This window comes from Sagittula sp. P11 (assembly GCF_002814095.1).
In the GTDB taxonomy this organism is placed as follows: domain Bacteria; phylum Pseudomonadota; class Alphaproteobacteria; order Rhodobacterales; family Rhodobacteraceae; genus Sagittula.
Window position 1 is genome coordinate 1,402,299 of the sequence record NZ_CP021913.1, and the last position, 112,078, is coordinate 1,514,376.

Consider the following 112,078-nt stretch of genomic DNA (forward strand, 5'->3'; position numbering starts at 1 on the left):
CCGTCGGTGCCTTCCTCTTCCTGCGCCAGCGGGCGCTGGTCTCGGATGCGATCAGCCACGCAACCCTGCCCGGCCTCGCCTGCGCCTTCCTTCTGATGGTCGCCTTCGGCGGCGAGGGCCGCAACCTCGCCGGGCTGATGGCAGGCAGCGCCGTGTCCGCCTGGATCGGCCTTTGGCTCACGGCCTGGCTGACCCGCCGCACCCGCCTCTCCGAGGACGCGGCCATCGGCGCCGTGCTCTCGGTCTTCTTCGGGCTGGGGGTGGTGCTGCTGACGGTGATCCAGACCATGTCCGCCGGACGGCAGGCCGGGCTCGAAAGCTTCCTGCTCGGCTCGACCGCGGGGATGCTGCAAAGCGACGCGCTGCTGATCGCCGCCGGGGGCGCGCTGACGCTGGCCGCCACGCTGCTCCTGCGCCGCCCGCTCCTGATGATCGCCTTTGACGAAGGCTATGCCGCGCAGCGGGGCCTGAACGTGCCGGCCTTCGACATGGCGCTGATGACGCTGGTGATGGCGGTGACCGTGACCGGGCTGAAGATCGTCGGGCTGATCCTGATCGTCGCCCTGCTCATCATCCCGCCCGTCGCCGCCCGCTTCTGGACCGACCGCGCGCCGCATGTGGCGATGCTGTCCGGGCTGATCGGCGGCGCGTCGGGCTATGCCGGGGCGGCGCTGTCGGCCACCGCACCGCAACTGCCCACCGGGCCGATCATCGTGCTGACCTCCTTCGCCCTCTTCACCCTGTCGCTGATCGCCGCACCGGGGCGCGGGGTGCTGGCCACCGTGGTGCGTCACCGCCGCCTGCAACGCCGGGTGCACCTGCGGCAGGGGCTTCTGGCGCTCGCCCACGGCCAGCCGGTCTACGAAGACCTCACCCGCCGCATGCTCCGCGCCAACGGCCTGCTGCGCGCCGACGGCGTCCCCACCGAGAGGGGCCGCGCCCGCGCCGCGCAGGAGGCCCTGGACGAGGCCCGCTGGCAGGCGCTGCGCCGCGCACCCCACCTGTCCGAACTCGCCGCACGCGACGACGGCCTGACCCGGATCGAGGACATCCTGACCCGCGACCAGATCGCCACGCTGGACACCCGCCTTGGCCCGAAGGGAACAGTGGCATGACCGCCCTGCCCGATCCGATCCGAATCGCGAAGCCCGCACACGCCCCACAACCGGCGCAGCACACCCGCGTATCCCGCCGGGCGCCGCCCGCCCCTATCCCGGGGGGTGCGTCATGAACCCCGAGTTCCTCGCCCTCTCCCTGCCGCCGATGCTGATCGGCACGCTGGCCGCGATGGCCTGCGCCCTGCCCGGCAACTTCCTGCTGCTGCGGCGGCAGGCGCTGATCGGCGACGCGATCTCGCACACCGTGCTGCCGGGAATCGTGGTCGCCTTCCTCGTGACCGGCACGATCGCCGCCGTGCCGATGATGCTGGGTGCCGCCGGGGCAGCACTTGTCGCCGTGGTCCTGATCGAGGCCGTCCGGCGGCTTGGCCGGGTGGAACCCGGCGCGGCCATGGGTGTCGTCTTCACCGCGATGTTCGCCGGCGGCGTGCTGCTGCTGGAACAGACCGACACCGCGTCGGTGCACCTCGACGTGGAGCACGCGCTCTACGGCAACCTCGAAAGCCTGATCTGGCTCGACGGCTTTTCATGGAGCGCACTGACGGATCCCGCCGCGCTCGCCACGCTGCCGCCGGAACTGGGCCGCATGGCCGCGGCGCTCGCCGTGGTCTCGGTCGCGACATGGCTGTTCTGGCGGCCGCTGAAGCTCGCCACCTTCGACGAAGCCTTCGCCCGCACCCTCGGCCTGCCGGTGACGCTGATCTCGCTGGGCATCGTGACGATGGCGGCACTCGCGGCCGTGGCGGCCTTCGACGCCGTAGGCTCGATCATCGTGATCGCGATGTTCATCTGCCCCCCCGCCTGCGCCCGCCTGATGACCAACCGGCTGGAACGCCAGGTGGCCTGGTCCCTGGGTTTTGCCACACTCTCCGCCGTCCTGGGGTATGTCCTGGCCGGGTACGGCCCCCTCTGGCTGGGCAGCTCTGCGTCGGTCTCTGCCGCCGGGATGATTGCCACGGTGTCAGGCGTACTGCTGGGGCTGACCGCGCTCTTCGGCCCCCACCGCACGAACTGAGCGGTTTCGGATCGGCTGACGCCAATCCGACCGGCGGGGGGCTTTGCCCCCCGCACCCCCCAAGGTATTTGCACCAAGATGAAGGGGAAAGCGCGCCATGTCCTTCATCTTGGTCCAACTACCTGCTTTCCGGCCCCGGGCCTGGTCCGGCAGGCTGAATGACAAGGCAGCGGGTATCGACTCCAAAAGGAACAAAACATGAACTAATCTGGCCGGCATGTTCGCCGAGCTCTGCATCACGTCCAACTTCAGCTTCCTCACCGGTGCCTCGCATCCGGAGGAGTACGTGGAACGTGCCGCCTTTCTCGGCATCGAGGCGATTGCCATATGCGACGAGAACTCCGTCGCGGGGATCGTGCGGGCCCACAGCCAGGCGAAGGAGATCGCCTACCAGATCCGCGAGCGGGAGGAGATCGTCGCCCGCGACGGGCTGATCGGTCCGCCCGCGCCGCCGGGGGCCCCAGCGCCGCCCCGGGCGCCGGTCGACACGGTGCCGCGGGTGATTCCCGGCGCGCGGCTGGTGTTCCGCGAGGGCATCGAGATGACGGTGCTGGTCACTTCCCGGCAGGGCTGGGCGGATCTCTGCCGGGTGATCTCCGTCGGGCGGCAGCGGGCCGAAAAGGGCCGTTGCGACCTTTCCCTGGCCGACCTGCCCGAGGACATGGGCGGGTGGGAGGCCATTCTCCATCCGCCACGCGTCCCCGCGGTGACGGGCGGCGCGGGCGGGTGGCTGTCACAAGCGGAACAGCTGTCGCGCCGCCTTGCCCGGGCCTCCTCCGCCCCCTCCGACGGTATGGACGTGGGCGCCGCGCCGCATGACCCGGTCTCCCCGCCGGACGGCGCAGCCCTGTCCCCCGGGCGCCTGCACCTCGCGCTGGCGCCCCGCTACGACGGGCAGGATGCCCGCCGGTTCGATGCGCTGGCCCGGCTGGCGGCGCGGCTGGGCATCGACACCGTCGCCACCGCCCAGCCGATGATGCACCATGGCCGCCGCCGCCGTCTGGCCGACGTGCTGACCGCCATCCGCACCCGCCAGCGGGTCGACCGGCTGGGCCGTCACGCCCTGGCCAACGCGGAGCAGCGCCTGCGCTCCGGCGACGAGATGCGCCGCCTGCTCGGCCCCCACGCCGATGCCGTCACCCGCGCGGCCGAGCTGGCGCGGCGCTGCACCTTCGACATCGCCTCCCTGCGCTACGAATACCCCTCCGAGATCACCGGGAGCGAGACCGCCAGCCAGCGGCTCTCCCGCCTCGCGCACGAGGGGCTGGCCTGGCGTTACCCGCAGGGCGCCCCCGACAAGGCCCGTGCCCAGCTCGACCATGAACTCGCCCTCATCGCGAAGCTGAAGTACGAGCCCTATTTCCTCACCGTCCGCGACATCGTGGCCTTCGCCCGCGAGCGCGGCATCCTCTGCCAGGGGCGCGGCTCGGCGGCCAATTCGATCACCTGCTACTGCCTCGGCGTGACCTCCGTCAGCCCCGAGATCGGCACCATGGTCTTCGAGCGATTCGTGTCGGAGGCCCGGGACGAGCCGCCCGACATCGATGTCGACTTCGAGCACGAGCGCCGCGAGGAGGTGATCCAGCACATCTACGAACGCTACGGCCGCCACCGCGCGGGTCTCTGCGCCACGGTCATCCATTACCGCGGCAAGCGCGCCATCCGCGAGGTCGGGCGCGCCATGGGCCTCAGCGAGGACACGCTGGGCGCGCTCTCCTCCCAGCTCTGGGGGTTCTTCTCCACCTCCGGGATGGAGGAGAAGCGGATGCGCGAGATCGGCCTCGACCCGACCGACCGCCGCCTGCAGCTGACGATGGAGCTGATCCACGAGATCATCGGCTTCCCCCGGCACCTCTCGCAGCACGTCGGCGGCTTCATCGTGACGGAGGGGCGGCTGGACGAACTGGTGCCGATCGAGAACGCCACGATGGAGGGGCGCACGGTGATCTGCTGGGACAAGGACGACATCGACGCGCTCGGCATCCTGAAGATCGACGTGCTGAGCCTCGGGATGCTGACCTGCATCCGCAAGGCCTTCGACCTGCTCAAGGCGCACCACGGCACCACGCACACGCTGGCCACCCTGCCGCCCGAGGACCCGGAGGTCTACGACATGCTCTGCAAGGCCGACAGCCTCGGCGTCTTCCAGGTGGAAAGCCGGGCGCAGATGAACTTCCTGCCCCGGATGCGGCCGCGCAACTTCTACGACCTCGTGATCGAGGTGGCGATCATCCGGCCCGGCCCGATCCAGGGCGACATGGTCCATCCCTACATCCGCCGCCGCAACGGCGAGGAGCGGGTGAGCTTCCCCTCCGACGCGCTGGGGGAGGTGCTGGGCAAGACGCTGGGGGTGCCGCTGTTCCAGGAACAGGCGATGCAGATCGCGATCACCGGCGCGAACTTCACCCCGACGGAGGCCGACCGCCTGCGCCGGTCCCTCGCCACCTTCAAGAAGCACGGCTCGGTCAGCGAATTCCGCACGCGGTTCCTGAAGGGGATGCGCGACAACGGCTACGACGAGGAATTCGCCGAGCGCTGCTTCTCGCAGATCGAGGGGTTCGGGTCGTACGGCTTCCCCGAAAGCCACGCCGCCAGCTTCGCGCTGCTGGTCTATGCCTCCGCCTGGCTGAAGTGCCACCACCCCGCGGTCTTCGCCTGCGCGCTGCTGAACTCCCAGCCGATGGGGTTCTACGCCCCCGCGCAGATCGTGCGCGACGCCCGCGAACACGGCGTCACCGTGCGGCCCATCGACATCAATGCCAGCTACTGGGACAACGCGCTGGAACCCGACGGGCGGGGCGGGCTGGCGCTGCGGCTGGGCTTCCGCCAGATCAAGGGGCTGGGCGATGACGACGCCCAGTGGATCGCCCGCGCCCGCGGCAACGGCTACCGCACCGTGCGCGACGTCTGGCGGCGGGCGGGGCTGTCGCCCAAGGTGCTGGGCCGCCTCGCGGAGGCCGACGCCTTTGCCAGCATCGGGCTCAACCGCCGCGAGGCGCTGTGGGAGGCCCAGGCGCTGCACCGCGGCCCCGACCTGCCGCTCTTCGCCCGCGACATGGAGGGCGAGGCGATCCGCGAGGTCATGGCCGACCTGCCCCGCATGACCGAGGGCGAGGAGGTGGTGGAGGATTACGTCGCCATGCGCCTGTCGCTGCGCGCACATCCCGTGGCGCTGCTCAGGCACATCCTGACGCCGCCCGACGGGCGCGCCCCCGGCCCGATCTCCGGCCCCCTTTCCGGCCCCATCACCGGCTCGGCCAAACCCGCTCCCGAACACTCCCGCGACGCGCGGGAACAACTGGCGGCGGCGCGCGGACGGCACCCGCGGGACCTGCCCTCTCCGGTCACCCGCACCTGGGAAAGCCGCAAGGGCCGCACCGAGGACCGCTAGCCCCGTTGACGCCACGGCCCCGGCGCGCTTGGCTGGGCAGGCCCCCGGCAAAGGACGGACCCACGTGACAGATGCCCTGAAGACATTCCTGACCGACCTCGACCTCGACATCCGCGCGCAGGGCGACTGGGGGCAGGTGGCCGACTACATCCCGGAGCTCGGGCGCATCGACCCCGCGCAGTTCGGCATCGCCGTGGCGCTCCCGGGGGGCGGGATGGTCTCTGCCGGGCAGGCGCGCCAGCGGTTCTCCATCCAGTCGGTGTCGAAGGTCTTCTCGCTCGCCTGCGTGCTCGGGCGGATCGGCGAACAGATCTGGACGCGGGTCGGGCGCGAACCCTCCGGCCAGCGCTTCGACTCGATCCTCGCGCTCGAGCACGAGAACGGCCGCCCGCGCAATCCCTTCATCAACGCCGGCGCGCTGGTCACCACCGACGAGCTGCTGACCGGCCGCGCGCCGAAGGACACCCTGGCCGAGATCCTGGGCTTCCTGCGCGCCGCCGCCGAGGACGACGACATCCACATCGACAAGGCCGTCGCCCGGTCCGAGGCCGCCACCGGCCACCGCAACGCCGCCCTCGCGCACTACCTGAAATCCTGCGACAACCTGCGCAACCCGCCCGAGATCACGCTGGGCACCTACGTCCACCAGTGCGCGATCGAGATGACCTGCGAACAGCTCGCCCGCGCGGGCCGCGTCATCGCGCAACTGCCCGGCGCGCCGCGGATGCTGACCCCGCTCAAGGCGCGGCGGATCAGCGCCCTGATGATGATGTGCGGCCACTACGACGGATCGGGCGACTTCGCCTTCCGCGTGGGCCTGCCCGCCAAGTCCGGCGTCGGCGGGGGCATCCTGCTGATCGCACCGGGCCAGGCCTCCATCGCGATCTGGTCGCCCGGCCTCGACGGCTACGGCAATTCGAGGATGGGCAGCCACGCCGCCGAACGGCTGGCGCACCACATGGGCTGGTCGGTCTTCGGCTAGGCCTCGAACCTCCGGGCCGCTGGCCGGTCCACGCCTGACCCTCGGCCCTCCGGAGGGCTGGCCGCGCCGCACGCCGGTGCGGCAGTCCGCCCGGCCGCCGGGCCCTCCACCGCAAGGACGCCGAACCGCCGCCCCCCGCCGTTTCCACACAGCCCCGCAAGTTCACCTTGCGCGCAGAGCGAACCTTCCTGACACTGGGCGCGACATCGCACGGGACAGACCAATGATCGCCATCATCTTCGAAGTGACCCCCGCCGAGGGCAAGAAGGACGCCTACCTCGACATCGCCGCCTCCATGCGGCCGCTCGTCGAACAGGTCGAAGGCTTCATCTCGGTCGAACGCTTCCAGTCGCTGACCAACCCGGAAAAGCTCCTGTCGATCAGCTTCTTCGAGGACGAGGCCGCGGTCGAACGCTGGCGCCAGCTGGAAAAGCACCGCGCCGCGCAATCCGCCGGGCGGAAGGGCATCTTTGCCGACTACCGCCTGCGCGTGGCGCATGTGCTGCGCGACTACGGCATGACCGAACGCGCCGAGGCGCCCGTGGACAGCAAGGCCGCGCACGACCACACGGCTGCGTGATCGCGTATGAAATGTGTGGCGGGCGGCAGGGAGCCGTGTGAACTGGAGATGCATTTTCGCATTTCAAAGGACTTTTCACATGACCACGTTTGACCGCCGTGCCGTGCTCCGCATCGGGGCCGGCCTCACCCTTCTGCCCGTCTCCGCGCTGACCGCCCGCGCCGCCAGCCACGCCGGCGCCGCCGTCACCATGTCGGGCATGGCCTTCGCGCCCGCCGCCCTGACGGTCAAGGCCGGGACCACCGTCACCTTCATGAACGAGGACGGCGCCCCGCACACCGCCACCGGCGACGGCTGGGACACCGGCCGCCTGAACCGGGGCGACAGCAAGGACGTCACCTTCGACACCGCCGGCACCTTCGCCTACGTCTGCGCGATCCATCCCTCGATGAAGGGCACGATCACCGTCGAATGACGGGCCGGGCCCTGCGCCGAAAACGACACGGGGGGCGCGGCATATGCCGGCCCCCCGCTTTCGTTCGCCAATGAAGGCCCGTCAGACCCCGGCAGCCACCATCGCCTCCGCGAGGACCGGCACGGTCTTTGCGTTCAGGCCCGCCACGTTGATCCGCGAATCGCCGACCATGTAGACGCCGTGCGACTGGCGCATCGCTTCCACCTGCTCCGGCGTGGCGCCGAGGCGCGAGAACATGCCGCGGTGCTGCGCGATGAAGCCGAAGCGGTCCGACCCGGTCAGCCGCTGCAGTTCGACGGCCAGCTGTTCGCGCAGACCCAGGACGCCCTCGCGGATCTCGCGCACTTCCTCTTCCCAGTCGGCCCGCAGCGCCGGATCGTCCAGCACCATCGTCACCAGCCGCGCCCCGTGGTCCGGCGGGAACGAGAAGTTCTGCCGGTTGAGGTGGTTCAGCATCCCCTGGTTGGCCTTCTGCCGCACCGGGTCCTGCGCCACGGCCATCAACAGGCCGGTGCGTTCGCGGTAGACCCCGAAGTTCTTGGAGCACGAGGCCGCCACCAGCACCTCGGGCATCTGCGACACGACCATGCGCAGGCCGGCCGCGTCCTCGTCCAGACCGTCACCGAAGCCCTGGTAAGCGATGTCGATCATCGGGGTCGCGCCGTTCTTCAGCAGCAGGTCGATGACCTCCTGCCACTGGGTCGCGTTCAGGTTCGCGCCGGTCGGGTTGTGGCAGCAGCCGTGCAGCAGCACCACGTCGCCCACCCGCGCATCGGCGAGGTCTTCCATCATGCCGGCGAAATCCACCGCCCGGGTCTCGGAATCGAAGTAGCGGTAGGGCTGCATGTGCATCTCGAGATGCTTCAGCATGGTGATGTGGTTCGGCCAGGACGGATCGCTGACGAAGACCCGCGCCTCGCGGTCCGCCATGCGGATCATGTCGAAGCCCTGACGCACCGCACCCGTGCCGCCCGGCGTCGCCGCCGCCGCCACGCAGTTGCGCGGCACCGCATCGCCCATCAGCAGGCCGAACATCGCGTCGGCAAAGCCCACGTCACCGGCCAGCCCGGTGTAGGACTTCGTGGTCTCGGTCTCCCAAAGCTGCTTCTCGGCGGTCTTGATCGCGCGCATGATCGGCGTGCGGCCCTCGGCGTCCTTGTAGACGCCGACGCCCAGGTCGATCTTCTGCTCGCGCGGGTCCTCGCGGAACGCCTGCATCAGCATCAGGATCTTGTCTGCGGGTTGCTCTTTCAGCAGTTCGAACATCACTTCTCTCCGGTCGCGACGGGCAGCGTCGGAAAGGCACCCCATTCCGCCCACGACCCGTCATAAAGCGCATGGTCGCTCTTCCCGAGCACCTCCAGCGCAAGGTTCACAATCGCCGCCGTCACGCCCGATCCGCAGGAGGTGATGACCGGCTTCGACAGGTCGACGCCTGCCGCCTCGAACACCGCGCGCAGCGCGTCGGGGTCCTTCATCGTGCCGTCGGACGTCAGCAGGGTGGCATAATGCACGTTCTTCGAGCCCGGAATATGGCCGGACCGCAGACCGGCGCGCGGCTCTGCCGCCTCGCCGCGGAAACGGGCCGGGCCGCGGGCATCGACGATCTCGTGGTCCTTCAGCTTTGCCGCCGCGCTGACCTGCGTCACGTCGCGAACCAGATGGGCCTGGCGGCGCACCGTCATATGGCGGTCGCGGATCACCGGCGGCAGGTCCTCGACCTCGCGGCCCTCGGCCTGCCATTTCGGGAAACCGCCGTCCAGCACCGCGATGTCGTCCTTGCCCATCAGCTTGAACAGCCACCACACCCGCGCCGCGGAAAACAGCCCGGCGCCGTCGTAGACCACCACCTGGTGCCCGTCGCCCACGCCCATGGCCCGCATCCGCGACATGAACTTCTCCGGCTCCGGCGCCATGTGCGGCAGCTCCGAACGCGCATCCGAAACCTCGTCGATGTCGAAGTAGCGCGCGCCGGGGATATGCGCGGCGGCGTATTCGGCTTTACCGTCGCGCCCCATGTCCGGCAGATACCAGCTGGCGTCGAGGACCCTCAGGTCGGGATCGTTCAGATGCCGGGCCAGCCATTCCGTCGACACCAGCACTTTCGGATCGTCCATGGCTTGCGCGCCTCCTCGCCCCGCCGTTTTCGTCCACACGTGCTTAGGCAAGCCCGCGACGTCATGCAAGCGGCTGGGCGCCGCGGCGCGCATTACTTCTGGTTTTCCTTCTTCGCGGCATTGCGCACCGCCCCCGCAACGGCCACCAGCACCGCGCCCCCGGCCAGTCCGCCGGAACTCTGGCCCAGCACCATCGCAAGATCCACACCGCCGCTGTCCTCCGGCGCGCCGATGCGGTTCAGGACAGAGCTGCCCAGCGCACCGCCGAGCAACCCGAACCATCCGTCCGGCCATCGCCCGAAACTGAGATGCCCGGCCCTGAGGCCAAGCAGAATCCCACCCAGAACCCCCGCAAACAAACCGATCAAGAGCGCCATACGATCCATCCTGACACGTTATGTTCAGGTTTACGTAAAGCGATCCAATGTCAGTTTAAGGAAAAAGCACAAAAGTTGACGTTTGGTCATCCGGCGTCAGGTCAGCCCTGCTTCAGCAGCCGCTGCTTCTGGCGGTTCCAGTCGCGTTTCGCCTCGGTCTCGCGCTTGTCGACGGTCTTCTTGCCCTTGGCGATGCCGATCTTGATCTTCGCGATACCCTTGTGGTTGAAGTACAGGACCAGCGGCACAAGCGTCATGCCCTTGCGCTGGGTCTCGTTCCACAGGCGCGCCAGTTCCCGCTTCGACGCCAGGAGCTTGCGCCGCCGCCGCTCCTCGTGCCCGAACATCGCGCGTTCGTAGGGCGCGATGTAGGAGTTCACCAGCCACAGTTCGCCCTCCTCCACCGCGGCATAGCTCTCCGCGATGTTGGAGGTGTTCTCGCGCAGCGACTTCACTTCCGAGCCGGTCAGCATGATGCCGCACTCGAGGTCGTCCTCGATGGCATAATCGTACCGCGCCCGCCGGTTTTCGGCGATCACCTTGTAGTTCGGACTCTGGTCGGGTTTCTTGGCCATGGGCGTTGTAGATAGGCGTCCGAGCGGCCGCTGTCCAGTTGCGTGATGCGCGCCTCCCCACAGCCTCTCTGCCCCGGGCTGGCCGGTGCGCCCATGCGCCGTGGTACGGTCCCTGTCACGGCGTCCCGCGCCAGACCATCGGGCAGGAAAATCCGCGTCGTTAACCACACATCGCCGTGATCCGGGGCAAAAGGTTACCAACCGGCCGGTTCGGCACCCCGGAACGGCCGGTTCGTCGGTAACGGAACTTCATCTTGGTGAAGATCGGGTGCCATCCTTGCGGAACGCCCGCGCCGGGGCCCCAGATGTGGGGAGCGCGCGCTCCGTCAACCCGGGCGCGCGCTGCATGAACCTTAACGGATCTTCACACCCGACTCAGGGCCCTCAGCTGCCCCGGTAGGTCGAGAAGGCGAAGGGCGAGATCAGCAGCGGGACGTGGTAATGCGTGTCCTCCGACATGCCGAAACGGATCGGCACCTCGTCCAGAAACAGCGGTTCCGCCCCTGCCTGCCCGGTGGCGCGCAGATAGGCACCGGCTTCGAAAACCAGTTCGTAAGTGCCGGTGCGGAAATCCTCCTTGGGCAGGATGTGACTGTCGGTGCGCCCGTCGTCATTGGTCACGACACGGCAGATCTCGTGGCGCTCCTTGCCCTCGATACGATATAGGGTGATCGCGACGCCCTTGGCGGGCAGCCCGCGCGCCGTGTCCAGAACGTGGGTTGTCAGGAACCCTTCGGCCATATCTCGGGCCCTCCTCTTGCAAATCCCGCCGGTTTGGCGCTTCTGAGGGGGACTGCAAGACATTCCGAAGGTCCCGTCAAGATGACCCGCTACACCCGAGACATGATCGGTTACGGCCCCGACCGCCCCGACGCCCGCTGGCCGGGCGGTGCGAAGATCGCCGTGCAATTCGTCCTGAACTACGAAGAAGGCGGCGAAAACAACGTCTTGCATGGCGACGGAGGGTCCGAAGGCTTCCTCTCCGACATCCCCGGCGCACAGCCCTGGCCGGGCATGCGGCACTGGAACATGGAGTCGATCTACGAATACGGATCGCGCGCCGGCTTCTGGCGGCTGCACAGGCTTTTTACCCAGCGAAATCTGCCGCTTACCATCTACGGCGTGGCCTCTGCCCTCGCCCGCTCGCCCGAGCAGGTGGAAGCGATGAAGGACGCCGGATGGGAGATCGCCTCGCACGGGATGAAGTGGATCGAACACCGCGACATGCCCGCGGAGGAAGAGCGCGCCCAGATCGCCGAGGCCATCCGCCTGCACACCGAAGTCACCGGCGAGGCGCCGCAGGGCTGGTACACCGGGCGCTGCTCCATGAACACCGTCGAGCTTGTCGCGGAGACCGGGCAATTCGCCTATATTTCAGACACCTACGATGACGATCTGCCCTACTGGAAACAGGTCCACGGGCGCGATCAGCTGATCATTCCCTACACGCTCGAAGCCAATGACATGCGGTTCGCGGGCGCGCCGGGCTGGGTCACCGGCCACGATTTCGAGGAATACCTGACCGACGCCTTCAACGTGCTGCGCGCCGAGGGCCACGCCGGCAAGCCCGCGATGATGAGCATCGGCCTGCACTGCCGCCTGATCGGGCGCCCGGGCAAGATCGCCGGTCTGATGCGCTTCCTCGACCACATCCAGCAGTTCGACGACGTCTGGGTCGCCCGCCGCATCGACATCGCGCGCCACTGGGCCGAGACCCATCCGCCGGTCCACCGTCCTCGCCCGTCGCAGATGGACCGAGAGACCTTCGTCGGCACCTTCGGCGGAATTTACGAGCATTCCCCGTGGGTTGCCGAACGCGCCTTCGACATGGAGCTGGGGGCCGCCCACGACCGTCCGGCAGGTCTGGCCAACGCGTTGGCCCGGGCCTTCCGCCGCGCCACGCCCGAGGAACGCCTGCAGGTGCTGCGCGCCCACCCCGACCTCGCCGGCAAACTGGCACAGGCCCGCCGCCTGACCGCCGAAAGCTCGGAAGAGCAGGCCTCGGCCGGGCTCGACGCGCTTACCGACGAAGAGCGCAGCACCTTCGAGGCGCTGAACACCGCGTATACGGAAAAACAAGGGTTTCCGTTCATCATCGCGGTCAAGGACAACAGCAAGCAAAGCATTCTCGCCGCCTTCCAGCGCCGCATCGACAACTCTCATGAACAGGAGTTTGACGAAGCGTGCCGCCAGGTCGAACGCATTGCCCGCCTCCGGCTGGAGAGCCTGATTTGACCACCTACGCCTTCCCTCCCGGCGGGTTGCCGGGGCAGAACATCAACCCGCAGGGCACCGCCGTCTTCACCGAAGCCTACGCGGTGATCCCCGCCGTCACGCAACGCGACATCACCACCAGCTTCCTGCCGGACTGGCTTCTGGCGAAGGTCTGGATCCTTGCCCGTCCGCTGACGGGCTTCGCAGAGACCTTCGCGCAATATGCCGTGGAACTCGCGCCCGGCGGCGGCTCTGCCGATCCCGAACCCGACAGGGAGGCGCAGGCCGCGATCTTCGTCGCCTTCGGGACGCTGCGCATCTCCATCGGCGGCGCGCGGGAGGACCTGCAACCGGGTCACTTCGCCTACATTCCCGCAGGCGCGCATTGGGAGATTTGGAACACCTCGGACGCACCGGCGGGGTTCCACTGGATCCGCAAACGCCACCAGAACGTGCCGAGCCTCAACCCGCTGACCCCCTTCGTCGTCCACGAGACGGAGATCAGCAAGGCGGCGATGCCCGATGCCGTGGGCGTGTGGGAAACGCAGCGCTTCTTCGATCCTTTCGACCTGCGCTACGACTTCCACGTCAACATCGTGAACTTCCGTCCCGGCGGGCGCATTCCCTTTGCCGAGACCCACGTGATGGAACACGGGCTTTACGTCCTTCAGGGCACCGCCCGCTACCTCCTGAACCGCGACTGGGTGGAGGTCGGGCCGGGCGATTTCATGTGGCTGCGCGCCTTCTGCCCGCAGGCCTGTGTCGCCACCGGCAAGGAACCGTTCCGCTACCTGCTTTACAAGGACGTGAACCGCCACGTCAGCCTCACCCTGCCCGGAGCACGGCCATGACCCTGCCGACCATCCAAGCCCACCCGCTGACCTCCCAGGCCTTCGCCCCTTTCGGCGACGTGCTCGAGGCGCAGGGCGCGCCGGACAAGGTCATAAACCAGGGCAAATGCGGCCGCTTCCACGACCGCGCCGCGCTGGACTTCGGCCCCGGGGGACGGGCGGGCGTCTCGGTCTTCGACGCCGAACCGCGCACCCTGCCCTACAAGCTGGAGATGGTGGAATGTCACCCGGAAGGCTCGCAGGCCTTCCTGCCGATGCACAGCCATCCCTGGCTGGTGATCGTGGCAGAGGCCGGGGATGTGCCGGGACCGATCCACGCCTTCCTCGCCTCTGCCGGGCAGGGCGTGAACTTTCACCGCGGCACGTGGCATGGCGTCCTGACGCCGCTGTACGCGCCCGGCCTCTTCGCTGTGGTGGACCGCATTGGCGAGACGCCGAACCTTCAGGAACACTGGCTGGACCAGCCCGTCCTGATTGCCCCCGCCTCCATGTGACACCACGCGAAAAAGGGCCCCGCGAAGGGCCCTTTTCCAGGGGGTGCGACCTGCGCACCCCATGCCCCCCGGGACAGGATGGGGGGACTGCCCGACAACGGAGCCTTGCGATCGAGAGGGGATCACCCCGCGCGAAGCTCCGGCCATTCAGGATCAGTGACGGTGGTGGCGGCGGTCCCAGTACTGGCGACCTCCCTTGCGTTGCTGGTAATAGCGGTGATGGCGGCTCGGCCCGCGGTCGTAGCGGCCATCGCGATGACCGCGATCGTAGCGCGGCGAGCGGTCGGTCTGGATGTAGGCGCGCGGCTTGTGGCCCTTGTTGTTCTGCTTGGCCAACTCGTTGAGGAGGAGCAGCGTCGCCGCCGTTCCGAACAGCAATTTGGCGCCGTCATTGTTGCGCGCGGCAGCGGGGGTGGCGGTGGAGAGGGCGGCGATCAGCGCACCGACGGCGACGATGGAGGTCACGAATTTCAGACGCATTGGAAAATTCCTTTCTTCGCATGGCAAGGTGGGTGTGGCGCCCCCGGGGCGGGGAAACCTCGTACAGCCACGCTGCCCGCCCCCTGCCGGGCCGCGCAATAACGCCGCGCCGCTATCGGATAACCGCCCGCCCAGACCCTTGTGGTTATTGAATTTCCCCGGGACCGGGCGCAGGGTGACAGGCATGAAACGCATCCTCGCCCCGGCCCTTGCGGCCATCGCCCTCCTCACGCCCGCTCTGGCCTCTGCCGCCTGTTCGGTGGAATACAAGGCAAAGCAGGACGACCCCCTGCGGCTTGACCATGGTACGATCGTCATTGACGCCTGCGAGTCTGACGCGCAGGTCGAACGCGAGGTCCGCACCCGGCTTGCCGCACAGGGGTGGATCCTGCTCAAGATCCTTGGAACCACCTCCGGATAAAGCCACGATGCCGCCTCTTGCCGTCTCCGTTTTCGAAAGCCTGCGTTCCGGCAGCCGCCTCGTCTCTCTGGGCATCGCGGCCATCGTCGCGATCCTGGCCGTGACGGGGGCGCTGCTGATCCTCACCCTGCCCGACGCCAACGCCTTCAACGCGCGGGTGGAGCGGATCTTCGTCGAGAACGACGCACTGACCGGCGAGGGCGAGATCAAGCTGCTGGAGATCCTGGCACAGTCGGGCACGGCCTTCTCGGACGTGCTGGCCAGCTACCGCACGATCATCTTCGTCCTCTTGATCTTCGCCACGGCGCTCCTGGTGGCGGCGCTCGTGTTCCTCGTGATGCTGGTCACGCTCAACCGCCGCATGGCCCAGATCGAACGGTCGGGGATCGAGGTCTCGTCGCTCATCATCTCGCGCGAGGAGCGGACGGTCTACCTCAACACCATGGGCTTCAAGCTGACCGACGCGATGATGGAGACGCTCTCCGTCCTTGCGGAGGCGCGGCTCGACGACGAGATGCTGACCGGCGCACAGATCGAGGCGATGATCTCCGGCAAGTCGGAGGCCGACTGCGAGGAAGCCGCCGGCGCCACCCGCATCAAGCGGCTGCGCGACGGGCTGGGCAACCAGATCGTGTCGGAACTGCTGGTCAAGAACATCGCCCGCCGCGGTTACGTCCTCGCCATCGACAAGGGCGTGATCGAGATGGTCTGACCGGGCGCAGGCACGCTGTCAGCCGTGCCGCCCTCGACCGACGATCCCCACATGCCGCGCGGGACCGGGCGCAACCCGATGTAGGGCGGGGCTTTGCGCCGCCACCCTCAGGACAGTCAGAACAGCACAGCCTCGTCGGCCACCACCCCCAGCGTCTGCCGCGTCACCGCGCCATCCTTCGCCTCTCCGCGCAGCACCCGCAGCGCGCGGCGGTGATCGGCCTTCACCTTCACGACCGCCATGTTCCGAGCCGCACTGTCGCGCAGGAACCCTTTCCAGCGTTTCTCGGACAGGGCGAAAGAGCGGTTCAGGCGCGCCGCGCCCCAGCCGTTCTCGTAGACCCGCTTGCCCAGAAGCACCGCCTGGAAGGTGTTGTGATCGAAGAGGTTCGCCCGACCGATGTCCATCTCCACCGGCAGTTGCCGCTGCCAGAGGTCCAGCCAGCCCTCCAGCCGGTCCGAGATCTTCAGCCCGCGCGCATCGCGCCAGTAGTCCGTGTCCGTCCGGTTGCCGAGCCGGTAGTGCAGGCAGATGAAATCGCGCACCTCGTTGTACATCTCGTCGGCGCAGCGGTTGTAGGCGGCGCGCGTCGATTCCTCGTAATCCTGGCTGGGGAAGTACTGCAGCAGCCAGCGGATCCCCATGTCGATCATGTGGATCGCGGTCGATTCCAGCGGCTCGATAAAGCCGCCGGACAGCCCCAGCGCGATGCAGTTCTTCACCCACGCACGCCGCATCCGCCCGATGCGCATCGGGATCACCCGCGGCTCTGCCCCCTTCGGCGCGCGGTCGCCCAGGTGCGCCAGGAACTCATCCCGTGCGGCGTCATCCGTCCGGTGCGCACTGGAATAGACATAGCCCGTCCCGATCCGGTGGTAGAGCGGCACGGCCCAGCTCCACCCGGCGCCAAGCGCGGTGGAGGACGTGGCCGCCGGCAGCCTTTCCGGATCCGGATGCGGGATCGGCAGCGCCATGGCCCGGTCGTTGGCGAGGTAATCGGAGTAGTTCTCGAACGGCTCGCCCAGCGCCTCGCGGATCACCAGCCCCTTGAAGCCGGTGCAGTCGATGACAAGCTGCACGGGCCGCCGCCCCGTCTGCCGCAGCTTCAGCGCCGCGACATGGCCCGTGTCATCCAGTTCGACCCCGTCCACATCGTCCAGCACATGCTCCACCCCGCGTGCCACGCCGACCTCCGCCAGCATCTTCGCAAAGGCGCCCGCGTCGAGGTGATAGGCGTAGCCCGCGCGCGGCATCGGGTCGTTCGCCGCGTTGAAGGACAGCGGGCCCTTGCCCGCGTCGAGCAGGTCCATCAGCGGCGAAAACGACTGGATGTAATCCCGCCGGCCCGCGCCGAACGCCTGGAAGTAATGCCCGACCTCGACCCCGTCGATCTTTGGCGGCGGCGCAAAGGGGTTCATGTAGTCGAAGGGCCGCCCCTTGTGATCGACGTTCCAGCCGCGGAACATCACGCCCATCTTGAAGGACGTGTTGCAGCGCCGGAAGAACTCCTTGTCGTCGATGCCCATCTCGCGCAGCGTCACCGGCATGTGCGGGACAGTCGCCTCGCCCACGCCGACGGTCGGCACGTTGGGCGATTCGATCAGCGTGATCGCGATCTTCGGCGCGCACTTGCTGCGCAGATAGGTTGCTGCCAGCCAACCGGCCGTGCCGCCCCCGACAACAGTGATCGATGTGACCGGCTCCGCCATGCTGTGCATCCCGCAGATGTTATGTGGAGCGACAGAATACAGCCGCCGGGGCCCCGCGCCAGCACGAGGGGGCACATCTGCAGTGCGCGTATCCCAAAGGCCACAAGAGCTGACGCCGGGACCGGCGCCGCCCCCGTTGCCAATCACCCCTGCCGAAGGCCGTCCGGCAGCGGCAGCGTATCGGGTGCGGGGAGGCCGGCCAGTTTCAGCATGTGCCACGCCAGCACCTGGTTCGAGGCGAGCACCGGCAGACCCAGTTCCGCCGTCAGCGGTCCCAGCAGGTCCGCCGTACGCAGGTTCGTGCAGGACAGGAACAGCCCGTCGATGCCGCCGCCCCGCGCCACCTCGCGCGCCGCCGCCGCGATCGAGGCAGGCGCAATCCGCGCCACCCGCGCCTCCTCCTCTTCGCCGAAGGACAAGGTCCGCGTCACCGCCACGCCGCCTGCATCGAAGGCGGCGCAGAGTGGCTCCGACACGTCCGCCACGTAGGGTGAGACCACGCCGATCCGCTGCAGCCCCAGCGCATGCAAGGCCGCCAGCCCCGCCGTCAGCGGGTCGGTCACCGCGGCGGTCGTGGCGCCCGCCGCGACCTGTCCGTGCACCTCCTCCGCCCCCAGCAGCGCCGTGCCGGAGGTGCAGGCATAGGCGATCACGTCGAAGTGCGCCGCGGGGGGCAGAAGCTGCGCCGCGGCGGTCAGCCCCACCTTCATGCCCGCGATGCTGCCCGGTGTCAGCGTGTCGCCGGACCGCAGCCGCGTGACGTGCAGCCTGGCCCCCGTCGCGGGCAGGTAGCGGCGCAGATCGGCCTCCACCGTCTCATCCACGTGCAGCGAGATCAGGCCCAGCACACCGCGCGGCGGCTCATCCAGATCGTAGGGAAAGCCCCTCATGTCAGCACCGGCAGCTCTTCGGGCGCGCGCGGCGACAGCAGCTCCGGCCCGTCCGCGCGCAGCACGATGTTCTCCTCGTGCACCAGCATCCGGCCCGGCACGACCCATGCGCCCGGTTCCAGCGTCAGGACCATGCCTTCGCGCAATGCGGTGTCGTCCAGCGGCGTGAACGAAGGCCACTCCGTCAGCGTCACGCCCAGCCCATGCCCCAGCCGCCCGCCGCCTGGCGCCACCCCGCGCGCCGTCAGCCCGTCCGACAGGATCCGGTGCGCGTCGCTTGCCAGCATCCCGGGCCGCAGCCGGTCCAGCGCATCCTCCGTCGCCTGCCACAACGCCTCATGCACCCGCCGCACTGCATCGGAGGGCGCGCCCACCGCATAATTCCTGTCGAAATCGCAGAAGTAGCCGTCCCGCACAGCGCCCGTGTCCAGCATCAGCACGTCGCCCGGCACCATCGGCTCGGGCCCTGCAGGCGAGATCACGTCGGCATACCCGTCCGGACCCGCCGCGCCCGCGACATAGCTCACCCAGTCGGCGCCCTCCTCCAGCAGCAGCCGCTGGAAGTCGCGGAACACCGCGTCGAGCGGCCGACCCTGTCCGGCAATCTCCGACACCCGGTCGAAGGCACGCCCGGCAATGGCACAACTTGCCCGGATCTTCTCGACCTCCGCCGCGCTCTTGACCTCCCGCACCCGCTGCACGACCTCCGTCCCGTCGACGAAGCGGCGCGGTGCGATGGCCGCCGACACCCGCGCGTAATCCGTGAGCGGCATCCGCAGGTGCGTTTCCAGCCCCATGGGCACGCCGATCCGTCCGGTCCCCGGCACGAGGTCACACAGGGTCGCCGCCAACAGCGAAACCCCGTCGTCTCCGGGACAGGGCGCATCCCACGTCCGGATGTCCTCCATCCACGTGCGCGCCATCAGGTCCGCCCCGATGGAGGGGATCACCGCCACCGGATCGCCATCAACGGGCACCACGACGAACCATGGCCGCGCCGGGCTCTCCCAGAAGCGGGTCAGGAAACCGGTGACATAGAACACGTCCGCCGCAGCGGTCAGCAGCAGCGCGTCGATCCCCTGTGCGGCCATCGCCGACTGCAAACGCGCAACGCGGCCCCGGTACTCCGCAGCGTCGAAGACCAGCGACCGGTCAGCCATCCTCCGGCCCTTCGCTGAGGATGGTCAGCACGCGCGCATCTGGCCCAAGGCCCAGCCCCGCGATCAGCGCCGCCAGCCCCGCACCGCCCGACGGCGTCGTCGCCAGGCCGAGGTCCGCCAGCACCGCGACACCGGCATCCGCCTCCTCCTCGGTGATCGTCACGAAAGCGTCCGCATCGCGCGACAGCCCGGCCAGCGCAATCATCGACGGCGTCTTGCAGTCGAGCCGCCCCATGGCGGAGACAGGCCCGTTCGCCGTGACCAATTTACCCGCCCGGATGCTTTCCGTCAGTGCCGGGGCATAGGCCGGCTCCACGACGATGATCTGCGGTGCGTCGCCCCAGATTTTGCGCGCATGGACCGCCACGGCCGCCGCCAGCCCGCCCACACCGGCCTGCAAGAGGATATGGGTCGGCGGCTCCGGCATCTGCGCCACGGCCTCCGCCGCAAGCTGCAGGTAGCCTTCCATGACCCGCAGCGGCAGCCCGGTGTAGCCTTCCCACGAACTGTCCGACAGCAGTGTCCAGCCCTTTTCCGCCGCGCTCTGCTCTGCTGCCATCATGCTGGCCTCGTAATCGATCCCGGCGCGCAGGACCTCTGCGCCACGGTCACGCAGCCGTTCGGCAAAGGCCTCCGGCACGGTCTCGGCCAGAACGATCACCGCCCGCGCGCCGAACACCCTTGCACCGGCGGCGACGGAGAGACCGTGGTTCCCCGCGCTCGCCGCCACGTAGGTCCGGCCCATCAGCGCCTTCTGCAGATCCTCGGAGCCCGCGGTCACCGCCTCCCGCGCGATGGCATGGGCTGCCCCCAGCGCCTTGAAGCTGCCCAGCCCCATGCGCCCCCGCTCATCCTTGACCCAGACCCGCGCCACTCCGACACGGACGGCCAAGTCCGTCACGTCATGCAAGGGCGTCTCCGCATGCCGGGGACAGGAGGTCAGAAGCTGCGCAACACCGGCAGCCTCGGCCAGCGGCAGGACATCCGCCGGGCCGAGCCCCCTGCCACGCCACGGGTTTGTCAGAACTTCAGGCAAAGGCAGGTCCCTTCCACGGTGACTTGCCCCCGATCATGGGCACCCCGCGCCAAGAGCGCAACCGCAGCGATGTAGAATGGCGATCCCGGCAGGACTTGGTTGCGATTACTGCTCTCACCACACCCAATAAAATCAGATAGTTAAATACCTGACATCCCGGGGCTTGCAACTGCGTGTGTCATCTGCCCACCAGAAGGGCATACTGTACCAAGCATGCCCCCCCAGTGGACAGGCAGAACAAAAGGCAAGTTCCTGACTTCTGCAAATCCGGCATACGGACCTATCGGAGATACCGGGTTCCGCTGCGATCTTCCGCTTGTTCAGGCCTTCCTTCAGGAGCTCCTGTGCGCGCCCTGAGAGGCGCCGGGCGTTAGGCTGACGACCCTTGTATCGTCCGGCAGACCTGACCTTCCGAATGCCCTCACGCTGCCTCTCAAGCATCATTTTCCGTTCGAACTGGGCCACTACCCAAGGACATTCAGCATGAGCTTCCCGGTGGCTGTGGTGGTGTCCAGTCCAAGGCTCAGTATCCGGACCCCATCGCGCCTTACCCGAAGCCCAACAGCCCAAGCCTACCGCATCGCCGCTCAGAAGATCCGCATTTGACGTGACAATCGCTTCCAGTCGCCCATGCGGCGGGCCAGATCGGCGCCCGACCCGCTGGCGGTGGCGTGGATCAGAAGGCTTGTCGCTGCGGTTATGCCAAGGGTCGATTCAAGAAACAGCCCGGTCTTCGACGGCGTGTTGATCACCGCGTCAGTCACATCATGCGCCCAGTGGCAATACTCGTCCGTCACCACCACCACGTCGCGGCCCTGATCGCGGGCAATGCGTGCCAGCGTCTCGCATTCGGAAGCATAGGGAATCACATCGATGATCAACAAACAGCTTCCCCCCTCAGGCAGCGGATCGAGCCATTCCGAAAGCATGCTGTCATGCCCCGACAGGAATCGCACGCGCGGCCGCGCCAGCGCCAAGCGGCGGGCAACGTCCTCGGCCAGCCCACGCACGGTCTGAAAGCCCGTCACGTGCACCTCGGCAGACTGGCGCAGGTACCGCTCGGCCGCCGCGAAACCGGGACTGTCGATCTTTCCGTAAACCGTGCTGACGGCCAGCAGTTCGGCATCCCTCTGGGCCTGCCAGTCGCTTGACAGTTCTGTGTCCCGAGGCAGGCTCTCGCCAATGATAGAGTAGCGGTGCCGCAGCATCGCCTTGAACTCCTTGAGCCCCGCGCAGCCGAAGCGGCGCAGCATCCGGCCCACGGTGATCTCGGCCACTCCGGCCTTCTGCGCGATGCCCTTGCCCGACTCGAAAGAGATGGACGCACGGTTAAGCAGAAAATACTGCGCCACCTTCGCCTCTTGCTTGGGCAGATCAGACAGGCCCGCCTCCATCTTGCTCATTAGTTCATCAATTGAGGCCTCGGCATACGAGGAAAAGCCGTTGGGCATGAGCATTCTCCACATGACAGAAAAATAACATTTGACGGAAATGACAGTAACCAACCATTTTTCGACTGCAACAAGAATACTGCGAAAACTGCACAGGGAGCCTGAACATGAAACCGATCCACCTTGCCACGACTGCGCTGATACTGTCCCCGATGGCGGCGATGGCACAGGAGACTCTGTCGCTTTACAATTGGGGCGACTACATCAATCCAGCCGTGCTCGAAGCGTTTACCGAGGAGACCGGCATCGAGGTGACGCTCGACACCTACGGCTCCAACGAGGAGATGCTGGCCAAGATCCAGGCCGGTGCAACGGGCTACGACATCGTCTTTCCGTCGGTGCATATGCACGACATCATGTTCCAGCTCGGCCTTTTGGCGAAGACCGACATCGGCGACGCCCACGGTTTCGAGAACATCGACCCGCAGTTTGTCCGCGCCGAAACCGATCCCGACGCGGAATACTGCCTGCCCTACGCCTGGGGCAACGTCGGCATCGTCTACAACAAGGAATTGGCCGGCGACATCAACGGCTGGGAAGACTTCTTCGCCCTCGGTGCCGAAGGCAAGAAAATCACCCTGCTTGACGATCTGCGCGAAACCATCGGCATCGGCCTCATCATGACAGGCAATTCGGTCAACGCGACCGAACCGGAAAAGATTGCCGGCGCCGCTGACTACATCATCGACAACATCGAGGGCGTTACCGCGTTCACTTATGACAGCGTGCCGCAGGTCATCTCCGGCGATGTAGCGGCGGCGCATTGGTATGTCGGCGCCAACATCTTCGTCGCCGAGAACCCCGATACCATCGACTACATCATCCCCGAGGAAGGCGCGACGCTCTATCAGGAAGACATGTGCATGCTCGCCTCGGCACCGAACCCCGAGAACGCGAAAAAATTCATGGAGTTTTACCTGCGTCCGGAGATCGCCGCAATGAACGTGGAGCAGCAGATGAACGGCACGCCGAACATGCCCGCGCAAGAGCTCATCCCCGCCGAGATCGGTGCGAACGAGACGATCTATCCTCCGCAGGACGTGTTGGAAAAGCTGGAAATCTTCAAGGATCTCGGTCGCGACCTACAACTCTACAATGCCGATTGGACGCGGATCAAAACCTCCCAGTGACCCCTTGTCCGGCGGGCAACGCCCGCCGGCGAACCTGATTGGACGACCATGCCCTCTGCCCTAGACATCATCGACGCCCGCAAGGTGTTCCGTACTCCGGAAGGCAGCACGCTGACCGCTCTCGACGGAATTTCACTGCGGCTCGCAAGCTCCGAATTCGTCACGCTGCTCGGCCCCTCGGGCTGCGGCAAGACCACGCTGCTGCGCACCATCAATGGCTTCGAGAGCCTCGACTCCGGCGATGTCGTGATCGACGGACAGGCGGTCACGCAGAAACCTGCGCACCGCCGACCCGTGAACACCGTGTTTCAGCGCTATGCGCTCTTCGGCCACATGAGCGTTGGACGCAACGTCGGCTACGCGCTCGAGATCGCCGGGAAGGACAAGCGCGAGATCCGGACCCGCGTTGGCGAGATGCTCGACCTCGTGGGTCTGTCGGGACTGGACAAGCGGAGCATCTCGCAGCTGTCCGGCGGCCAGCAACAACGCGTCGCGCTGGCTCAGGCGTTGGCGGCAAAGCCGAAGCTGCTGCTGCTCGACGAGCCGCTTTCGGCGCTCGACAAGAACCTGCGCCAGAAGATGCAGCAGGAGCTGAAGGCGCTGCAGCGTGAACTGGGCATCGGCTTCATCTTCGTGACCCATGATCAGGAGGAAGCGCTGACCATGTCCGACCGCATTGCGGTTCTGGCGCATGGCCGCATTCAGCAGATCGGCGCACCGACCGAGCTTTACCAGCGCCCGGCGAACCTTTTCACCGCCGATTTCGTCGGCGAAAGCAATCTTTTGCCTGTACGATGCGACGGGCGGACCGCGCAACTTGTCGACGGCCAGACCTTCGCCGCGCCCCGCGCCCCCGGTTCGGCCACATTGCTGCTGCGCCCGGAGGCGCTGTCGCTGACCGCCCCCGCCGGGCCATCGCTTAGCCTGACCGGCACCCTGCGCGAGACCTTCTACACCGGCACCGACCATCAGGTAGTGCTGCACGCCCCCGCCTTCGGCGAGATCCGCGCCCTGCTGCGTACCGGCCAGAGCCTGCCCGCACCTGGCGCGCAGATGACGCTTTACGCCGCCGCCGAGGGTCTGCACATCATCGACGAGGTCGCACCATGACCCTCGCGCGCCGCAAGTTGATGCAGCTCATTGGCCTGCTGGGTCTGCCGACGCTGTTCCTGCTCGTCTTCTTCATGTGTCCGCTGCTGATCATGCTGATTTACAGTTTCCTGACCCCCGGTCTTTACGGTGGGGTCGACTGGACCTTCAGCCATCTCAATTTCGGGCGCATTCTGGGCTGGGCCGACACGCGCTACGACCGCTTCGACCCGGTGTACATCGCGATCTTCCTGCGCTCGCTGAAACTCGCGGCGCTGACCGTGCTGGCGAGCCTCGTCATCAGTTATCCCGCCGCGTTCTGGATCAGCCGGATGCGCCCGGGGCTGCGCGATTTCGCGATCTTCCTCGTCACCCTGCCCTTCTTCGTCAGCCTCATCGTGCGCCTCTTTGCATGGGTGCTGATCCTGAGACCGACCGGCTTCCTGAACCAGGGGTTGATGGGTGCAGGACTGACGTCCGAGCCGATCGAGTTTCTCTACACGGATTTCGCGGTGATCCTCGGCATGACCTACGTCTTTATCCCCTTCATGTTCCTGCCGCTCTACGGCTCCATCGAAAAGCTCGACATGGCGCAGATCGAGGCGTCGGCGGATCTTGGGGCGACGCGGTTGCAAACCTTCTTCAAGGTGGTCTTGCCCGCGACCCTGCCCGGCATCGTGGGCGGGTCGATCATCACCTTCATCCCGGCGCTCGGCAATTTCATCGTGCCCTCCGTGCTGGGCGGAGCCAAGGTGCTGATGATCGGCAACCTGATCGAGCAACAGTTTCTTTCGGCCCGCAACTGGCCCTTCGGCTCGGCACTGGCGATGATGGTGATGGCGGCGGTGCTGTGCCTGCTGGTCGCCCAGCTGCGCCTGGCCCGCAAGGGGGAGGCCGCACAATGACCCTGCGCGGACTGCTCTCCCTCTACGGAATGTTGTTCTTTGCCTTCGTCTACGCGCCGATCCTGCTGGTGGTGATCTACTCGTTCAATGCCAACACCGTGAACATGCTGATCTGGGACGGCTTCACCCTCGACTGGTATCGCCAGATCTTCGGGATGGAGACCACTGTCACCGATAGCGCCAGCTACGTCGACAGCACCGCACAGCTCTACGCCTCGGTGAAGACCAGCCTCATCGTCGCGCTCTCGACCTCGGCGCTTTCGACGGTGTTTGGCACGGCGCTTGCCCTCGGCGTGGCGCGCTATCGCTTTCGGCTGGCGCGGTTCTACCGCACGCTGATGATGGTGCCGATGATCATGCCGGACATCGTGCTGGGCATTGCGCTGCTGATCTTCTTCATCACCATCGGCATGAACCTGTCGATGATGACGATCATCATCGGGCAGTCGACCTTCCTCATCTCCTATGTCTTCGTCACCGTCTCGGCCCGGCTCGCGGCATTCGACACCTCGGTCGAGGAAGCCTCGGCGGACCTCGGCGCCACCCCGGCGCAGACCTTTCGCAAGGTGACACTGCCGGGCATCGCTCCCGGCATCCTCGGGGGGTGGCTGCTGGCCTTCATCATCTCGATGGATGATCTGGTGATCACCTATTTCATCGCCGGCACCGGCAACACCACGCTGCCGATCCACATCTGGGGGATGCTCCGCCGCGGCATCAAACCAGAGATCAACGCCATTGCCACGCTGATGCTGCTGTTCACGCTCGTGATCGCGGCGGCGGGCCTCTACTTCCGATCGAGACGCCAGAAATGACCTGCAGGACCAAACCCCGCGCCCGCGCGCTGGGAGTGCCGCTGCCCGGAGCGCCCGGGCCGCTCAACGCCATCACCGACGTGCCGGGGATCGAAGTCGGCGCGGCAGAGCTGCTCTCGTCGCGCGATCCAAGCTTGGCGACCCGCGGCATCCAGGTGCAGACCGGGGTCACCGCGATCCTGCCGCGCGGGCGCGATGCCGAGCCCAAACCCGTCTGGGCCGGGCAGTTCAGCCTCAACGGCAACGGCGAGATGACCGGGGCGCACTGGGTGCGTGACGGCGGCTGGCTGGCCGGGCCGATCTTGATCTCGAATTCCCATGCCATCGGGCCATGCCACACGGCGGCAGTCCGCTGGATGATCGAGACTTACGGCGCAACCTGGGAAGCGAACCACCTCTGGGCAATGCCCGTCGTGGCCGAGACCTACGACGGCGTGCTGAACGACATCAACGGGCTGCACGTCACCGAAGCTCTGGCGCGGCAGGCCATAGACGCCGCCGCCACCGGCCCCGTGCGCGAGGGCAACTCGGGCGGGGGCGCGGGCATGATCTGCTACGAGTTCAAGGGCGGCACCGGCACGTCCTCACGTCGGCTCGACATCGACGGCGCGGGCTTCACCGTCGGGGCGCTGGTCCAGGCAAACCACGGGATGCGCCCGTGGCTGACCGTTGCCGGCCATCGGATCGGCCCCGAGATGCCCGAAGACCGCATTCCCGACATGATCACCGAACGCGGGTCGATCATCGTGGTGCTGGCGACCGACCTGCCGCTGTCTCCAGGGCAGCTGGAACGGCTGTCGCGCCGGGCCGCCATCGGGATCGGGCGCGGTGGCACACCTGGGGGCAACAACTCGGGCGATATATTTCTCGCCTTCTCGACGGCCAACGAGATGCCCTTGCCTCAGCTTTCCGGCGCCTGGCGGCAGATGACCACGCTCAACGACGAGCGGCTGGACCCGGTCTACATGGCAGCGGTCGAGGCAGTGGACGAAGCCGTGCTCAATGCGCTCTGCGCCGCCGAAGACGTTCCCCTTGCCCGGCCTGCGAAGGGCATTTGCCGCGCCATCGATACCGCGCGGATGATGAAACTGATGCGCGAGCCCGCCTGACCCCGGGCCCGGCGCACCGGTGGGTCTGATCATCTCTATCCCAACGGGAGAGGCGCCCCTGTGCCGCGGGGGACCCTAAGGAATGAACTCGGAACATTTACGGCGAGGGTCGCCGCGATACCCGATGCGCTTTTCTCAGGGGCTTCCCGGCGTGCAGCTCTGTCGCGGAAATCGAGGCGAGGAGTCATGTCGTAAAACCAGCATGGTAGCCGGGACTGCATGAGCGGACCTAGACCACCGAGCCACAAGACCAGGAACTGGCCGGCCTGCAACGATGCGCCGAAGCAGCGTGGCTCCCTGACGATCTGGTTCGGCCCGGGCATGATCTGGAAACCGCCGCCGACCGGCAAGCGGGGTCGGCAATCGTGCTACAGCGACGCTGCGATCCAGACCTGCCTGACGGTGACCTTCCCTGCGAACCGCAGGCTGCGCGGACACTCAGCGCAGGCCGACAAGGATCAGGGCCCCTCCGCCGCAGATCATCACGCACGCGATCAGACGATCAAGGGCGGGTCGGGGCGAGACCAGCTTTTCAAAGAGGACAAATCCCGCCAGTGCGGCGATCCAGGCGATGTTCATGACGCCACCCCAGAACAGCAAGAGCATGATCGCCCAGCAACAGCCCACGCAGTAGAGACCGTGGCGAAGTCCCATTTGCCATGCGCCGCCGGGGCCGTGGCGCCAGCCTAGGGTCAGGACCTGCGCAGGGGACCGGCATTTTTTCAAACAGACCGACTTGGCGGGCGTCAGTTGATACACTCCGGCCATCAAAAGAAGCCCGCCGGAGAGCGATACCGCGGTGCTGCGCATCCCTTCAACCAGACCCTGCCGGACGAGGATCCACTGGGCCAGGACCGCGAGCAGACTGAATCCGCACCAGACAAGCACATAGCCCGACGCCAGCAAGAGCGTCGACCCGTGTCTGCCGGACCGACGGGCGAGGGCGGCATAAAGCAGGATCATCGGAGCGGCACTGGGGAGCATCATGGCGGCCATCATGACGCACCACATCAGGAACATGGTCGCCGCGAGGCCCGGCGTCCATGTCGCGGGTGTCACCGGCATGGCCATGTCGGACATCGACGCCGGCATCTCCATGCCGGCGCCGATCCAAAGGTAGCCCCAGCTCGCAAGGATGACGGCAGTCAGTGCGGCGCTCGCGACCAGCTTGTCGCGCGCAACCAGCCGCTCCACCGGCGTCAGGGCCTCGGTCATGTCAGGCCGCCGCCCTGATGTACCCGTGGTTGTTGAAGTGCAACTCGTTGAACTGCGCGTAGCTGTCGGTGTTGTTGGGCAGGTCGATCAGCCCGTGAGTCCGCGTCGTGGCACTGCCCATCTCGGCGATCTCATATCCGAACCCTCCGACCATATCGATGCGGACCCTGTGCGGCTGACCCGTGACGGGATTGATGATCGGGCCGGCGTCCAGATCGAGGACCCCGTCGATCTGCACTGCGCCGGTCCGGGCCTCGACATCGCAGGAATAGTCGAACTTCTTGAAAATGGTCTCTTCCTTGTGGGGCGACATCATCGAGTAGACCCACCACATCGTTGCCATCTCATCGGTGTCCTCGCCCCGCATGATCCGTTCCAGAGCCTTGCGCTGGTCCGGGGATGCCGCTTCGTCGATGACGATCTGCATGCGGCCCTCGCCGAGGTGGATCGCCCCGGGCCATTTGACGACGGCCGCGAAGTTCAGCCCGTCCAGCGACGTCTCTCCGTGGTGGCCCTTGTCGACATGGAAGCAGATCGCCGCCTCGCATGTGCCGTGGGTGGGCAGCGCGTTGAACTGGCAGGGGCAGCCGTAGGCGCAGTTGCAGTTGGTGAGTTCGGTTCCGTGGATTTCCCAGGGGGTCATCGGTTTTCTCCGGTCAGGGGTGAGAGGCGTGCAGCAGGATCCTTCGCTTGTGAAATTCCGGGGTCTAAAGAAGGTCGGACAGCATGTGTGCGGCGCGGCGGGCACCGTCGGCTTCGACCGGGCGCATGGCCCGCGGAGCGGCCAGTTCCTCGACCATCGCCTGCGCGATCCGCTCCGGGTCGCTCTGGTCGTAGATCATCCGCCGACCGGCGTTGTAGCGGTCAAGCCTTTGGGCGACATGGAAGTTCTGTTCGAAATGGTTCTTCAGCGGAAAGTAGAGGAAGGGCGTACCCGCCGCTGTCAGCTCCATCGTGGTGGTCAGCCCGCCCTGCACCAGCGCCAGATCGCATGCGGCCAGATGCCGGTCGAGGTCGGGGACGAAGGCGCGCGCCTCGACCCCTTTCGGAAGCGCGAAGGCCGCGGGGTTCAGGCGCGGTCCGGTGACCAAGATCATCCGAAGCTCGGGAATGCGCGACCGGGCGATCGGATAGGCGTTCAGGATCCGGCGGATCAGGCTGGCCCCGACACCCGAGCCGCCAACGGTCACGATGCAGACCTTCTCACCCTCGCGATACCCGAACCTCTCGCGCAGCTCTGCGCGGCTGCCGAAGGACGTGGGATGCTGGCCGATGATGTACCCGGAGAAGTCGTAATGCGCGGGCACCCAGTCGCGCATCTGCGGCAGGCCCGGGCCGAAACTCATCGGAATGACATCCTCGGGTCCTCCGACGAAAATGGCGCGGTCGCGGATACCGGGGTTGGCTTCGACATGGCCGATCATCTCGGCATTGTAGTCGGCGGTCAGGAAGGCCTCGCGCGCGCCATTCTCCGGGATGGGCACCCAGCCGACGAAGTCGGTGAACCATGCGACCGGGGCGCGCTTCAGATCGGGATGTTCGTGCCAGTAGTGATCGACGTCCCAGGCCTCGTCCGCGATGACAAGATCATAGTCGCCGTCCTCGACCACCTCCTGAAAGACCATGAAGTTCTTGATCAGGATCTCGTCCATGTTGCGGATCGCCTGAAAGGCGTTCAGGTCGTGTTCGCCGGATTCCGCCTCGATATGTGCGGATTCGTTGGCCAGTCGCGCGCTGGCCGGATGCAGGACCTCGTCATGGGCGGACAGGAAGCGGGTCACCGGATCCTGTGCCAGCCAATGCACCTCGAGATCGGGATGCAGGATGCGCAGTTCTCGGGTGACGGCAAGGTCGCGGCGGGCGTGGCCCAGTCCGATCGGCGACGACAGGTAGAGCGCGCGCTTGGGGCGCTGGCTGCGCGTCCGTTTCACCGGCGGCGGCGTGCCCGTATGGCGGTCGAGGAAGGCGCGCACCAGCGTGTTGAACCGCGCCGGATACCGCGCGTTGGCGCCATGCCCGACACCGGCCCAGAGCTGGAATTCACCCCCCGTGGCGCGCGCGGCGGCCTCGGACATCTGCCACGGGGTCACCTCATCCCGCTCGCCATGTACCCAGAGCGAGGGGCAGCGGATCCTGCCATAGGCCTCTTCGGTCGCGGGATAAGGGCCCCGGTCTTCGGCCAGCGACATGCGGGCCAGAACCTCGCCGCTGCCGTCGGCCGCCCAGCTCAGCGCGTCCTCGATCTGCTTGGTGGAATGCGGCTCGCAGAACATCCGGCTGAAGAAGAACGCGCAGAAGTCGGCGTAGTCGGTCTGCCAGTAGCGGGCATTGAACTTGTCCCAACCCTCCGGGGCCTCAGGCGTCGCGCGAACGACGTCGACGCTCTTGTGGGGGTGCGGGGGCACGAAGGGCACGACAGCCCCGCAGCCGACCAGCGCCGTGACCCGTTCGGGTGCATGGGCCGCGATCAGCGCCGCGTAGAGACCGCCAAGTGACAGCCCGATCAGGCTCGCTTTCGCGGTGTCGGTCGCATCGAGGATCGCCAAGGCATCGGCCACGTTCTGCGAGGGCGCATAGGCGTCGGGATCCTCGGGCCGGTCCGACAGGCCGTTGCCGCGCGGATCGAACGAGATCACCCGGAAGTGGTCGGCGAAGTAGGGGATCTGCGCCTTGTAGACGCGCGAATGGACAATCGGCCACGCGGGCAGGAACATCAGCGTGCGCGGACCGTTGCCGTGGATGGCATAGTGCACCGTCACCCCGTCCCGAACGATCGTGCCTTCGCTGGTCGGGGTGGCGGCGCGCATGACCTATTCCTTCGCTGTATCTGGGGGTTCGTGCTGCGCGATCAGGTCACCGACCCGCCGCAAGGCCCGGCGCATGGGAAGGGCGTCGCTTTCCAGCCCCAGCAAGAGGTACGCCTCGGCGCCGATGAACGCGCTGCCCACGAGAGCCGCGACATCCTCGGGGTCAAAGGGGCCAAGCCCGCCGATCCGGTCGGCAAGGTCCTTCGCAAGGGCGACATGCATATCCCGCAACTGGCCGAACGAGGCGCGCACCGCGTCACCGACCATCGGATTGGACCATCCGACCGCGATCAGCTCCTGCAGCACCCTGACGTAGCCGCTGTCGAGATCCTGGTCGAGGAAGTCGCAGGAGAGGGCCCATTTGCGTGACAGCGGGATCTCCGGATCATTGAAGACCGTGCTTTGCCGGGAGATCAGGCGTTCCGTCATGTCGTCGAAAAGAGCGAGGATCAGTCCGTCCTTCGACCCGAAGTGATAGCGGATCTGGCTCATCTGCGTGTTTGCGGCCACTGCGACCGCCCGCGTCGAAAGGCCGGAATAGCCGTCGCTCATCAACACATTGCGTGCCGCGTCGATGATCGATTGTCGTGTGCTTGAGGTTTCGCGTGCTGAGAGGGTCATTCAACATCATTAGTTCGTTCGAACGAATTAGTCAATGGTTGGCTGGTGCGGACAGGGCCGGCATGACCGTGGTGCGATAACCGGCCGAGTCCCAGCGCGCGAACGGGGGCGACCTAAAATAGACGGTCGGGAGCGGCAGATTGAGATACAGGGCTATTCTGCCGCAAGACCATCGTTCAGCGCCCGATGGCTCAACGGAAACCAGCGCTTGAACGCGCGAACATGCTCCTGCTCGTCGCCAATCGGGATCTGGCTGAGCAGACCGGGCAAGACCGGTGCATCACCAATGTGGCCCCCGGTGATCTCCCCTCTCGGCAGATTTGCTACCTAAGGCCGGAATTGCGTATCTCGTGCGTGCAGCAGTTTCATGCGGACTTGCCAAAGGTTTTTCCAATCCTCATACAGCCCAGATCCTTGTCGAAGCGAGCTGTGAACAGAAAACCAACCGACGCCATGCAGCCGCGAGTCAGTCTCCGATCTTACGTGCCCAACGAGCCGGACCACAGGCACGAGTTTCATCAGATTGTCCTGCCGTTCAGCGGCAAGATGGAGTTGCGCGCCTCCCGAAGGGGGCATGTTCACGACTCGTCGGCCGCCTTCGTGCGGGCGGGCGAGGTCCATTCCTTCTCTGCTGCGACGAAAAGCAGGTTCATTGTTCTGGACCTTCCACCCGATGAGCAAAGGCTCCATCCGGACAACATCCCGCCGTTTTTCCACATCGACCCGGTTCTGCGCAGCCTGCTGGACTATCTTCGCGCCATCGGTGACTACGGCGCAGACCGAGCATCCGCGTGGATGACGCTTCTGCTCGATCAGATGACCCGCGTGACTGCCCCGATGGATATGCGGGACATGATCCTCGATAGGGCCTGCAGCTACATGCGTCAGCGCCTTGCGGACCCGATCACCGTCGCAGACGTCGCTCGGGAGGCAGGGACCAGTGTCAGCGGTCTCAAGCGGCTTCTGCGCGCAAAGCTGGACACGACTCCGGCAGCGTATCTCTCGACGCTGAGGATCAATGAAGCAGAACGTTTGCTGGAGGAAGGAAGACTGCCGATTGCCGAAATCGCGATGGTCACCGGCTACTCCGACCAGAGCGCGCTCAACCGTGCGGTTCGGCGCGAACGTGGCACGACGCCGGCCAGAATCCGCAAGACGCCGATCGCCAAAGACTGACCGCTTCGGTCAATTCGCTGACCGCCTTGGCCAAGAATATCCCCCTGAAACCATGTCTCTGAGGGCAAAAGCCCCGGAGGTCCCATGGCGCACCATTCTCAAACAGCGGCGACACTTGTCGGCCTTGTCGCCATAGGGTTTTCTGCGTCGCTGGCCTTGCTCTCGACACGGGGCGACGGCATTCCGCCGTTCCAGTTGCTTGCGATGAACGCAGCCATAGCCTTTGTTGCCGGTCTCCTTTTCCTGGGAGCGCGGGGAAAAGGCGCGTGGCGCGTCCTGAAACAACCGTTGCGCCCCTGGATCATGGCTGTGCTGGCGATCTTCACCTATCATGCCGCCTATTTCTACGCCGTGTCGAGCATACCACCCGCGCGCGCCAGCCTGATCGCCTACCTCTGGCCGCTGCTGATCGTGGTTTTTGCCTCTCTTGCCTCGGGCGGCGGCGGGGTGCGGTGGGGCCACGGTCTCGGTGCGCTGCTGGGCCTTGCGGGTGTCTTCGTCATGTTCGCAGATAAATCCGCGACGGTGGAGGCCGTCGGCCCAGCCTCTGGATACGTGGCGGCGTTCGCCTGCGCCCTGATCTGGTCCGGCTACTCGGTGCTCAATCGCAGATATTCGGGGGTGCCCAGCGAGATGCTGATCGGCGTTTGCGGGGCCGTTGCGGTACTGTCCGCCCTGTCTCACCTGGTTTTCGAAACCAGCGTCAGCCCAACTCCCGGGCAATGGTGGGCAATTGTTCTCCTCGGTATTGGCCCCATCGGCTTGACCTTCCTGTCGTGGGACCACGCGACCAAACATGGAAACATCGCCCTGCTCGGCGTGATTTCCTTCTCGACCCCAATTCTTTCGACCGGCCTTCTGGTCCTGGCGGGAGAAGCATCTGCCTCCATTTACCTGGGTCTTGCCGCCGCGCTTGTCGTCACCGGTGCGATGGCCGCGAGCCGAGCCGGAAAAGACCTGCGTTCACAAAGAAGGGCCAATTCTCGATATTCTTGATAAGTGAGATCTCGGTCGCTCCTAAACCTCGCTTTTGCACTGTGAAGTTCGGAAAGCTACGGGTCTCAGCTGCTGGCCTGCAACATGATCATCTCAATTTCGCTGATGGAAAGTTCGGCCGCGCACTCCGCTTCGCCACCGAAGGACGGCAAGCGGCGGCATAAGGGTATGTCTTTCCAGCCCCTCATGTCTTCGCACGCAAATGCGAGGGCTGCAACGTTCGGCACGAAAGGGCTGGAAGGCGCGGAGCGCTGCTATCAATCCAAACGGCAGCTTTCGGCTGGATGAGCCGAGTGGAGATAGGTTCGGTCACTGCGTCTAACCTATGTGAAAACCGCCCAGCGCAAGAAGCTGTCGGCGGCTGGCATGGCAAATATCCGTGCTGCGAAAGTGTCCAACCTTTCCGACTCGCTGGATGAAACCCCTACGCAATCGGTTGAAAATAAAAGGAATTAATGGAGTTTTGGCGATCCCGGCAGGATTCGAACCTGCAACCTGCCCCTTAGGAGGGGGCTGCTCTATCCAGTTGAGCCACGGGACCGCACGCCCCGCCTCTTAGCCTGTCCGGTACGCCTTGTCATGACCCTTTCCGCCCTCGAAAGGACAGGTTCCGCGCGCGACTGCGCGGCACCGCAGCCCTCTCTTGCGCATGGCGGCGGGCGCGGCGTATCGTGAAGCAACTCGAAGAAAAGGAATTTCCCAAGTGCCAGCAGACGATCACCGCCCGCTTACCCTGCGCGACGTTTCCGAAGCCTCCGGCGTCTCCGAGATGACGGTCAGCCGCGTGCTCAGGAACCGGGGCGATGTCAGCCAGGCCACGCGGGAAAAGGTGCTCGAAGCGGCCAAGGCGCTGGGGTACGTGCCCAACAAGATCGCCGGGGCGCTGGCCTCCCAGCGGGTGAACCTGGTCGCGGTCATCATCCCCTCGTTGCGCAACATGGTCTTCCCCGAGGTGATGTCCGGCATCTCCCGCGTGCTGGAGAACACCGAGCTGCAACCGGTGGTCGGCGTGACCGACTACCTGCCGGAAAAGGAAGAGCGCGTCCTCTACGAGATGCTTTCCTGGCGGCCCTCCGGCGTCATCATCGCGGGCCTCGAACATTCCGAGGCCTCCGAGGCCATGCTCAAGGCCTCCGGCATCCCGGTGGTCGAGATCATGGACACCGACGGCGACCCGATCGACTGCGCCGTGGGCATCAGCCACCGCCGCGCCGGTCGCGAGATGGCCCGCGCCATCCTCAAGCAAGGCTACCAGAAGATCGGGTTCATGGGCACGAAGATGCCGCTCGACCACCGCGCCCGGAAACGGTTCGAGGGCTTCACCACCGCGCTCGCCAAGGAAGGCGTGGAAATCGCGGAACACGAATTCTACTCGGGCGGTTCCGCACTGAAGAAGGGCCGCGAAATGACCAAGGCCATGCTTGAGCGTGAGCCCGAACTCGATTTCCTCTACTACTCCAACGACATGATCGCGGCCGGCGGGCTGATGCACCTGCTCGACGCCGGGATCGACATTCCCGGCCGCGTGGGCCTTGCCGGCTTCAACGGGGTGGAACTGCTCGACGGGCTGCCGCGCCAGCTTGCCACGATGGACGCCTGCCGGACGGAAATCGGCACCCGCGCCGCCGAGATCATCGCCGAACGCGTTTCCAACCCGGCGGCCGAGGTGGAGCGCCTGATCGAACTGACGCCCACGATCAACTACGGCGACACGCTCAAACGGCGCTGACCGGCAGGGGCCCGAAACGGCCTCCTTCCTTCATCTTGGAAAAAATACCTGGAAAAACCCGATCCGCGCCGACGCGCGGTCGGGCAAGGGCTCAGCGGCGGGCCTCGACCGCCGCGATGGCCGCCGCAACCGCATCCGCGATCGCCATCTCCGAGGTGTCGACCACCGTCGCATCCCCCGCCGCCACAAGCGGCGCCTCGGCGCGGCTCATGTCACGCGCATCGCGCGCACGCACGTCCGCCAGCACCGTGTCGTAGTCCACATCCAGCCCCTTCTCCACCAGCTCGCGGAAGCGGCGCTGCGCCCGGACCTCGGCGCTGGCGGTAACGAACAGCTTGGCCTCCGCCGTCGGGCAGATCACCGTACCGATGTCGCGCCCGTCGAGGACCGCGCCGCCCTCGCGCCGGGCAAAGCCGCGCTGGAAGTCGACCAGCGCGGCGCGCACCTCCGGCAGCACCGCCACCTGGGAGGCCGCCTGCGCCACCTCCGGCGTGCGCAACGCGCCCTCGTCCAGCTCGGCAGGGTCCAGTGCCCGGGCCGCGGCAACCGGGTCCTCGCCGTTCAGCAGGTGCCGTCCGACCGCGCGATACAGCAGCCCGGTGTCGAGATGCGCAAAGCCGAAGTGCGCCGCCACCGCCCGCGCGATGGTGCCCTTGCCCGCCGCAGCAGGCCCGTCGATGGCGATGGTAAAGATCATGGCAGCCTCCGTGTCGCGCCCGGCGCATACCAACGTGCAACCAGAAAGGAAAGGCTTAGCGCCAGAGATCGCGCAGCAGCAGACCACCGGTCACCAGCGGGTAGAGCACCAGCTTGGCCCGGGTGAAGGGCACGGCCTGCGCATCTTCGATCAGCGGCGGATAGAGCACCCAGCCAGTCGGCAGGCTCCGCCCCATGGCCCAGTCGAGCGCCTGTTGCAGCAGGACGTTCTCCGCAAGATCGCAGGCCAGCACCACCCCCGCCAGCGCCATGCCCACCGCGCGCCGGTCGGGAAAGGCCAGGACCACCCAAAGGCCCCAGAGCCCCATGAACAGGAGGTCGAGCCGCAGGATGTTCCGGTAAAGCCCGCCTTCGCCGGAGCGCAGCAGTTCGGTTCCGAACGCCTGCAGGTCCAGGGACGAGTAGCCGCGGAAGGCCAGTTGCGGAAGGAAGCCGCTGTCGGTAAGCGGCGCGATCTTCCAGTGCAGCAGCGCCGCCATCAGCGTCAGAACCGCCAGCGCGCCCAGTCCGGCGGCCGGACGCGGGTGGCGGCGCAGGATCATGTGCGCTCGATCCGCGCGCCGAGCCCGGCCATCAGCCCTTCGAAAATCGGGAAGGAGGTGGCGATCGGCTGGCCGTCGTCGACCGACATCGGCGCGTTGGTCGCCAGACCCATCACCAGGAAGGACATGGCGATGCGGTGGTCGAGGAAGGTCTCTGCCGTCACGCCGCCCGCGACATCGCCGAAGCCGCGCCCGTGCACCGTCCACCAGTCGTCGCCCTCGTCAACCTGCACACCCGCGGCGCGCAGCCCGCGTGCCATGGCGTCGATCCGGTCGCTTTCCTTGACCCGCAGTTCCTTCACCCCCGGCATGTGGGTCCTGCCCTGCGCAAAGGCCGCCACGACCGACAGCACAGGGTATTCGTCGATCATCGAGGCCGCGCGCTCGGCCGGGACCTCGATCCCCTTCATGTCCGGAGAGAACTTCGCGCGCAGGTCCGCAACGGGTTCGCCGCCTTCCTCGCGCATGTTTTCGAAGGTCAGGTCCGCGCCCATCTCCTGCAGGGTGAAGAACAGCCCGGCGCGCGTCGGGTTCAGGCCGATGTTGGGCACCAGCACGTCCGACCCTTCGGCGATCAGCGCCGCGCAGACCGGGAAGGCGGCCGAGGACGGATCGCGCGGCACGACGATGTCCTGCGGCACGAATTCCGGACGGCCCTGCAGCGTGATGACCCGGCCCTCGCCGGTGTCCTCGGTCGAGATCGTGGCGCCGAAACCTGCAAGCATCCGCTCCGAATGGTCTCGGGTGGCTTCGCGCTCGATCACCACCGTCTCGCCCGGGGCATTCAGCCCGGCCAGCAGCACCGCCGACTTCACCTGCGCCGAGGGCACGGGCGTGGCATAGCGCACCGGCATGGGTTCCTTTGCGCCGACGATGGTCATCGGCAGCCGCCCGCCGGACCGTCCGTAGGACCGCGCCCCGAACAGCGCCAGCGGATCGGTCACCCGCGCCATCGGCCTCTTGTTCAGCGAGGCGTCGCCGGTGAAGGTCGCAACGATGGGCGAGGTCGCCATCGCCCCCATGATCAGCCGCACGCCGGTGCCGGAGTTGCCGCAGTCGATCACGTTCTCCGGCTCGAGAAAGCCGCCCACGCCGACGCCATGCACATGCCAGGTCTCGCCGATCTTCTCGATCTGCGCGCCGAAGGCCTGCATCGCCTTGGCCGTGTCCAGCACGTCCTGCCCTTCCAGGAGCCCCGTGACCTTCGTCTCGCCCACCGTCATCGCGCCCAGGATCAGCGAGCGGTGAGAGATCGACTTGTCCCCCGGCACATGCGCCTCTCCGGTCAGCGGACCGGCGCGGCGGGAAGTCATCGGAATGGGCTCACCATGGGCGGACATGCAGCGTCTCCTGTCAAGATCGCGGCACTGTTAGCGCGGCACAGGTACGGGCGCAACGGCCCGTAGGGCGGGGCTGTGCGCCGCCTCCCCCCTTACAGCTTGCGGAACGTCAGGTAGTGCGGCACCCGGCCCTCGCGCAGGGCCTTCTGCTCGTACCGGGTGGAATGCCAGTCGGACCACGGACGGCGCCAGTCCTCCGGCGCCTCGGCCTCCCACGCGAACCCGGCCTTCGGGACCTCGACCAGCGCCTGCCGGACGTAATCGGGGATGTCGGTCGCCACGCGGAACTCCGCGCCCGGCTTCAGGGCGCGGTGCAGGGGCGCCAGATGCTCTTGCGTCACGAACCGCCGGCGGTGGTGCTTCTTCTTCGGCCAGGGATCGGGGTACAGCAGGAACGCCTTGTCCAGCGAGGCCGCCGGCAGCACGTCGAAAAGGTTGCGCACGTCGCCCGGGTGGACCGAAACGTTCTCGCAACCCGCCTCCCGCAGCTTGCCCAGCAGCATCGCGACGGCGTTCATGAACGGCTCGCAGCCGATGATCGCCACGTCCGGGTAGGTCACCGCCTGATGGACGAGGTGCTCGCCGCCGCCAAAGCCGATCTCCAGCCAGACGGGCCGGTCGCCAAACCGCGCCTTCAGATCCAGTGGGGTGCGCTCAGGGTTCACGTCCCAGTCGACCGGTCCCGGCGACAGGGCGCCCAGGTCTTCCTCGATGTATTCCACCTGGCTCGGGCGCAGGGTCTTGCCCCGCACACGGCCATAGAAGTTGCGCCAGGGCGCATCGGGATGTTTGTTCGACGTGGTCATGGCCGGGGCGTGTAGCCCCGCCCCGCGCAAAAGAAAAGGGGCGCCCCGCCGGGAACGCCCCCTGTTTGCTGTCCGTCGCGCGGAGGTGGCCGGGTCACACGGCCTTTGCCAGCGCCTCCGCCAGGTCGGTCCGCTCCCACGAGAAGCCGCCGTCCGGTTCCGGTGCGCGGCCGAAGTGGCCGTAGGCCGCGGTGCGCGCGTAGATCGGCTTGTTCAGGTCCAGATGCGTGCGGATGCCGCGCGGGGTCAGGTCCATCACCTTGGGGATCGCCCGCTCGATCGCGGCGGCGTCGATTTCGCCGGTGCCATGGGCGTCCACGTAGATCGACAGCGGCCGGGCCACGCCGATGGCATAGGACAACTGCACGGTGCAGCGTTCCGCCATGCCCGCAGCCACCACGTTCTTGGCAAGGTAGCGCGCGGCATAGGCCGCCGAGCGGTCCACCTTAGTCGGGTCCTTGCCGGAGAACGCGCCGCCGCCGTGCGGGGCCGCCCCGCCGTAGGTGTCGACGATGATCTTGCGGCCGGTCAGGCCCGCATCGCCGTCCGGCCCGCCGATCACGAAGGTGCCGGTCGGGTTCACCCACCATTCGGTGTCTTCCGAAATCCAGCCGTCGGGCAGGATCTCGCGGATGTAGGGCTCCACGATGGCACGGATGTCGTCGGAGGTCTGGCTCTCGCTCTCGTGCTGGGTCGACAGCACGATGGAGCTCACGCCCACCGGCTTGCCGCCCTCGTAGCGGACCGTAAGCTGGGACTTCGCGTCGGGGCGCAGGGTCGGTTCCGTGCCGTCCTTGCGCACCTCGGCCAGCCGCTTGAGGATCGCATGGCTGTAGAGGATCGGCGCCGGCATCAGCGCATCGGTCTCGTTGGTGGCGTAGCCGAACATGATGCCCTGGTCGCCGGCCCCCTCGTCGCGGTTGCCGCCACCGGTCACACCCTGCGCGATATGCGCGGACTGTTCATGCAGGACGTTGGTGATCTCCACCGTCTCGTGGTGGAACTTCTCCTGCTCGTAGCCGATGTCCTTGATGCAGGCGCGGGCGATCTCGTCGATGCGGCCCATGTACTCCGCCAGCTTGGCCTGATCGGTCAGGCCGACCTCTCCGCCGATGACGACACGGTTTGTGGTGGCGAAGGTCTCGCAGGCGACACGCGCCAGCGGATCCTCGGCGATGAAGGCGTCGAGGACGGCGTCCGAGATCCGGTCGCAGACCTTGTCGGGATGCCCTTCCGAGACGGACTCGGAGGTGAAAACGTAACTCTGTCGGGACATGGGGGGTGCTCCATTCGGGTTTCTCCGTCACGCCAGGAAGCCGTTGTGACGGGATTTGTTGGGCCATTTCTCAGGCCTTCGTTCGGGGTACGCCCGCCGGGGGAACGGGTCAATCGTTTTCTCTGCGCAATGCGATGCGATGGTGTCGCAGCAGGAGGCCCGCGAAGAGGAACAGCATGATCAGTACCGGCAGGTCCCCCGTCCGGCTGTAAAGCGTGACGCGCAGCGGCGGCGGCAGCGGCGCGTCGATGTAGCCCGCCTCGTTCAGCGGCAGCGCAGCCAGCACGCGGCCTGCACCGTCGATCACCGCCGAGACGCCGGTGTTCGCCGCCCGAAGCATCGGCAGCCCCTGTTCGATCGCACGGATGCGCGCCTGTTCGAGATGCTGGTAAGGACCGGAGAAGGCGCCGAACCACGCGTCGTTGGTGATCTGCATCAGCATGTCGGGCCGCGCCGGCGCGCGGTGCACGTCCTGCGGAAAGACCGCCTCGTAGCAGATCAGCGGCAGCGCGACCCCAAGCGGCCCGAGGTTCAGAAGCTCCGGCCCCGGTCCAGCGCTGTAGCCGCCCTCTGCCCGCGCCGCCAGCCCGGCGATGTTCCAGCGGGCAAAGACCGCCTTGGCGGGCATGTACTCTCCGAACGGCACGAGGTGATACTTGTCGTAGACCTGCCGCACGTCGCCCTCCGGCCCCATCAGGACAAGCGAGTTGTACCAGTTGCCGAGGTTCTCGCGCTGCAGCCCCACGACCACCTGCGCCGCACCCGCCGCATGGCTGATCTCGCCCAGTTCGTTGGCGGAGCGGTGCAGCAGCGTGGGCAGCGCCGTCTCCGGCCAGATCACAAGGTCGGGCCTGCTGTCGCCGTCCTTCATCGGGGCGGCGGTAAAGTCGACCTGGCGGCGATAATAGACCGGCACCATGTCGCGCTGCCACTTCAGGTGCTGCGGCGCGTTTGGCTGGACAAGGCGCACGATGGGACGGCCGTCGAGGTCCTGCAGCGGCGGGATCAGCGCCTGCCCCCCGCCGAAGAGCGCCAGAAGCGCCGTCACCCCGAGTACGGGCGGCAACAGCCGCATGTCGCGCCGAGGCGCCTCTGCCGCGAAAAGGGCTGCAGTGGCAAAGGTCAGGAAGGTGAGCCCGTGCGGCCCGACCAGCGACACCCACTGCACCGGCGGTACCGGCAGCCAGAGATAGCCCACCAGCCCCCAGGGAAAGCCGGTCAGGACGTAGGCCCGCGCCAGCTCCGCCGCTGTCCATGTGACCACCAGTGCCGGCAGGGCGCGGTGTTTCGCATGTCCCGCGCCCCAGAATGCAAGCGCCCAGAACAGGGCCAGCCCGCCCGCAAGGCCCAGCAGCCCGAAGGGGGCCATCCAGCCGGTCGTGGCGGCATCGACCATGAAGGGCTCGACGATCCAGCTCATCGAGAGGCCGAAGTAGCCCAGTCCGACCATCCAGCCGGTGCCCACCGCCCGCAGGCCACGCGGCGCCACGCGGAACAGCGCAAAGGCCCCCACGAGCCCGAGGAAACCCACGTACCAGAGATCGTAGGGTGCAGCCGACAGGCCCATGAGCGCGCCGCAGGCCAGGGCCAGCGGCAGACGCGCCCACCCGCGCAGCACAAATGCCCGCGCGGGCGCCGTCAGTTCAGGCATGGCCCGCCTTCGATGTACCCGCCGGGGTGGCGGGGACCTGTGTCTGGCTGGCGGCGCGCTGCGCGCCGGGCAGACGCACCCGTAGCCGCTTGATGCGGCGCGGATCGGCATCCACCACCTCGAGGTCGAGACCGGCGGGATGGCGCACCACCTCACCGCGGGCCGGCACGCGGCCAGCCAGCATGAACACGAGGCCACCCAGCGTATCGATTTCTTCCTCGTCGATGTCTTCGTGTTCGGTCAGGTCGAAGCCCAGTTCCGCCTCGAATTCCTCCAGCGGGGTCTTGGCCAACGCAAGGTAGCAGCCCGGACGCTCCTTCACCCACGACTGGTCGTCGTCGGTGTCGTGCTCGTCCTCGATCTCGCCGATGACCTGTTCGATCAGGTCCTCGATCGTCACCAGCCCGTCGACGCCGCCGTATTCGTCGATCACCAGCGCCATGTGCCGCCGTTCCGTCTGCATCTTCGTCAGAAGCACGCCGATCGGCATCGACGGCGGCACGAAGAGCAGCGGTCGCAACATGCGTTTCAGGTTGAAGCGGGCGCCCGCGCCGTTGAACCCGTAGGCCAGCGCAAAGTCCTTCAGGTGCGCCATGCCCACCGGGGTGTCGAGCGTGCCCTCGTAGACCGGCACCCGGGTCATCCCGCTTTCGCGGAAGACCTTCACCAGGTCGTCCCGGGTGATGGTGTTCGGCACCGCCACGATGTCGGCCTTGGGAATGGCCACATCCTCGACCCGCATGCGCCGCAGGTTGATCATGCCGTGCACGGGTGCTTCGCGCGGGCCGACGGTGTCGTCGCCCTTGAAGTCGTCTTCCATGTCGGTTTCCGTGGTCCGACCGAAGAGGCGTCTCAGGAATCCCGGCCTCGCCGCATCCTGTCCCTCTTCATCCTCAAATTGTCTCAGCGCGCCATGCGCCGCCTTAGACGAGTCGTCGTTGTCGCCCATTTCTCCGGTCCAGTCACGAGCCATTGGGCCCATTAATCTCCCTATATGGGTCAGCGATACCGAGATTGCCAAGTATCTCGCGCTCCAACCCTTCCATCAACGTGGCATCCGCATCACGGATATGGTCGTAGCCCACAAGATGTAACACCCCGTGAACAAGCAAATGCGTCACGTGGTCCGCCATGGACTTGCCCTGTTCGGCAGCTTCCCGCTCACAGGTCTCCCATGCGAGCGCCAGATCGCCCAGATGATGCGGTTCGCCCATCTCCTCGAAGTCGTCGTCGAGGTGCGGCAGGAAAGGCTCACCGCCCACTTCGGGCGAGCCGAGTTCCTGCGTCGGCCAGCTCAGCACGTTGGTGGGCGCCGGGCGGCCGCGGAAATCGGCGTTGAGGATGGCGATGCGGCCGTCGCTGCAGCCCATCACCGCGATCTCGTAGTCGTCGGCCACGAGGCCGAGCAGTGCGAGGGTCGCCTGCGCGGCCTCCTCTGCCAGCGCCCCGAGCCCCGCCGCTTCCCAGCGGTCGTCCTCGATGATCGTATCGGTCAGCATATGGCCGACCGGCCGGGGGCCAGCCCCCGGACCCCCGAGGTATTTCTGCCAAGATGAAGGTGAGGCGAAGGGCGGAGGCGGCAGGGGGATCTCACCCCTCCGCGTCCTTCTCGTAGGCCTCGATGATGGCGGCGACAAGCGGGTGGCGCACCACGTCCTTGCCGGTGAAGTAATTGAAGGAGATGCCCTTCACGTCCTTCAGCAGGCGCTCCGCGTCCTGCAGGCCCGAGGGCACGCCGCGCGGCAGGTCGATCTGGGTGCGGTCGCCGGTGATCACCATGCGCGACCCCTCGCCCAGTCGGGTGAGGAACATCTTCATCTGCATGGTCGTGGCGTTCTGCGCCTCGTCCAGCACCACGAAGGCATTGGACAGCGTGCGCCCGCGCATGAAGGCCAGCGGCGCGATCTCGACCGTCTTTTCCTCGCGCATCTTGGCAAGCTGCTTGCCCGGCAGGAAGTCGTTCAGCGCGTCGTAGAGCGGCTGCATGTAGGGATCGACCTTCTCCTCCTGCGTGCCGGGGAGGAAGCCGAGCCGTTCGCCCGCCTCGACCGCGGGACGGCAGAGGATGATCTTGTCGACGGCGCCGGTGATCAGCATGTTCACCCCCACCGCCACGGCGATGTAGGTCTTGCCGGTGCCCGCGGGGCCGATGCCGAAGGCCAGCTCGTTCTCGAACAGCGACCGGACGTAGGCCTTCTGCGCATCGGTGCGCGGTTCCACCAGCTTCTTTCGGGTCTTGATCTCGACCTTGCCGCCGCCGAACATCTCGAGCTGCTGGTCGGGCTCCGGTTCGTGTTCCATGCGGAACTCCCGGTCGATGTCGCCCTTGCCGACCTCGCGCCCGGCCTCCAGCCGCTGGTAGAGCGCCTGCAGCACCTCCGTGGCGCCCTTGATAGCGTCCTCCGGCCCGTGCACGGCAAGCTGGTTGCCGCGTCTGAGGATCTGCACGCCCGTGCGCGCCTCTATGTCTGTGAGGTTGCGGTCGAACTCTCCGCAGAGGTCGATCAGCAGCCGGTTGTCTGGAAACTCGAGGATGGCTTCGTTCAGTACGCCAGTGTTCAAGCCTCTCTCCTGCTCCGTGTTCGGCCCGGGCTGTGGATTCGGCGGGGGCCCTTGTCTAGATATGGTGCCAAGCCACACCCGCCTGCGCAAGTCTCGCGGGACGAATGTCACGCAAATGAAACACTGCCGCCCGCGTGTGCCTGCGTCCGAGGCGCCGGAACGCACGGCGCGGGACCAGACGGGAAAAGGGCCGCCCCCGGTGGGAGACGGCCCTTTTCCAATGGCTGAGGTGACGGTGGCGTCAGAGCGGGTCGCCGATGATGCTGGTCGAGCCGCCCTTGAACTGGCCGGTGACGACGGTCGGCGGGGCGACGCCCGAGCAGACCGGCTTGCCGTACTTGTCGAGACGCAGCGAGAGGTAGCCCTCGACGCCGTCGTCGATGATCCAGTGGTCGCACCCGTTGGGATCGACCCAGATGCCCGCCTGCATGGAGGACAGGTCATCCCGGTCGAAGAAGTTGCGGTCCTGGCTCTTGTCCGGGCCGATCGGAACGTCGACGCCACAGGCCGAGACGAGTCCCGCCACGGTCAGGGCAAGGAGCGGTTTTGCGAAGTTCATGTCCAAGGTCCCCCGGGCTTTACTGGAAGCAGAGAATTTCGACGCGGCGGTTCTTGGCCATGCCTGCAGCGGTGGCGTTGGACGCCACGGGCATGCGTTCGCCATATCCGCGCACGTCGGTGATGTTCGCTCCCACGGCCCGTGCAATGCGGGCCACGGCCAGCGCACGGTTGTACGACAGCTTCATGTTGTAGGAGTCCGAGGCCCGGCTGTCGGTATGCCCGGCGATCACGTAACCCACCGCGGTCGAGGACCGGAAGAAGTTGGCGATCTGCGCCTGGCCGTGCTTCGAGATCTTGTAGCTGTCGGTGGCAAAGAACTGGTCGGTGTTCATCACGCCGCAGGTGTTGGACCGGCGGCAGACCGGGATCCCCTTGCGGTCGAGGTGGGGGTCCATGTAGCCCTCCACGCCGTCGTCCATGACCCAGTGCTCGCAGCCATCGGGGTCGACCCAGATGCCCGGAATGTATTGCTCGCCCACAATGGTGCGCGTGGTTTGCGTAGAAATGATAGGTGTTTGCCCAGCATCTTCCGCGACCGCCGGTGCAGCAACCGACAGGCACAGGGATGCAGTCAGCGCAAGCGCGCTGAGGGCCTTGGAGATGCGTGTCACCACAGCCTCTGTCCCTTAACTGATGTTTCCCCCATGCGCGGCTGTCCGATGGCAGCGGGCCGCGCAAATTAACTGTAAAGTCAGTGTAAGGATTCCATTAGGTAAGGGAAGAAGAAATCCACAAGGACTGTACCGCTTTCGGAAACAGTTCCCACTATATCTTGTGTTTTGTGTGGATAATTCGGTGTTGTTTTTTGATTCAATAGGTTCTGTGGCGACATTACATCGCCATCATGGCGCCTTTAAGGCTGTTTGGACCGCTGGATTCGATTCGGACAGGGGCAATATCGCCCACGTCGATTCCCTTTGCCTCCACATGCACGGCATGCAGGTATTCCGATTTTCCGACCATTTGCCCCGGCAGGCGGCCCGGCTTTTCGAAAAGCACCCGGACCTCGCGCCCGACCATCGCGTCCTGCAACGCGCGCTGCTGTTTCGTCAGCAGGGCCTGCAGGCGCTGAAGGCGGTCGTCCTTCTCGTCCTCGGGCACCTGCGCGCGCTCGGCGGCGGGTGTGCCCGGACGCTCCGAATACTTGAAGGAAAAGGCCGATCCGTATTCCACCGCCTCGATCAACGCGAGCGTGTCGCGGAAATCCTGCTCCGTTTCTTCGGGGAAGCCGACAATGAAATCGCCCGACAGGTGCAGGTCGGGCCGTGCGGCGCGCAGCCGCTCGATCAGGCGCAGGTACTGCTCGGCCGTGTGCTGGCGGTTCATCCGCTTGAGGATCCTGTCCGACCCCGCCTGCACGGGCAGGTGAAGGTACGGCATCAACTTCTCGCATTCGCCGTGCGCCGCGATCAGCGCGTCGTCCATGTCGTTGGGATGCGAGGTGGTGAAACGGATACGCGCCAGACCGTCGATTGTTTCCAGTTCCCGGATCAAACCGGCCAGCCCGCCGTCGTGCCCGTGATAGGCGTTCACATTCTGGCCCAGCAGGGTGATCTCCCGCACGCCGCGCTCCACGAGGTCGCGCGCCTCGCGCATCACCCGCTCCGCCGGGCGGCTCACTTCGGCGCCGCGTGTGTAGGGCACCACGCAGAAGGCACAGAACTTGTCGCAACCCTCCTGCACCGTCAGGAAGGCCGTCGGGCCGCGCTTCGCCTTCGGGCGCTGCGCCAGCCGCTCGAACTTGTCTTCCTCCGGGAAATCGGTGTCGAGCGCCTTCGCCCCGGTGCGCGTCTTCGCCTCCAGCTCCGGCAGGCGGTGATAGCTCTGCGGGCCGACAACAAGGTCCACCATCGGCTGACGGCGCATGATCTCCTCGCCCTCCGCCTGCGCGACACAGCCCGCCACGCCGATCTTCAGGTCGGGCTTCGCCGCCTTCAGACCCTTGTACCGGCCCAGCTCGGAATAGACCTTCTCGGCGGCCTTCTCCCGGATGTGGCAGGTGTTCAGCAGGATCATGTCGGCGTCGTCGGGCGTGTCGGTCACGACATAGCCCTGCCCGCCCATGGCCTCCGCCATGCGCTCGCTGTCGTAGACGTTCATCTGGCAACCGTAGGTCTTGATGAAGAGCTTCCGGGTCATGCTGCACCATTGCGTAGGGGATCAGGGGCGGGGGATACCCCGAAACCGCCCCGTCTTGCAATGGGGCCGAAATTCACCGATTCTCGATGCAAAGCGCTTGAGGGCAGGCCGATGCAGTACGACTCCCTACAGGATTTCCTCAACCGGGGCCGCGACGCGCTGGCCAGCGGGCCGGTTGCGATGATCTTTGCCGAGGACGAGACGGAGCTCGCGACCACGCTGCGCCACCACCGCCACTGCGGCTTCCGCATCGTCCTGTGCTTCGTCTCGCCGCTGTGGGAGACGCCGCCAGACCTCGTGGGCAAGATACGCCGCATCGACTACGATCCGATGGCCGACGGCGCGGTCCAGGCCGCGGTGGACCAGGTCAACGCCGCCGCCGGGGGCACCTGGCTCTACTACTGCTACAACGCGGAATACCTGTTCTACCCGTTCTGCGAGACTCGCACCATCGGCGAGATGCTGGCCTACCACACCGAAGAGCGGCGCGATGCCATGCTGACCTACGTGGTGGACCTCTACGCCAGCGATCTCCGCCGCCACCCGAACGCGGTCTCGCTCGACGAGGCCTGCCTCGACCGCTCCGGCTACTACGCGCTCGCCCGGCTCGACCCGGACAACAAGAACTACCCGAAGGAACGGCAGCTCGACTTCTTCGGCGGCCTGCGCTGGCGGTACGAGGAACACATCCCCCCCGAACGCCGCAAGATCGACCGCATCGCCATCTTCCGCGCAAAGCCGGGCCTGCACCTGCGCGAGGATCACACCTTCGACGACGAGGAATACAACACCTACGCCTGCCCGTGGCACAACAACCTGACGGCCGCCATCGCGTCCTTCCGCACCGCCAAGGCGCTGAAGCGCAACCCCGGCTCGACCTTCGACATCCAGAACTTCCACTGGCACAACTCCGTGCCCTTCGAATGGCACTCGCGCCAGCTCCTCGACCTCGGCCTGATGGAGCCGGGCCAGTGGTTCTGACCGCCTCCTGACAACAGCCATACCAAACGGAAGGACAGGGAACTGCCCCTGCCCTTCATCTTGGTCCAAGTACCTTGGGGGGTCCGGGGGGCCAGCCCCCCGGCCTTCGCGGGCAACGCCCGCGCGGGTCGGTCCGCGCCAGCGGACCGAAACCCGTCAGTCGAACTCTTCCGTCACCACGTGGTCCTTCGGCACGCCCAGCTCGGCGACCTCGCGCGGCAGCGCCTCGACCATGCCGTCCGGGCCGCAGACGTAGACCACGTCGCCCTTCACATCGACCATGTCCTTCAGGAAGGACGCGTCGACCTGGCCCCGCGCGTAGCCGCTGTCGGGCTCGTCGGTCACCGTATAGACCACGGCCAGCCCCGGCATCGCGTCGAATTCGTCCTTCAGGATGATGTCGGCCTCTGTCTGGTTCGAGAACACCAGCGTGTTGCCCTCCAGCGTGCCCTTGTCCTGCAGCTTCTTGCGCAGGATGGAGATGAACGGCGTCACGCCCGCGCCCCCGGCGATGAAGATGCCGTCGCCCTTGTCCTCGATCGCGCCCCAGGGGTCCTCGATCAGCACCTTGTCGCCGGCCTGCAACTTGCCGATCTGCTCGGTCACGCCGTCATGCTCCGGGTAGGACTTGATGACGAACTGCAGCGTGTCCTCGTCCGGCAGGCTGGTGAAGGTGAAGGGCCGCTTCTCCTCGCGCCAGCCGTCCTTGTCCAGCGACAGGTCGACCGCCTGCCCCGGCGTGAACGAGAATCCCTCGGGCTTGTCGAACACCAGGTGGTGCGTGTCATGCGTCACGGGCGAAATGGATTGCAGTGTCAGCGTGTGAGTCATGTGAACCTCCGTTTGCCGTCAAAACGCGGCGGCAGGGACAGGGGTTCCGGGACGCGCCCTCAGGCAGAGGCCAGCGTCCCGTAGGTGCAGAGCTGCCGGTGCCCGTCCGTGCGGCTCACCAGCGTGCCGCCGCGATAGACCGCATGCACGTATTTCGGCCCGTCGCCGTAGGCGTAGCTCACGCAAGACTCGTCGAAGTTCTTCGGGTTGCGCTCGAACCCGGCCTCGGTGCCAAGCGCCACCTCCGCCTCGGCCCGGGTCACACCCAGCGTCAGCTTCTGCGCCACGCCGTCGTTGCCGGGCTTGTCGGCCTGCGGCGCGCCCACGGTGCAGGCGGACAGCATCAGGGCGATCAGGGCAAGGACAAGGCGCGGCATCTGGGCTCTCCGGTCAGGGGATTCGTTTCCCTTGGGTAGCACGCGCCGCCCGCGCCCGGAACCGGGCCGGAGGCTCAGTCGGACGAGAGCTGCCCCATGCGCCGCACCGCGACGCGGCTTTCGGGCATGGCGTTGACCGGAGGGCGCTCCGCCGAACGCTCCTCGTTTCCGGCCGAAAGCCATCCGCTCCCCGGCAGCAGCGCGGCCTCCTCCACCGTGTCGACGGGCGCGAAGGCTTGCGCCGGCACCGCGGCGGCCGCGGTCATCGCCGCCTCGCGGCGCGCAGCCATCTCCGTCTCGATGACCTCCAGCAGCCCGGCCTGGAACCGGGCCATCGTGGCCTGGCCGTCCTCGGTCGCGATGAGATAGCGGGACGCCCCGAGGCTCAGCCCCAGGAACAGCAGCTTGAGGGCGATCTTCCGGGCGAAACCGCCGCGCCGCCTGCCGCGACGCCGCTTCTCCGCACGCTTGCGCACTTCCGCGCCCGCATCCCCGAGGATGGCCTGTCTGAGATCCTGATCCGTCGTCATGCCACGATCCCAGCACATGACCCTGCCGGAAGCACGGCAAAGTCACGGCGGAATTTCGGCACTTTTTACGAAAATGGAAACTTACAGGTTCTCGTACTGCGGCATTCCGAGCACGTGGTAGCCGCCGTCGACGAGGATGATCTCGCCCGTCGTGCAGGCCCCCGCGTCCGAGCACAGCCAGACCGCCGTGCCGCCCACCGCCTCCAGCGTCGCGTTGGACCGCAGGGGGGCGTTCTGGTCGGTGTGCTTGTAGGTCTTGCGCGCACCGCCGATGGCCGCACCGGCCAGCGTCTTCATCGGTCCCGGCGAAATGGCGTTCACGCGGATGCCGTCCGGCCCGAGGTCATTGGCAAGGTAGCGGGTCGCCGATTCCAGCGCCGCCTTGGCGACGCCCATGATGTTGTAGTTCGGCACGACGCGCTGCGACCCCTGGTAGGTCAGCGTCAGCATGGTGCCGCCCTCGGTCATCAGCGGATAGGCGCGGCGCGCCACCTCGATGAAGGAATAGACCGAGATGTCCATGGAGTTCTTGAAGTTCGCCCGCGAGGTGTTCAGGAACCGGCCCTGCAGCTCCGACTTGTCGGAAAAGGCGATGGCATGGACGAGAAAGTCCAGCCGGTCCCAGCGCTTGCCGAGGGACTCGAACGCCGCATCCAGAGAGGCATCGTCCGTCACGTCCACGTCGACCATGAAATCGGAGCCCACGCTTTCGGCCAGTGGTGCCAGCCGCTTGCCGAAGGCTTCGCCCTGGTGGGTGAAGGCCAGCTCCGCCCCTGCCTCGTGACACGCCTTCGCGATCCCCCAGGCAATCGACCGTTCGTTCGCCACACCCATGACAAGCCCGCGCTTGCCTTCCAGAGTTATCGTCATCCCAGTCTTTCCGTATCAGTCGTTGAACCGCGAGAGCACCATCGAGCCGTTGGTGCCGCCGAAGCCGAAGGAGTTGGTCATCACCGAATCCAGCCCAGCGTTCTCCACCAGAGACGTGGCGATTTCCTCGGGCTTGAGCGCCGGATCCAGCGTTTCCACGTTGATCGACGGGATGATGAAGTCGTCCCGGAGCGCGAGAAGGCAGTAGATCGCCTCCTGCGCGCCGGTCGCGCCCTGGCTGTGGCCGGTCATCGACTTGGTCGAGCTGACCGGCGGGGTCGAACCGTCGCCGAACACGCGGCGCACCGCCTCGATCTCGCCGACGTCGCCCACCGGGGTCGAGGTGCCGTGCGCGTTGATGTAGCTGACCTTGCGGCCTTCGGGCAGCGTCGACAGCGCGACGCGCATCGCGCGCTCGCCGCCCTCGCCCGAGGGGGCCACCATGTCCGCGCCGTCCGACGTGGCGCCGTAGCCCGTCACCTCGGCGTAGATCTTCGCGCCGCGCGCCTTGGCGTGTTCCAGGTCTTCCAGCACCACGATGCCGCCGCCGCCAGAGATGACGAAACCGTCGCGATCCTTGTCGAAGGCGCGGCTCGCGCGCTCCGGCGTGTCGTTGTACTTCGAGGACATCGCGCCCATGGCGTCGAACAGGCAGCTGAGCGTCCAGTCCAGCTCTTCGCCGCCGCCGGCGAACATCACGTCCTGCTTGCCCATCATGATCTGTTCCGCCGCGTTGCCGATGCAGTGCAGCGAGGTCGAGCAGGCCGAGGTGATCGAGTAGTTGATACCCTTGATCTTGAACGCGGTCGAGAGGTTGGCGCTGATCGTCGAACACATCGCCTTCGGCACCGCGAACGGCCCGACGCGCTTCGTCCCGCCGGACTTCAGAACGGTCTGGTGCGCGGTCAGCAGGGCGGAGGTCGACGGCCCGCCGGACCCGGCCACAAGCCCGGTGCGCGGGTTCACGATGTCGGACTCTTCCAGCCCGGAATCGGCAATCGCCTGCTGCATCGCGATATGCGCATAGGCCGCACCCGGCCCCATGAAGCGCAGCGTGCGCTTGTCGACGTGTTCGGACACGTCGATCTTGAGCTGGCCCGAGATCTGCGAGCGGAACCCGTGTTCCTTCATCTCCTCAGAGGCGGAAATCCCCGACCGCCCCGCCTTCAGCGAGGCGGTGACCTCTTCGGCGTTGTTTCCGATGCTGGAGACGACCCCCAACCCTGTAACGACGACGCGGCGCATGCGGCCTCCCTTGATTTGTTGGGTCTTACTAAGGCAGTCCTGCGGTCAGGCGCAAGGTGCGCAGCGCGCTTCCATCCACGGCAAGGCCGGCAATCGCCGCTGCGGATGGCCGGAACCGATCCCGCGGTTGAGCAAATGTGCGCCCCGTGGCAGCCTCTGCGTCACACGCAAGAGGACAGCGCGGATGCCCAGACACCTGCCGGAACTCGACGGCAAGACCTTCCTCGTCTGCATCGGCGCGGCGAAATGCGGGACGAGCTGGCTGCACCGCTACCTGTCGGGCCTGCCAGAGGTCGAACCTTCCCCCTTGAAGGAACTGCATTTCTTCAATTCCCGCACACCCGTTCCCGCCTTCGGCGATCCGGATGCCGTGGCCCTTGCCCGCCTGCGCGCCTTCATGGGCCAGCCGGGCGACACGCTCGCCAACCTGCGCGAACAGCCCGCCTTCGCCGCCAGCCTCGACCGGGCCCGGATGATCTATGACGAGGACGCCTATTTCGGCCATTTCGCGCGCCTCCTCTCTCCGCAGACCCGCGTCCTCGCGGACATCACGCCCGCCTATGCCACGCTCGGCCCTGCGGGTTTCGCGGACATGCGCGCCTTCTTTGCCAGCCAGCAGGTGACGCTGAAGGTACTGTTCATCATGCGCGATCCCGTGGACCGGCTGTGGTCGCAGTTGCGCCACGTCGAACAGATGACCCCGGACAAGCCCGCCGCCACCCATTGGCACCTGGCCCCGGACGCGCCCGCAATCTGGTCGCGCACGGACTATCGCGCCACCATCGCCGCCCTGGACGCCTGCTTTGCCCCCGAGGACCGGCTCTGCCTCTTCTACGAAACCCTCTTCGCCCCCGAGACGCTCGGCCGCCTCTGCGACTTTCTGGGCGTCGAGGCCGCCGCAGACATGCCCGCCGGACGCCAGAACGAAACACGGGTTCAGGTCGCCCTGCCCGATGACGCCCGCAGGACCTTCGCCGTCCTGCTCGCCCCGCAGTACGCCTTTTGCCGCGAACGCTTCGGCACGGAAGTGCCCGAGGCATGGGGCAGGTATTCCTGACTCGCAGGCGCGCCCCTTTCCCCCCATCTAAGCCGTGTTCAACACAACCCGCCCGCAGATTTCAGGGGCGGTTCTCAACACAAGGACTTTTGCAATGCCCGAAGATTTAGGCAGCGGTTTCGCCTCGTTCAAATTCCGCTCTTCCGACCGGAACACCAGCTCCGACGACAGCGCGGGCGACGACTTCGACCTGATGCTCCAAACCGCCTTTGGCGACGCCTACGGTTCCTTCGACCAGAGCGTCGAGAGATCCGGCGACACCACCCCCACCACCTGGGAGGGAGACGTGCCGCCCGACCTGTCGGACGATTTCGACTTCCTGCTGTAGGCGCAGCGGCGCAAGGCCAATGCCCCGAAACGCAAAAGGGTGCGCCATGGCGCACCCTTCTTCATGTCCGGCAAATGAAACTCCGGCAAATGAAACGCCGTGCCTTCAGCTCTCGCTGAGCGCCACCTTCATGTCCTTGACCTCGTAGATGATCTCGCCGTCGGCCTCGACGATGCCGTCGGCCACGCCCATCGTCAGGCGGCGGGTCTGCACGGCCTTGGTGAAATCCACCTTGTAGGTCAGCATCTTGCGGTCCGGACGGACCATGCCCTTCAGCTTGACCTCGCCCACACCCAGCGCATAGCCGCGCCCGGTCCAGCCGCGCCAGCCGAGGTTGAAGCCGGTCAGCTGCCACAGGCCGTCAAGGCCGAGGCAGCCCGGCATGATCGGGTTGCCGGGGAAGTGGCACTCAAAGAACCACAGGTCCGGGGTGATGTCGAATTCCGCCACGACGTGCCCCTTGCCGTGCAGGCCGCCGTCGCCGGAGATGTCGGTGATCCGGTCCATCATCAGCATCGGCGGCTCGGGCAGCTGGGCGTTGCCCACGCCGAACAGCTCGCCGCGGGCGCATTTCAACAGGTCTTCCTTGCCGAAGCTGGTGGGGTAATCGGCCATGCGGGGAGGGCTCCCTATCCATCATGAAGTGATCGTGTCGCGAAGTCCGGCCCCCTCTACCACCCGGAAAGCGCGCCATGCAAGCGGAACACGGTGCCGCAGCCCGCAAGCCGCTGGCACGAAAAGGTTTGAAATCGGGTGCGCCGACACATTATATAACAATGCAATGACCCAGACGGATATAACCTCCTCCATGTCCACGGAACTCGACCGCGGAAAATCCTGGCTGGCGCGCAGCGATCTGCGCCCGACCCGGCAGCGCGTGGCGTTGGCGGCCCTTCTGGTGGGCGACGGACGCAACCGGCACGTCACCGCCGAAAGCCTCTTTGCCGCCGCCAAGGACCAGGGGGAGCGGGTCAGCCTCGCCACCGTCTACAACACGCTCAAGGCGTTCTGCGACGCGGGCCTGATGCAGGAAGTGACGGTCGACGGCTCGCGCAGCTATTTCGACACCAACACCCACGACCACCCGCATTTCTTCTGGGAAGACGACGGCCACCTGACCGACGCCCCGGCGGACCAGCTGGTGATCACGCAGCTGCCGAACGCGCCGGACGGGGCAGAGATCGCCTCCGTCGACGTGGTCATCCGCCTGCGCCGGAAATAACCCCTGAACCGACGGGCCGACCACGGGCAGAGATAACCTCCGTCCGTCTGCCCTTGGCTTCCCCCGGGCAGCTTTCGGCCATGCACGCCCTCTTCGGCCATCGTTTTCCGAAAACTGACGGACTGCCTGCCTTTCTGCTGCGCCTCCAGAGCGATCTTGTCGCAGGCGACTTGGCCCCGGCTGCTCAGCGCTGCCCTTCGCGGGTTGTGTTGTCGAGTTGCCCGAGAGACTGGGTGTTTTTTCAATGTCCCTATCCTGCGCCTTTTTCTCGCGCAGCAGAATCGCCCTTATTCGCACCCTGAGTGGTGGGATTTAGGGGACCTCCCGAAACTCCCCCTGAGATCATTTCACCGCATTCAGAATACGACGATTGTCGCGGCGCCCATAAAACAGGCGTCTGGCGCGTAATAAATAATTCCAATACGGCGCCGGAATTGAAGGGAGAGGGTGGTACCCGCGGCCGGACTCGAACCGGCACGGCACAAGGCCTGGAGATTTTAAGTCTCCTGTGTCTACCATTCCACCACGCGGGCACACGCGCGCGACAATAGCGGCGGCGCGCACCGTGTAAACCGGTCGCGTCGGCCCGTCAAAGCAGGAAATCGTCTGCCGTCACGCCGCCCGGCACGTTCAGCAGGATCAGCTCGCCGTCCGACACGCCGTCGCCGGTCTCGTCGAGATAGAGGATCGCGGCACCGAAGGCGTTCATGAAATAACGCACCTCCATCGCGCCGGAGCCGGTGAACCCCGCCGTGCCGCGAAAGACGAAGCTGCCCTCCTCGTTGATGCCGGACAGGTCGACCATGTCGATGCCGCGCTCGAAATCCTTGATCCGATCAGAGACGCCGTCGTCCGCCTCCAGCACGCTGTCGAAGACGAAGATGTCGGCGCCGGACTTGCCGATCAGGATGTCGTAGCCCAGCCCGCCCTGGATCACGTCGTTGCCGCCGTCGCCCGCGATGGTGTCGTTGCCCGCACCGCCCAGCAGCGTGTCGTTGCCGTCGCCGCCCAGCACGCGGTCCGCGCCGTCTCCTCCATCGAGGAAATCGTCGTCCTGCCGCCCGACCATGTAGTCGTTGCCCGCCCCGCCGGACAGCGCGTCGCGGCCATAGCCGCCGTTCATCGTGTCGTTGCCGTCGCCGCCGTCCAGCACGTCGTCGCCGTCCTCGCCCGAAAGTTCGTCGTTGCCCGCGCCGCCGATCAGCGTGTCCGATCCGGACCAGCCCGACATCGTGTCCGCGCCAAAGCCGCCGTCCAGTTCGTCGTCGCCGGAGTTGCCGCTCAGCAGGTCGTTGCCGTCGTCGCCGTAGAGGATGTCGTTGCCCGCGCCGCCCGCGATGGTGTCGTCGCCCCCCAGCCCCGCCAGCATGTTGTGGCCGGAGTTGCCGACGATCTGCTCTGCCTCGACAGAGCCGCGGACCTCATGGTTGCCGGCGCCCAGCAGCAGGATCGCCTCCACCCCGCTCACGTTCAGCACGTCGGAGCGGGCAATCACCGTGTCCTGCCCAGTGCCGCCGATCACCGCGACGCTGCCGTCCTCGATCACGATCAGGTCGTTGTCCGGGCCGCCGTCGATCCAGCCCTCGAAACTGCCGCCGGTGCCGTAGATCGTGTCGTCGCCATAGCCGAGGTCGAGGTTCCCGAGCCACTGACCCGCGTTGTAGACCACATCCGCGCCGGAGCCCGCGTCGAAGTCCCCCCGCACCGTGCCGTCGTTGCGCAGGATGTCGGCGGTCTCGCTGCCCTGGATCCACGCCTCGCCCGCATCTGCAAGGCCCGCCACCGACGTCTCCCACCCTTCGATCACGCCGGTGTTGAACAGGGTCAGCCCCAGCACGGCGGCGCCGTCGATCTGCGTCACCTCCATCCGGCCCGCGTTGTCGAGGTAGGCCCGCCCGGTGCCCGACATGCCCAGTTCGCCGCCGCGCATGGTGCCGGTGTTCTCCACCGTGACGTGCTGGGCGTAGTTGCCGTCGCGCAGCACGTCATGCCCGTAAAGCGCCTGCATCAGCCCGTGGTTCACCACCGTGTAGGACAGCGCCGCCGCCGCGCCGATCACGTCGATGACGCGCCCCGCGCTCGTGATCTCGCCGTTGTTGACGATCCGGTGCGTGCCCGCCGTGGCCAGCAGCAGCGCGCTGCGCATGTTCAGGGAATCGTCGTTGTTGCGGATCAGGCCGTGGTTCTCCACCACGGCCGAGGCCGCGCCCATGTAGATCACCGAATTGGCGTGGCCGATGATGTCGCCGTAGTTCACCAGCAGGCTGCGCTGCGACCCGCCGCTCATCTGCACGGTATAGGTTTCGTCGTTGGCGATGATCGTGCCGTCGGTCACATAGACGGTGTCGCCATTGGCCACGGTGTAATGCGAGCCGGTGTAGATCTGGTCCGCGTTCTGGAATACGAAGGCCATTCTCGCCCTTTTCAGGCGGCCCGTTCTGACCGCTCATGACTGTCCGCGCCCTCTTCGACGCGAACCCACCATGGCGCGGCAGGGTAAAGATGGGGTTAGCCGTATCCGGGTCGCGCGGGCGTCAAAGCTCCTCGCCCGGCTCTTCCTTCAGCAGGCGGCGTTCCACCAGCCACGGGTTGATCTCCAGCGCGGCGCGCAGGGCGGCCTGCCCCTCGTCGTCGCGGCCAAGGGCGATCAGTGTCAGCGCCCGCCCCGACAGCGCCCCGACGTGGCGCGGGTTCAGCTCCAGCGCCCGGTCCAGATCGGGCAGCGCGGCGGCATAATCCTGACGGATGAAGTTGACGAAGGCCCGCTGGTTGTAGCCCTCCGCGTAGAACGGGCAGTAGCTCACCAGCGCATCGAACCGCTTCAGCGCGCGCACCATGTCGAAACTGGCCCGCGCGCGCATCCCCTCGTCCAGCATCTCCTGGCTCGGCTCGTCGGGCGCGTTGTCCCACAGCAGCCACATCCGGTTGGTGATCCCGCGCGCCGTCATCTCGTCGGGCGCCTGCAGCAGTTCCTCGTAAAGGGGGTCGATCTCTGCCGAGATGTCCGGCGCCTCAGGACAGCCGTCGGCCAGCACGGGCGCGGCGGCGAGGCTCATGACAAGTGCAAGTCTCATGACGAAAGAGTGCCAGATCGACACCCTTAATCAAGTCACATCCGTGACAGCCTCGTCCTTGATCGCCTCCATCGCCACGAAGGTGGAGGTCGAGGCAACCCCCGGCAGGACCGAGACCTTCTCGGCCAGCACCTGCCGGTAACTGGGCATGTCGGCGGTGCGCACCTTCAGCAGGTAGTCGAAATTCCCGGCGATCAGGTGCGCCTGCTCGATCTCGGGAATGCGGGCGATCTCCGCGTTGAACTTCGCCAGCGTCGCCTCGCGCGTGTCGATCATCCGCACCTCGACAAAGGCCACATGCGCCAGTCCCAGCCGGATCGGGTCCAGAAGCGCGCGGTAGCCCTGTATGACGCCCGTCTCCTCCAGCTTCTTCAGGCGCGCCTGCACCGGGCTTTTCGACAGGCCGACCCGGCGGGCCAGCTCGGTCACGGAAATCCGCGCTTCGGCCGCGAGTTCCCGTAGGATCGCCCGGTCGAAACGATCCATTTCCCCAAATTCCTTCTGCACTTCATTCTGCACTGGATGTGCCCCTTTTTTCAGTCCGAACGGTGTGCGCTCGCGCCTTCAACAGTCGGATCACCTGCAATCCCACCCGTATACTATCCCCAACTTTGCTTTGAGGCATGACATGAATCACCCTGACCTGCGCACCCGCATCGATACGCTCACCTACGCATCGGAACAGACCGCGCTGGAGGCGCTGCGCGAGCGCGCCGAACTTTCCGCAGCCGACCGCACCGCCATCTCGCGCGATGCGGCGAAACTGGTGCGCGACATCCGGTCCAGCACCCGTCCCGGCCTGATGGAGGTCTTCCTCGCTGAATACGGCCTGTCGACCGAAGAGGGTGTCGCGCTGATGTGCCTCGCCGAGGCGCTGCTGCGCGTGCCCGACGCCGAAACCGTCGACGCGCTGATCGAGGACAAGATCGCGCCTTCCGACTGGTCCAAGCACATGGGCCATTCGACCTCGCCGCTGGTCAACGCCTCCACATGGGCGCTGGCGCTGACCGGCCGGGTGCTCGACGACGAGGTCCATCCCGGCCCCGTCGGCCACCTGCGCAACGCCATCCGCCGCCTGGGCGAGCCGGTGATCCGCACCGCCGTCGGCCGCGCCATGAAGGAGATGGGCAGCCAGTTCGTGCTGGGCGAAACCATCGAGGCGGCGATGAAGCGCGGCTCGAAGATGGAGGCCAAGGGCTACACCTATTCCTACGACATGCTGGGCGAGGCCGCCCGGACGGAGAAGGACGCCTCCCGCTATCACCTCGCCTATTCGAAGGCGATTTCCGCCATCTCCAACGCCGCCACCCACGGGGACATCCGCAAGAACCCCGGCATCTCGGTCAAGCTTTCGGCGCTGCACCCGCGCTACGACGAGCTTCAGGCCGACACCGCGCTGAACACGCTGGTGCCCCGGCTGACGGCGCTCTGCGGTCTGGCGAAAAGCGCGGGCATCGGCCTGAACATCGACGCGGAAGAGGCCGACCGCCTGTCGCTCTCGCTCGACGTCATCGAACAGACCCTCAGCCAGCCCGCGCTGAAGGGCTGGGACGGCTTCGGCGTCGTGGTGCAGGCCTACGGCCAGCGCGCGGGCGCGGTGATCGACTGGCTGCACGGGCTGGCCGAGCGGCTGAACCGCAAGATCATGGTTCGCCTCGTGAAGGGCGCCTACTGGGATTCGGAGATCAAGAAGGCGCAGGTCATGGGCCTCGACGCCTTTCCGGTCTTCACCTCGAAGGCCGCGACCGATGTCTCCTACATCGCCAACGCCCGCCGCCTTCTGGGCTACACCGACCGCATCTACCCGCAATTCGCCACCCACAACGCCCACACCGCCGCCGCCATCCTGCACATGGCCGGTGACATGAAGGTGTCGAAGGAGGCCTTCGAATTCCAGCGCCTGCACGGTATGGGCGAGACGCTGCACGCTCTCGTCAAGGAACAGAACGGCACCGGCTGCCGGATCTACGCCCCCGTGGGCGCGCACCGCGACCTCTTGGCCTACCTCGTCCGCCGCCTGCTGGAGAACGGCGCGAACTCCTCCTTCGTGAACCAGATCGTCGACGAGGACGTGCCGCCAGAAACCGTCGCCGCCGACCCGTTCGAGGCGGTGCAGACCAACACCCTGCCGACCGGGCGCGACCTCTTCCCCGGGCGCGAGAACTCCAGGGGGTTCGATCTCCGGCACCGCCCGACCATGGCGCGCATCGACGCCGCCCGCGACGCCTTTGCCACCCACCGCTGGAAGGGCGCGCCGCTTGTCGCCTGCGACGCCGCCGCCGGTCCGCGTGAAGAACGGACGAACCCCGCGATCCCCTCCGACATCGTGGGCTCCGTCACCTGGGCCACCGCCGAACAGGCCACCGCCGCCGCCGCTGCCGCGCAGCCCTGGGACGCCCCCGCGGCAGAGCGCGCGCGCATCCTGAACGCCGCCGCCGACCTCTACGAAGCGCACTTCGGCGAACTCTTCGCCCTGCTGCACCGCGAGGCCGGCAAGACGCTGCTGGACGCCGTGGCCGAACTGCGCGAGGCGGTCGACTTCCTGCGCTACTACGCCACCCAGGCCGAGGGCGGCGCACCGCGCGGCACCTTCGCCTGCATCTCGCCGTGGAACTTCCCGCTGGCGATCTTCACCGGGCAGCTCTCTGCCGCGCTGGCCGCCGGGAACGCCGTTCTGGCCAAACCGGCCGAACAGACGCCGCTGGTCGCATGGCGCGCCACCCAGCTCCTGCACGAGGCCGGCGTGCCCGCGACCGCCCTGCAACTCCTGCCCGGCGCGGGTGACGTGGGCGCCGCGCTCACCTCCTGCCCGGACGTGGACGGCGTGGCCTTCACCGGCTCGACCGAGACCGCGCAGGCCATTCACCGCGCCATGGCCGAGAACCTCACCCCCGGCGCGCCGCTGATCGCCGAGACCGGCGGCCTGAACGCGATGATCGTCGACTCCACCGCGCTGCCGGAACAGGCCGTCGCCGCCATCGTCGAATCCGCCTTCCAGTCCGCCGGTCAGCGCTGCTCTGCCCTGCGCTGCCTCTACGTGCAGGAGGACATCGCCGAGGACTTCCTCAGGATGCTCACCGGCGCGATGGACGTGCTGGTGATGGGCAACCCGTGGGACCCGGCCACCGACGCGGGCCCGGTCATCGACGAGGAGGCCGCCGAGGGCATCCGCAGCTACGTCGCAAAGGCCCGCAGGGAAGGCCGCGTGCTGAAGGAGCTCGACGCGCCCGCGCCCGGCCACTTCGTCGCCCCCGCCCTGCTGCGCGTGCCCGGCATCAAGGCGATGGAGCGCGAGATCTTCGGCCCGGTCCTGCACGTCGCCACCTTCGGCTCCGAGGAGCTGGACCGCGTGATCGCCGACATCAACGCCACCGGCTACGGGCTGACCTTCGGCCTGATGACCCGGATCGACGACCGCGTGCAGCACGTGACCGAGGCGGTCCACGCCGGCAACATCTACGTCAACCGCAACCAGATCGGCGCCATCGTGGGCAGCCAGCCCTTCGGCGGCGAAGGCCTCTCCGGCACCGGCCCAAAGGCGGGCGGCCCGCACTACCTCGCCCGCTTCCGCGCCCATCCCGCCGAGGCACCCGCCGAGACGCAGGAGGCGAAGGCCCCCGGCAGCGCGCTCCCCGCGACGGAGGCCGGCCTCGCCCAGAGCCTGACCCGCGCCACGGTCGAGGCAACGCCGGTGCCGCACCGCACCGTCCTGCCCGGCCCCACAGGCGAGGCCAACCAGCTCACCTGCCTGCCGCGTCCCCCGGTCCTCTGCCTCGGTCCCGGCCACAAGGCGGCAGAGGCGCAGGCCCAGGCGATCCGCGCCCTGGGCGGCATCGCCCACCCGGTGACGGGCAAGGTGGCGCCGGACCTGCTGGCCACGCTCGACGGCTTCTCCGGCGCGCTGTGGTGGGGCGACGAGAGCACCGCCCGCGCCTTCCGCAAGGCGCTGGCCGCGCGCAAGGGCCCGATCCTGCCGCTGATCACCGGCATGCCCGACGCCGCCCACGCGCTGACGGAGCGCCACGTCTGCGTCGACACCACGGCGGCAGGCGGCAACACGGCCCTGCTGGCCGGCCACGCCTGATCCGAAGACACCGCCCCGCCCTGCGCAGCATGCCGTAGGGCGGGGCTCCGCGCCGCCTGACCGTAACTATGGGGCGCAAGGGCGGCGCACAGCCCCGCCCTACAAAAGCGCGCAAGTCCGCTGAACACAACGCGATGACCAAAGGACGGCGCGGCCTCCGCACAGGCCAGAGCGGAACGTCCCGTAGGGCGGGGCTCTGCGCCGCCCTCCCGCGCGCACCAGGCCGCATCGGTGACGCCCTCCCCGACCGCCTCCTCTGGACGCCGCCCTGCGGCGGGCATACGGTCCGGGCATGTTCCCGATCCGCGATCACAACCCTTCGGGCCGGACGCCCTTCGTCACCTACACGCTGATCGCGATCAACTCGGTCGTGTTCCTGATGACGCTCGACGCGATCAACGACCTGAACTTCCTCGCCACCTACTCGCTGGTCCCGCGCTTCCTGTCCGAAGGCTTCGGCTATCAGGGGCTCGTCACCTCGATGTTCCTGCACGGCGGCTGGATGCACATCATCGGCAACATGCTCTACCTCTACATCTTCGGCGACAACCTCGAGGACCGCATGGGCCATGTGGCCTTCCTGCTGTTCTACCTTGCCGCGGGGCTGGGCGCCGGGCTGATCCACTACGCCTCCGCCCCCTATTCCAACGTGCCGACCGTGGGCGCGTCGGGCGCCATCGCGGGCGTCATGGGCGGCTACCTGCTGCTCTTCCCGCGCGCCCGGGTCGACATCCTGATCTTCATCGTCATCATCATCAAGGTGATCCCGATCCCGGCCTGGGTCGCGCTCTGCCTGTGGTTCGTCATGCAGCTGTTCGGCGGCGTGGGCACCAGCGCCGACGAGGGTGGTGTCGCCTACTGGGCGCACATCGGCGGCTTTGTCATCGGCCTCGTGCTGACCCTGCCCGTCTTCCTGAAACTGGGCGGCCCGCGCTTCTGGCGCCTGCACCACGGCCACCCGCCCCACCCGGAGGCCCGCACCCGCTGGAAGCCGGGTTCTTCCGTCACCCGAGTCCCGAGGATCCGACGCAAATGACCGACCCCGTGAAAGCCACATGCCACTGCGGCGCCGTGGAACTCTCCGTGACCCTGACAGACGGGTTCGAGACCCGCCGCCGCTGCGACTGCTCCTTCTGCCGCCGCCGCCAGTGCGCCGCCGTCTCTGCCCCCCTGGGCGGAGTCGAGGTGGTGAAAGGCGCCGACAACCTGACGGAATACAGCTTCAACACCCACACGGCGCGGCACTACTTCTGCAAGACCTGCGGCATCTACATGTACCACCGGCGCCGGTCGAACCCGAACGAGTACGGCGTGAACCTCTACTGCATCGAAGGGACGGAGCCGAAGGACTTCGAGCCGGTCCACTGGAACGACGGCGTCAACCACCCCTCCGACCGCGCCACGTAGGCGGCAGACCGCGACGCGCCACGGCAGGCCGGGTCACATGTCCCGGCCGTCCTCCGCGGGCGCCTCTTCCTCCACCGGGCCGGGCGGCTCGGGCTCTTCCGTCACCACGTCGGCCGTGAACGGCGGGTCATTGTCCTCGTTGTCCCGTGGCGGAGGCGGCAGCGGCGGTCCCTCGGGATAGTCGAGATAGTCGCGGATGACCTGTTCGCAGTCGCTGGGCTTCTCGCCGCAGCTCACCTTGGGCCGCCCCGGCAGATCGACGTAGTACCACGTCTTGTGCTTGTACAACTTGCTGAAGGTTACGGTGTAGCGCACACCGTCGATCTCGATCTCGCCGGCCGTGCCCACCTCCGGCTCGCAGCCTGCAGCCAGCAGGCAGGCCAGCATTCCGGCCATGAAAAAACTGAAACCGCGCAACGTCATGACAGGTCAATCTCCTATGCGCACAGGAATTGAAGGAGCGTATGGCCGCCCTGAAACTGCGGCAAGCGATTCTGTTAACCTAACGTAATGCGGATTGGTGCCAAGGGGGGGCGACTTCGCGAAAGGCCTTGGCAGCCGCGCGACCGCCAGACCTGTTCTCCCCTGCGCTGCCCTGTCTGCGGTATCCGCCGTTCCGCGCACCAACCTGCCCAATGTGAGTGGGGCAGACCGCACAGGTCCAGCCTCAGCCGCCCCTCAGGCAGCCGACTGGCCGACCACCCGCCCCGGAAACTTCTTGCCGCAAGGGAAAGTTGCGGCAACACTGGGCCATCTGGCGTGGGTTGTCGTGGCTGACACACGCGCCGGCCCCCGCGGCGCGACGCCGCGAACCGGACACGACCCTTGCCACGCACGGAGAAGACACATGCCCCTGATGCCCTTTGCCCAAGCGCGCGAAACCCTGCTGTCCACCAACTGGGAAATGAAAACGGGCGGAGGTTACACCAACCTGTACTCGAGCACGCGGGCTTCGGCCGATTCACCGGACGGCTATCCGCACATCCACATCAAGTACGATGCCACGCAATTCAAGTATATCGGCGTAACCTACGGAGCGATCGCCAGCATCTTCAACGTCGATCTGGTTGTCGACGGGGTGCTGAAAAACGTCAATCTCTCGATGGTCGAGCTCGAACTGAGCCACGTCAAATCCGCCACGCAGCAACAGCGCGACATGCTCAAGCACGTGCTGTTCTACATCCCGGCGAAAAAGGCACCGACAAAGAACCTCTCCGTCAATGCCAGCCCCGGAGACTGGCCGACCCTCGGGTGACCGCCGCGACCGGGCGGGTCAATCCGCCCGCAGGATCTTTGCGAAGGTGGTGAAGATCTCGTTGTTGGCGCAGAGGATCGCGCCCGACTCCAGCGGCTCCTGGTCCGCGCGCACGCCCTCGACAAGCGCGCCCGCCTCCTTGGCCAGCAGGTAACCCGCGGCGATGTCCCAAATCTGCACCTCGCGCTCCCAGTAGCCGTCGTAGCGGCCCGCCGCCACGTAGGCGAGGTCGAGCGACGCGGCACCGAAGCGGCGCACACCCGCGCATTCCGGCATCAGCCGCGCGAGGTCCTTCATCGTGGCAGGCAGGGTCCGCTTGGTGCCGAAGGGCACACCCGTGGCGAACAGCGCCTCCACCATGCGGCGGCGGCCCGAGACGCGCAGCCGCTTGCTGTCGTTCAGCCAGGCGCCCGCGCCGCGCTCCGCATAGAACATCTCGTCCTTGGCGGCGTCGAAGACCACGGCGGACACGATCTGGCCCTTGTGCTCCAGCGCGATGGAGATCGCCCAGTGCGGCAGGCCGTGCAGGAAGTTCGTGGTGCCGTCCAGCGGGTCGACGATCCAGCGGCGCGTCGGGTCCTGCCCCGGCTCCTCGCCACCCTCCTCGGCCAGCCAGCCGTAGGTCGGGCGCGCGCCCATCAGCTCTTCCTTGAGGATGCGCTCCGCCTCGATGTCGGCCTTCGAGACGAAGTCCCCGGCGCCCTTCATCGACACCTGCAGGTTCTCCACCTCGCGGAAGTCCTTCACGAGCGACCGTCCCGCCTTGCGCGCGGCCTTCATCATGATGTTGAGATTCGCGCTGCCCTGCATGGGTCGGCCTCCGGCGTTCGCACAAAAGAAATCAGGCCGCGGCTATACGCGGCCTGACACGCAATGCCAAGGGTCCTTGCGGATCAGCGGTAAACCACACCCTTGTCGCCCGGCACGGCGACGCCCTTCACGCCCACCGGCGCATAGGTGCGCGGCGACGGCTTGCGGTAGACCTTGCCCGGACGGTCGACGTAGGGACCGGCGTTCGGGGTGCCGCAGCAGATCACGCCACCGACCGACACCGGCTGAAGACCGGCGGGGCAGTAGTTCGGTGCGTTGTAGGTGTGGACCAGCATGTTGGAATTGGGGTTGTTGGTCGGATCCCCCATATACATGTCGCCCCAGGCAAAGGCAGCGGTGCCCGAAAGCGCAAATGCGGCAGCCGCCGCGAGAATGAGTTTCATAATGTCCCCCTTGGTGACGTCGGAATGGTGACTCGCAGAATTCCCCAGAGAAGGCTAGCAATCCCTGTGGGCAAGTCAATTTTTTACTGTCTTGTCGGTGGAAACGCCGGGAATTGTTTCCTGTATCGAACCAGTTCGATTGCAACCGCATCCGGGCCGCAAGTCGCCTCCGAAACCGAATGACGACCAAAGGCCCCGGCCCCGACTTTCAGGCCAGCCGAAAGCGGTCCCGTGCGGGCGGGCAATAATAAGCGGGCAGATCGTTTCCGAACCGGCATCACCTGGCGGGCATCGCATGCCCCCGGGACGCCCCCGTCAGTCCTCGCTCAGCAGCAGCGCGCGCACCGCTTCGGGTGCCAGCGGGAACAAGGGTCGCTGAAGGGTGGGAAGACCCGGTGCCAGTGTTTCGGCACGTTTTGAAAGGTCGATTGGCATGGCTGCCACTTAGAGCATGAATTGTGGCAGGAAAAGGGCACCCGCCGTCCGGCGCACCGCCATTCCGGCGAAAGACCGCCGAAATGAACGCGATACGGGCGGATTGATCAGGTTTTCATCACCCGGTCCGCCTTCTTTCGGACAAGAACGCTGCGCAGATCGTGCATCGCCAGCAACAGCGCATCCGTCACTTCTTCGAGCTGGTCGTCGCTGGCCTTCGACTGCACCCATTGCGTCGTGGTGTTCAGGTAGTCGACGCAGCGGTGGATGTCGTCGATGTCGCGCATGGCCAGCAGCGCCTTGCGCGACGCCATCCAGCGGCGCATCTCGGCCAGGTCGTCCTCCGACAGGGTGGCGTCGCCGTGCGGCTTGATCTCGTTGCGGTTCAGGTTCAGCACCGCGATCTGGTCCATCTCGATCCGGCGCTGGCGGTTCTCGGTATCGACGCGGAACACGGCGGCGCCGTTGTCGCGCACCCGGTAGTAGAAGGCGGGAAGATCGGCCATCAGTTGCCCTCCCCGTCTTTCAACCCCTCGCAGAACCGGCGAATTCGCACGCAAGCCTCTGTCAGCATCTCGTCCGAAGCGGCATAGCTGACGCGGAAATAGGGGCTGAGACCGAAGGCCGACCCGAAGACGACGGCCACGCCCTCCTCTTCAAGGAGCGCGGTGCAGAACGCCTCGTCGTCGGCGATCGGCGTCCCGGCCTTCGACACCTTGCCGATGCAGTCCGCGACCGAAGGGTAGACGTAGAACGCCCCTTCAGGCACCGCGCAGGTGATCCCCGGACAGGCGTTCAGCCCCTCGACCACAAGATCGCGCCGCCGCTTGAACGCCGCCGACCGCTCCGCCAGGAAGTCCTGCGGGCCGTTCAGCGCCTCCACCGCGGCCCACTGGCTGATCGAACAGGGGTTGGTCGTCGACTGCCCCTGGATCTTGCGCATGGCGGCGATCAGGTGCTCCGGCCCGCCGGCATAGCCGATCCGCCAGCCGGTCATCGCATAGGCCTTCGACACGCCGTTGCAGGTCAGCGTCCGGTCATAGAGACCCGGCTCCACCTGTGCGGGGGTGACGAACTCGAACCCGTCGTAGGCCAGGTGTTCGTACATGTCGTCGGTCATCACCCAGACATGGGGATGGCGCATCAGCACGTCGGTCAGCGCCTTCAGCTCGTCCCGCGTATAGCCCGCGCCCGTGGGGTTCGACGGCGAGTTGAAGATGAACCACTTGGTCTTCGGCGTGATCGCGGCCTCCAGCGCCTCCGGCGTGATCTTGAAGCCAAGCTGCCGCTCGCCCTCCACGATCACCGGCTCGCCGCCCCCCAGCCGCACGATGTCGGGATAGCTGACCCAGAAGGGCGCGGGGATCACCACCTCGTCGCCCGGGTTCAGCGTCGCCATCAGCGCGTTGTAAAGCACCTGCTTGCCGCCCGTCGACACGCTGATCTGCGCCGGCGTGTACTCCAGCCCGTTTTCGCGGCGGAACTTGGCGCAGACCGCCTCCTTCAGCTCGGGGATCCCGTCCGGTGCGGTGTATTTCGTTTTCCCCGCCTCGATTGCCGCAATCGCGGCAGCCTTGATGTTGTCCGGCGTGTCAAAGTCCGGCTCGCCGGCGCCGAGGCTGATGATGTCGCGGCCCTGCGCCTTCAGGTCACGGGCCAGTTGCGTCACGGCAACCGTCGGAGAGGGTTTTACCCTCGAAAGCGTCTCGGACAGGAAAGGCATGGGGAACTCGTCGGTTTGTCTTTGGGAACGGGGTATCATAGGGTTCACTCATACCCCGATCAGGCGGTTGCGCAAGGGAGCTTACACATGCAGGACACGGACTGGTACGGCCCGGACGTCGCCACTCTGGGCGACAGGCTGGCGGCCGCCCGCGAGGCACAGGGCATGTCTCAGGAGACGCTGGCCAAAAATCTCGGGGTCAAGCTGAACACGCTGGAAAAGTGGGAAGACGACATGTCCGAACCCCGCGCCAACAAGCTCAGCATGATGGCGGGCATCCTGAACGTGTCGATGGTCTGGCTGATCACCGGAGAGGGCGAAGGCGTCGGCAGCCCGGAAGACGAGACGCCGCTCAACGCCGACCTCTCCGAGATCCTGTCCGAGATGCGCACGCTGCGGATGCAGATCAAGGCGCGCACCGACAAGCTCGGCCAGCTCGAAAAGCGCCTGCGCCAGGCGCTGAAGGAGTCGGCGCTGTGACCGAACAGGCGACCCGCGAACCGCACGACATCCGCCTGAAACGGCTGACCATGCGCTCCATGCGGCGCGGCACGAAGGAGATGGACATCCTCCTGATGCGTTTCGCCGAGGCGCGCCTGGCGACGATGGAGCCGGAGGCCCTCGACGCCTACGAGGCGCTGCTCGACGAGAACGACCAGGACCTCTACCAGTGGATCTCCGGCCAGCGTCCCGCCCCTGCGGCCCACGCCCCCCTCGTTGCCGAGATCGCAAGCGTCGCCGGCAACGGCTGACCCCCTGCGGGGCCGGGCACATCGCGCCGGCCCACTCTCTTGCCCTCAAAGGCGGACGGCCAAGCCCGCCGGGCCTCAGGCCACCATCGCCCGGATGCTCCAGAAGATCACCATCGACAAGAGTGCCGCCGCCGGGACCGTCACGATCCAGGCCGCCGCGATGGTCATGAAGTGCGCCCGCCGCACCAGCTTCCGCCGCCGCCGTTCCTCGGGCGAATAGCGCGCGCGTTCCGGCATCGCTATGCGCGCCTTGCGCAGCCGCCGCTCCGCGTCCCACTCGCGGAAAAACCCCACGCCGAACACCGCGCCCACCGCGATGTGGGTGGAGCTGACCGGCAGCCCCAGCCAGCTTGCCACGATCACCGTGATCGCCGCCGACAGCGCCACGCAGTAGGCGCGCATCGGGTTCAGCTTGGTGATCTCCGACCCGACGATCCGGATCAGCCGAGGCCCGAACAGGAACAGCCCGAACGAGATCCCGAAGGCGCCGATCAGCATGACCCAGAACGGGATGCCGAAGCCTTCGGTGAAATGGCCGGACCGCGCCGCCTCGACGATGGCGGCCAGCGGGCCGACCGCGTTGGCCACGTCGTTGGCGCCATGCGCAAAGGACAGCAGCGCCGCCGACACGATCAGCGGCACGCCGAACAGCACCTTGAGCGACTTGTTGCGGTTCTCCAGCCCCTCGGACTGGCGGCGCACCACCGGGATCATCACCAGCCAGATCAGCGCCCCCATCGCCAGCCCCAGCAAAAGCGCCGTGGGCAGGCCTATCTCCACAAGGTGCTTCAGCCCCTTCATGGCGAGGTAGGCGGCAAAGGCCCCCGCCATGATCCCCACCAGCACCGGCACCCAAAGCCGGGCCGCGGCGATCTTGTCCTCGCGGTAGATGATGCGCGACTTGATGAACCACAGGCACCCGGCGGCGATCAGACCGCCCATCAGCGGCGAGATCACCCAGCTTGCCGCGATCATCCCCATGGTGCCCCAGCCCACCGCGCCGAAACCCGCCGCGGCGATGCCCGCGCCCATCACCCCGCCGACCACCGAATGCGTGGTCGAAACCGGCGCGCCGATCCAGGTGGCCAGGTTCACCCACAGCGCCGACGACAGCAGCGCCGCCATCATCGCCCAGATGAACACGTCGACCGAGCCCATGCTCGTCGGCGCGATGATCCCCTTGGCGATGGTCGACACCACGTCGCCACCCGCCAGGAGCGCACCCGCGCTCTCGAACACCGCGGCGATGGCGATGGCGCCGCCCATGGTCAGGGCATTGGCGCCCACCGCCGGTCCCATGTTGTTGGCAACGTCGTTCGCGCCGATGTTCAGCGCCATGTAGGCACCAAAGACCGAGGCGATGACAATCGTCACCGCATGGCCCGACCCGCCGAACAGCAGCGCCGCCAGAAGCGCGGCAAAAACCACGAAGACCAGGGCGATGCCGATCCCCGCCACGGGTTTCGCCACGTAGGCGGTGGCGAGTTCTAGCATCTGGACGCGGCCAAGGTCGCGGTCCAGCGTCTCAAGGTGCTTCGGGTGATGATCGTTTCCAGCCAAGTGCCGCCCCTCCCGTCGGGTCTTTCGCACCGGTCCGGCGCGCAATTCGGGGGTGTTTATGGGGTCGGGACGCCGAATTCAATCGGCCGGGGGCTTTCAGCGCAGAACGGGTGCCTCGGCGCGGAAATCGCGCAGCAGGTCCTTCAGGCCCGGCTCGTTCACCATGTCGGCGGCTTCTTCCGGGTTGACCCAGACCCGCCGGCGCTGCGTGACCTCCGGGTAGTCGTCCAAGAGTTCCGCAACCTCCACCGCATAGACCAGCGTGCGGACCGGGATGCTCCAGTCGCCGGGCAGCGTCTTGCCGTAGACGAATTCGCCCAAGGGCGACTTCGACGCGCGGCCGGCGCGCACGCCCGCCTCTTCCCAAGCCTCGCGCATGGCAGAGCCCGCGGAGTCCAGGCCCTTGATCGGCCATCCCTTCGGCAGGACCCACCGTCCGGTGTCGCGGCTGGTGATCAGCAGGATCTGCGTGCGGTCCCCGTGCCCACGGTAACAAAGCGCCGCGAACTGAAGACGTTCGGGACGTTTGTAGAGCGGAGCGACATAGTCGCCCCAGAAGTGCCGGAACTGCTCTATCACGCGAAAGGGTCGCCTGTTTTTTCTCAAGTGACCGTTTCTAGCGCCTTTTTCCACAAAATGCAAATCCGCCCCCGGAAGGCGGCGCTGCGGCGCCGGCACAATGCCTATTAACCAAGCCACGAATATCGCTCGAATTTTCCGGGGTTTCACGACTGTTTAACCCGATATTTGCGTTTTTCCCGGAAAGCTGCCGTCAATCATAACAGGCGGAGAAAATCTATGAGCATACATTCGTCCATGGACAAGGGCCCCCAGCAGGGCTTCATGGCGAGCTACCTCGATGCGCTGAGCCTGGTGGAACGTCTCCACCGGCTGCTTCTGGACGTCATCAAGGATGAGTTCGAACGACTTGGGATCATCGACGTGAACGCGGTGCAGGCGCTACTGCTGTTCAACATCGGTGAAAACGAGGTGACGGCAGGCGAGCTGAAGACCCGCGGCTACTACCAGGGCTCCAACGTCAGCTACAACCTCAAGAAACTGGTGGAGATGGGCTACATGCACCACCAGCGGTGCGAGATCGACCGCCGCTCGGTGCGCGTCCGTCTCACCCAGCGCGGGCGGGAAATCCGGAACATCGTGTCCGAACTCTTTGCCCGCCACGCCGAGGGCCTCCAGACGAAGGCGGTCATCTCTATCGACGGCATGGACGAGATCACCTCGGCCCTGCGGCGTGTCGAACGCTACTGGACGGATCAGATCCGCTACATCTACTGAGCCCGCGCCCCGACGCGCCCCGGCCAGAACGGCCAGGCTCATCCCTTTCGGCAACCGCCCTCCGGACGCAGCGCACCAGCGCCCCTCCGACAACCGATGCCACGGTCGAAATGGCCCCTCCCGACAGTTCAGGACAAGACGCGCGCGCCCTTTGAAGGCGCTTTTTCCTTGCGTTTCATGGCCATGCCGAATGCGTCGTTCCGTGACTGACGAACGCGCTGCCCGCCCGAGCGGTCTGCCAGTTGCCGCCCCTTACCGGGCCGAAACCACCAGCACCTGCAATTCGCGCTTCAGCTTGCGGACCATGGCCTCCTCGAAATCGGCAAAGCCCGCCGCCGTCTCGACGAAGGCGTCGGCGCCCTGCACGACGTAGGCCTCGTAGTAGCCCGCCAGCGCGCCCACGCCGTCCGCCGTGCCCGGCCCGATCACCAGACCGTTGATCGTGATGGCCTCGGGGCGGACGAACTGCGGGCGCGGCCCGGTGTTCGAGGTGCCGTCGCCCGACACGTCCAGCACCTGCCGCCAGCACCCGGGCTGCTGCGCCAGAAGCCCCGCGCCGAACTGCTTGGCCGCGCCGATGGCGGTGGAGGTCTCTCCGCCCACCCGCGCCGTGCCTTCCAGCCGCGCGGCGACCCCCGCCAGCGCGCCCGGCCCGTCCACCGTGGTCCAGGGCACCAGCACCCGCTGCGCCTCCGGCCCGCTCCATTCGTAGACCGCCAGCGCCACCGGCGCCTCCGGCATGGCAAAGAGCGCGCCCTGCACCTCCGGATGCAGCAGCGCCGCCGCCAGCCCGTCCAGTTGCAGCCGGTATTCCGCACCGTCGACCGAGCCGGACACGTCCAGACCCAGCGCAAGCGCCTGCCGGCAGGCCGCCTCCGCCTGCGCGACCCACAGCGAAAGGGCCAGTGCCGCCGCGCCGGCCAGCCTCACCCGGGCCCCTCCTGCCCCGGCCGCGCGGGCAGTTGCAGGCCGCCCACCACGCGGTTCTCGATCTCCCGGTACAGCTTGCGGACCATCGCGCGCTCGTACCCTTCGTACCCCTGCGCGGTCTCGAGGAAGGCATCCGGCCCGTAAAGCACCTCGAACTCGAAATGCTCCACCACGCCCGGATCGGCGCCCAGCACCGCCAGCCCGTTCACCGTCACGCCGTCGAAGGGAAAATGCCGGTAGGCGAGCTGCGGCCCGAAGCCGTCGTTCGTCACCCCGTCGCCCGACACGTCGATCACCCGACGTTCGCAGGCGGGGCCGCGCTCAAGCAGACCGGCGCCGAACCCCAGCGCATAGCCCATCGCCGTGGGAAAGCGCGAATAGGACCGCCGGTGCCCGGAGATGCGCGCCGCCACCTCCGCGATGACCCGGGGCGAGTCCAGCAGCACCCAGTCCTGCACCACGACCGACTGCCGCCGCCCGCTCCATTCGTAGACCGCGATCCAGACGGAGGGCTCCCCCGACAGGATCGCCGCCGTCACGTCCTCGGACATCAGAGCCGCCGCCACCCCGTCGCGCTGCAAAGCGTATTCCCGGGCGTCCACCGAGGACGAGACATCCAGTGCCAGCGCAAGCGCCAGCCGACAGGCCTGCGCCTGCCCCGCGGTGATCGCCACCGCGAGGCAGACACAGAGACTGGCGAGAAGCCTCACCAATGCCCGGTGTTCTCCATGCTGGCCCAGGGCTCCTGCGACGGCAGCGGATCGCCCTGCTGCAGAAGCTCGATGGAAACGTTATCGGGCGACCGGACAAAGGCCATGTGCCCGTCACGCGGCGGACGGTTGATCGTCACGCCCGCATCCATCAGCGTCTGGCACATCTCGTAGATGTTCGGCACCGTGTAGGCGAGGTGCCCGAAGTGCCGCGAGTCAGAGGGCAGACCCTCGTCGCCGTCCCAGTTGTAGGTCAGCTCCACGTCCGCGTGGCCGTCCGCCATGTCCGGCGGACACATGAAGACCAGCGTAAAGCGGCCCTTCTCGCTTTCGCTGCGGCGGCGCTCCACGAGGCCCAGCAGCTTGTAGAATTCGATCGACTTGTCCAGGTCTTTCACCCGGACCATCGTGTGCAGATACTTGATGCCCACGTCTTCCTCCTTCGTCCCACCTTCGGGCGCACCGGCACTTTCGCAGAAAACGCGCGCCGCGCCAAAAGATCAGAACACAGATTTCAATCCGAACCGCAGATCCGTACTGCGGTTCTCGTAGAGGTTATAATTGGAGTTCCGGTCGGTGAAGGAAACCCCGACTTCGGGGGCGAAGCCGTAATAGTCGAGCTCGGGCAACAACAGGTCCACGCCGATCCGGCGCTGCCGGTCCTCCCGTGCGGGTCCGTTGGGCGCCCCGATCCACGGCGCATCGTAGTTGTAGACCCCGTAGTCGAAGCTGAGCGTCGGCAGCACACCCGCGACGGGCCGCGCGAAGGCATAGCTGAGACCGACGCTGCCGTCCTGCCGCCCGACGTTGTAGGCGGCAGAGAACGTCTCGCCCACGCCCATGTCCAGCGTCAGGGCGCCATGCTCGAAGCGTTTCGTCAGCGACAGGCCCGCGTCGCGGCGCTGCGCATCGCCCACCGGGGAATCCAGCCGCCTCACGTCCTCGAACCCCAGTCGCAGGCCAAGGCCCACGGTCGGGCTCAGCCGCTGGTCCAGCCCGAGGTCGAGCCGCGCGATGTCGGCAATGGGCGCGCCGCCCTGCCACTGGCGCCGCAGGCTCAGATGCGCGCGGCCCAGCCGTCCGCCGTCCTTCGCGATGCCCTCCAGCGTCACGGCACCGCCCAGCACCGCGCTGGTGTAATCGCCCGCCTCGGCGCCCGGCACGTCCTTTGCCTCGTCCGACAGGCGCACCGCCGACCCCTGGGCAAAGCCCGAGAACTGCAGGCGCACCCGGGGCGCCAGCGGCTTGATGTAGCGCATCTGCACGCCCGCGCCGTAGCGCAGCCCGGACAGCGGCGGCGTCACCTTGACCACGCCGCCCGGAACCGGCGTGTCCTCTGTCGGCGCGTTGTTGAGGTTGTCCGAAGGCTGCACGAACAGGTCCATCGCGAACCGCCAGGGCGTGATGCGGCGCACGTGGCGGAAGTCCTCGACCGCGATCTCCTTCAGCCGGTCGTCGGGGGCAAGCTGCATCGCCCGCCGCAGCCAAAGCTGCGCCACCCCGTTCTGCCCGGCAAAGCTGCGCATCTGCGCCATCATCATCGCCGAATAGAACCGGTCGCGCGGCGTGTCGGAGGTCTGCCAGGCCACCCGCGCGGTTTCCACCGCCGCCTCGCGCTTGCCAAGCTGCCGCAACGCGCGGGCCTTGATGAACAGCGCGGTCTTGTCCTCCGGCGCCCCCAGCAGCACGCCCTGCGACAGGATCAGCGCGTCCTCGGCGCGGCCCGCCATCAGCGCGTTGGCCGCGGCCTGCCGGGCCTCGTCGAGCGTGATGCGCAGGGCGTCGGGCCGCTTGGTCTGGGCCGTGGCCGGGACGGCCAGAACGCCCGCCGTCAGCAGTACGAACAGCCCCCGGCGCAGCAGGCGGGCCGACCCCGTCATGCGCTCAGCGCTTGGCCTGGAAGACCCCGGTCTCCCGCACCTGGTTGTGGGTCAGGATGATCGGCGAGCCGGTGGAGGTGTCGATGCCCACCGGGCCGGTGCCCTCGACAAAGACGATGCCCGCCACTTCCTCGCCGTTCGGACCGGCGAAAAGGCCCGCCCAGTTGCCGGTGGCGGTCTGTGTGTTCGGCGTGGCGCTGGCGATGTTGGTCGTGTCCTTGTCGACGGAATTCGGGATCTGCAGCGTCGCGTCGGAGGAGGTGATCGTCCAGTCGTCGAAGTTGATCTCTGCCGTGGCGAGCGAGATGAAGTCGCCCACGCCGCCCGCCATCTCAGGCACCTCGACGCCGTTCAGGTCAAAGAACCGCCGGTCCGCGATGATCCCCTCGACCGCACCCACGTTGTTGAAATCCTGGATGTCGACCTCGAGCCGCGAGGTGCCCGAGACGTACTGTACCACGGTGTTGGTGCCTTCCTCGACGATGGTCCGCACCGCCGCGTATTCACCCTGGAAGACATAGCTCTGGTTGGCGTTGGGCAGCGATCCGTCGCCGTTCAGGCGCTGCGCCGCCGCACCGCCGAAGCCGTAGCTGACATAGCGGTTGGTGCCCAGGGCGCCGACCTGGCTGTAATCGTCGGGCGAACGCCGGAAGACCGCGAAGAACTCCGTCGTGGGCGATCCCGCCGTGCCCCGGTCGTTCGCGAAGAAGCCGAAGCTCGACCCGCTGGTGGCGTTGATCCGGGTGGAGGCCGTGGCGTTGCGGCGATAGACGTTGTCGTCCCCGTCGAACGGCACGTTGTCCAGCACCAGCTCGCCCGAGGCGGTGTCGTAGCTCATGCCGCTGACCGTCAGGTCGTCGCTGAACTGCCGCGCGTAGACGTCCGGGTCGCTGGGATCGGCAGGCGGCGCCGAGGTGTTGTCATCCGTCGCGCATTCCGCCTCGTCCGAGACAAGCGGCTGGTTGCAGGTCCCCACGCCCACGGAATCCGTGCTGGTCAGGGGGCTGCCGCCGCCGCTGGATGAGCACGCCGCAAGCACACCCGCCAGCGCGAGCGCTGCGAAAATCCGGTACATGATGACTGCCTCAGGTCTTGCCTTTTATTTTGCCGACCAACCTGCGGGACCCCTGTGGAAAAGTCAATCTTCACCGCCCCTTGCCCGCCGGACCCGCTGCAAATGTGCGGCATAATCGCCCCACCCTTGCCCCATTCCCGCGGGACGCACCGCTTTACCCTGCGCGGCACCGGCTATATCTTGCGGCCAACAACGACCCCACCCCCAGAACTGGAGGGATTCCCTTGCACCAGTACCTCGACGCCCTCCGCACTGTCCTCAAGGAAGGCACCGACACCACCGACCGCACCGGCACCGGCACCCGCAGCCACTTCGGCCTGCAGTGCCGCTACCCGCTCGCCGACGGCTTCCCGCTGGTGACCACGAAAAAGCTGCACCTGCGCTCCATCGTGCACGAACTCCTGTGGTTCCTCTCCGGCGACACCAACATCGGCTACCTGAAGGACAACGGCGTCTCGATCTGGGACGAATGGGCGGACGACAACGGCGACCTCGGCCCGGTCTATGGCCACCAGTGGCGCCACTGGCCCTCCCGCAAGGGCGAGATCGACCAGATCGCCACCCTGCTCGACATGATCCGCAACACGCCCGACTCCCGCCGGCTGATCGTCTCCGCCTGGAACCCCGCCGACGTGCCCGACATGGCGCTGCCGCCCTGCCACACGCTCTGGCAGGTGCGCATCGCCGGCGGCAAGCTGCACCTCCAGCTTTACCAGCGCAGCGCCGACATGTTCCTCGGCGTGCCATTCAACATCGCCTCCTACGCGCTGCTCCAGCACATGATCGCTCATGTGACCGGCTACGAACCGGGCGACTTCATCCACACCATGGGCGACGCGCACATCTATTCGAACCACATGGAGCAGGTGGCCCTCCAGCTCTCCCGCACGCCCCGCCCGCTGCCGACCCTGCGCTTCACCCGCGAGGTCACCGACCTCTTCGACTTCCGCTACGAGGATTTCGCCTTCGACAACTACGACCCCGCGCCCGCCATCAAGGCGCCGGTCGCGGTGTAAGGGGGGCGCACATGATCACCCTCATCGCCGCCCGCGCCCGGAACGGAGCCATCGGCAAGGACAACAAGATCCCCTGGCACATCCCCGAGGACCTCGCCCTCTTCAAGCGCGAGACGCTCGGAGGCGCCATCGTCATGGGCCGCAGGACGTGGGAATCGCTGCCCTTCAAACCCCTGAAAGACCGCCTGAACATCGTCGTCTCCCGCGACACCACGCTGACCGAGCATGTGGTGCCCAGCGTCGAAGACGCCATCGCGCTGGCGCAGTCCCAAGGCTACTTCCGCATCTACGGCATCGGCGGACAGGGCATCTACGAAGCCCTGCTCCCCCTCGCCCACCGCCTGCTGATCACCGAAGTCGACACGGTTGTGGAGGACGCGGATGCGTTTTTCCCGGAGGTGGGAGAGGGGTGGAGGGAGGTTAACAAACGAGTTCTTAATGCTGAAATGCCTGCATCTTCGACCGTTGAGCTGATAGCTCGCTTCCGCCGGGGCGAATCGGCGCTAGCTAGGTGACACTCCGTTCGCTCACGAGTATCGTTGATGTAGGCGAAGTGAGGCGCAAATGAGAGGATATGACGTACGAGCCGTCGCAAACATTTTCTTGGAAGAGGCAAGGCGTCTCGGCGTTGGCATATCCAACCTTCATCTGAATAAAGCCATATATTTCATGCACGTAGACACATTGCGTGACAAGGGCGCGCCCTTAGTGTCAGCGAAAATCGAAGCGTGGGAACACGGGCCAGTGTTTCGTGAAATTTACAATCAATTCAAAGTCTTCAAGAGAGCCCCCATTGAGAGAAACGCTCAAAAGGTGGATTTTGACACGGGCCTTCTAATTGACGCAGACTTTGATTTTCCAGCCTCAACAGAAGATTGGATTCGCCAACTTTGTCGCTTCTATGCTATGGTACCCGCTCACGTGCTATATGATGTGTCCCATGCTAAGGGAGGAGCATGGGATCATGTGTACAACAAGTCGGGCGCGTTCAATGTCGGAATGGAAATAACGGAAGACCTAATTCGGCAACTAGAAATCCCTAAAGGGCAAAGGATCACTCTCCAATGACCCCCTTTACAAAAATTGACAGACCTCCTGCGGCTGAAAACTGGTCGCGTTTACAGAATCCGCAAGTCGACAGGACCGCGAGGAACATTTTTAACTTCGTTCGCTCCAGCCCTGTCTGGAATTACAACCCTAGCCGTAAGGCAGCACGCTTCTACATAGAGGACGGCATTTCACGGGAAATGGGCCTTAAGGTTGCAACCATGAAAGGCAATCCTCTTGGACATAAGTACAACGTCGAAGTTGTACACGCGTGGTTCGACATGGTTGCCAAAACCCCGATAGAAGGCGTACGTGCATTTGATCGCCTCGATGAGCGCCTACCAATAGGCCCGGGCCTTTTCGTTCCAGTAAAGCCGTTAACCGTTATCCGTGAAGGGGGACAGTTTGCCCCAATTTTCTTTAACCCATGGAGCGAAATTGCATTCGATGACTTTCAAGCCAGCTTGTATATGACAGCACTTGAGGCATCCATATTTCGCCTCACCGACTTTGAAGACTCGCCTGGGAGAATTATTTTCTTACCCAAGATCGTTTGCGGGAGCGGTGAAAAGCACCGGAGACCTGTAGTTTGGGAACGCGGGCAGCACACCTTGCTTTCACAAGCAGAGCTAAATGATCAAATCAGAGTTTTCTGTGAAAGCAAGGAGATCGCGAGAAAAATGTACGCCGAATACCTTGAACGTCAATCGGCACACAATAGCTGAATTATTCACTATTGCCTTCTCTCAGACACATAGCATTGGATTCGTGAGAGAACCGTAGGGTGCGTGCTCCGCACGCACCATTGTCACAAAGCCGCGCCCGGGACCAAGGCGCACGTGCCGCCTCCATCAGCCACCCACCCGGGCCAAGGCCTTCATCCGGGGCCCCACAGCGGCGAAGGCACCCTCCCAAGGCGCCAGAACCTCTTGCCGGGCGCCCCTGCCCCCGGCACACTCGCGGCAGACATTTGTCCAGTCTCTTTGCCGGGAAAGCCCGTTTCATGATCCGTGTCCTGACCGCTGCCCTTCTCGCCCTTGCCACGGGGGCCCATGCCGGATGCGCGGTCTGGGAGACGCACGATCCCGGCGCCACCGGGCCGGGCAGCCAGCGGGTGATGATCCGCACCGATCTCGAAGACCTTGGGCCGCTGCTCGCGCAGGCCGCCGGCGCCGCCGCGCGGCGGGCGGAGGCGCGGGGCCTCGTCTTCGTCGACGTCTTCCTGACCCGCGCGCAGGACATGGTGACGGCCGAGGACCACGGCGAACAGTCGGCCCTCGTCTGGCTGCGCTACAATCCCGGCGGCACGGACCGCATCCGGGGCACCTTCGAGGTCCGCGCCATCGAGGACCCGAAGGGCCTCACCTACAGCCACGGCATGCTCCTGCGCGGCGACGATTACGCGCTGAAGGCGGACATCCCCGAGGGCCGGGTGGACACCGCCGCCGCCGCCCATCCCGACGCCTACACCACCCCCTGCACCGGCGAATGAGCCCCATATCTGCCGAACCCTGCGGATCTCCTGTGTATAGGTAGTGCCCCGGCGCGGCGTTCCCCTTTCGCCGCCCTGCCGCCTCTGCCATACTGCCCCTCAATCAACAGAACAAACCGAGCACGCGTCGAGGGACATACATGGCAGACGATCTCCTCCACTCCGCAGTCGAACCTATTTATGACGCCTCCTCCATCGAGGTGCTGGAAGGGCTGGAACCCGTCCGCAAGCGCCCCGGCATGTATATCGGCGGCACGGACGAACGGGCGCTGCACCACATGGTGGCGGAGATCCTCGACAACTCCATGGACGAGGCGGTCGCCGGCCACGCCAACCGGATCGAGGTCACGCTGCGCGCCGATTACGCCGTCGAGATTCGCGACAACGGCCGCGGCATCCCCATCGACCCGCACCCCAAGTTCCCCGGCAAGTCCGCGCTCGAGGTCATCCTCTGCACGCTGCACGCCGGCGGCAAGTTCTCCGGCGACGCCTACGAGACCTCCGGCGGCCTGCACGGCGTCGGCGCCTCGGTGGTCAACGCCCTGTCGGACTCGATGGTCGTGCAGGTGGCCAAGAACAAGGAGCTCTACGAACAGCGCTTCTCCCGCGGGATCCCGCTCGGCCCGGTCGAGAAGGTCGGCGCCGCCCCCAACCGCCGCGGCACCACCACCACCTTCCACGCCGACGAGGAGATCTTCGGCCACCACCGCTTCAAACCCGCCCGCATGTTCAAGATGGTCCGCTCCAAGGCCTACCTCTTCTCGGGCGTGGAAATCCGCTGGAAGTCGGAGATCGACGACAAGGAAACCCCGACGGAGGCGACCTTCCACTTCCCCGGCGGCCTTTCCGACTACCTGACCGAAACGCTGGGCACCGCCAGCACCTACGCCGACGCGCCCTTCGGCGGGGTGGTCGACTTCCGCGAACGCTTCCAGGTGCCGGGCAAGGTCGAATGGGCGATCAACTGGACGCCTTCGCGCGACGGCTTCATCCAGTCCTACTGCAACACCGTGCCCACCCCCGAGGGCGGCACCCACGAGGCCGGCTTCTGGGCCGCGATCCTCAAGGGCATCCGCGCCTACGGCGAACTGGTCAACAACAAGAAGGCCGCGCAGATCACCCGCGACGACCTGATGACCGGCGGCTGCGCGCTGGTCTCCTGCTTCATCCGCGAACCGGAGTTCGTCGGCCAGACCAAGGACCGCCTCGCCACGACCGAGGCGCAGCGCCTCGTGGAAAACGCCGTCCGCGACCACTTCGACAACTGGCTCGCCTCCGACACGAAGTCCGCAGGCGCCATCCTCGACTTCCTCGTGCTGAGGGCAGAGGAACGCCTCCGCCGCCGGCAGGAGAAGGAGACCGCCCGCAAGTCCGCCACCAAGAAGCTGCGGCTGCCGGGCAAGCTGACCGACTGCACCGCCAAGTCCCGCGAGGGGACAGAGATCTTCATCGTCGAGGGCGACTCGGCCGGCGGCTCCGCCAAGGGCGCACGCAGCCGCGAAACCCAGGCCCTTCTGCCGCTGAAGGGCAAGATCCTGAACGTGCTCGGCGCCGCCTCCAACAAGCTGACCTCGAACGCCGAGATCCGCGACCTCTGCGAAGCGCTCGGCGTGTCCCTCGGGACGAAGTTCAACATCGACGACCTGCGTTACGAAAAGGTTATCATCATGACGGACGCCGACGTGGACGGCGCCCATATTGCGTCGCTTTTGATGACATTCTTCTTCACCCAGATGCGCCCGCTGATCGACCAGGGCCACCTCTACCTCGCCTGCCCGCCGCTCTACCGGCTGACCCAGGGGGCGAAGCGGCTTTACGTGGCCGACGACGCCTCGAAAGAGGCCGCGCTGGCCAAGGGTCTGGGCGGAAAGGGAAAGATCGATGTGCAACGGTTCAAGGGCCTGGGCGAGATGGACGCCAAGGACCTGAAGGAAACCACGATGGACCCCAACACCCGGACCCTGATCCGCGTGACCATCGACGAGGACGAACCCGGCGAAACCGGCGACCTGGTAGAGCGCCTGATGGGCAAGAAACCGGAACTGCGCTTCCAGTACATCCAGGAAAACGCGCGGTTTGCGGTGGAGCTGGACGTTTGAGTGACGAGTTGACTGGCGAACAGCCGCAATCCACCATCCTGATAAAGCGTATCATTCGCGGCGCGGCGATCGGCGCAGCCATTTTCGCCATTCTTGCGGTCTCGACACTGCTCTTGACCGCAGGAAAAATCGACGGCGCGATGCCTTCTCAAGAGCAGTATCTGTCCGCTTTTCCAGACCGCGACTACGGCCAGTACGTCATGCGATCCGTAATGCGTCTCATGCCCGAGGCCTTGGTCGTCGGCGCCGTGATCGGAGCAGCCTATCAGCTTATCAGGTGGGCTTTTTCTCGCTGACGAGAAGCCGCGCCCGGCACCCGAGCACAGACCAAGCACCAGCCCCCTACGCATCCGCGATTCGGCGCCGCATCGGAGAGGTTAACAACCGGCCGTTTCGGACCCCCGAACCGGCCGGGACTCACCATAAGGAATGGTTAACGCGGCAGGGTTAACGCACCGCGCCCCGCGTTCAGGGAAGCACAGGCAAGGCTTACTTCGCCGCCGGTTCGAACACCGCGCCAAGGCCCTTGGGCGCGTCCGTCACCGCCTCTGCCACCGCGAGGCGGGCCATTTCCAGCACTGCTTCGCGTGTGTTCGCGACGGCGATGAAGCGGGCGTTGTGGCAGAACTTGGCGCCTTTGACGCCGCTCGCCGCCTCCAGCGCGCCGTCGGTCAGGCCAGCCCAGCTTTCCGGCAGATCTGCCCGCGATTCAAAGGTGTTGGAGCCTTTTCGGATGGTGTTCAGCGCCCAGTCGCCGTCGCGCGGATGCACGACGAACAGCAGGTTTTCGGCGCCCGCCGCCTCGATGGCGCCGCGGAAGGGCATGCCCATGGGCAGCTCCAGCACGCGGGAGGCGCCGGCCTCCGCGATGGCGGCCATGACCATCGCCTCTGCCCGCCGTTTGGCCGCCTGGCCGCGCACCGCCGCTTCGACGAAGGCGCGGGCGACCGTTAACGAATCCATGAACGCGCGGTCATCTGCCCCGGGGCCCCGGTCGTCGAACACCGGCTTCAGCGTTTCCAGAAGCACCGGCAGGGTCATCCCCGCCAGTGGCCCGGCCACCGACGGCTCCATCGCGCCGTTGTCCAGAAGGTCCACGGGCAGGACGAATTCCCTGTCGAAACAATGGTGTATCTCGTCCACGTCGGCCTCGGGCACGCCCAGCGCGCAGAGGTAGCCGTGGCCGAAGTGCTTCCAGATCAGACCGAAAGAGCTATAGGGCGCGCCGTCCTCGCGCTGCGGCACGGGGCGCTGGTGGTGGTCGAAGATGCCCGCCTCGGCGTCGTAGACGCGGCCGACGTCGTAAACGACCCGCCCGGGCGCCGGAGAGATCCATTCAACATCCCGTGAGCGCACCAGTTTTGCGTTTGGAAACAAGCGGGTAAGCACCACCGTCGACAGCAGTTCGTCGGCGTGGAAGCCCCCGGAGTGGGTGACGAGATGAGTGGTGTCCATGGCGAGGGTGCTCCGCTAAAGCATTGGATCGCTTCGGAAAATGCCGGCGCCCCCGCCCGCGGTGAAGACGCTCAGTGCGTCCAGGGCGCCCGGCGGTCGGACGCAAAGTTCTCCGCATACCCCCGCGCCCGGATGTTCACCTTCCGCTTCTTCGGCTCCATCACCATCGCGTCGATGCCGTGTTCCTTGGCGTAGGCCAGCGCCGCTTCCTTCGTCTCGAAGCGCAGGCGCACCTGGCTTTGCGTGTCGGCGGAGGAGGTCCAGCCCATCAGCGGGTCGATCGACCTCGGGCTGTCCTGCACGTAGTCCAGATACCAGTGCTTCGTCTTGCCCTGCCCCGAGGACATGGCCGTCTTTGCCGGTTGATAGATGCGAGCCCGCATTTCCACACCTCCATGAATCACAACGGTTATCCGGGATTCCGCGGCGAAGGGCAACATGCTGCGCCGCTCCAATTGTCACAGTGAGCGCTGGCCGGGACAAGGATCGGACGACAAGCAGGCTCAGGTGTCCGACCGGAGACACAGGGAGCGAGGGGTGGGTTCGTGGCACCGGGCCACCGAGCGCTGCTTGTCTCCTTCAAAGCTACATATCAGCTTTCGGTTTTGGCAAATGCTTCCTTTGTGGCAGCCGGGCAGCGCGACACGGGCGATCCGCCGCCAGTCCGCTATTTCCCTTTGTTATCAGATGGCCCTTTCAATCCGCGCCAGAAGGTGCTGCGACCAAAGTTGGTAGGCAGGCGAGCAGTGGATCAGCAGTTCGCGCATGTATTCGGCACTCTGCGAACCCTGGTGCGGCCCCGCCAGAGACACGCGTGTCAGCCAACCGACCCGAAACAGACCACTCTCCCTGACGTCTTGCAGACAGTTATTGTCAGCATCGGACTGGCGCGAGGCCGCCCTGCGACTTACGTTGCACTGCAGCGACACGACCGGCGCTGGACAACCGGGGTCGCGCACAGGAGACCCCGATGCACAACAATTCGCCGCAACAGATGCCCATGATGCATGCCGCCGCGCCGGATGTGCGCACCCGCGAAAAGCTCGAAGGCGGCAAGCGGTTCGTCATGCAGACCACCTTCTCTCCGGCGGGCGACCAGCCGACCGCCATCGCGGAACTTGCCGGCGGCATCGATGAGGGCGAGCGCGACCAGGTGCTTCTGGGTGCGACGGGCACCGGCAAGACCTTCACCATGGCCAAGGTGATCGAACAGACCCAGCGCCCAGCGATCATCCTCGCCCCCAACAAGACACTGGCCGCCCAATTGTACGGCGAATTCAAGGGGTTCTTTCCGGACAACGCGGTCGAGTACTTCGTCAGCTATTACGACTACTACCAGCCGGAGGCCTACGTCGCGCGGTCCGACACCTATATCGAGAAGGAAAGCCAGATCAACGAACAGATCGACCGGATGCGCCACTCGGCCACCCGGGCGCTGCTGGAACGCGACGACGTGATCATCGTGGCGTCCGTGTCCTGCATCTACGGTATCGGTTCGGTCGAGACCTACGGGGCGATGACGCAGGACCTGTTCGTCGGCAAGGAGTATGACCAGCGCAAGATCATGGCCGACCTCATCGCGCAGCAGTATCGCCGCAACGATCAGGGGTTTTCGCGCGGCACCTTCCGGGTGCGTGGCGACGTTCTGGAAGTCTGGCCTGCCCACCTCGAGGACCGCGCATGGCGGCTGTCCTTCTTCGGCGAGGAACTGGAAGGGCTGACCGAATTCGATCCGCTGACCGGCACCAAGACCGACAGTTTCGAGCGCATCCGCATCTACGCCAACTCACACTACGTCACACCGCGTCCGACGATGCAGCAGGCGATCCAGGGCATCAAGAAGGAGTTGCGCCAGCGGCTCGACCAGCTTGTCGGCGAGGGGAAACTGCTGGAGGCGCAACGGCTTGAGCAGCGGACGAACTTCGACCTGGAGATGCTGGAGGCCACCGGCGTCTGCAACGGGATCGAGAACTACTCGCGCTACCTGACGGGCCGCGCGCCGGGCGAACCGCCCCCCACCCTCTTCGAATTCATCCCCGACAACGCCATCGTTTTCGCCGACGAATCCCACGTCTCCGTGCCGCAGATCGGCGGCATGTATCGCGGCGACTACCGGCGGAAATTCACGCTGGCGGAACACGGTTTCCGCCTGCCGTCCTGCATGGACAACCGCCCCCTCAAGTTCGAGGAATGGGACGCGATGCGCCCGCAGTCGATCTTCGTCTCCGCCACCCCCGCCGCGTGGGAGCTGGAGCAATCGGGCGGTGTGTTCTCAGAACAGGTGATCCGCCCCACCGGCCTTCTGGACCCGCAGGTGGAGATCCGGCCGGTGAAGATGCAGGTCGACGACCTGCTGGACGAGATCCGCAAGGTCGCGGCAAACGGCATGCGCACCCTCGCCACAGTGCTGACCAAACGCATGGCCGAGGACCTGACGGAGTACCTGCACGAACAGGGCATCAAGGTGCGCTACATGCACTCCGACATCGACACCATCGAACGGATCGAGATCCTGCGCGACCTGCGCCTTGGCGCGTTCGACGTGCTGGTGGGGATCAACCTGCTGCGCGAGGGCCTGGACATCCCGGAATGCGGGCTGGTGGCCATCCTCGACGCCGACAAGGAGGGCTTCCTGCGGTCCGAGACCTCGCTGATCCAGACCATCGGGCGGGCGGCGCGGAACGCCGATGGCCGGGTCATCATGTACGCCGACCGCATGACCGGATCCATGGAACGCGCTATCGGAGAGACCAACCGCCGCCGCGAGAAGCAGATGGCCTACAACGAGGAACACGGGATCACGCCGGAGACGGTGAAGAAAAACGTCGACGACATCCTCGCCGGACTCTACCAGGGCGACACCGACCAGTCCCGCGTCACCGCGAAGATCGACCCGAAGCGTCAGGGCTCCAACATCGCCGCTGTGCTGGAAGGCTTGCGGACGGATATGCGCAAGGCGGCGGAGAACCTCGAGTTCGAGGAGGCCGCACGTCTGCGCGACGAGGTCAAGCGGCTGGAGGCGGTAGAACTGGCGGTGACCGACGACCCGCTGGCCCGACAGCAGGCGGTCGAACGGGCCTCCGAAGAGGCAACCAAGGCCAAGGGCCGCTCGACAGCAGGGCGTCCCGGCCAGCGCGGCGGGAACGTCAAGCGACGCAAGCGGTAGGCCGAAGGGGGCTTCCGGGCGGATTGAACCGTCGTTTTTCGCAGCCGTGCGGGAGCGGGAAGACACATTCGTCCAAAGGCCCGGGAACACTCAGGGGATGCAAGCGCTGCCGCATCCCAAGCACCTATGGCAACAAGCCGCCAGCGGCAAAGAATCCCTTGCAAGACCACTTGAAAAGATGCGCCGCCATGTCATCTTCGTGTCATCCGGGCGCGAGGCTCCGCCCGGCGGCTGCAAGCGCGGGGATCGCGCCTAGAGCGCCATCCTCCCTTCGGGCAAACCCCATGCGTTTCACGCTTATCGCGGCTCTGGCCGCCCTCGTCGCAGGTCCGGTCCTCGCCGATCAGACCATTGGCACCGTCCACAGCTGGACCCCGGCCACCCATACCCTCGTCCTGACCGACAAGACGGTCTGGACCCTGCCGGCGGACCTGCTGGTTCCGGCCGACCTCGCCACCGGCGACCGCATCGACATTTCCTTCCAGTGGAAGGGTGACGACGGCCTTGGCGCGATCCATTCCGTTGCCCGCGTGGCCCCGGCAGATGCGGCCGCCAAGCGCAGCGGTATCTGACATCAGACCCGAGAGGGGCCCCGACCGGGGCCCCGCGACGGCGGCCGACCAGCGCCGCACCCGCCGGGCCCTTAGGCGGCAAACAGGGCGGCCCGTGCCAAGTCTGAGCCGCCTCCGCCCCCTTCCCCCGAACAACCACACGAGCGGCCCTTCGCGCCCGCCAAAAGCCGGTCTGAGCGGGCTTGACGCACGCCTGGCACGCACGGCCCCGCCTTACCAATTTTGACGTCGAGGGAACCCGATGGGCGCGAGCACGTTGTCTCCCCAGATAGCTAAACGGGAGCTGAACCAATGGAATATGGTCTTCTGGGTCTTCTGATCCTCATCGCCGACATCTACGCAATCTACCAGACTCTGACCTCTGGCGCGTCCACGCTCGCCAAGATCGTCTGGACCCTCGCCATTCTGATCCTGCCGGTTCTCGGCTTCATCGCATGGCTGGTGGCCGGTCCGCGTGGCGGCGCACACGCCCGCATCTGACCGCAGGTTCAACGGCACGAAAAAAGCGGGTCCCTTTCGGGGCCCGCTTTGCTTTTGTCCGGTACGAACGTCTCAGCCGATGATCGCGTTCAGCGTCGGCGAGGGGCGCATCACCGCGGCGACCTTTTCCGGGTCGTTGTGGTAGTAGCCGCCGGTGTCCGCCGGGCTGCCCTGTGCCGCAGCCAGTTCGGCGACGATATCCGCTTCGCCATCGGCCAGCGCCTTGGCGATGGGAGCAAAGTGGGAGGCAAGCTCGGCATCGTCGGACTGCGCGGCCAGCGCCTCGGCCCAGTAACGGGCGAACCAGTAGTGGCTGTCGCGGTTGTCCGGCTCTCCGACCTTGCGCGAGGGCGAGCGGTCGTTGTCGAGGATGCCCTGCGTCGCGGTGTCCACCGCCTCACCCAGAACGCGGGCCTTTTCGTTGCCCTTCTGGTCGGCGAGGAACTTGAACGATTCGCCAAGCGCGCAGAACTCGCCAAGGCTGTCCCAACGCAGGTGGTTTTCGGACTGGAGCTGCTGGACGTGCTTGGGGGCAGAGCCACCAGCGCCGGTTTCAAACAGCCCGCCGCCCTGCATCAGCTTCACGATCGACAGCATCTTGGCGGAGGTCGCCAGCTCGAGGATCGGGAAGAGGTCCGTCAGGTAGTCGCGCAGCACGTTGCCGGTGATCGCGATGGTGTTCTCGCCCTTTGTGATCGTCTCGAGCGAGGCGATTGTGGCTTCGCGCGGGGCCATGATCTCGAATTTGTCGGTGACGCCCTTGGCTTCGAGGATCGGCTTGACCATGGCGATCAGCTCGGCGTCATGCGCGCGGCTTGCGTCCAGCCAGAAGATCGCGCGGTAGCCCGTGGCCTTCTGCCGTTCGATGGCCAGGTTCACCCAGTCCTCGATCGGCGCCTTCCGGGCCGAGGCCGAGCGCCAGATATCGCCCGCTTCGACGGTGTGCGAATGCAGCACGGTGCCGTCGTCGAGGATCATCTTGACCGTGCCGTCGGCGGGGATCTCGAAGGTCGTCGGGTGGGAGCCGTACTCCTCCGCCTTCTGCGCCATCAGACCGATGTTCTGCACGGTGCCGGCGGTCGCCGGGTTCAGCTTGCCGTTGGCCTTGAAGAACTCGATGGTCGCGTCATAGACCGGCGCGTAGGAGCTGTCGGGGATCACGCAGTTGGTGTCCGACTCCTTGCCGTCCGGGCCCCAGCCCTTGCCGCCCGCGCGGATCAGCGCCGGCATGGAGGCGTCGATGATGACGTCCGACGGCACGTGCAGGTTGGTGATGCCGCGGTCGCTGTCGACCATGTACATCGGCGGGCGCTGCTCGCGGCAGTCCGCGATGGCCTTGGTGATTTCCGGATCGTCCTTCACCCGCGCCAGCAGGTCGCCCATGCCGGATGCCGGGTTCACCCCCAGCGCGGCCATCTTGTCACCGTACTTCTCGAAGACCGGGGCCAGCCATGCCTTGACGGCGTGACCGAAGATGATCGGGTCGGAGACCTTCATCATCGTGGCCTTCATGTGCAGCGAGAACAGCGTGCCTTCGGCCTTGGTCTTCTCGATCTCTTCGGCAAGGAAGGCGTCCAGCGCCTTGGCCGACATGTAGGTGGCGTCGACGACGGTGCCCGCCGGGTAGGAGACGCCCTCTTTCAGGACGGTCTCGCCATCGGCGGTCTCCAGCACGATCTTCGCGGTCGCGGCCTTGTCCAGCGTGGCGGAGACTTCGTTGGAATAGAAATCGTCGCCCGTCATCGCGGCGACGCGGGTCTTGGAGTCGGAGGACCACTCACCCATGCGGTGCGGGTTCGACTGCGCGAACTTCTTGACGGCAGCGGCGGCGCGGCGGTCGGAGTTGCCCTCGCGCAGGACCGGGTTCACGGCCGAGCCCTTGATGCTGTCGTACTTGGCGCGGACGGCCTTTTCCTCGTCGGTGGACGGGGATTCGGGATAGTCGGGAAGTGCGTAGCCCTGGGACTGCAGTTCCTTGACCGCAGCCACGAGCTGCGGGACCGAAGCGGAGATGTTCGGCAGCTTGATCACGTTGGCGTCCGGCTTCTTCACCAGTTCGCCCAGCTCGGCCAGGTCGTCGGACTGGCGTTGCTCTGCGGTCAGGGCCTCCGGGAAGGTGGCGATGATCCGGCCTGCGAGGCTGATGTCCTTCGTACCCACCGTCACGCCGGCGGCGGAGGCAAAGGACTGGATGATCGGAAGCAGCGACGCCGAGGCCAGCTCGGGCGCTTCGTCGACCTTGGTGTAGATGATATCGGGCGTGGACGTGTCGGACATGGGATCCCCCTTGTTAACCTTGCGCCCTCTCTAGGCCAAACGCGCAACGGCGTCTACAGTATGCAGCTGTATACAGTGAGCCATTTCGTCGCCCATGCGCTGAAAACGAATTGTTCACTTTCACCATGTGGAAGATTCTTGCCGATGTTGCAGATTTGCCCCGCTCGTCGGATTTGCTGCAGTGTAGCAGGAGCGTCATGTCGCCATGTGGCCGGAACGCATGTAATTCCGTCAGAGATTGACGGCCCTCGCGGTGCGGCTTGCAAGCCGCGTTGCGCAGGTCGAGAATGAACAAAAGCAAGTTTTGGGACGGGGTAAGATATGAGCGTGACCTCCAAGCGGGCGCAGGGTCGGAGACTTATGCCGAAGGCCGGACGCTGGATCGGTGTTGCGGCGCTGACCCTTGCTCTGACGTCCTGCGGGATCACCTACAACAGCCCCACGGTCAATTCGGCCGCCGACGGCTTCCAGGTGACCGTTCTGGAGATGTCGCCGACCGTCGTGGCAAGCGCCAACCGTTCGGCCTATGCGCCGCAAAGCCTGCCCGCATCGTTCTTTGCCAACGCGGGCGGAGGCAGTGCGCGCGGTGTCGGTGCCATCCCGCCGACCCCCTACCTGCCCGACGAATCGCGTGAGACGCTCGAATTCCGGCCGCTGCCCGATGTCGCGCCGCAGCCCTACCGCATCGGTGTGGGTGACGAGCTTCTGCTCGCCACCAAGAGCCGCAACTCTGTCGAGGAACTGTCCGGTCTGCTCGCCGCGGCAAATCAGCGTCAGGGCTACACCGTCCGCGACGACGGCAACATCGCCATCCCCGACGTGGGCTCCATCCCGGTGGCTGGTCTGACCATCGAAGAGGCCGAGAACCGTCTGTTCCAGGTGCTCGTCGACAACCAGATCGACCCGACCTTCAGCCTCGAGGTGAGCCGCTTCAACTCGCAGCGCGTGGCCGTGGGCGGCGCCGTGCGCACCCCGACCATCGTGCCGATCACCCCGAATGACCTGACCCTCGGCGAGGCGATCATCGCCGCCGGTGGCACGGACATCCGCGACCGCGAATTCGCCTCGATCCGCGTTTACCGCCAGGGCACGCTCTACCAGATCCCGCTGGAAACCTACCTCCAGAACCCGGGCATGCAGGACAAGCTCATGCAGGCGGGCGACGCGGTGTTCGTCGATACCTCCTATGACCTCGACCGCGCGCTTGAGTTCTACCGGGCAAAGATCGACGTGATCTCGCTGCGCCAGAGCGCCCGCAACAGCGCCCTGGCCAACCTGCAGTCGGAAATCAACATCCGCCGCGGCGCGCTGGAAGAGGACCGCAGCAACTTCGACCGCCGCGAGAAATACGGCGCAAACGGACGCCAGTACGTTTATCTCGCCGGTGAAGTGCGCGGCCAGAACCGCTTTGCCCTGCCGTTCAACGACCGGGCGACGTTGGCAGACGTGCTTTACAACGAGGGCGGCTTCGACACCACGACCGGCGACCCGTCGGAAATCTACGTGCTGCGCGGCGACCCGCAGGCCGGCTATGGCGACATCGTCATCGCCTACCACCTGAATGCGCGCAACGCGGCAAAGCTGATCCTCGCGACGAAGTTCGAGATGCGCCCCGACGACATCATCTTCATCGAGGAACAGCCGATCACCAAGTGGAACCGCGCCCTGCAGCAGCTGTTCCCGGTCCTGCTCCGCAGCGCACAGAACGCTCTTTGAGCATCTGATCGAAAATTCGGCAGGTGCGACCGTTTTCAAGCACGGTCGCACTTGCTGGGCTGCGAAAACGCCTCATATACAATCCGGTATGAGACTTTTCGGCAAGCCACGCGGGCGTGACCGCGATCAGCAAGCAGTGCGTGCAAACGTCCCCTTCGAAGCGCCCTTGGCGCCCGAGGAGGCATTCTTCGCCATCGGTGACGTGCACGGCTGCCTCCGGCCGCTCGGCAACCTGCTGCTGGAGATCGACAAGCGCGACAGCGCTCCAAAGATCGTGTGCCTCGGCGACATGATCGACCGCGGCGAACATTCCGCCGGTGTCCTGCAACTGCTGTTCGCCATGAGCCGCGAGATGGGCGACCGTTTTGTCTGCCTGCGCGGTAACCACGAAGAGATGATGCTGCGCTACCTTGAAGATCCGGAGCGGCAGGAGTCCCGATGGCTCGGGCATGGCGGGCTGCAGACACTCGCCAGTTTCGGCGTCTCCCGCAGTGGCAAGCGCGATCCGGAAGGGCTGCGCGACCGTCTTCTTTATGCGATGGGGGACGACATGCTGGAGTGGCTGCAGGGCCTGCCCTCACGCTGGCAGACCGGCAACGTGACGACGGTGCATGCCGCCGCTGACCCTGCACTGCCGATGGATTTCCAGTCGACGCAGGTGCTGACCTGGGGCCACCCCGATTTCTTCCGGGTCAACCGCGACGATGGCATCTGGGTGGTGCACGGCCACACCATCACCGAGGACGCGAAGGCGGAAGACGGGCGCATATCCGTGGACACAGGCGCCTACCTCTCGGGCCGCCTGACGGCCGCGCATGTCTACCCCGGCGGTGTCGACTTCATCCAGACCTGAGCCGGAGTCGGACGGCGCGGTTGCGCTCAGTTCCCGGATTCGGAGAAGTGCTGGTAGTCCTTCGCGGACGACCATGTGCCGCCCCACCCCCAGCCCCGTTTCGTGAAGGCGGTGACGACCGCATCGTCCGGCAGGATCACCCCCGGAACGTCTGGTCGGCGCTCTGACGGCTCGTCGTAGTCCACGCCAGCGTCCGGCGACGTGTGCCGCCCCTGCACATAGGGGTTGTGAACCGGGTTGATGTCGATGGCCTTCCCGAGCGCGTGCTGCGACAGCCGCGACGTCCCGGCGACAAGACGGCAGTTGAACGCCGAGGTATTGTTGGCCGCCATCGAAAACCCGTCGTCCCCGGCGAACTCGTGCACCGGGCGCATGCTCTGGATCGGGTAACGAGCGGCATGGATGTCGGCGAAAATGTCCAGCATGGTATCGGCCACCTCTGTCGCTACAACCAGCTGGCCGGTCTGTTCCGCGCCCGCGAAGTCCACGTAGGGCACGCTCAGCAGGCGCAGACCGTCGCGGTTGGGGCACGGCAGGTCGGCGTGCCAGCTCACGCCCTGCATCTTCTGCCAGATGTCATCGGGGATGGGCGACTGGCTCCCGCGTTCGGCCAGTGCGGTTGATGCGAAAGCCGTCAGAGCCGCGACGCCCAGAACCGCTGCGATGTGTCGTGTCATCCGCCCGTCTCCCTTTTTCTCGCACGTTCGCGGCATTGGCCCGATGCGGCAAGTGCGGATTTCCCGCCTTTCTCCGGCATGTTCCGACGCTCAGTCCGACAGGTACTTGCGGCTGATGTAGCCGAGCCGACCCTGCGCATCGCTGACCTCGTACCAGAAGACATTGCGCGAAATGCAATCCAGCGCCTGTTCCTTCTGCTCCGTATCGGCCGGGTCCAGCGCGAAGGCGTTGCAGGCCTCGCGGCAGGTGCGTGCACGGTCCTGGTCTCCCGGCGCCTCCAGCGACTGGCTGCCGACGATGGTCAGCGGTTCACCCAAAGGCACCTCGCGCAGGACGGTCGCGCCAAAGCCCGCCTCTGCCCGAAGGTTCACGAAGTCGGAGACGTTCACCACCTTCACCTGCGGGGAGGCGACCCAGCAGGACGGGAAGGTGACAGCGGTCAGGGCCTCGCGCGCCTTGGCGGCAAGCTCCGCGCGGAAATCGGTCTGGGCGGTGGCGTCATCTGCTGGCGCATCGGGTCCAGGCAGGTCGGAGAGCGGCGTGGCGGGGTCATGGAAGGCGAAGGGCGCAAGGGCCCGGAAAGTCGTGTCTCCGACTGTCCCGTTTCCGAACCGGAGTGTGCCCAAAGCCTCCCCCGGCCCCGCATCGAGCGAGAGGTCGACTTGGCACCGCGTCGTCTGCGCCGCACCAAACGCGGCTTCGGAGCTTATGCGCACCGCACCCGTGCCGAAGCTGTCCACCGTGAAGCCGACCTCCCGGTCGTGGGACGGCAGGTCTGCGGGCGACAGGTCGAGCCGCGCGCCGTCCGCATTGGAACAGGCGTTCTGCAGCGCCGTATCGGCCCCGGAGGCAGGCAGCGTGACCGGTGCCACGGCAATCCCCCATCGCGCGGCATCGCCCACGGTGGAGACCCGGAACACGCCGTTCCCCTCCAGAAGCGCCAGCAACAGCGAATCCGGCAGATCCAGATCCCGGCGCGTCCGCAGCCGGATGACCTCTGCCACGGCGGAGAGGCCCGCGCCAAACGCGGCTTCGGCCTCTGCCCGCGGGATCATGTCCTTGTCTGGCAGTACCTGCGGAGCAGAAAACCCGAGCACCGCCGTCGGGTGCATCACCCGCGCCCCACGCGCACCGGCGATGAAGATCAGCGCACAAGGCCCTTCGCAGGTCGCACCCTCGGTCACCAAGGTCGCCATCGGCACCTGCGCCACGAGGTCCGCCACCTCCAGCGCGGCAGGCATCGATCCTCCGCTGCCATCGAGACAGAGCCGCAGGGGCCCCTCCCCCAAGTCCCGGATTGCCGACCGCAGCGCGCGGGCGTCGCCCTCGTCGGGCGGGCCGGTGAGTGTCAGGCTGCACGCGGCATCCGCACCGCCTTCGACGATCTCCGCAGCCCGGGCTTCGGGCGCGATCAGGGCGAAGGCGGCGAGGACAGGGATGACACGCAACATGGAGGCTCCGAACCAGTCGATTTCGGCGCGACCCTAGCACAGCCGCAAGTCGAAGCGACCCCGCGGATGGGCCACCGGACGATCGTTGCCGATGCCAGCCGCAGGGGGTGCGTTTGCCGCGCGATCCGCTAGACTCGACCGCCAAGACCCGAGCAGGAGCCCACACCGTGATCCGATCCGTTTTCCGCGTCCTCTGCCTGTTGACGGTGCTCGCAGCGCCCGCCCACGCGCAGGACCGCGCCGCCGTTCAGACGCAGTTCGAAGGCTGGCTGAAGCAGCAGGTCTGGCCGCGCGCGGAGGCGAAGGGCGTCTCGCGCGACACCTTCGACGCGGCGTTCAAGGGCGTCACGCTGGACTGGGACCTGCCCGACCTCGTGCCGCCGGGCAGCAAGCCGAAGACGCCCAAACAGCAAAGGCAGGCAGAGTTCGGGCAGCCCGCCAAGTACTTCTCTCGCGGGTCGCTCGACTACGCCACGCGCGAGGGCCGCAAGATGGCAAACGTCTACGCCCGCCCGCTTGCCGCGGCAGAGGCGCGGACCGGCGTTCCCGGGCGCATCGTGCTGGGCATCTGGGGCCGCGAAAGCAACTACGGCAGCGCCGCGATCCCGCACGACGTGTTCCGTGTGCTGGGCACCAAGGGCTTCATGAGCACCCGCGCCGCCTATTTCACCGATGAACTCGTCGCCGCGCTGCAGATCGCCGAGGCCGGACACGCGCCGTCCTCAGCGATGAAGAGCAGCTGGGCCGGGGCGCTCGGGCAGCCGCAGTTCATGCCGACCAACTTCCTGTCCTACGCCACCGATGGCGACGGCGACGGGCACGCCGACATCTGGCGGTCGGAGGCGGACACCATCGCCTCCATCGCGCGCTACCTGCAAAGCCACGGCTGGGTGAAGGGACGCGACTGGGGGTTCGAGGTGACGGTGCCTGCCTCCGTCTCCTGCACGCTGGAAGGACCGGACCAGGGCAAGCGAATCTCCGACTGGGCGGCGATGGGGATCACGCGGGTCAGCGGCCGCCCCTTCCCCGATCACGAGGCGCAGGGCGAGGGGTTCCTGCTGATGCCCGCCGGGCGCAGCGGTCCCGCGTTCCTCGTCACGCCGAACTTCTACGTGCTCAAGGATTACAACATGAGTGATCTCTACGCTTTGTTCGTGGGGCATGTGGGCGACCGCATCCAGTACAATTCCGGCGATTTCTCTGCCGCCTGGGGGAATGTCGGCGGGCTCTACCGGTCCGACGTGGCCGTGATGCAGAGGGCGCTGGAAAAGATGGGCCACGATGTCGGCGGCGCGGACGGGTTGCCGGGGTTCAAGACCCGCCGCTCCATCGGGCGCTGGCAGGACAGCCGCGGGGAGCCAGCCACCTGTTTCCCCGAGGCATCGATGAAATCCGCCTTGCGCTGACTTGCATCCCGCCCGGCCTTACGCCTTTCTGCGCAGGACACGCAGGGAGGAGACAACGATGACCGACACGGTGTTGAAGGCCGAGCGCAGGGGCGCCGTCCTCGTGCTGACGCTCGACGGGGCCAAGAGCCGCAACTCCATCGGGCCGGAGCTCTATACCGCGCTGCGTGAGGCCGTGATCGATGGCAGCGACGATCCGGGGGTGCGCGCCATCGTCCTGACCGGGTCAAACGGCTATTTCTGTTCCGGCGGTAACATCGCCATGCTGAAGGACTCTGCCAGCCGCCCGCGCGGACAGGTTTCCTCCAACACCGACCTGCTGAACGCGCTGATTCGTGCGGTGCACGACGCGCCGGTGCCGGTGGTTTGCGCGCTCGAAGGCGGGGCGGCGGGGGCCGGTGCGTCCTTGGCGATGGCCTGTGACATGATCGTCGCCGCCGAGGGCGCCAGCCTCGTGATCGCTTACGTCAAGGTCGGGCTGACACCGGATGGCGGCGCCACGCACTTCCTGCGCGGTGCCCTGCCGCGTCAGCTGGTAATGGAAATGTGCATGACCGGACGTCCCATGCCGGTCGAGCGGCTTGCGGACTTCGGCCTCGTGAATGAAATCGCGGCACCGGGCAGCGCCCTGGACCGCGCGCTGGAGATCGCCGAGCGGTTGGCCGATGGACCGGCGGGCGCGCTGGCGTCGATCAAGCACACCGTCAACATGGCGGAGGTCAACGGCCTGACGGCGCAGATGGCGCTGGAGGCAGACGGCATCAACCGGGCACGCTACACGGAGGAGGCGGCGGAAGGTCTGGCCGCCTTCCTCGAAAAGCGCCGCCCGGTCTATCGCTAAAGGCGGGCTTCCCCGGCGGCAGTTGACGGGCTATGTCTGGCAGACCGGGGCCGTGGGAGGAACCATGCTGGGATATGTGAGCGTCGAGGCGCGCGGCGAAAGCGACCTCCTGATCCGCGATGCGACGATGGCGCTGCATGCGCGCGGCGTGCCGCTGGCGGGCGCGGTTCAGGTGAACTCCGAACGCGACGCGACGCACAAGTGCGACATGGACCTGCACATCCTGTCGGGCTCTGACGTGGTGCGCATCAGCCAGAACCTCGGCGCGCTGTCGCGCGGCTGCCGACTGGACCCCGCGGGCCTCGAACACGCGGTCGGCATGGTCGCCGCGGCGCTGGAGACCGGCCCGGCGCTTCTGGTGGTCAACAAGTTCGGCAAGCAGGAGCTGGACGGGCGCGGCTTCCGCCCCCTGATCGGGGAGGCGCTGTCGCGCGGGATCGCAGTCCTGACCGCCGTGAACCCCGGCAACCTGCCAGGGTTCCTCCAGTTCGCCGGGGACTATGCCGAGGCGCTGCCTCCGGATGTCGATGCGATCGTCGACTGGTGCAACGCCCAGCGTCTGGCCGCCTGACCCGCGCGCTCCCTTACCCCCTGAACCACGTCACGATCTGCGCGGCAGAGGCCGCGCCGGACTGGCGCTTTGTTTCGCGCCCCGCGGTGTAGGCGATCATCGTGGGAATGCCGCGGATGCCGAGCCGCGCGCTGGGTTCGGGATGGGCCTCCGTGTTCAGCTTGACCAGCCGGGCCTCGGACCTGAGCTGCCCCGCCGCCTTCGAGAACTCCGGCCCCATCATCCGGCACGGGCCGCACCACGGCGCCCAGAAATCCACCACCAGCGGCACCTCGTCCACGCGCGACGCCTTGGCCAGGGTGGCCGCGTCGACCTCTATGGCCTTGCCGGGCATGAGCGGCGCGCCACAGGTGCCGCATTTCGGACCCGCGCCCAGCTTTTCCTCGGGCACCCGGTTCACCTGACCGCAATCGAAACAGGACAGCTTCTTGCCAGCCATCTGATCACTCCTATTCGTTTTTCCGAATATAATAACGCACGATCCTGTCACAAGTCCCGAAAACGCGCGACTTGCCCGATTCTGGCGTTATAGTCGCGGCGACGAACAGGATACCGATACAGGACAGGAGGCTTCGCATGACCCTGATTGCCCGGAGAATGTGCCAGACGCTCGCGGTGGGGACCGCGCTTTTGACCGGCGCGGCCGCCACTGCGCAGACCGCGCAGGAATGGCCGGTCGAGGTGGTCCGGCTGGACCCGGTCAGCGCGCCGCAGGAAAGCTATGTCGGGACCGTGCGGGCGCGGGACATGTACGGCCTCTCCTACGGCACGACCGGCTGCATCGTCGCGATCTCCGAAGAGGCGAAGCGCATGCAGGTGGCCAAGGCCGGGCAGGTACTGGTGGAGCTGGACGACAAGCATTCCCAGCTTGCACTGAAGACTGCGGAGGCCCGCCTTGCCGAACTGCGCGCCGCCGTGGAGGAACGGCAACTGGCCGTGACCGCCGCCGAGAACGACGACCGTCGCCGGGCCGAAGACAGGGCGTTTGTCGCCAAGGAATTCGAACGGAACCAGACGATGTTCCGCCGCGGCCTGATCAACGAGACCACGATGGAAGCCGTGGAGAGCCGGATGATGGACGCGACCTTCGCCGCCGAGCAGGCGAAAGAGGCGATGGCCAGCGCGCGGTCCGCCAAGGCACGGGCCGAAATCTCGGTGGGGATCGGAGAACTCGAACTCCAGACCGCCGAAATTGACCACGAGGACCTGCAGCTCGTCGCGCCGTTTGACGGTGTCATGATCGGGTTCGAACCCAGCGTCGGCGCCTGTGTCTCGGACGGGGCGTTGGCGGGTCAGATCTATGACCCCAGCCAGAAGTCCGTCGATGTCTACGTCCTGATCTCCCGCCTTTCGGCCCAGGATGCGACGGGCGTGTCCCGCGGCGCCGAAGTCACCGTTCGGCGCGGCAACGGCCAGACCTGCGGCGGCGCGATCACCCGCATCGACACGGAAGCCGACCTCGAAAGCCAGTATGTGCAGACGACCATCGACGTGGACGAAGCCTGCGCCCCCGAACTGTTCCTGAACGAGGCTGTCGCGGTGGAGATGAACAGCGGTCCGGACGCCTTCCGCCTGCCGGAGACGGCGCTGCTGGAAGGCTCCGTCTACATCGTCAACGAAGAGCGTGAGACGCTGGAAAGCATCACGGCGGATGTGGTGTCGCGGGAAGACGGCGCTGTTGTCGTGCGCCTGCCCGGCATGGCAGGCCGCCTTGCCGTCGTGGACGCCATGTCGGAAGGCGTCGACGCGATGCTGGAAACGTCAGAGCCGTCCTGATCCGTAGATCATCGGCCATCCGATATGCCCTGGCGTGTCTCAGGTTAATTGAATTCAACCGAGGGCACTTAACGCACTCCGGATTGACGTAAGAAAAAGTCGCGTAATGCGAAACTATTCCGGCGGCGCGTTTCGCCTGCCGCCGGCCCCCTGCACCGGCGCCTGCGACGTCACGTCTCCCCAGCCAAACCGCCACCGCGCGACAGCATCCGGGAGACGTGTCGCTCGGGCCGAAGTAGCTCAGCAGGACATCCAGGCTCTTCTCCGGCTCTGCAGAGCCACACATGAAGATGTCGACCGTGGCGATGCCGAACTCCGGCCATGTGTGCACGGAGATGTGCGATTCAGCCAGCAGTGCAAAGCCCGTAAACCCCGCCCTTGCACCGAAATCATGCGCCGCCACCTGTAGTACGGTTGCCCCTGCGGCCAGCCCGGCCCGGCGCAGCACGTCTTTGGCCGGGCCCACGTCCACCAGTGCGCTGGCGCCATACATGTCGCAGATCAGGTGCTTCCCCAAGGCCACGGGTACGGTTCCATTCGGGTACCGTGAAACCGTTTCCGTTGGAACATTTCTTCGCGTCACCCTTGCTCCCTCTCTGCCCACCGTATCAGAATGACAAAAATACTAGGCGGGAATCCGCTATTTTTGCCAAACTCGGGTGGACCAATGCGATAAAGAAGATATGTGCGCATCGCTGCCTGACGAACAATGCCGAATCATGAGGCCATGTCGCCCGGGTAACAAGATAGTGATGCGCAAAAGTTCGTCTGCCTGAACGCAACCAGCAGTCGAGCGCGTGTGTGTAGGTTCCGTCGCCATTTGGGGAGGTGGCGGTGTCGGGTTCCTGAACGGCACCGACAACCGGCAATAAAAAGGGGCGAAGTTTGAAACTACCACGCATGTCTAAATGTCCGCACTGCAACTATGACCTACGCTTTGGCGCATCCACATGCCCCTATTGCTTCCGTCCGACCCGGATCCGCAACCGCGCCTGGTTCTGGCTGATCATCGTGGCGGTTGTCGCGTTCTTCGGATACGAGGTCTTCGGCGCCGAGGCCGGCACCGAACCGCTAATGGAAGCGGAAGAAAAGACTGTCCCATTGTCGGACAGTTGATACCCGCGATAGGGTCGTCCGGAGCATGAAAGAAGGATCCGGAGAATGACCCTCACGCGGCGAAAGCTGCTTATGTACGGCGCGGCCCTCGGTCTGGCAGGCTGCAGCACGTCGGCACCGATACGCGCCCCGCAAGGCACAACGCGCGATCCCTCCCTGCAACCGCAGCCGAATGCCGCCTACGATCAGTGGGTTGCGGCCTTCAGAGGCCGTGCCCAATCCCGCGGGATTTCCGCCTCGACGCTGGACGCCGCCTTTCGCGGGCAGGGATTCCTGCCCGGCGTGGTGGAGCGGGACCGCAACCAGACGGAATTCAAGCGCAGCCTCGAGGACTACCTCGCCATCGTCGCGCCCGAGGAAAAGGTCACCTTCGGGCGGCGCGCCGTGTCGGCGCATTCCGGACGGCTGGCACAGGTGGAGGCGCGCTACGGAGTGGACGCCGACGTGCTGGGCGGTGTCTGGGGGCTTGAGAGCTACTTCGGCACCCGCCGTGGCGACATCCCGGTGATCTCGTCGACCTCGACCCTTGCATGGGAAGGACGGCGGGGGGCGTTCTTCGAATCCAACCTGATGGACGCGCTGCGCATCCTGCAGGCGGGCGACGCCACACCGCAGCAACTCGTAGGAAGCTGGGCGGGGGCGTCGGGCCACACCCAGCTGATGCCCAACGCCTTCCAGCGCTACGCCGTCGACTTCGACGGCAACGGCCGGCGCGACGTCTGGTCCGACGATCCGATCGACGCCTTCGCGACCACGGCCCGGTATCTGAGCGAGAACGGCTGGCGCAAGGGGCAGCTCTGGGGGCTGGAAGTGCTCCTGCCCGAGGGTTTCTCGGCGCAGATCGGGCGCGGCACACGGCGCAGCGTCTCGGAATGGCAGAACCTTGGCGTCCGGCCCGCGCGCGGCGGCAGCCTGCCCGACTACGGCGCGGCAGCGGTCGTGGCACCGATGGGCGTGGACGCGCCTGCCTTCCTCGTGTTCCGCAACTTCGACGTGATCCTGCGCTACAACCCGTCCGAGAATTACGGGTTGGGCGTCGGCTACATGGCCTCGCGTCTTGCGGGCGGCGGACCGCTGGTGGGCCGCTTCGGGCGCGACCGCTACGGGCTCGACCTCGACGACCGGAAAGCGCTGCAGAGCGGACTGACGCGCGCGGGCTTCGATGCCGGGACGCCTGACGGCGTACTGGGCAAGAAGACCGAGGCGGCAATCCGCGCCTTCCAGCAGTCGCGTGGCATGACAGTCACCGGCACACCATCGCGCGAACTGCTGAACGCCGTGTCGTGACGCTCAGGCGCTGATCAGCAGACGGGTCTGGTAGGCCTTCAGCATCGGGCGGGCGGCCATGTAGGCTTTCCGCCCGACATCGACCTTCAGTTCCGGGAACAGGGCGAACAACTCGTCCCGCTGCGGCGCGTCGAGCCCGGCAAGGGACAGATCGCCCGGCTGGAAACTCTCGGTCCACAGCCCTTCGGACATGACCAGTTCGTGCCGGTCGAACATGAAGTGGATGTAGCTGGTCCCCTGCCCCGGCAGGAGCTGCTCGATCCCCGGCAGCCCTACGAGGTGCAGCGCCGCGGCAAGGACCTCTTCCTCGCCGAAGAGCAACTCCACCGGCGCCCCGGTCATCACCACGCGATGCTGCGGCGACACCATCATGTCACGCTCCGGATGGCCGGGGCCAAGCGCGCCCTTGCGGATGAGGATCGGGCAGAACGCCTGTTCGGCCGCCAGTTGCCGGGACGACAGGGACTTGGCGCCGCACCAGCGCACCGCCTGATAGCCGTTATCACGGGTCAAAAGCCGGTCGCCCACCCGGATCTCCTCGGCCGCGACGTCCCCGCGCAGGGTCTTCAGCCGCGTGCCGGGTGTGAAACAGGGCACGTAGTTGATGTTCTCGATCTCCGAGAACGTCAGAACCGATCCGTCCTTCCAGGTGACCGTCCCGGCCTCTGCCCCCGTCATGTTGATCGCGGCAGACCCCGAGATGTTCAGCGTATCGCCTGCCTTCTCGCCCGCTTCGCCGCCGATGATCGTCAGGGCTCCGCCGTTCAGGTCCGCCGGGCCGACAAAGAAGGTGTCGTCGCCGTCGCCGCCCTTGGCCACGTCGCCCGACCCGGCGTGGAGCGTGTCATTGCCCGCCCCGCCGTCGAGGCTGTCCGATCCCTCCAGACCGTAGAGGTCGTCGTTGCCTTCACCGCCCAGTACGGTGTCGTCGCCCTCGCCCGCGTTCACCGTGTCGTTGCCAGCGCCAGCCACGATGCTGTCGTTGCCGGCCCCCGCTTCGATGCTGTCATCGTCGGAGAAGTCCGCCGCGTCGCCGTCATCGATGTGATCGCCATCCGGGTCGCCGGTGTAGCCCGCGTCGATGATGTCGTCGCCAGACGTGCCTTCGACCACGTAGTCGCCCGCGAAGGCCGGAATACCCATGGCCACCAGTGCCTCCGGCGCCGAGATCTGCGCCGCCGTCAGCCCGGTCAGCACAAGTATATCGCCCGAGGGGAAGGTCAGGGTCGCGTCACCCGTGCCGTCGCCATTGGTGTCACCGACCACCACGTCCTCGACCGAGACCGGCAGGCCCCAGAAATCCGTCAGGTCGGAGACGTCCAGCAGGTCCCTCCCGGTGTAGGTGCCGTCGCCGTTGTCGATGGGGCCGTCGAACCCGGCAATCACATCGGTGCCGGATCCGTCCGCCAGCTTCAGCGTGTTCACGCCGGAACCCAGCACGATGGTCTCCACCTCGTCGAAGACCAGCGTGGAGGTGCCGTCAGTGACTGTGCCGACCTCCGGGTTGAGGTTCGACAGGTCGATGGTCAGGTCATCCGTGACGGCAGAGAGGTCGAGCACGTCGCCGGTGGTTTCGGCCACGCCCTCCGCGTCGACGGTGTCATTGCCAAAGCCGTTCTCGATGATGAAGGTGTCGTCGCCCCAGCCGCCCCACAGGTAGTCGTCGCCCGCGCCGCCATAGAGGATGTCGTTGTCGTAGGACCCCCGCAACCAGTCGTTGCCCGCACCGCCATAGAGGGTATCGTCGCCCTCGTTGCCCTCGACAGTATCGTCCCCATCGCCGCCACTGACAAAATCGTTGCCCTGCTCGCCGTAAAGCGAATCCGAGCCGTCTCCGCCGAACAGGCTGTCGTCGCCCTCGTTGCCCGCGACCAGGTCATCTCCCAGACCGCCCTCGATGGTGTCGTTGCCTGCGGCGCCGCGCAGCGTGTCGTTGCCGGTCCCACCGGTCAGGCTGTCGTCACCGGTGCCAGCGATGACACTGTCGTTGCCGTCCAGCGCGTCGAAGGTCAGGTCGACGGAGGACACGGAAGCATCGACCGTATCGTCCTGGTTGGTCAGGACGAAGTGCTCGATACCTGAGAACGTGCCATTGTTCGTGCCGTCGCCGAGAAACCCGCCTTCGTCGGCGTTGAAGGTGAACTCGATCCCTGTTGCGGTGAACCGGGACGCATCCAGCGTGTCGTCGTCGCTGCCGGTGGTGACGGTCTCTCCGCCGTGCAGTTGCTCTCCGGTCGCGATGTCGGAGATCATGAGCAGGTCGGCATCGGCGCCGCCGTCCAGCGTGTCGGCACCGCCCCCGGCAAATATCGTGTCGTTGCCGTCTCCGCCGGACACGTTCTGGCTTTCGTCTCCAAGGTCGAAACTGTCGTCCCCGGCCGTGCCGATCTGCGCGTCGAAATCGCCTACGACGCCACTGCCCAGCTGTGCGTCGGTTCCGGCCGACCCGGCGTTGCCGATGGTAAAGCTGGTGACGCCGTCGGAAATCGTCATGACGCTGGTGGCGCCGTCGAAGTCGAACGAATACGCCGCGCCAAGCGCCGACAGGTCGAGGGTGTCGCCGTTCGAGGCATCGATCGCAGACCAGAAACCCGGCTGGTTCCAGTTCGATGTTGTTACAACGTACGTGGCCATTTCAGCGGTTCTCCAGCCCGCGCAACGCGACATGTCCGGCCACAGGCCGGTTCGGATCGGCGGGATCCCCCGGACCGTTCAACATGTGCGGCAGCTGCGCGATTCAATTATGACTTCAGGGCGTCTGCTCGTTGTCCAGAAACGCGAAGAATGTGACGCAAATAGGCAGATTTGGCGGTATCTTGACGAAATCGGAAACCAACGGCCAGCCGCCGCGCACATTGTTTCAGCCTCTCCAAAGGCTGTCTGGCGGGTTCAGAGAAGGGCGCGGATCGGGTCCAGCAGACCCTTGTTGCGCAGCGTCCGCACCGGGTAGGTGTCGTCGTTGATGAGCTTGTCGAGACTGAAGCCCGGCTCGATCTTGGCCATCTTCCTGGCCACAGCCTGCGCCTTTTCCAGATCGCCCTGCATGGCGTAGAGCGCGAGCAGGTGGCGGTGCGCCGGGCGCGACAGGGGCGCGGCGCGGGCGGCGGCCTCCCCGGCTTCGATTGCGTCCTGTGGCCGGTTGCAGGCGATGGCGATCACGCAGTGCCCGGTGTCCCAGTAGTGGCGGAACGGCGAGGTCCGCGCGATGGCGCAGGCGCGGGCCGAGGTCTTGTAGGCGCGGTCTAGGTCACCCGCCAGCATGTAGCCTTCGGACAGCGACTTCAGCGCATAGGCAGAGGCCGGGTTGCGCTCCACCGCGTTGCGCGCCATGTCGATCACCCCCGCGGTGTCCCCCACGGTCGTGGCCCGGACCTTGGCGACGATGGACTGCACCAGCGCATTGTCGGAATCCAGTTCGATGGCGCGGTAGTACAGCTCCATCGTCTCGTCCATGAGGTCGCTCTGGTCCGCCTCCGACAGCTCCATCATCTGGGTCATGCGGATCAGGCTGCACCACGCGAGGTAGATACCCGACGGGTCGTTGCGGAAGGCCTGATCCATCAAGCCGTAGGCTTCGCGCAGGGCATCCTGGTCGAAGCTGAACATGCGGTAGAGCCCCAGCCGCGACAACGCGGTCGAACGCGACTCGGGCCGGTCCTTCTGCAGCACGTGCGGCAGCTTGCCGAGGATCTGGTCCGCCGCCTCGAAAACGGTGCGGGCGACCGCCTCCTCGCTGTTCATCACGTCCTCCAGCCGATCGATGCGCTGGAGCTTGGAATAGAGGATCCGCGCACTGGGCTGGTGCACGGCCTTCAGGAACAGCGTGTGGCCCTCGTTGTCCTGCACGATCTGGCTGTGGATCACCACGTCGCTGTCCGGCGCCTCGATAGCGCCCGAAAGCTCCGGGTCGGCCTGACGCCAGGCGCGCACCTGCTCGCCGATGTTCTCGCCGATCTGGTTGGACAGGACCTCGCTCATGATCTGGCTGTGCAGGCCACCCGACACGTCGCTGCGGCAACTGATGAGAACGCCCTTGCTGTCCGACGGCGTCGCGCGGGAGATCATCGTCTGAAGCTGCGCGCGCTCCTGCCTGAGCCAGTCCTCGAACTCCGGATCGCGGACGTCCATGCCTTCCAGCAGCTCGGTGCGCTCGTCGCCGGGGACGACCTCTTCCAGCAGGTCGACACGAACACCGGCCTGCTCCAGCCAGACGGCGCTGCGGTCCGACCCGAGGCGCACCGCCTCATCGCCGAGCGCGCTGCGCAGCTTGGACAGGGCCTGTCTGAGGTTGGCGCTGGCCTGCTCGGGACCGAAGGTCGACCAGAGCTTGTCCTCGAGCCAGCGGCGGGTGCGGTTCATGCCGGGGCTCAGCGCCAGCATCGCGATCAGGGCCTGATTCTTGGCGCCTTTCGGGGTCAGGTCCATGCCGTTCGGACCGACCACCCTGAAGGGGCCGAGCACCTCGATCCTCAGAATATTGTCCTGCGGTCCGGACATGGATTACCCCTTAGGTCACGCGACGTTAACACCGGCTCACGAGACCGGCAACACTCGTGAAATTTCCGTAAATCAATTACTACAATTCGTTAAGCAATTTGACGCAACGGCAGGCATCGGGTCTGAATTGGTCGAAATGCGGGGTTGGGGAGAAAAGACGGCATGCCTGTATTCGGGATCGATAATCACCAGAACCATCAGAACCACCAAAATCATCAGAATCACCAAAACCATCAAAACCACCAGAATCACCAAAACCACCAGGCGACGGAAAACCACCAGTCGGGCCCTGACAGCGGGTTCACCGGGGCGGCCCTCGGCATGGCGCGCGATGGCACGGTGGGGTTCTGGGACGGTTCGCCCGACCGCGAACCGCACCCCAACGGCCGCGACAGCTGGGCCGCGCTGAAGGCCATGGAGACCGGGCCGCGCCGGGCGGTCCTCGACCAGGCGCTGACGGGCATGTTCGGCGTCTCCCTCGACACCTCCACCGACACCAACGACGAGGGGCGCGTGACCCTGGGCGGCGAAACCATCGTCACGCTGAAGAAACCCACCAACGCCTTCCTCGCCGAGCACCAGCTTGGCTTCCTGCGCACCTACGCCGACCTGCGCGGCGACCGGCTGTCGGAAATCGTCATGCAGACCGGCGACATCCAGAGCTTCTTTGCCCTCGTCGGCTACATGGCGCCGGACGCCACAAAGTGGACGCTGGCCCTGAACCAGGCGATCTACCGTCTGTGCACGATGATCGAGCAGCCGCTGAAGCATGCCTTCGACGTGGCCCGCCCGATCGCCATGACCGCCAAGGTACAGCCGATCATCCAGACGCCGGGTCACGGGTCGTGGCCCTCGGGCCATGCCACCGAAAGCTTCGCCTCGGCAACGCTGCTGACGCGGCTGTTCTACAACAGGGCCTTCGATCCGGTGCAGCAGATCGCGGACGGCAACGAACTTTACCGCCATGCCGAACGCATCGCGATGAACCGCACCGTGGCGGGTGTGCACTTCCCCACCGACAGCATGGCCGGCGCCGTCCTTGGCGTGACCCTGGCCGAAGCGCTGGTCCGGCTTCTCGACGGCGAGACCGAGGTCAAGGCGCGCACCTTCCACGGCGATGCCTATGCCGGCGACTTCACCCTGAAGGCGCTGACCGACGCGCTGGCCGGCAACACGATCATCGAGACGACATCCGTCACCTTGACCGCGGACATCATCCCGGCGTGGCTGCGCCGCATGTGGGCCGACGCCAAAGAGGAATGGTAAGGGTTTAACCAGTACCCGGCGCACGCCGGACGTTGTCGGTGGGCCGGGGTGCTGCAAGGCGCCCCGGTGTTTCTTTGTGCGCCAGTCCGCTTTTCGTCAGACCGGCAGATCGGCGCCAGGCCCGCTGCCCTGCGCCACGACGATATAGGCCCCGAGCCGCGACCTGCGGCCCTCATCGACCTCGAACAGATCGAGGGCCGCCGGGTCCAGGTCGTCGGTCTGGGTGGTTGCCGGGTTCTGCGCGTTGGCCGCAATCAGCCCGGCCGAAAGCCCCAGCGCCCGCGTCAGGCGACCGGCAGCGGCGCTTGTGCCCCCCAGCCGCCGGGCGGAGCCGGACAACGTGCCGCACCCCCGTGTGCCGCCGGAGAAGGCGCCATGATCCACGAGCGTTGAAACCGTTGGGGTCGCCACCGTCCACTCCGACCCTTGAGCACTGTAGAACGCCGGGGCGAAGTTCGCATGGGTCGGCACCGGGTGACGCGGTGTCCAGACCGCCGCACCGCAGGAGAACACCTGACGCGCCGCGGTGGTGACCAGCGCATTGTGACAGCCGGACGGCGTCACCGGGCAGTCGTCCTGCGGCTGGGTGTAGGAGGCCGCCGTTTTGCTCCATCCGTAAGCGCCGGTGTGATCGAAATAGGCCTGCCGCCCGCGCATGAGGCTGCCGCCAAGGGCGTCGTCGCGCTGGATCTGGCAGAGCACGCAGACCTCCGCGTCGCCATCCTGGCGCACGTCGATGGTCCATGCGCCGGGCTGGGCCACCTCCTCGCGGGGTTTGCGCCGCTTGGTGGGGGCAAGGGCCAGCGTGTAATGCGCCGCCTCCACCCCGTCCGCTCCGGCGGGGCGCTCCGGCACGTGATACAGCCGCGCGACGGACGTGCCCTTGTCCTCCAGCGACACGATCTCTCCGGGCTGCAGCTTGAGGTAACCGGTGGTGGTCCCGTCCGGCGCGGTCACCGACAAGGCGAGATCGCCGGTCACTCCGCCGCGCGGATGGAATTCAACGAAGCTCGCGGTCATGTCGTCGGGCTGGACGCGGACCACGGCCTGCGCCTCCGCGCCCTGCTGAAGGTCGAAGGCGCACAGCAGGCCGTCTCGATAGCTGTTGCCGAAGGACCAGACGATGCGCACGGGCTGGCCTGTCACCTCTTCCCAGACGCGCGCTTCACGCGCCAGTTGCCGTTCGACGAAGCGGGTGCCGTTCTTCGGCCCCGCGGTGATGCCCAAGGACAGGTTGACGATGACCGGCGCTGCGGCGTCGATCTCTGCCGCGCGGCGCAGGATCCACCGCAGCCCCTGCACCATGTAGCTTTCGAACCACATGCCAGAGGTGTCGTCGATGGTCTCGGACGGCAGTTGCACCGCGATCAGCGGCCAGTCCCGGACGGGATCGTGCTCATCCAGCGGATCGGCCCCGGCGGCGAGGTCCAGCACATGCGTCCCGTGACTGGTCTGCGCCCCGAGCGCCGGACGCGTCCGCACCCCACCCAGCGCCCTGTTGAGCCGGGCATAGGTCGCGTCCTCCGGCAAGGGCAGCAGGGCGTCGATGTCCGCCGCGTTCAGCACCTGTCCCGACAGGACCCCACCCTCCGTGCTGCGGCTTTCCAGCGCCTGCAGCCAGACCGCGTGAAAGCGGGTGCGGGCGGTGCCGTCCGGCACGAACTTGCGGAACCGGGCGTTCAGGAACCCGACGCCGTCGTCGATGATCGCCACGATCGGGGTGCCCGGGGGGATGGCCTCTGCAGCTGGCGCGGGCCCGGGCGCGGACGCCACCGCTGCGGGCGCCTCCTCCAGCCGTACCGGGACGCCGGTGTCCAGCACATCGAACAATGAAGCGTGTTCGCTGTCGGGCGTGCCGACCTTGCGGTACAGCGCGTATTCGTCCGGCAGGGCCGCGTGAGTCGCGGGGTCGTCGATGCGGGTCTGCAGGGCCTGCGTCTCGTGCGGGTCCATCAGCAGGACCGTGCTGGCCGCCAGAGCGTCGACCAGCGCCTGGCGCACGGCCAGCGCATCGGTCCCGGTTTTCAGCGCGACGAAGATCGGTTCGTACTCCGCTCCGCTGTCCGGACGCTCCGGCGGCAGGGCGTCCAGACGCTTGCCCAGCAGGCGCGACCAGTCGAGATAAGCGTCGCGAAAGGTGTGCGGCCGCGGTGCGCTCCAGGTAAAACCCATCGAAATCCCCCCCTGTGTGCCTTTGCGTAAATCAAAGGCGGTTTCCATGGGCCGGTCAAGCAAGCCGCTGGAATGCCAAGGTGAATTGCGCAGAATTCACGCCCTCCGATGCGTGAATTACCGCCCCCTGAACCGCAATTAATCACGCATTCACGCGCAAATTGCGGAGCACTCACGGTACGATCACGCACGCTGCGCATGCTTGGGTCAACGCATCGTCAACAGCGCCTTCAGAGCGCCGGGACCATCCGGGGGAAGACATGACACGTACCCAGACGCCAGACCAGACAAGGGCCCGAAAGCGCGCCTCGACGCTGGCCACCACGACACTGAAGGTGATCGACGGCGGAGGTGCCCGGATCGGCCCCCGCCACCAGGCCATCGTGCCGGAGGCGCCGCGCCTCTGCGTCTCGGAACTGGCCGCCGACATGGCCGAGATCTTTGCCCTCTCGCTCTTGCGCAAGCGCGGTCTGGCCGACCTGGACGATCCGCACTGCGCGGTCTGGATCGACGGCGCCACGCATTTCACGCTGCACGAACTGCTCTGCGATCTGCGCAGCCTCGCATGGTTCGACCAGACCCGCAGTCTGCCGGAAATCGCAGGCGACGCCGAGGCCGAGCAGCGGCGCGCCCTGCGCTGGAACGCCGACGGGCAGCTTACCCTCAGGACGCTGTTCAACTGCGGTGTCGCGCTGCGCGGCACACAGACCCGCGTGTCGCGCTTCTGGAGCGGGGACCACGCCGGGACCGTAACCGACCCGGTGCGCCGCCCGCCTGCACCCGATGCGCCGATGTCGGTGTGGCTCGACTGGTGCGGACGGCACAGCGGCGCAACGCTTCAAACGCCGCCTGAACGCGAAGGCGCCATTGATCCCGGCACGCTCGAGGACATGTCCGGCGGCCTGCACGAGACCCCGGCGGGCCGCCCCTTCTACAACGCCGCGCTCAAGGCGCTGGCCCATCGCGCCGCGCTCGACGGCGGGCTGGCGCTGTCGGAACCGATGTGGCGCGGCCCCCGCCTGCTGGCGCTCATGGCGGAGGCCGAGACCCGCGCCCGCCGTGCCGCGCTGGACCTCCTGATGTCCCGCAGCCGCCTGGCCCGGCCTGCCGTGACTGCCGCACGAATGACCGTCTGGCTGGCGCGCGAGGAGCGCGGGAATGAACCGACGAACGCGCTCTACCGTGCCGCCGCCGACGAGCTGGCGGAATACGCACCGAACCTGCTGTACTGGGTCAGCCGCGACAATGGCACGCTGCGCGGCTGCCAGAGGTTCGACACCTCGCTTTTCCTGCCGCTGGCCGAACCGGAGCGGCAGGCGGTGCCACCCTCCGACTGCGCCAGCCATGTCGTCGTGGCCGGTGCCATGGCGACCCTGTTGAAGGCGGTGTTCGACACGTCGCGGCGCGCGCAGATCCAGATGGTCGGCACCACGGGACCGGCGCAGGCGCTGGGGGAAGAGGCGGACCGCATGGCCTCCAACATCGCGCTGGCCCGCATCGTGTCAGGCGGCTGGCATCCTGCCGAGAACATCCAGCAACTGCGGCTCGGTCAGGCCATCGCGCTGCAGGTGCTGCGCGAGACGCTGGAGACCGACAACCGCAGCGCCACGCTCGACCTTACCGATTTCGACGACCGCCCGCTGCGGATCGAGGCGCACCCCCGGCACTTCGGGCGGGGCTTTGCGCAGTTGCGGGCCAATGGCGCAGCGGTGCCCTGGCCACAGGAGGCCGCGCCGCCCGCCGCGCACCTGACCGCCGTCGTCTAGCGCGCCGCCAGGTCGCGTTGCGCGGGCACGGTGCCCGAGATCTCGAGGATCAGCTTGCGCTTCACGGCCTCGGCAAAGCTGTCGCGGCTCTCTGCGGTCACCACGAAGGCACCCGGACCGCCGATGATCCGCTCTTCATAAAGCGCCTCAAGCCCGCCCTGTGCGCGCCCGGGATCGTCCGGCCGCAGGATCGGCAGGGCGTTGATCGTCACGCCCGCCGCCAGCACGGTATCGCGGGCCTCCTCGATGGAGGGCCCCGACCAGTTGTTCGCGCTGTCGCCCGAGAAATCGATCACCCGGCGCCAGCCTTCATGCGCGTTGGTGTCCATCAGACGCAGCGCATCCAGCAGCGCAGCCCCGATGGCGTTGCGGCCGTAAGCCTGGCGCGGCTTGCCGGTCAGCTCGTCCGCAAAGGCCTGCGCCGTCTCCGGCCCGTCGATCAGCATCCAGTCGGCCACGACGGCGGTATTCGCCGCCCATTCGACATAGGTGACCGCGATGCTGCCGTAGGCGGTGCCGCCGATGGCCGCCAGGACTTCCGGGTCGGTGATGGCCTGCGCGTAGCCCTGCCGCTGAAAGGCGATCTCGCGGGAATCGATGCTGCCGGAGGCATCCGCCAGCAACACCAGTTCGAGGTCGGTATCCTGCGCCTGCGCCACGCTGGCGCTGAGCAGAAAGGCCAAAACACGTGCCAGCATCCGAAGTCCCCCACTTGTGATCGGGAAAAGGCTAGCACGGCGGCCGCGCACCTCCAGCCTTGATGCGTGTCAAGGCACGCAGAGGTGATCCGCGCCATCGTAGCCAGAGGGAGACCAAGGAGACCGCCATGACCCGCCTCGCCATTCTGCTCTGCAGCCTCGCGCTGCCCGCTTTCGCACAGGATGCGGAGGTCGGGCGCGACCTCTTCACCCGACACTGCGCCACTTGCCACGGCCTCGAAGGACGGGGCGACGGGCCGATGGCGGGCGTGATGATGATCAAGCCGGTCAACCTGACCGAACTCGCCGCGCAGAACGGCGGGACCTTTCCGATGGAGAGGGTGGTCAAGCGGATCGACGGGCGCGATCC

Annotated in this window: 109 protein-coding genes, 2 tRNA genes, 3 pseudogenes and 1 riboswitch (2 of these 115 only partly in view); of the genes and pseudogenes, 52 read left to right on the forward strand and 62 right to left on the reverse strand. The window is 66.5% G+C overall.

The window, feature by feature from the left end; all coding sequences use genetic code 11:
- The 6 genes from CDO87_RS06845 to CDO87_RS06870 form a co-directional block, all read left to right on the forward strand.
- Positions 1 to 1,115, forward strand: partial view of a metal ABC transporter permease gene (locus tag CDO87_RS06845; RefSeq protein WP_100928090.1) — the 3' portion only. The gene continues 88 nt to the left of window position 1, outside the view; 1,115 of the gene's 1,203 nt are visible here — the last part of the coding sequence; its start codon lies beyond the left edge, outside the window; the stop codon is at positions 1,113 to 1,115.
- Between the two features lie 112 nt (positions 1,116 to 1,227).
- On the forward strand, positions 1,228 to 2,133 hold the full coding sequence (locus tag CDO87_RS06850; protein ID WP_100928091.1) for a metal ABC transporter permease: 906 nt from the start codon (positions 1,228 to 1,230) through the stop codon (positions 2,131 to 2,133).
- Positions 2,134 to 2,350: 217 nt separating this feature from the next.
- Entirely contained in the window at positions 2,351 to 5,524 is a 3,174-nt protein-coding gene (locus CDO87_RS06855) for an error-prone DNA polymerase (RefSeq protein WP_100928092.1), read from the forward strand.
- Between the two features lie 64 nt (positions 5,525 to 5,588).
- Complete coding sequence (locus CDO87_RS06860) at positions 5,589 to 6,506, forward strand: glutaminase (RefSeq protein ID WP_100928093.1); 918 nt, start codon at positions 5,589 to 5,591, stop codon at positions 6,504 to 6,506.
- A gap of 223 nt (positions 6,507 to 6,729) precedes the next feature.
- Positions 6,730 to 7,086 carry an antibiotic biosynthesis monooxygenase gene (locus CDO87_RS06865; protein ID WP_100928094.1) on the forward strand — a complete coding sequence of 119 codons (357 nt, stop codon included), beginning with the start codon at positions 6,730 to 6,732 and terminating at the stop codon, positions 7,084 to 7,086.
- A 79-nt stretch (positions 7,087 to 7,165) separates the two neighbouring features.
- The gene (locus CDO87_RS06870; protein ID WP_100928095.1) at positions 7,166 to 7,501 is read left to right on the forward strand and encodes a plastocyanin/azurin family copper-binding protein; all 336 of its coding nucleotides are present in this window, start codon (positions 7,166 to 7,168) and stop codon (positions 7,499 to 7,501) included.
- Positions 7,502 to 7,582: 81 nt separating this feature from the next.
- Here the strand turns inward: CDO87_RS06870 and CDO87_RS06875 are convergent, their stop codons facing one another.
- From CDO87_RS06875 to uraH, 5 genes are all read right to left on the reverse strand, one after another.
- On the reverse strand, positions 7,583 to 8,767 hold the full coding sequence (locus CDO87_RS06875) for an amino acid aminotransferase (RefSeq protein WP_100928096.1): 1,185 nt from the start codon (positions 8,765 to 8,767) through the stop codon (positions 7,583 to 7,585).
- A complete protein-coding gene (sseA, locus tag CDO87_RS06880; RefSeq protein ID WP_100928097.1) occupies positions 8,767 to 9,618 on the reverse strand; it encodes a 3-mercaptopyruvate sulfurtransferase in 852 nt (283 codons plus the stop codon). Before sseA ends, CDO87_RS06875 begins: the two co-directional genes overlap by 1 nt.
- A gap of 92 nt (positions 9,619 to 9,710) precedes the next feature.
- Entirely contained in the window at positions 9,711 to 9,995 is a 285-nt protein-coding gene (locus tag CDO87_RS06885) for a hypothetical protein (protein ID WP_100928098.1), read from the reverse strand.
- Positions 9,996 to 10,096: 101 nt separating this feature from the next.
- Entirely contained in the window at positions 10,097 to 10,570 is a 474-nt protein-coding gene (smpB, locus tag CDO87_RS06890; protein WP_100928099.1) for an SsrA-binding protein SmpB, read from the reverse strand.
- Positions 10,571 to 10,954: 384 nt separating this feature from the next.
- Positions 10,955 to 11,311, reverse strand: a complete 357-nt coding sequence (gene uraH / locus CDO87_RS06895; RefSeq protein ID WP_100928100.1) for a hydroxyisourate hydrolase — start codon at positions 11,309 to 11,311, stop codon at positions 10,955 to 10,957.
- Positions 11,312 to 11,392: 81 nt separating this feature from the next.
- On the opposite strand from uraH, the gene puuE reads away from it, so the two are divergent.
- The 3 genes from puuE to CDO87_RS06910 are packed head-to-tail and all read left to right on the forward strand — an operon-like array spanning position 11,393 to position 14,129.
- Positions 11,393 to 12,805 carry an allantoinase PuuE gene (puuE, locus tag CDO87_RS06900; protein ID WP_100928101.1) on the forward strand — a complete coding sequence of 471 codons (1,413 nt, stop codon included), beginning with the start codon at positions 11,393 to 11,395 and terminating at the stop codon, positions 12,803 to 12,805.
- A complete protein-coding gene (locus CDO87_RS06905) occupies positions 12,802 to 13,635 on the forward strand; it encodes a bifunctional allantoicase/(S)-ureidoglycine aminohydrolase (protein ID WP_100928102.1) in 834 nt (277 codons plus the stop codon). The genes puuE and CDO87_RS06905 overlap by 4 nt, the downstream gene beginning before the upstream one ends.
- Entirely contained in the window at positions 13,632 to 14,129 is a 498-nt protein-coding gene (locus CDO87_RS06910) for an ureidoglycolate lyase (RefSeq protein ID WP_100928103.1), read from the forward strand. The genes CDO87_RS06905 and CDO87_RS06910 overlap by 4 nt, the downstream gene beginning before the upstream one ends.
- A 153-nt stretch (positions 14,130 to 14,282) precedes the next feature.
- Here the strand turns inward: CDO87_RS06910 and CDO87_RS06915 are convergent, their stop codons facing one another.
- On the reverse strand, positions 14,283 to 14,609 hold the full coding sequence (locus tag CDO87_RS06915; protein WP_100928104.1) for a hypothetical protein: 327 nt from the start codon (positions 14,607 to 14,609) through the stop codon (positions 14,283 to 14,285).
- Positions 14,610 to 14,793: 184 nt separating this feature from the next.
- On the opposite strand from CDO87_RS06915, the gene CDO87_RS06920 reads away from it, so the two are divergent.
- Together CDO87_RS06920 and CDO87_RS06925 are read left to right on the forward strand one after the other, a co-directional pair.
- Positions 14,794 to 15,030, forward strand: coding sequence for a hypothetical protein (locus CDO87_RS06920; protein ID WP_100928105.1), 237 nt, complete (start codon positions 14,794 to 14,796; stop codon positions 15,028 to 15,030).
- 7 nt (positions 15,031 to 15,037) lie between these two features.
- Positions 15,038 to 15,742, forward strand: a complete 705-nt coding sequence (locus CDO87_RS06925) for a hypothetical protein (protein ID WP_100928106.1) — start codon at positions 15,038 to 15,040, stop codon at positions 15,740 to 15,742.
- A 116-nt stretch (positions 15,743 to 15,858) separates the two neighbouring features.
- On the opposite strand, the gene CDO87_RS06930 is transcribed toward CDO87_RS06925, so the two are convergent.
- From CDO87_RS06930 to CDO87_RS06950, 5 genes are all read right to left on the reverse strand, one after another.
- The gene (locus CDO87_RS06930) at positions 15,859 to 17,451 is read right to left on the reverse strand and encodes a tryptophan halogenase family protein (protein WP_254698359.1); all 1,593 of its coding nucleotides are present in this window, start codon (positions 17,449 to 17,451) and stop codon (positions 15,859 to 15,861) included.
- A gap of 143 nt (positions 17,452 to 17,594) precedes the next feature.
- Positions 17,595 to 18,341 (reverse strand): aspartate/glutamate racemase family protein, encoded by a 747-nt coding sequence (locus CDO87_RS06935; protein WP_100928108.1) that lies wholly within the window; start codon positions 18,339 to 18,341, stop codon positions 17,595 to 17,597.
- Positions 18,338 to 19,501, reverse strand: a complete 1,164-nt coding sequence (locus tag CDO87_RS06940; RefSeq protein ID WP_100928109.1) for a Xaa-Pro peptidase family protein — start codon at positions 19,499 to 19,501, stop codon at positions 18,338 to 18,340. Before CDO87_RS06940 ends, CDO87_RS06935 begins: the two co-directional genes overlap by 4 nt.
- On the reverse strand, positions 19,494 to 20,537 hold the full coding sequence (locus CDO87_RS06945) for a pyridoxal-phosphate dependent enzyme (RefSeq protein ID WP_100928110.1): 1,044 nt from the start codon (positions 20,535 to 20,537) through the stop codon (positions 19,494 to 19,496). The genes CDO87_RS06940 and CDO87_RS06945 overlap by 8 nt, the downstream gene beginning before the upstream one ends.
- 587 nt (positions 20,538 to 21,124) lie before the next feature.
- Entirely contained in the window at positions 21,125 to 21,988 is an 864-nt protein-coding gene (locus tag CDO87_RS06950) for a MurR/RpiR family transcriptional regulator (RefSeq protein ID WP_100930864.1), read from the reverse strand.
- 107 nt (positions 21,989 to 22,095) lie between these two features.
- Here CDO87_RS06950 and CDO87_RS06955 point away from each other — a divergent pair, with 107 nt between their 5' ends.
- The 6 genes and pseudogenes from CDO87_RS06955 to CDO87_RS06980 all read left to right on the forward strand — a co-directional run.
- The gene (locus tag CDO87_RS06955) at positions 22,096 to 23,118 is read left to right on the forward strand and encodes a PotD/PotF family extracellular solute-binding protein (RefSeq protein ID WP_100928111.1); all 1,023 of its coding nucleotides are present in this window, start codon (positions 22,096 to 22,098) and stop codon (positions 23,116 to 23,118) included.
- A 48-nt stretch (positions 23,119 to 23,166) separates the two neighbouring features.
- The gene (locus CDO87_RS06960; protein ID WP_100928112.1) at positions 23,167 to 24,228 is read left to right on the forward strand and encodes an ABC transporter ATP-binding protein; all 1,062 of its coding nucleotides are present in this window, start codon (positions 23,167 to 23,169) and stop codon (positions 24,226 to 24,228) included.
- A complete protein-coding gene (locus CDO87_RS06965) occupies positions 24,225 to 25,112 on the forward strand; it encodes an ABC transporter permease (protein ID WP_100928113.1) in 888 nt (295 codons plus the stop codon). The genes CDO87_RS06960 and CDO87_RS06965 overlap by 4 nt, the downstream gene beginning before the upstream one ends.
- Positions 25,109 to 25,927 (forward strand): ABC transporter permease, encoded by an 819-nt coding sequence (locus tag CDO87_RS06970; protein WP_100928114.1) that lies wholly within the window; start codon positions 25,109 to 25,111, stop codon positions 25,925 to 25,927. Before CDO87_RS06965 ends, CDO87_RS06970 begins: the two co-directional genes overlap by 4 nt.
- On the forward strand, positions 25,924 to 27,036 hold the full coding sequence (locus tag CDO87_RS06975; protein ID WP_100928115.1) for a P1 family peptidase: 1,113 nt from the start codon (positions 25,924 to 25,926) through the stop codon (positions 27,034 to 27,036). The genes CDO87_RS06970 and CDO87_RS06975 overlap by 4 nt, the downstream gene beginning before the upstream one ends.
- A gap of 219 nt (positions 27,037 to 27,255) precedes the next feature.
- A pseudogene (locus CDO87_RS06980) lies at positions 27,256 to 27,441 on the forward strand (transposase); the annotation flags it as partial.
- Positions 27,442 to 27,474: 33 nt separating this feature from the next.
- On the opposite strand, the gene CDO87_RS06985 reads toward CDO87_RS06980, so the two are convergent.
- The 5 genes and pseudogenes from CDO87_RS06985 to CDO87_RS27565 form a co-directional block, all read right to left on the reverse strand.
- A complete protein-coding gene (locus CDO87_RS06985) occupies positions 27,475 to 28,251 on the reverse strand; it encodes a DUF2182 domain-containing protein (RefSeq protein WP_100928116.1) in 777 nt (258 codons plus the stop codon).
- 1 nt (position 28,252) lies between these two features.
- Entirely contained in the window at positions 28,253 to 28,894 is a 642-nt protein-coding gene (locus CDO87_RS06990) for a DUF1326 domain-containing protein (protein ID WP_100928117.1), read from the reverse strand.
- 64 nt (positions 28,895 to 28,958) lie between these two features.
- On the reverse strand, positions 28,959 to 31,058 hold the full coding sequence (locus CDO87_RS06995; RefSeq protein WP_100928118.1) for an alpha/beta hydrolase: 2,100 nt from the start codon (positions 31,056 to 31,058) through the stop codon (positions 28,959 to 28,961).
- Positions 31,059 to 31,061: 3 nt separating this feature from the next.
- The gene (locus CDO87_RS07000; RefSeq protein WP_100928119.1) at positions 31,062 to 31,679 is read right to left on the reverse strand and encodes a TetR/AcrR family transcriptional regulator; all 618 of its coding nucleotides are present in this window, start codon (positions 31,677 to 31,679) and stop codon (positions 31,062 to 31,064) included.
- Positions 31,680 to 31,892: 213 nt separating this feature from the next.
- Positions 31,893 to 31,985: pseudogene (locus tag CDO87_RS27565) on the reverse strand (IS5/IS1182 family transposase); the annotation flags it as partial.
- Between the two features lie 573 nt (positions 31,986 to 32,558).
- On the opposite strand from CDO87_RS27565, the gene CDO87_RS27570 reads away from it, so the two are divergent.
- On the forward strand, positions 32,559 to 32,855 hold the full coding sequence (locus CDO87_RS27570; protein WP_404944749.1) for a helix-turn-helix domain-containing protein: 297 nt from the start codon (positions 32,559 to 32,561) through the stop codon (positions 32,853 to 32,855).
- Between the two features lie 84 nt (positions 32,856 to 32,939).
- A complete protein-coding gene (locus tag CDO87_RS07010; RefSeq protein WP_100928121.1) occupies positions 32,940 to 33,851 on the forward strand; it encodes a DMT family transporter in 912 nt (303 codons plus the stop codon).
- A 464-nt stretch (positions 33,852 to 34,315) separates the two neighbouring features.
- Here the strand turns inward: CDO87_RS07010 and CDO87_RS07015 are convergent.
- Positions 34,316 to 34,392: transfer RNA gene (locus tag CDO87_RS07015), tRNA-Arg, on the reverse strand.
- Between the two features lie 228 nt (positions 34,393 to 34,620).
- Here CDO87_RS07015 and CDO87_RS07020 point away from each other — a divergent pair.
- On the forward strand, positions 34,621 to 35,580 hold the full coding sequence (locus CDO87_RS07020; RefSeq protein ID WP_254698428.1) for a LacI family DNA-binding transcriptional regulator: 960 nt from the start codon (positions 34,621 to 34,623) through the stop codon (positions 35,578 to 35,580).
- 91 nt (positions 35,581 to 35,671) lie between these two features.
- Here CDO87_RS07020 and CDO87_RS07025 read toward each other — a convergent pair whose 3' ends face one another.
- From CDO87_RS07025 to miaB, 12 genes are all read right to left on the reverse strand, one after another.
- Positions 35,672 to 36,277, reverse strand: a complete 606-nt coding sequence (locus CDO87_RS07025) for a d(CMP) kinase (protein ID WP_100928123.1) — start codon at positions 36,275 to 36,277, stop codon at positions 35,672 to 35,674.
- A gap of 55 nt (positions 36,278 to 36,332) precedes the next feature.
- On the reverse strand, positions 36,333 to 36,839 hold the full coding sequence (locus CDO87_RS07030; protein ID WP_100928124.1) for a hypothetical protein: 507 nt from the start codon (positions 36,837 to 36,839) through the stop codon (positions 36,333 to 36,335).
- Positions 36,836 to 38,179: a 3-phosphoshikimate 1-carboxyvinyltransferase gene (gene aroA, locus CDO87_RS07035; protein ID WP_100928125.1), complete on the reverse strand. Its 1,344-nt coding sequence runs from the start codon at positions 38,177 to 38,179 to the stop codon at positions 36,836 to 36,838. Before aroA ends, CDO87_RS07030 begins: the two co-directional genes overlap by 4 nt.
- Before the next feature lie 92 nt (positions 38,180 to 38,271).
- On the reverse strand, positions 38,272 to 38,985 hold the full coding sequence (locus CDO87_RS07040; protein ID WP_100928126.1) for a tRNA (guanosine(46)-N(7))-methyltransferase TrmB: 714 nt from the start codon (positions 38,983 to 38,985) through the stop codon (positions 38,272 to 38,274).
- A gap of 94 nt (positions 38,986 to 39,079) precedes the next feature.
- A complete protein-coding gene (gene metK, locus CDO87_RS07045) occupies positions 39,080 to 40,261 on the reverse strand; it encodes a methionine adenosyltransferase (protein ID WP_100928127.1) in 1,182 nt (393 codons plus the stop codon).
- 6 nt (positions 40,262 to 40,267) lie between these two features.
- Positions 40,268 to 40,316: riboswitch (SAM-SAH riboswitch) on the reverse strand.
- Positions 40,317 to 40,370: 54 nt separating this feature from the next.
- Entirely contained in the window at positions 40,371 to 41,912 is a 1,542-nt protein-coding gene (gene lnt, locus CDO87_RS07050; protein ID WP_100928128.1) for an apolipoprotein N-acyltransferase, read from the reverse strand.
- A complete protein-coding gene (locus CDO87_RS07055) occupies positions 41,905 to 42,861 on the reverse strand; it encodes a hemolysin family protein (protein ID WP_100928129.1) in 957 nt (318 codons plus the stop codon). Before CDO87_RS07055 ends, lnt begins: the two co-directional genes overlap by 8 nt.
- A gap of 13 nt (positions 42,862 to 42,874) precedes the next feature.
- Positions 42,875 to 43,411, reverse strand: coding sequence for an rRNA maturation RNase YbeY (gene ybeY / locus CDO87_RS07060; RefSeq protein WP_100928130.1), 537 nt, complete (start codon positions 43,409 to 43,411; stop codon positions 42,875 to 42,877).
- Positions 43,412 to 43,502: 91 nt separating this feature from the next.
- On the reverse strand, positions 43,503 to 44,474 hold the full coding sequence (locus CDO87_RS07065) for a PhoH family protein (RefSeq protein WP_100928131.1): 972 nt from the start codon (positions 44,472 to 44,474) through the stop codon (positions 43,503 to 43,505).
- 241 nt (positions 44,475 to 44,715) lie between these two features.
- Positions 44,716 to 45,033, reverse strand: coding sequence for a hypothetical protein (locus CDO87_RS07070; RefSeq protein ID WP_100928132.1), 318 nt, complete (start codon positions 45,031 to 45,033; stop codon positions 44,716 to 44,718).
- A 19-nt stretch (positions 45,034 to 45,052) separates the two neighbouring features.
- Positions 45,053 to 45,649, reverse strand: a complete 597-nt coding sequence (locus CDO87_RS07075; RefSeq protein ID WP_100928133.1) for an OmpA family protein — start codon at positions 45,647 to 45,649, stop codon at positions 45,053 to 45,055.
- 217 nt (positions 45,650 to 45,866) lie between these two features.
- The gene (miaB, locus tag CDO87_RS07080; RefSeq protein WP_100928134.1) at positions 45,867 to 47,174 is read right to left on the reverse strand and encodes a tRNA (N6-isopentenyl adenosine(37)-C2)-methylthiotransferase MiaB; all 1,308 of its coding nucleotides are present in this window, start codon (positions 47,172 to 47,174) and stop codon (positions 45,867 to 45,869) included.
- Positions 47,175 to 47,285: 111 nt separating this feature from the next.
- On the opposite strand from miaB, the gene CDO87_RS07085 reads away from it, so the two are divergent.
- The gene (locus tag CDO87_RS07085; protein WP_100928135.1) at positions 47,286 to 48,155 is read left to right on the forward strand and encodes a hypothetical protein; all 870 of its coding nucleotides are present in this window, start codon (positions 47,286 to 47,288) and stop codon (positions 48,153 to 48,155) included.
- A 156-nt stretch (positions 48,156 to 48,311) separates the two neighbouring features.
- Here CDO87_RS07085 and CDO87_RS07090 read toward each other — a convergent pair whose 3' ends face one another.
- The 5 genes from CDO87_RS07090 to fabB all read right to left on the reverse strand — a co-directional run bounded on the left by CDO87_RS07090 (position 48,312) and on the right by fabB (position 52,008).
- Entirely contained in the window at positions 48,312 to 48,986 is a 675-nt protein-coding gene (locus tag CDO87_RS07090; protein WP_100928136.1) for an FAD-binding oxidoreductase, read from the reverse strand.
- A gap of 59 nt (positions 48,987 to 49,045) precedes the next feature.
- Positions 49,046 to 49,363, reverse strand: coding sequence for a hypothetical protein (locus tag CDO87_RS07095; protein ID WP_100928137.1), 318 nt, complete (start codon positions 49,361 to 49,363; stop codon positions 49,046 to 49,048).
- Positions 49,364 to 49,437: 74 nt separating this feature from the next.
- The gene (locus tag CDO87_RS07100) at positions 49,438 to 49,893 is read right to left on the reverse strand and encodes a hypothetical protein (protein WP_100928138.1); all 456 of its coding nucleotides are present in this window, start codon (positions 49,891 to 49,893) and stop codon (positions 49,438 to 49,440) included.
- Positions 49,894 to 49,974: 81 nt separating this feature from the next.
- Positions 49,975 to 50,763: an enoyl-ACP reductase gene (locus CDO87_RS07105; protein ID WP_100928139.1), complete on the reverse strand. Its 789-nt coding sequence runs from the start codon at positions 50,761 to 50,763 to the stop codon at positions 49,975 to 49,977.
- A gap of 15 nt (positions 50,764 to 50,778) precedes the next feature.
- Positions 50,779 to 52,008: a beta-ketoacyl-ACP synthase I gene (gene fabB, locus CDO87_RS07110; protein ID WP_100928140.1), complete on the reverse strand. Its 1,230-nt coding sequence runs from the start codon at positions 52,006 to 52,008 to the stop codon at positions 50,779 to 50,781.
- A 184-nt stretch (positions 52,009 to 52,192) separates the two neighbouring features.
- On the opposite strand from fabB, the gene CDO87_RS07115 reads away from it, so the two are divergent.
- Both CDO87_RS07115 and CDO87_RS07120 read left to right on the forward strand, forming a co-directional pair.
- Positions 52,193 to 53,065: a sulfotransferase gene (locus CDO87_RS07115; RefSeq protein ID WP_100928141.1), complete on the forward strand. Its 873-nt coding sequence runs from the start codon at positions 52,193 to 52,195 to the stop codon at positions 53,063 to 53,065.
- Positions 53,066 to 53,159: 94 nt separating this feature from the next.
- A complete protein-coding gene (locus tag CDO87_RS07120; protein WP_100928142.1) occupies positions 53,160 to 53,393 on the forward strand; it encodes a hypothetical protein in 234 nt (77 codons plus the stop codon).
- 105 nt (positions 53,394 to 53,498) lie between these two features.
- Here the strand turns inward: CDO87_RS07120 and fabA are convergent, their stop codons facing one another.
- The gene (fabA, locus tag CDO87_RS07125) at positions 53,499 to 54,008 is read right to left on the reverse strand and encodes a bifunctional 3-hydroxydecanoyl-ACP dehydratase/trans-2-decenoyl-ACP isomerase (RefSeq protein WP_100928143.1); all 510 of its coding nucleotides are present in this window, start codon (positions 54,006 to 54,008) and stop codon (positions 53,499 to 53,501) included.
- A 166-nt stretch (positions 54,009 to 54,174) separates the two neighbouring features.
- Between fabA and irr the strand changes: the two genes are divergently transcribed.
- The gene (gene irr, locus CDO87_RS07130) at positions 54,175 to 54,615 is read left to right on the forward strand and encodes a Fur family transcriptional regulator Irr (RefSeq protein WP_100928144.1); all 441 of its coding nucleotides are present in this window, start codon (positions 54,175 to 54,177) and stop codon (positions 54,613 to 54,615) included.
- A 448-nt stretch (positions 54,616 to 55,063) separates the two neighbouring features.
- On the opposite strand, the gene CDO87_RS07135 is transcribed toward irr, so the two are convergent.
- From CDO87_RS07135 to CDO87_RS07150, 4 genes are all read right to left on the reverse strand, one after another.
- A tRNA-Leu gene (locus CDO87_RS07135) sits at positions 55,064 to 55,148 on the reverse strand.
- 56 nt (positions 55,149 to 55,204) lie between these two features.
- A complete protein-coding gene (locus CDO87_RS07140; protein WP_100928145.1) occupies positions 55,205 to 57,028 on the reverse strand; it encodes a calcium-binding protein in 1,824 nt (607 codons plus the stop codon).
- A gap of 121 nt (positions 57,029 to 57,149) precedes the next feature.
- Positions 57,150 to 57,689: a tetratricopeptide repeat protein gene (locus CDO87_RS07145; protein WP_254698360.1), complete on the reverse strand. Its 540-nt coding sequence runs from the start codon at positions 57,687 to 57,689 to the stop codon at positions 57,150 to 57,152.
- A gap of 30 nt (positions 57,690 to 57,719) precedes the next feature.
- Entirely contained in the window at positions 57,720 to 58,175 is a 456-nt protein-coding gene (locus CDO87_RS07150; protein WP_100928146.1) for an Lrp/AsnC family transcriptional regulator, read from the reverse strand.
- Positions 58,176 to 58,317: 142 nt separating this feature from the next.
- On the opposite strand from CDO87_RS07150, the gene putA reads away from it, so the two are divergent.
- From putA to CDO87_RS07165, 3 genes are all read left to right on the forward strand, one after another.
- A complete protein-coding gene (gene putA / locus CDO87_RS07155; RefSeq protein ID WP_100928147.1) occupies positions 58,318 to 61,773 on the forward strand; it encodes a bifunctional proline dehydrogenase/L-glutamate gamma-semialdehyde dehydrogenase PutA in 3,456 nt (1,151 codons plus the stop codon).
- Between the two features lie 292 nt (positions 61,774 to 62,065).
- Entirely contained in the window at positions 62,066 to 62,809 is a 744-nt protein-coding gene (locus CDO87_RS07160; RefSeq protein ID WP_100928148.1) for a rhomboid family intramembrane serine protease, read from the forward strand.
- Complete coding sequence (locus CDO87_RS07165) at positions 62,806 to 63,180, forward strand: GFA family protein (RefSeq protein WP_100928149.1); 375 nt, start codon at positions 62,806 to 62,808, stop codon at positions 63,178 to 63,180. The genes CDO87_RS07160 and CDO87_RS07165 overlap by 4 nt, the downstream gene beginning before the upstream one ends.
- A gap of 33 nt (positions 63,181 to 63,213) precedes the next feature.
- Here CDO87_RS07165 and CDO87_RS07170 read toward each other — a convergent pair whose 3' ends face one another.
- Positions 63,214 to 63,603, reverse strand: coding sequence for a hypothetical protein (locus CDO87_RS07170; protein ID WP_100928150.1), 390 nt, complete (start codon positions 63,601 to 63,603; stop codon positions 63,214 to 63,216).
- A gap of 424 nt (positions 63,604 to 64,027) precedes the next feature.
- On the opposite strand from CDO87_RS07170, the gene CDO87_RS07175 reads away from it, so the two are divergent.
- Positions 64,028 to 64,435 (forward strand): hypothetical protein, encoded by a 408-nt coding sequence (locus tag CDO87_RS07175; RefSeq protein WP_100928151.1) that lies wholly within the window; start codon positions 64,028 to 64,030, stop codon positions 64,433 to 64,435.
- An 18-nt stretch (positions 64,436 to 64,453) separates the two neighbouring features.
- On the opposite strand, the gene CDO87_RS07180 is transcribed toward CDO87_RS07175, so the two are convergent.
- The 4 genes from CDO87_RS07180 to CDO87_RS07195 all read right to left on the reverse strand — a co-directional run bounded on the left by CDO87_RS07180 (position 64,454) and on the right by CDO87_RS07195 (position 67,807).
- Entirely contained in the window at positions 64,454 to 65,245 is a 792-nt protein-coding gene (locus tag CDO87_RS07180) for an inositol monophosphatase family protein (RefSeq protein ID WP_100928152.1), read from the reverse strand.
- An 83-nt stretch (positions 65,246 to 65,328) separates the two neighbouring features.
- Positions 65,329 to 65,649, reverse strand: coding sequence for a hypothetical protein (locus tag CDO87_RS07185; RefSeq protein WP_100928153.1), 321 nt, complete (start codon positions 65,647 to 65,649; stop codon positions 65,329 to 65,331).
- Positions 65,650 to 66,191: 542 nt separating this feature from the next.
- Complete coding sequence (locus CDO87_RS07190; RefSeq protein WP_100928154.1) at positions 66,192 to 66,590, reverse strand: hypothetical protein; 399 nt, start codon at positions 66,588 to 66,590, stop codon at positions 66,192 to 66,194.
- Positions 66,590 to 67,807, reverse strand: a complete 1,218-nt coding sequence (locus CDO87_RS07195) for a pyridoxal phosphate-dependent aminotransferase (RefSeq protein WP_100928155.1) — start codon at positions 67,805 to 67,807, stop codon at positions 66,590 to 66,592. Before CDO87_RS07195 ends, CDO87_RS07190 begins: the two co-directional genes overlap by 1 nt.
- A gap of 87 nt (positions 67,808 to 67,894) precedes the next feature.
- Here CDO87_RS07195 and CDO87_RS07200 point away from each other — a divergent pair, with 87 nt between their 5' ends.
- Both CDO87_RS07200 and CDO87_RS07205 read left to right on the forward strand, forming a co-directional pair.
- Positions 67,895 to 68,287: a helix-turn-helix domain-containing protein gene (locus CDO87_RS07200; protein WP_100928156.1), complete on the forward strand. Its 393-nt coding sequence runs from the start codon at positions 67,895 to 67,897 to the stop codon at positions 68,285 to 68,287.
- A gap of 50 nt (positions 68,288 to 68,337) precedes the next feature.
- A complete protein-coding gene (locus tag CDO87_RS07205; protein ID WP_100930866.1) occupies positions 68,338 to 68,559 on the forward strand; it encodes a succinate dehydrogenase assembly factor 2 in 222 nt (73 codons plus the stop codon).
- A gap of 75 nt (positions 68,560 to 68,634) precedes the next feature.
- Here CDO87_RS07205 and CDO87_RS07210 read toward each other — a convergent pair whose 3' ends face one another.
- Both CDO87_RS07210 and CDO87_RS07215 read right to left on the reverse strand, forming a co-directional pair.
- Positions 68,635 to 70,119, reverse strand: coding sequence for an inorganic phosphate transporter (locus CDO87_RS07210; protein WP_100928157.1), 1,485 nt, complete (start codon positions 70,117 to 70,119; stop codon positions 68,635 to 68,637).
- Positions 70,120 to 70,215: 96 nt separating this feature from the next.
- On the reverse strand, positions 70,216 to 70,698 hold the full coding sequence (locus tag CDO87_RS07215; RefSeq protein WP_100928158.1) for an NUDIX hydrolase: 483 nt from the start codon (positions 70,696 to 70,698) through the stop codon (positions 70,216 to 70,218).
- Between the two features lie 219 nt (positions 70,699 to 70,917).
- On the opposite strand from CDO87_RS07215, the gene CDO87_RS07220 reads away from it, so the two are divergent.
- Entirely contained in the window at positions 70,918 to 71,415 is a 498-nt protein-coding gene (locus tag CDO87_RS07220; RefSeq protein ID WP_198521836.1) for a MarR family winged helix-turn-helix transcriptional regulator, read from the forward strand.
- Between the two features lie 252 nt (positions 71,416 to 71,667).
- On the opposite strand, the gene CDO87_RS07225 is transcribed toward CDO87_RS07220, so the two are convergent.
- The 5 genes from CDO87_RS07225 to CDO87_RS07245 all read right to left on the reverse strand — a co-directional run bounded on the left by CDO87_RS07225 (position 71,668) and on the right by CDO87_RS07245 (position 76,010).
- Positions 71,668 to 72,345, reverse strand: a complete 678-nt coding sequence (locus tag CDO87_RS07225) for a DUF1194 domain-containing protein (protein WP_100928160.1) — start codon at positions 72,343 to 72,345, stop codon at positions 71,668 to 71,670.
- A complete protein-coding gene (locus CDO87_RS07230) occupies positions 72,342 to 73,058 on the reverse strand; it encodes a DUF1194 domain-containing protein (RefSeq protein ID WP_254698361.1) in 717 nt (238 codons plus the stop codon). Before CDO87_RS07230 ends, CDO87_RS07225 begins: the two co-directional genes overlap by 4 nt.
- A complete protein-coding gene (locus CDO87_RS07235; RefSeq protein ID WP_100928161.1) occupies positions 73,052 to 73,486 on the reverse strand; it encodes a VOC family protein in 435 nt (144 codons plus the stop codon). Before CDO87_RS07235 ends, CDO87_RS07230 begins: the two co-directional genes overlap by 7 nt.
- A 69-nt stretch (positions 73,487 to 73,555) precedes the next feature.
- Entirely contained in the window at positions 73,556 to 74,935 is a 1,380-nt protein-coding gene (locus CDO87_RS07240; protein ID WP_100928162.1) for a M48 family metallopeptidase, read from the reverse strand.
- A 4-nt stretch (positions 74,936 to 74,939) separates the two neighbouring features.
- Positions 74,940 to 76,010 (reverse strand): hypothetical protein, encoded by a 1,071-nt coding sequence (locus CDO87_RS07245; protein ID WP_100928163.1) that lies wholly within the window; start codon positions 76,008 to 76,010, stop codon positions 74,940 to 74,942.
- A 224-nt stretch (positions 76,011 to 76,234) separates the two neighbouring features.
- On the opposite strand from CDO87_RS07245, the gene CDO87_RS07250 reads away from it, so the two are divergent.
- From CDO87_RS07250 to CDO87_RS07275, 7 genes are all read left to right on the forward strand, one after another.
- On the forward strand, positions 76,235 to 77,026 hold the full coding sequence (locus CDO87_RS07250; RefSeq protein ID WP_100928164.1) for a thymidylate synthase: 792 nt from the start codon (positions 76,235 to 76,237) through the stop codon (positions 77,024 to 77,026).
- 11 nt (positions 77,027 to 77,037) lie between these two features.
- A complete protein-coding gene (locus tag CDO87_RS07255; RefSeq protein ID WP_100928165.1) occupies positions 77,038 to 77,541 on the forward strand; it encodes a dihydrofolate reductase in 504 nt (167 codons plus the stop codon).
- 49 nt (positions 77,542 to 77,590) lie between these two features.
- Positions 77,591 to 78,094 (forward strand): Panacea domain-containing protein, encoded by a 504-nt coding sequence (locus tag CDO87_RS07260; protein ID WP_100928166.1) that lies wholly within the window; start codon positions 77,591 to 77,593, stop codon positions 78,092 to 78,094.
- Entirely contained in the window at positions 78,091 to 78,798 is a 708-nt protein-coding gene (locus CDO87_RS26680; RefSeq protein WP_157814934.1) for a hypothetical protein, read from the forward strand. Before CDO87_RS07260 ends, CDO87_RS26680 begins: the two co-directional genes overlap by 4 nt.
- Positions 78,799 to 79,076: 278 nt before the next feature.
- Positions 79,077 to 79,565 (forward strand): hypothetical protein, encoded by a 489-nt coding sequence (locus tag CDO87_RS07265; RefSeq protein WP_100928167.1) that lies wholly within the window; start codon positions 79,077 to 79,079, stop codon positions 79,563 to 79,565.
- A gap of 140 nt (positions 79,566 to 79,705) precedes the next feature.
- Positions 79,706 to 81,664: a DNA topoisomerase IV subunit B gene (parE, locus tag CDO87_RS07270; protein ID WP_100928168.1), complete on the forward strand. Its 1,959-nt coding sequence runs from the start codon at positions 79,706 to 79,708 to the stop codon at positions 81,662 to 81,664.
- Entirely contained in the window at positions 81,661 to 81,960 is a 300-nt protein-coding gene (locus tag CDO87_RS07275) for a hypothetical protein (RefSeq protein ID WP_100928169.1), read from the forward strand. The genes parE and CDO87_RS07275 overlap by 4 nt, the downstream gene beginning before the upstream one ends.
- A 193-nt stretch (positions 81,961 to 82,153) precedes the next feature.
- On the opposite strand, the gene CDO87_RS07280 is transcribed toward CDO87_RS07275, so the two are convergent.
- Positions 82,154 to 83,119 carry an MYG1 family protein gene (locus tag CDO87_RS07280; RefSeq protein WP_100928170.1) on the reverse strand — a complete coding sequence of 322 codons (966 nt, stop codon included), beginning with the start codon at positions 83,117 to 83,119 and terminating at the stop codon, positions 82,154 to 82,156.
- A gap of 71 nt (positions 83,120 to 83,190) precedes the next feature.
- Positions 83,191 to 83,502, reverse strand: coding sequence for an ETC complex I subunit (locus CDO87_RS07285; protein WP_100928171.1), 312 nt, complete (start codon positions 83,500 to 83,502; stop codon positions 83,191 to 83,193).
- Between the two features lie 587 nt (positions 83,503 to 84,089).
- Between CDO87_RS07285 and uvrB the strand changes: the two genes are divergently transcribed.
- From uvrB to CDO87_RS07300, 3 genes are all read left to right on the forward strand, one after another.
- Positions 84,090 to 86,285: an excinuclease ABC subunit UvrB gene (gene uvrB, locus CDO87_RS07290; RefSeq protein ID WP_100928172.1), complete on the forward strand. Its 2,196-nt coding sequence runs from the start codon at positions 84,090 to 84,092 to the stop codon at positions 86,283 to 86,285.
- 284 nt (positions 86,286 to 86,569) lie between these two features.
- Positions 86,570 to 86,857 (forward strand): hypothetical protein, encoded by a 288-nt coding sequence (locus tag CDO87_RS07295; RefSeq protein WP_100928173.1) that lies wholly within the window; start codon positions 86,570 to 86,572, stop codon positions 86,855 to 86,857.
- Positions 86,858 to 87,148: 291 nt separating this feature from the next.
- Entirely contained in the window at positions 87,149 to 87,337 is a 189-nt protein-coding gene (locus CDO87_RS07300) for a PLD nuclease N-terminal domain-containing protein (protein WP_005860190.1), read from the forward strand.
- A 72-nt stretch (positions 87,338 to 87,409) separates the two neighbouring features.
- Here the strand turns inward: CDO87_RS07300 and CDO87_RS07305 are convergent, their stop codons facing one another.
- Positions 87,410 to 89,614, reverse strand: a complete 2,205-nt coding sequence (locus CDO87_RS07305) for an NADP-dependent isocitrate dehydrogenase (protein WP_100928174.1) — start codon at positions 89,612 to 89,614, stop codon at positions 87,410 to 87,412.
- A gap of 321 nt (positions 89,615 to 89,935) precedes the next feature.
- Between CDO87_RS07305 and CDO87_RS07310 the strand changes: the two genes are divergently transcribed.
- Together CDO87_RS07310 and CDO87_RS07315 are read left to right on the forward strand one after the other, a co-directional pair.
- A complete protein-coding gene (locus CDO87_RS07310; protein WP_100928175.1) occupies positions 89,936 to 91,330 on the forward strand; it encodes a polysaccharide biosynthesis/export family protein in 1,395 nt (464 codons plus the stop codon).
- A 136-nt stretch (positions 91,331 to 91,466) separates the two neighbouring features.
- Positions 91,467 to 92,183 (forward strand): metallophosphoesterase, encoded by a 717-nt coding sequence (locus tag CDO87_RS07315; RefSeq protein ID WP_100928176.1) that lies wholly within the window; start codon positions 91,467 to 91,469, stop codon positions 92,181 to 92,183.
- Between the two features lie 26 nt (positions 92,184 to 92,209).
- Here CDO87_RS07315 and CDO87_RS07320 read toward each other — a convergent pair whose 3' ends face one another.
- Together CDO87_RS07320 and CDO87_RS07325 are read right to left on the reverse strand one after the other, a co-directional pair.
- A complete protein-coding gene (locus tag CDO87_RS07320) occupies positions 92,210 to 92,860 on the reverse strand; it encodes a M15 family metallopeptidase (protein ID WP_254698362.1) in 651 nt (216 codons plus the stop codon).
- Between the two features lie 90 nt (positions 92,861 to 92,950).
- Positions 92,951 to 94,312: an SH3 domain-containing protein gene (locus tag CDO87_RS07325; RefSeq protein ID WP_100928178.1), complete on the reverse strand. Its 1,362-nt coding sequence runs from the start codon at positions 94,310 to 94,312 to the stop codon at positions 92,951 to 92,953.
- 170 nt (positions 94,313 to 94,482) lie between these two features.
- Between CDO87_RS07325 and CDO87_RS07330 the strand changes: the two genes are divergently transcribed.
- From CDO87_RS07330 to CDO87_RS07340, 3 genes are all read left to right on the forward strand, one after another.
- A complete protein-coding gene (locus CDO87_RS07330) occupies positions 94,483 to 95,718 on the forward strand; it encodes a lytic murein transglycosylase (protein ID WP_254698430.1) in 1,236 nt (411 codons plus the stop codon).
- A gap of 58 nt (positions 95,719 to 95,776) precedes the next feature.
- Positions 95,777 to 96,559, forward strand: a complete 783-nt coding sequence (locus CDO87_RS07335) for an oxepin-CoA hydrolase, alternative type (protein WP_100928179.1) — start codon at positions 95,777 to 95,779, stop codon at positions 96,557 to 96,559.
- A 64-nt stretch (positions 96,560 to 96,623) separates the two neighbouring features.
- Entirely contained in the window at positions 96,624 to 97,130 is a 507-nt protein-coding gene (locus CDO87_RS07340; RefSeq protein ID WP_100928180.1) for a DUF2478 domain-containing protein, read from the forward strand.
- Positions 97,131 to 97,143: 13 nt separating this feature from the next.
- Here the strand turns inward: CDO87_RS07340 and trxC are convergent, their stop codons facing one another.
- Positions 97,144 to 97,569 (reverse strand): thioredoxin TrxC, encoded by a 426-nt coding sequence (trxC, locus tag CDO87_RS07345; RefSeq protein WP_100928181.1) that lies wholly within the window; start codon positions 97,567 to 97,569, stop codon positions 97,144 to 97,146.
- A 137-nt stretch (positions 97,570 to 97,706) separates the two neighbouring features.
- On the opposite strand from trxC, the gene CDO87_RS27175 reads away from it, so the two are divergent.
- Positions 97,707 to 98,906, forward strand: coding sequence for an efflux RND transporter periplasmic adaptor subunit (locus CDO87_RS27175; RefSeq protein WP_157814935.1), 1,200 nt, complete (start codon positions 97,707 to 97,709; stop codon positions 98,904 to 98,906).
- Between the two features lie 277 nt (positions 98,907 to 99,183).
- Here the strand turns inward: CDO87_RS27175 and CDO87_RS27180 are convergent.
- A pseudogene (locus tag CDO87_RS27180) lies at positions 99,184 to 99,399 on the reverse strand (S-adenosylmethionine decarboxylase family protein); the annotation flags it as partial.
- 392 nt (positions 99,400 to 99,791) lie between these two features.
- Between CDO87_RS27180 and CDO87_RS07355 the strand changes: the two are divergent.
- Both CDO87_RS07355 and CDO87_RS07360 read left to right on the forward strand, forming a co-directional pair.
- The gene (locus CDO87_RS07355; RefSeq protein ID WP_157814936.1) at positions 99,792 to 100,022 is read left to right on the forward strand and encodes a hypothetical protein; all 231 of its coding nucleotides are present in this window, start codon (positions 99,792 to 99,794) and stop codon (positions 100,020 to 100,022) included.
- A 45-nt stretch (positions 100,023 to 100,067) separates the two neighbouring features.
- Positions 100,068 to 101,309 (forward strand): lytic murein transglycosylase, encoded by a 1,242-nt coding sequence (locus CDO87_RS07360; RefSeq protein WP_198521838.1) that lies wholly within the window; start codon positions 100,068 to 100,070, stop codon positions 101,307 to 101,309.
- Between the two features lie 3 nt (positions 101,310 to 101,312).
- On the opposite strand, the gene CDO87_RS07365 is transcribed toward CDO87_RS07360, so the two are convergent.
- Positions 101,313 to 103,943: a Hint domain-containing protein gene (locus tag CDO87_RS07365; RefSeq protein ID WP_100928183.1), complete on the reverse strand. Its 2,631-nt coding sequence runs from the start codon at positions 103,941 to 103,943 to the stop codon at positions 101,313 to 101,315.
- Positions 103,944 to 104,198: 255 nt separating this feature from the next.
- Positions 104,199 to 105,806, reverse strand: a complete 1,608-nt coding sequence (locus tag CDO87_RS07370) for a transcriptional regulator (RefSeq protein WP_100928184.1) — start codon at positions 105,804 to 105,806, stop codon at positions 104,199 to 104,201.
- Positions 105,807 to 106,127: 321 nt separating this feature from the next.
- Between CDO87_RS07370 and CDO87_RS07380 the strand changes: the two genes are divergently transcribed.
- Positions 106,128 to 107,072: a phosphatase PAP2 family protein gene (locus tag CDO87_RS07380; protein WP_100928186.1), complete on the forward strand. Its 945-nt coding sequence runs from the start codon at positions 106,128 to 106,130 to the stop codon at positions 107,070 to 107,072.
- Positions 107,073 to 107,168: 96 nt separating this feature from the next.
- Here CDO87_RS07380 and CDO87_RS07385 read toward each other — a convergent pair whose 3' ends face one another.
- On the reverse strand, positions 107,169 to 109,244 hold the full coding sequence (locus CDO87_RS07385; protein WP_100928187.1) for a hypothetical protein: 2,076 nt from the start codon (positions 109,242 to 109,244) through the stop codon (positions 107,169 to 107,171).
- A 260-nt stretch (positions 109,245 to 109,504) separates the two neighbouring features.
- Between CDO87_RS07385 and CDO87_RS07390 the strand changes: the two genes are divergently transcribed.
- The gene (locus tag CDO87_RS07390; protein ID WP_100928188.1) at positions 109,505 to 111,010 is read left to right on the forward strand and encodes a bromoperoxidase; all 1,506 of its coding nucleotides are present in this window, start codon (positions 109,505 to 109,507) and stop codon (positions 111,008 to 111,010) included.
- On the opposite strand, the gene CDO87_RS07395 is transcribed toward CDO87_RS07390, so the two are convergent.
- Complete coding sequence (locus CDO87_RS07395) at positions 111,007 to 111,708, reverse strand: DUF1194 domain-containing protein (protein WP_100928189.1); 702 nt, start codon at positions 111,706 to 111,708, stop codon at positions 111,007 to 111,009. The genes CDO87_RS07390 and CDO87_RS07395 overlap by 4 nt on opposite strands.
- Before the next feature lie 128 nt (positions 111,709 to 111,836).
- Here CDO87_RS07395 and CDO87_RS07400 point away from each other — a divergent pair, with 128 nt between their 5' ends.
- Positions 111,837 to 112,078: the 5' portion of a cytochrome c gene (locus CDO87_RS07400; protein WP_100928190.1), read on the forward strand. 157 nt of this gene lie beyond the right edge of the window; the window shows 242 of its 399 coding nt (coding positions 1-242); it begins with the start codon at positions 111,837 to 111,839; the stop codon falls past the right edge of the window.

Coding starts and splice junctions, on each gene's coding strand:
- CDO87_RS26680 (WP_157814934.1), top strand. CDS start 78,091: ATGACCCCCTTTACAAAAATTGACAGACCTCCTGCGGCTGAAAACTGG.
- CDO87_RS07200 (WP_100928156.1), top strand. CDS start 67,895: ATGCAGGACACGGACTGGTACGGCCCGGACGTCGCCACTCTGGGCGAC.
- CDO87_RS07100 (WP_100928138.1), bottom strand. CDS start 49,893: ATGACGACGGATCAGGATCTCAGACAGGCCATCCTCGGGGATGCGGGC.
- CDO87_RS07140 (WP_100928145.1), bottom strand. CDS start 57,028: ATGGCCTTCGTATTCCAGAACGCGGACCAGATCTACACCGGCTCGCAT.
- CDO87_RS07390 (WP_100928188.1), top strand. CDS start 109,505: ATGACACGTACCCAGACGCCAGACCAGACAAGGGCCCGAAAGCGCGCC.
- CDO87_RS07205 (WP_100930866.1), top strand. CDS start 68,338: ATGCGCTCCATGCGGCGCGGCACGAAGGAGATGGACATCCTCCTGATG.
- CDO87_RS07365 (WP_100928183.1), bottom strand. CDS start 103,943: ATGGCCACGTACGTTGTAACAACATCGAACTGGAACCAGCCGGGTTTC.
- irr (WP_100928144.1), top strand. CDS start 54,175: ATGACCCAGACGGATATAACCTCCTCCATGTCCACGGAACTCGACCGC.
- CDO87_RS06940 (WP_100928109.1), bottom strand. CDS start 19,501: ATGGCTGACCGGTCGCTGGTCTTCGACGCTGCGGAGTACCGGGGCCGC.
- CDO87_RS07360 (WP_198521838.1), top strand. CDS start 100,068: ATGACCCTCACGCGGCGAAAGCTGCTTATGTACGGCGCGGCCCTCGGT.
- uraH (WP_100928100.1), bottom strand. CDS start 11,311: ATGGCCGAAGGGTTCCTGACAACCCACGTTCTGGACACGGCGCGCGGG.
- CDO87_RS07395 (WP_100928189.1), bottom strand. CDS start 111,708: ATGCTGGCACGTGTTTTGGCCTTTCTGCTCAGCGCCAGCGTGGCGCAG.
- CDO87_RS07070 (WP_100928132.1), bottom strand. CDS start 45,033: ATGAACTTCGCAAAACCGCTCCTTGCCCTGACCGTGGCGGGACTCGTC.
- miaB (WP_100928134.1), bottom strand. CDS start 47,174: ATGACCCGGAAGCTCTTCATCAAGACCTACGGTTGCCAGATGAACGTC.
- fabB (WP_100928140.1), bottom strand. CDS start 52,008: ATGCGCCGCGTCGTCGTTACAGGGTTGGGGGTCGTCTCCAGCATCGGA.
- CDO87_RS07310 (WP_100928175.1), top strand. CDS start 89,936: ATGAGCGTGACCTCCAAGCGGGCGCAGGGTCGGAGACTTATGCCGAAG.
- CDO87_RS06925 (WP_100928106.1), top strand. CDS start 15,038: ATGCCGCCTCTTGCCGTCTCCGTTTTCGAAAGCCTGCGTTCCGGCAGC.
- ybeY (WP_100928130.1), bottom strand. CDS start 43,411: ATGCTGACCGATACGATCATCGAGGACGACCGCTGGGAAGCGGCGGGG.
- CDO87_RS06970 (WP_100928114.1), top strand. CDS start 25,109: ATGACCCTGCGCGGACTGCTCTCCCTCTACGGAATGTTGTTCTTTGCC.
- CDO87_RS07025 (WP_100928123.1), bottom strand. CDS start 36,277: ATGATCTTTACCATCGCCATCGACGGGCCTGCTGCGGCGGGCAAGGGC.
- CDO87_RS06865 (WP_100928094.1), top strand. CDS start 6,730: ATGATCGCCATCATCTTCGAAGTGACCCCCGCCGAGGGCAAGAAGGAC.
- CDO87_RS07280 (WP_100928170.1), bottom strand. CDS start 83,119: ATGGACACCACTCATCTCGTCACCCACTCCGGGGGCTTCCACGCCGAC.
- puuE (WP_100928101.1), top strand. CDS start 11,393: ATGACCCGCTACACCCGAGACATGATCGGTTACGGCCCCGACCGCCCC.
- CDO87_RS06985 (WP_100928116.1), bottom strand. CDS start 28,251: ATGACCGAGGCCCTGACGCCGGTGGAGCGGCTGGTTGCGCGCGACAAG.
- CDO87_RS07300 (WP_005860190.1), top strand. CDS start 87,149: ATGGAATATGGTCTTCTGGGTCTTCTGATCCTCATCGCCGACATCTAC.
- CDO87_RS06955 (WP_100928111.1), top strand. CDS start 22,096: ATGAAACCGATCCACCTTGCCACGACTGCGCTGATACTGTCCCCGATG.
- aroA (WP_100928125.1), bottom strand. CDS start 38,179: ATGTCCGCCCATGGTGAGCCCATTCCGATGACTTCCCGCCGCGCCGGT.
- CDO87_RS07150 (WP_100928146.1), bottom strand. CDS start 58,175: ATGGATCGTTTCGACCGGGCGATCCTACGGGAACTCGCGGCCGAAGCG.
- CDO87_RS27570 (WP_404944749.1), top strand. CDS start 32,559: ATGCGTCAGCGCCTTGCGGACCCGATCACCGTCGCAGACGTCGCTCGG.
- CDO87_RS07055 (WP_100928129.1), bottom strand. CDS start 42,861: ATGGGCGACAACGACGACTCGTCTAAGGCGGCGCATGGCGCGCTGAGA.
- CDO87_RS06910 (WP_100928103.1), top strand. CDS start 13,632: ATGACCCTGCCGACCATCCAAGCCCACCCGCTGACCTCCCAGGCCTTC.
- sseA (WP_100928097.1), bottom strand. CDS start 9,618: ATGGACGATCCGAAAGTGCTGGTGTCGACGGAATGGCTGGCCCGGCAT.
- CDO87_RS07305 (WP_100928174.1), bottom strand. CDS start 89,614: ATGTCCGACACGTCCACGCCCGATATCATCTACACCAAGGTCGACGAA.
- CDO87_RS06920 (WP_100928105.1), top strand. CDS start 14,794: ATGAAACGCATCCTCGCCCCGGCCCTTGCGGCCATCGCCCTCCTCACG.
- CDO87_RS07335 (WP_100928179.1), top strand. CDS start 95,777: ATGACCGACACGGTGTTGAAGGCCGAGCGCAGGGGCGCCGTCCTCGTG.
- CDO87_RS07040 (WP_100928126.1), bottom strand. CDS start 38,985: ATGACCACGTCGAACAAACATCCCGATGCGCCCTGGCGCAACTTCTAT.
- CDO87_RS07285 (WP_100928171.1), bottom strand. CDS start 83,502: ATGCGGGCTCGCATCTATCAACCGGCAAAGACGGCCATGTCCTCGGGG.
- CDO87_RS06915 (WP_100928104.1), bottom strand. CDS start 14,609: ATGCGTCTGAAATTCGTGACCTCCATCGTCGCCGTCGGTGCGCTGATC.
- trxC (WP_100928181.1), bottom strand. CDS start 97,569: ATGGCTGGCAAGAAGCTGTCCTGTTTCGATTGCGGTCAGGTGAACCGG.
- CDO87_RS07380 (WP_100928186.1), top strand. CDS start 106,128: ATGGCGCGCGATGGCACGGTGGGGTTCTGGGACGGTTCGCCCGACCGC.
- CDO87_RS07165 (WP_100928149.1), top strand. CDS start 62,806: ATGACCGACCCCGTGAAAGCCACATGCCACTGCGGCGCCGTGGAACTC.
- CDO87_RS07175 (WP_100928151.1), top strand. CDS start 64,028: ATGCCCCTGATGCCCTTTGCCCAAGCGCGCGAAACCCTGCTGTCCACC.
- CDO87_RS07295 (WP_100928173.1), top strand. CDS start 86,570: ATGCGTTTCACGCTTATCGCGGCTCTGGCCGCCCTCGTCGCAGGTCCG.
- CDO87_RS07085 (WP_100928135.1), top strand. CDS start 47,286: ATGCAGTACGACTCCCTACAGGATTTCCTCAACCGGGGCCGCGACGCG.
- CDO87_RS06995 (WP_100928118.1), bottom strand. CDS start 31,058: ATGCGCGCCGCCACCCCGACCAGCGAAGGCACGATCGTTCGGGACGGG.
- CDO87_RS07115 (WP_100928141.1), top strand. CDS start 52,193: ATGCCCAGACACCTGCCGGAACTCGACGGCAAGACCTTCCTCGTCTGC.
- CDO87_RS06850 (WP_100928091.1), top strand. CDS start 1,228: ATGAACCCCGAGTTCCTCGCCCTCTCCCTGCCGCCGATGCTGATCGGC.
- CDO87_RS06960 (WP_100928112.1), top strand. CDS start 23,167: ATGCCCTCTGCCCTAGACATCATCGACGCCCGCAAGGTGTTCCGTACT.
- CDO87_RS06950 (WP_100930864.1), bottom strand. CDS start 21,988: ATGCCCAACGGCTTTTCCTCGTATGCCGAGGCCTCAATTGATGAACTA.
- CDO87_RS06990 (WP_100928117.1), bottom strand. CDS start 28,894: ATGACCCCCTGGGAAATCCACGGAACCGAACTCACCAACTGCAACTGC.
- CDO87_RS07320 (WP_254698362.1), bottom strand. CDS start 92,860: ATGACACGACACATCGCAGCGGTTCTGGGCGTCGCGGCTCTGACGGCT.
- CDO87_RS06965 (WP_100928113.1), top strand. CDS start 24,225: ATGACCCTCGCGCGCCGCAAGTTGATGCAGCTCATTGGCCTGCTGGGT.
- CDO87_RS06855 (WP_100928092.1), top strand. CDS start 2,351: ATGTTCGCCGAGCTCTGCATCACGTCCAACTTCAGCTTCCTCACCGGT.
- CDO87_RS07255 (WP_100928165.1), top strand. CDS start 77,038: ATGATCACCCTCATCGCCGCCCGCGCCCGGAACGGAGCCATCGGCAAG.
- metK (WP_100928127.1), bottom strand. CDS start 40,261: ATGTCCCGACAGAGTTACGTTTTCACCTCCGAGTCCGTCTCGGAAGGG.
- CDO87_RS07370 (WP_100928184.1), bottom strand. CDS start 105,806: ATGTCCGGACCGCAGGACAATATTCTGAGGATCGAGGTGCTCGGCCCC.
- uvrB (WP_100928172.1), top strand. CDS start 84,090: ATGCACAACAATTCGCCGCAACAGATGCCCATGATGCATGCCGCCGCG.
- CDO87_RS07090 (WP_100928136.1), bottom strand. CDS start 48,986: ATGACTCACACGCTGACACTGCAATCCATTTCGCCCGTGACGCATGAC.
- CDO87_RS06885 (WP_100928098.1), bottom strand. CDS start 9,995: ATGGCGCTCTTGATCGGTTTGTTTGCGGGGGTTCTGGGTGGGATTCTG.
- CDO87_RS07160 (WP_100928148.1), top strand. CDS start 62,066: ATGTTCCCGATCCGCGATCACAACCCTTCGGGCCGGACGCCCTTCGTC.
- fabA (WP_100928143.1), bottom strand. CDS start 54,008: ATGGCCGATTACCCCACCAGCTTCGGCAAGGAAGACCTGTTGAAATGC.
- CDO87_RS07385 (WP_100928187.1), bottom strand. CDS start 109,244: ATGGGTTTTACCTGGAGCGCACCGCGGCCGCACACCTTTCGCGACGCT.
- CDO87_RS07030 (WP_100928124.1), bottom strand. CDS start 36,839: ATGATCCTGCGCCGCCACCCGCGTCCGGCCGCCGGACTGGGCGCGCTG.
- CDO87_RS07000 (WP_100928119.1), bottom strand. CDS start 31,679: ATGACCCTCTCAGCACGCGAAACCTCAAGCACACGACAATCGATCATC.
- CDO87_RS07180 (WP_100928152.1), bottom strand. CDS start 65,245: ATGCAGGGCAGCGCGAATCTCAACATCATGATGAAGGCCGCGCGCAAG.
- CDO87_RS07195 (WP_100928155.1), bottom strand. CDS start 67,807: ATGCCTTTCCTGTCCGAGACGCTTTCGAGGGTAAAACCCTCTCCGACG.
- CDO87_RS07020 (WP_254698428.1), top strand. CDS start 34,621: ATGACGGTCAGCCGCGTGCTCAGGAACCGGGGCGATGTCAGCCAGGCC.
- CDO87_RS07010 (WP_100928121.1), top strand. CDS start 32,940: ATGGCGCACCATTCTCAAACAGCGGCGACACTTGTCGGCCTTGTCGCC.
- CDO87_RS07105 (WP_100928139.1), bottom strand. CDS start 50,763: ATGACGATAACTCTGGAAGGCAAGCGCGGGCTTGTCATGGGTGTGGCG.
- CDO87_RS06875 (WP_100928096.1), bottom strand. CDS start 8,767: ATGTTCGAACTGCTGAAAGAGCAACCCGCAGACAAGATCCTGATGCTG.
- CDO87_RS07190 (WP_100928154.1), bottom strand. CDS start 66,590: ATGGCCGATCTTCCCGCCTTCTACTACCGGGTGCGCGACAACGGCGCC.
- parE (WP_100928168.1), top strand. CDS start 79,706: ATGGCAGACGATCTCCTCCACTCCGCAGTCGAACCTATTTATGACGCC.
- lnt (WP_100928128.1), bottom strand. CDS start 41,912: ATGCCTGAACTGACGGCGCCCGCGCGGGCATTTGTGCTGCGCGGGTGG.
- CDO87_RS27175 (WP_157814935.1), top strand. CDS start 97,707: ATGACCCTGATTGCCCGGAGAATGTGCCAGACGCTCGCGGTGGGGACC.
- CDO87_RS07245 (WP_100928163.1), bottom strand. CDS start 76,010: ATGTACCGGATTTTCGCAGCGCTCGCGCTGGCGGGTGTGCTTGCGGCG.
- CDO87_RS07095 (WP_100928137.1), bottom strand. CDS start 49,363: ATGCCGCGCCTTGTCCTTGCCCTGATCGCCCTGATGCTGTCCGCCTGC.
- putA (WP_100928147.1), top strand. CDS start 58,318: ATGAATCACCCTGACCTGCGCACCCGCATCGATACGCTCACCTACGCA.
- CDO87_RS06930 (WP_254698359.1), bottom strand. CDS start 17,451: ATGGCGGAGCCGGTCACATCGATCACTGTTGTCGGGGGCGGCACGGCC.
- CDO87_RS06935 (WP_100928108.1), bottom strand. CDS start 18,341: ATGAGGGGCTTTCCCTACGATCTGGATGAGCCGCCGCGCGGTGTGCTG.
- CDO87_RS06870 (WP_100928095.1), top strand. CDS start 7,166: ATGACCACGTTTGACCGCCGTGCCGTGCTCCGCATCGGGGCCGGCCTC.
- smpB (WP_100928099.1), bottom strand. CDS start 10,570: ATGGCCAAGAAACCCGACCAGAGTCCGAACTACAAGGTGATCGCCGAA.
- CDO87_RS07240 (WP_100928162.1), bottom strand. CDS start 74,935: ATGACGGGGTCGGCCCGCCTGCTGCGCCGGGGGCTGTTCGTACTGCTG.
- CDO87_RS07325 (WP_100928178.1), bottom strand. CDS start 94,312: ATGTTGCGTGTCATCCCTGTCCTCGCCGCCTTCGCCCTGATCGCGCCC.
- CDO87_RS07260 (WP_100928166.1), top strand. CDS start 77,591: ATGAGAGGATATGACGTACGAGCCGTCGCAAACATTTTCTTGGAAGAG.
- CDO87_RS07220 (WP_198521836.1), top strand. CDS start 70,918: ATGAGCATACATTCGTCCATGGACAAGGGCCCCCAGCAGGGCTTCATG.
- CDO87_RS07145 (WP_254698360.1), bottom strand. CDS start 57,689: ATGAGACTTGCACTTGTCATGAGCCTCGCCGCCGCGCCCGTGCTGGCC.
- CDO87_RS07265 (WP_100928167.1), top strand. CDS start 79,077: ATGATCCGTGTCCTGACCGCTGCCCTTCTCGCCCTTGCCACGGGGGCC.
- CDO87_RS06975 (WP_100928115.1), top strand. CDS start 25,924: ATGACCTGCAGGACCAAACCCCGCGCCCGCGCGCTGGGAGTGCCGCTG.
- CDO87_RS07185 (WP_100928153.1), bottom strand. CDS start 65,649: ATGAAACTCATTCTCGCGGCGGCTGCCGCATTTGCGCTTTCGGGCACC.
- CDO87_RS07340 (WP_100928180.1), top strand. CDS start 96,624: ATGCTGGGATATGTGAGCGTCGAGGCGCGCGGCGAAAGCGACCTCCTG.
- CDO87_RS07120 (WP_100928142.1), top strand. CDS start 53,160: ATGCCCGAAGATTTAGGCAGCGGTTTCGCCTCGTTCAAATTCCGCTCT.
- CDO87_RS07170 (WP_100928150.1), bottom strand. CDS start 63,603: ATGACGTTGCGCGGTTTCAGTTTTTTCATGGCCGGAATGCTGGCCTGC.